Below are 92457 nucleotides of genomic sequence, written 5' to 3' on the forward strand. Positions count from 1 at the left end.
CGACCGGACCTCAAGCGGGAGATCTCCTGACCGGCCGCCGCGTCAGGACAACAGGGCGCGGATGGCCGCGCCGACCTTTGTGGCGTCCGGCTCACCACCGGTGATCATGTCCACGTAGCAGAACGACTCGGCGATTCGCACGATCAGGTAGGCGAGGTCGTCGGTGGGCATGCCGGTGGTGTGCCCGGGCAGCTCTTCCTCGAGCAGTGCCGCGACGTAGGCGATGAAGTTGCGCTGCAGGTCGGTGCTGTGCGTGGTGACGATCCGAAGCGCGATCTCGCCCTCCTGCCGCAGGAAGGTCCGCATGAAATCCGACTCCAGCACCGTCGCGATGAAGCCCTCGACCGTGCCGGCGACCACGTCGATCCCCGAACCGCGGGCCCGTTTCCGGCTGGTCTTCAGCGCGTGGTGCGCGAACGTCCAGTTGACATCGCCAAGGAGGCGGTACCGGCTCCCGACCCAGCGGTTCAGCGTCATCCGGCTGACCCCGATCTCCCGGGCAAGCGCCCCCATCTCGACCCGTTGACCGGCGATGAACTGCTGACGGGCGAGCTGAATCGCTCGTGCCCGGCCGCGCTCTGCCGCGCTGCGGGCGGAGGCATCCGGCCGGGCGGAGGCATCCGGCCGGGCGGAGGCATCCGGCCGGGCGGGGGCGAGATCGGGCACAGGCAAAGCGTATCGGTCGGCGCAGGCTGCGCCGAATGACGCGGGGGCCCCACGATCCGCGCCCCCGCCGCCTGACTCACACGCCGCCGGTGAGCCCCTGCCCGTACCTCCAGGAGCGGTCCTGGACGCGCATGCCCTTCCCGGTTCTGAACGCTTTGAGAGCGAGTCGGCAATAGGAGGGTGAAATGTAAGCAGAGTCGAGGAAGGCCATGACGACAGATGCGGAACTGATCGGCAGATCGCTGGCCGGGGACAACGACGCCTTTATGGAGGTGATCTGCCGCCACGAGGACGCCGTCGGGGCCTACCTCGCGCGGCGAGTGGGGCGGGAGGCGGCCGAGGATCTCCTCGGCGAGGTGTGGGTGACGGCCTTCGAGTCCCGCAGGACCTATGACCGGGCGTACCCGGACGCGCGGCCGTGGCTGTACGGGGTGGCCCTCAACAGGCTGCGGCGCCACTGGCGGTCCCGGCCCGCCGAGGAGCTCGTCCCCGACGTGACGATCCTGGTCAGCGGCTGGGATCCCTGGCCGTCGGTGGACGTCCGCGTGGACACCCAGGCGGGCCTCCGGGCGGCCCTGCAGCGGCTCAAGCAGGAGGAACGGGACGTGCTCACCCTGGTCGCCTGGGAGGACCTGACCGTCGCCGACGCCGCGCGGGCGCTCCAGATCCCGGCCGGTACGGCACGCCGCCTGCTCCACCAGGCCCGTACGGCGCTGCGAACCGCGCCAGAGGTGGCCGCGCTACTGATCGAACTCAACGGTGTGAAGGAAGGCCGGTGACCGTGGACGAGCTTGACCTGCTGGGTCGGCTGAAGGATGCCCCGCCGCTGCGGCCCGAGGCGTACGAGCGGGCGCGCAGGACGCTGCGGGAGACGATGGCCGCGTCCGCGCAGGCGCGCCAGACCCCGCCGGAGCCTGAGGCGGCTCCGGTGCGACATGAAAGATTCACCCGGGCGCGCGACCGTCGCCTCGGCCTCCGCGTCAAGGTCGGCATCGTCGCCGGCCTCGGCATGCTAGCGGCGGCGACGGCCATCGTGCCGCAGCTCGTCTCGGGCCGTCCATCGACCGAGATTTCGATCGCCGCCCCTCCGGTCGTGACGAATCCCTCGACGGGTTCCCCGGCGTCCGTCCCCAAGGCCGCGAACGCCAAGGCGGTCCTGCTGGCCGCGGCGAAGGTCTCGTCGAAGGAGCCGCTCCCTGCTCGCGCCTACTGGTACTCACGGGTGCGCCGGCTTGACCTGGTCCCGGAGTTTCGCGGGCAGGCGGAGCAGTGGGATTCCGAGGTCCAGGCCGCGGTCAGAGAGTTCGAAGACAAGCGGCAGGACCCGAATGCCACCGCCGCCGAAATCGCGACCGCGAGAGCGCGCTTCGAAGCCAAGGTCAGAAAGGTGAAGTCCGAAAGCTATCTCTACTCGGCGGTAAAGGAGCAGACCGTCGAGGAGTGGCGGCCGCTGGGCGACGGAAACGACCTCAGGGTGTTCAACCAGGACTTCAAGTTCTACTTCGCGAGCGCGGACGACAAGGCGCGGTGGCAGCGGCGGGGTTCCCCGAAACTGTACGGGAGCGATCAGCCGCAGAGGGAAGAGGAGAAGCCGGCCGGCGGACCGGAAGCCTGGTGGAACCCGAGCCTGACCTGGTCGGACTACCCCAAGCTGCCAACCGACAAGGAGAAGCTCAAGGCCGAACTCATGAGCATGTACGAGCAGAGCGACCTGCAGAAGGACGGACGCGACCTCCGCTGGTACATGTGGCACACGGGCGTGCAACTGCTGACCTCGCCGATCACTCCGGGAACGCGGGCCGCGCTGTATCAGGTGCTGGCCGACTCCGACCTGGGGCTGAAGTCCCAGTCGAACGTCGTTGACGCGATGGGGCGTACGGGCACTTCGCTGGAGACGCAGGGGCACGTACTGGACAGCTTGAAGGGCGGAAAGGTCACCCACCGCCTGATCCTCGACGCCGATACGGGCAAGGTACTGCAGCTAGAGACCCTGGAGGAGGGCTTGCCGCTCCCCACGCAGCGACAGACCTTCGTGACCACCGGGTACGTCGACAAGCAGGGCAACCTGCCGCAGTGATGATCACGTTCTGAGCGCGGGGACCGCTCCGGGCTGGTGCCATCGCCACCCGCCCGGAGCGGTCCCCGTCCGGGCGATCGCGCCTCAGCGAACCTCCGGGGTTCCCAGCACTACCGGAGGTTCACCGCGAAACCGGCCCCAGAGCTTCGATGCCCACCTGCGGCATCGCACCCGGCGGCGATCACGCCCGGCCCGACCCCGACACCGGTGAAGTCGTCACCGCAGGCGTACGCAGGTCCTTGCGCGAGAGGCCGTCGTCGTGCCCGAGATCGTGGGAGAGGAGGCGGGCCGCGTCACGGCTGGGCGGAGCGCCGAACTCGCGGCGGTACTCCCGGCTGAACTGCGAAGGACTGTCGTACCCGACCCGATGGGCGACTCCGGTGACGTCGTTCGGGTGCGCGGCCAGCAGCAGCCGGGCTTCCTGCAGCCGGACCTGTTTCTGGAACTGAATAGGGCTCATCGCGGTCACCGCCTGAAAGTTGCGATAGAACGCCGAGACGCTCATACCGGACAGACGCGCGAGGTCTTCGACCCGGAACGGTTCGGCATAGTGCCGGCGAATCCACCGCGCCGCCCGCGCGATGTGACTGAGGCTGCTGTCGGCCAAACCGAGCTGGCGCACGGCGCCGCCCTGCTCGCCGGTGATCAGCCGCCAGAGGATCTCGCGCTTGATCAGCGGAGCCAGAACGGCCTGGTCGTGGGGCCGGTCGAGCAGGCGTACCAGGCGGGTCACGGCGTCGAGCAGGTCGGCGGTCATGCCGGCGACGGCGATGCCCGGCAGCGCACCTCCCCTGGGGCGGGGCAGGTCACCCGGGCGGGCCTGCAGCAGAAGCTCCGCGATGGCGGACGGTTCCAGGACGAGCGCGAGCCCCAGGGCGGGATGCTCCGGATCCGTCTCGATGAAGTGACCGGTGACCGGCAGGTCGACGGACGCTACGAGATAGTCGCCGGGACGGTACTCGAAGACGCGGTCACCGATCGCAAGGCGTTTGGCCCCCTGGGCGAGAATCGCCAGCACGGTGCCGGACATCGACGGCGACGGCGGACCCGACCGCTCGATCCTCGCGATGTACAGGCCGTCGATGGCGGTGGTCTCGTCTTGCCGCACGTGCCGGGCCAGCAAGGCGCGGAGCTCATCGAATCCCATGCCCTGATTCCAGCACACGAACCCGCTCATGTCTCCCCCACGAGAGAGGATCGTGCAAGAGACAGGGAGGTTCGTTCTACTGTTTCCCCATGCCAGGGCGGTGAGATGGGACCAACGAACTTCCCGGCCGGTCAGACGACGAAGGGCCGGCCGGGAGGAATCCGCATCTCCATCCGAGACAGGAGCGACCCATGACCGTCCGCTACGGATTCAACGCCACCCTGACCGCCAAGCCCGGCATGGGCGACCGGCTGGCCGCCCTGCTGCTGACCGGCCTGGACGAGGGCAGCCCCGCCGCGAGCGAGCACTGCCTCGTCTACCTCATCTGCCAGTCCGCGTCCAACCCCGACGTCATCCACGTCACCGAGGGCTGGAGCAGCGAGGAGGACCACCACCGCATCTTCGCCAGCGAGGCGGCGCAGTCCCTGGTGAAGCAGGTCCAGGAACTGGTGGCCGCGGAGTCGCCGTACACCGACTACGTGCCGATCGGCGGCAAGGCCGTCCTCTAACCCGCCCGCCGAAGCCTCCCCTTCCCCCTCGAAAGGAACCCAAGCCATGACCCTGGCACGTCCCGGCGTGGACCCCGAACTGAACGCGCTGCTCTCCGAGATGCCCCTCGTCACGCAGATCACCCCGGAACTCCTCGCGCAGTTCCGCCAGATCCCCTCGGCGCCGATCGACACCCTCCTGAAGGGCCGCGCGGCCACCCACCGCGACCTCACCATCCCCACCCCCGACGGCGCACAGATCCCGCTGTCGATCTTCACCTCGGCCATCGCCGCCCCGAACGCCCCCTGCGTCTACTGGATGCACGGCGGCGGCATGATCATGGGTGACCGTTTCTCACAGATCGACATCCCCCTGGAGTGGCTCGACGCGCTCGGCGCCACCGTGGTCACCGTCGACTACCGGCTGGCGCCGGAGAACGGCGGCAGCACCCCGGTCGAGGACTGCTACCAGGGCCTGCTGTGGGTCGCCGAGCACGCCGACGACCTCGGCATCGACCCCGCCCGCATCATCGTCGCGGGCGCCAGCGCGGGCGGCGGCCTCACCGCCGGCGTCACCCTGCTGGCCCGCGACCGCGGCACCCCGCCCATCGCCGCCCAAATCCTGATCTGCCCCATGCTCGACCACCGCAACATCACCGTCTCCAGCCGCCAGTACGCCGGCGAACCCGGCATTTGGACCCGCGAGACCAACGAGTTCGCCTGGCGCTCACTCCTCGGCGACCGCACCGACGACCAGATCCCCGCCTATATCTCCCCCGCCACGGCCGACGACCTGTCCGGCCTGCCCACCACGTACATCGACGCCGGCACCGCCGAGGTCTTCCGCGACGAGTCCGTCGACTACGCCACCCGCGTCTGGGCGGCGGGCGGCCAGGCCGAACTCCACGTGTGGGCCGGCGGCTTCCATGGCTTCGACGCCCTCTTCCCCGACGCCGCCCTCTCCACCGAGGCCCGCCGGACACGCACCGACTGGCTCACCCGAGTCCTAAGCTCCACACCCGCGTCCGCGCGTACCGGCGGCCGTCCCGCATGACCTGGGGTGGGCCGGGCCCCTCATGAGCGAAACGCCTCAGGGCTTTCGGCCCACGCCGCAAAACGCGTCGACTTCGTCGGGGACCTCCCACGGCGTCGCCTCCGGCCGCCAACGGGAGACCGACACGATGCCCGGTTCCAACAGTTGGAGCCCGTCGAAGAATCTCGCGAACTCCTGCGGAGTACGCAACCGGTACTGGTAGCCCGTCTGCTTCGCCGCCGCCGTGGCGGCCTCCGGATGGACCACGGCCGTGCCATCCTCGAAGACCAGGAACCTGCCCGACGGCAAGGCCCGCACGAACGTATCCATGATCGAGTAGGCCCGCGCGTCGTCAGCGACGGTGCCCATGACGCCCATGACGATCAGGGCGATGGGCCGGCTGAAATCCAGCGTCTCGGCCGCTGCCGTCAATATCGTCTCCGGTTGCCGCGCATCGGCCTGGATGTAAGCACACGCCCCAAGCGGATGGCTGGTCAGCAGCGCTTGAGCGTGCACGTAAACAAGGGGGTCATTGTCGACGTACACGATGCGTGACTCCGGAGCCACACGCTGGGCCATCTCGTGTGTATTGTCAACCGTCGGCAACCCGGTACCGACGTCCAGAAACTGCCTGATGCCCTCTTCCTTCGCGAGGAAAGTGACCGCGCGCCCCAGGAAATTCCTGGATCGCCGCGCGATGTCCACGATGGCCGGGTACCGCTCCCGCACCTGCTCGGCGGCCGCGCGATCCACCGGATAGTTGTCCTTACCACCCAGCAGATAGTTCCAGATACGGGCTTGGTGCGGCGTGGTGGTATCAAGGTTCAATGGCTGGGCACCAGAGTCATCAGGCACGACTACGCCCTCCCTTTGTAGGTACCGGTCGTTCGAGATTATCGGTACGCCCACCTGAAATGCCGTCAATGCCCAGAAAATGACTTATATGTAGGTACGCACCGGCCTATCCCGTTTGACTGCACGACCACTGTCCGCCAATGCCCCTCTACAGCAACCTCCCGGGTTTCCTGCAGCACCGGAGATTCACCGCAAGACACCGCCGCAGTAGCCCGCCGGAAGAACCATGACCTGCGACTCTACTCTCGGGTCCGCGCGGCGACCGGCGATGGAACCCGCGGGATGGCCGAGTTGGGGTCATGGCCCCCGAACGCCAACCCGATGACGAACCCCGCGGCCTCCTCTACCTGCCGGGCCCGATCCAGTCCCCCCAGTACGGCAGGCACCCCACCGACGTCCCGTACCAGCTCACCGACAACCTCCAGCGCGGCCGGATCGTCCCCGCACATCGCCACCGTCACCGCGGCCCCGTCACCGCCGCCCGACCCCGTCCACTGACCGGCGGGAAACAGATGAAAGGCCTTCACCACATGCGCCCCCGGCGCCAGCCTGGCGATCCGCCCCGCGAACGACTCGCCGGGCCCCGTGAGCAGCACCCCGACCCCATGCTCGACGGCGTTCGTCGGATCGATCAGCGGCACCCCCGCCAGCAGCCCTTCGTCAGCCCCCGCGCTCCGCAGCATCTCCTCAACGCCCTCCCACGACACCGCCAGCAGCACCGCGTCCCGCCCGGCGACCACCTCACGCGGCGAGGCCGCACGCACCCCCCGCCCCAGCCGCTCCGCGAGCCCCTGCGCCCGATCCGGCGACCGCCCGCCGACCACCACCTCATGTCCGGCCCGCGCCCAGCCCTCCCCCAGCGCCGCCGCCAGATTCCCCGTGCCCAGGATGCCGATCCGCATCGCAGCCCCTCTCCACGCGTTGACCTGTCCGACGGCCACGGTAGACAGGCCGTCACGCACCGATCGGTACGCATCGAACTGCGACAATGAACGACACGATGAGCGATTGCGAAGACCACGGATTCGTCGCCGACTGCCGCCTGCGCGCGGCCACCGACCTGTTCGCCCACACCTGGGACCCCGTCGTCCTGACCGCCCTTCGCAAGGGCCCCCGCCGCCGCCGCGAACTACGCGCCGCGATCGGCGGCATCAGCGACAAGGTCCTGACCGAGGCCTTACGCCGCCTCCTCGCCAACGGCCTGATCGACCGCCGCGCCCACGCCGAGGCCCCACCCCGCGTCGAATACCACCTGACTCCCCTGGGACAGAGCCTCATCGACGGCCCGATGGCAGCGCTCGGCCGCTGGACGATCGAACACGGCGACGAACTCCTCGACGCCCAGGAACGCGCGGCGCGAACCGCAACGGCCAACTGACCGAACCGCCGTGACCACCACGCGCGGTCGACGGCGTCATCCAGGGAAGGGCCGCGATGATATTGGTGTCGAGCACGCCTTCTTTGTGCCGCACAGGCCGGTGCCTTCCAGCGGGTCGGACGGCAGCTCTTGATCGATGACGATGTCCAGGTCGGCACGTAGATCGAGGACGGGCGCGTTTGCGAAGATCGCCAGAACCTCTGCAGTGGAGACGGCGCGACGTCGTTTGATCGGGATGACATCTGCGAGAGGCTCGCCGTTGATCGTCAGCACATACGCCTGCCCTCGCCGAAGACCACGGGTGACGCTCCTCGAGTCGTTGACACGCTCACATCGACCGGCCGCGCCCCAGAACTCATCCATGCTCCCCCCATAGCGCAAGCCGTACCACATCGTGCCAAAGGTGAATCGAGGCAGCTCAGGACGATAACGCGGACGACGACACGCTGACCGATGATCTCGCGCTGGCATTGACCAACCCCGGACTCGCGGTGCGACCCCTCGCAGGGGCGATGAGGACGGGCTCTCGCGTCGCATGCGACCACTTACCACGCGTTGCGACCCCTCGTAGGGGCGATGAGGACCCGACCCGCTTCCGGGATACGTCCCGCCTGCACCTGCACTTCGTTGCGGCCCCTCGTAGGGGCGATGAGGACGTGCTCTGGATCGTCTCCAGGTCCTTGCCCCAACCGGGTTGCGACCCCTCGTAACGGCGATGAGGACTCGATGGCCAAGCATCTGGTCACGCCGGAGTGGATCGCGTTGCGACCCCTCGTAGGGGCGATGAGGACACGGGCCGGACGCGTGGGCGGCCTGCTCCCGGCTGCGGTTGCGACCCCTCGTAGGGGCGATGAGGACAGGTCCGCCACACGGCCGTGCTGCTGGTCGACCCCTACAAGTTGCGACCCCTCGTAGGGGCGATGAGGACCCGAGAGTAAAGCCGCAGGTGGGACATGCTTCTGTGGCGGCTTCGGGGGCGGTTTTTGCAGTGAACCTCCGGTAGTGCTGAAAACCCCGGAGGTTTGCTGCAAGACCATGATCGTTAAGGGCTTTTGTTGGCTGGGGGGTAGCGTAACGCGCTTGGCCGGGCCGGGGCCAGTCGCATTGCCGGGAAGCCCGGGGTGAGCTGGGCAGATGTCATGTGGGGGAAGAGGGGTGCTTGCGTTCGGAGGAGGTGTTGAGGCCGGAGCGGTCGGTGATGTGCGACCTGTTGGCTCGGGTGGTGCCGGAAGTGCGGAGCTTCATCGCCCCTACGACGGATGGCAACCGCCTGGCCAGTGGGGAAGAGTCGCTCCACAGTGTGTTGCCGTCAGCACGCGCGGTCGTTTCCCTTCGTGCCGCATGTGTTCCGGCCTCAGGCAAGTGGGTTTGCCTGTGGCCGGAACGTGGGGTTGGAAGGGTCAGGAGGCTGCCTGGGTGGCCAGTTTGATCAGGTTCCGGATGAGGGTGGTGGCCTTGGCGGGGGGGATGTTGAGGATTTTGGTGGCGGTGGTGATGAGGGCGGGGGCCGGTTGAGGGGTGTTGGCGGTGATGGCGGTCAGGAGGGGGCGGTAGGTGGGGGTGGTGAGGAGGGTGGAGAGGTGGGTTTGGGCTTCTGTGGCGGCTTCTGCTTGGAGGAGGAGGTCCTCGGGGCTCTGGACTGGGAGCGTGTCGTGGTCGGTTAGGGGGGTGTGGGCGGTGGTGGGGAGGGTGATGTTGGCGTGGTGGAAGGCGGGGTGGAGGGTGCGCAGGGCGGTTAGGGAATTGCGGAGGAGGGTGCGGGCGGTGGGGAGGTCGAGGTTGGGGGGGAGTTGGTGTGGGGGGATGTCGTAGGGGTTGGTGGCGCCGTTGCGGAGGCGGGTGATGGCGTCGAGGAGGAGGGTGAAGGCGTCGGGGTCGGCGCGGAGGGGGGCGGCCCAGGCGGAGGTGCGGAGGGCGCGGTCGGGGCGGGTGGAGAGGCCTTTGGCGGCGGCGTCGTCACGGCGGACGCGGGCGGCCAGGTTGGTCAGGACGTAGTGGATGAGTTGGGCGCGGGTGGCGCGCAGGCCGGGGGGGTCGGCTGGGGTGGGGGGTCGGCGGAGTCTGCGGGCGGTGAGGTCGAGGCTCAGGTGGGTGGCCTCGGTGGAGGAGAGCCAGGTGGCGGCGTCGATCATTTCGCGTACGGGGTGGCCGTTGGTGGTGGGCGGGTTGCCGGCCAGGGTGGCGCGGAGGCGGTTGAAGCCGGTCAGGAGGTGGTCGTCGATGACCTGCTCGCAGTCGGGGCACCAGTGCTTGCCGTCGGGGCCGAGGCAGGGTCTGCCGTGGTGGCGGGCCTGGCGGAGGGGGGTGGCGGCGGCGTGGCGGAGTGCCGGGGAGATCAGGCGGGAGTACGCGAAGAAGGCTTTTTCCCTGTTGGGGTCCGCTACCCGGGCGACGTACATTGTTGCTCCTCTGAGGCATGCGAAAACGGCGCGCCGTGAAGGCGCGTGATCGCGTGACTTTGACCTCGGGTTGTGAGGTCCTCAAAGGAGCGGCGAGGCGCTCAAGCTCGCGGGCGGCAGCCGTTGAACGGTTAAAGGCTGCCAGTGAGTGGAGGTGGCGTCAACCGCTTTCGCGATAGATGGTTTCCAGTGACTCGATGACTGATTTGTATGCCTTTAGGAGTGCATTGTCGTCGGGGTGGTGGCCGAGCTCCCGGATGGCTCGGCGGAGGAGTTCGCTCACCTGTGGGTCGGTTGCCGGGGTTGCGAAGCGGCCGTTCTTGGCGCGCCGGTCGAGGGCGTGGCCTTGCAGGGAGTTGGCGGCGAGTGCGGACAGTTCTTGCAGGGCGGGCAGTTGTTCGCAGAGGCGCTTCCAGGTGTGCCAGGGGAACAGCGCGGGGCGGAGCACCTCGACGGCGAGGTAGGCGGCGGGCAGTGGGCGGGTGCCGCATATCTCGGCGATCAGGGTGAGGCGCTGTCGGGCCAGGGCCAGGCAGGTGGCGGGCGACCAGGTGTGTTGGGCCGGGCCGTACAGGTCGTTTTGGAGGCGTTTTAGTTCGCGCATGACGCCGCGCAGTTCGTGGGAGCCTCGGCCGGTCAGGCGGACGGCGGTGCGGAGATCGAGGCGGCGGGTCGCGCTCGCCGTCAGGGCGGCGAGTACGCGGTCCGTGCCGAGGCGGGCGAGGACCGGGTGGGCGGCCGTGAGCTGGGAGCGTCCGTCGGGGAGGCGTGTCAGTTCGGCGACGATGAGAGGGCAGGCTGCCGTGAGCGACCAGCGCACGGCCGCCGCGATCATGCCGTGGTTGGTCGCGGCGGGGCCGGGGTTGAGGGCGACCACGACCTCGTCGACGTCACGGAGGCTCTCCGATCCGGTCCGGCCGGTGGGCGGGGGGCCGGACGCCAGGGCTGCGACCACCGTGTCGCGGACGGTTTCGATGTCGCCCGTGACGTTTTCGATCACCTGGATGTCGGCGTCGGGGGCGATCGTTTCCGCGGTACGGCGGGCGAGTCGGTGGGCGATGTCGCGGGCCTCGGGGCTGGCGAGGAGGCGTAGGCGCAGGCGGCCCGAACGCAGGAGCCGGTGGCGGCGGTGGCTCAGGGCGGCGAGCACGGCGCGTACGGCCTGCTCGTTGTCGCCGTTTCTGCCGGTCAGTTCGAGGCCGACGGCGAGCAGGCCGAGGACGTCGCCGCTGCCGAGGACGGGCCAGCCAGTGCGGTCGGTGTCGGCGACGAGTTTGTGGCCGGGGTCGTCCTTCTCCCAGCGGTCGGCGGCCTCGACGAGGGTGGCCGGGAGGGGGGTGTCCTCGCCGTGCTCGGGCAGCAGGTGGGCCTGATGGGTGGACGCGCGGGTGTACATGCGGGTGAGGGCGTCGTCGTGGAGCATCCGTACGGCGGCGCTGCCCGCGACGGCTCGGATGTCATGGGCGGTGGCGCGCAGCAGGCCCGCCAGACCGCCGTGGCCGTCGGCGCGGGTGCGCAGCGCGGCGGTCAGGGCGTCGAGTTTCGCCCTGGTGGGGGCGGGGAGCGTGTCGTTCTCCTTTTTGAGCAGGCGGCTGAGGTGCTCGGCGTACCAGGAGCGCAGCAGGCCGAAGTCGGCGGCCTCGCCGCGGCCGACGCGCTCGAACAGGGCCGCCTGAGCGGTGGGCAGCGGTTCGGTGAATTTGCCGATTGTTCCGTCAGGGAGGCCCGGGGGCAGGGTGCCGGCGTCGCGCAGCAGGGAGGCGAACGTCGTGTCTCCGGCCTGGCGGGCGGCGAGCAGTTCCCAGTGGGCACGGTGGCTGGGGTCCAACTCGGCGAGCGAGTCCCAGAAGCGGTGACGCAGCAGCCAAGAGTCCAGGTACGCGTCGGCGTCCTGCGCGCGGTCGAGCGTGTACGGCCTGCCGGGATGGTCGATGTGCAGGATGCGGACGCGATTGCGGGTGTGCAGGGCGGCGCACAGGGTGCCCATGCTGATCGCGAACGCTCCGGATCCGCAGGTGACGATGATCTCTTCAGGGCGGCGCCGGGCCAGCAGTTCGACCAGCGCCGCCGAGGTGGCGGCCAGGGTGGGCTCGGCCGGGGTGGCGACCACGACCGCGCCCGGCTCCAGTCGCCTGCCGCACAGACCAGGGTCGGCGGTCAGGCGGCGGCACATCTCCTCGGCGTGCTCGGCGAACGTGCGCCCCGCGATGATGCCCTCGCGATTGGTCGTGCCGACCAGGACGACGTGGGACAGGGCGAGGCCGCCCCCGGCGAGACCCTCGAAGATCTTGCGCAGCGGACGCCGGTCCCGGCCGGTGGCCGCGGCGTCGCCTTCGTAGTCGGGGGTCGCCCTGCCTTCCCCGCCGGCCCCGGCGTAGCCCAGGTCGCCTCCGCCGATCGCGTGAATCAGCAGCCTGCCTTCCGGCTTGCCCACGGCGACGCCCTTCCTCTCGCGGAACGAAGCAGCACGACGTCCCCCGATCGCGAACGGCTGGACAGTCGGCAATCTCCGCGAGTGGGGAGGGGACGACGGCGTCAGGCCGGAGCCGGCCGCGGCTCGCGCCCGGATGCTCCCCACCGGCAGGAGATTATCTCGACGGTAGCGCGGAAAAGGCCACACCCAGCGCGACTTCACATAATCATGGCTATCTGCGGTTGTTTCCCCCCGATCCTCCCTTACGCCCTGTTCAGCCGGAACGCTTCGGCTTTCGGCCGCCGTTCGCGCCTCTTGGAGAACGTTCCGCCTTTTCCGGATACGGATCGAGAGGCGTGTCGTTCCCGAGCACGCTAGGCAAGGACCGCCCTCGACCAGGGGCGATATTTCCCTTTACCAGCCTTTCGTTCTCACTGAACCATTTGTAGTTCTCGCCACGCGGATCCGGAGGAACCGGAATGCCAGGCCGCAACTCCTCCGGACGGGTCCGCGGATAGTGCACAGGAAGATCACGTCCCCGCGCGGCCGCGAGCATCGAATCCCGCACCGTTCTCAGCTCGGGCGACGATTCGACCACCTCCTCGAACCTCTTGCGCGCGTCCGCCAGAATCGCGACCCCGTCCCTGCCCGGCAGCTCCCCCGCGAGCGTCCGGTAGTACGCCGCGTAGTCGGCACCGGAATGCAGCTCGACACCGGCGTCGTCCACGCTCAGCCGTACGCTGCCGAACCCGAGCGGACGCCCGAACCCGAGCCGGTGAAAGCACCCCTCGGGCAGTGTGAGCAGCCACGCGAGCGCGCCGAGCTCGTAGTCGTCGACGTCCCGGACCTCGATGGTGAAGCGGAACGTCGTGCCCGGGGTCACCCACCCCTCGATCGAGCGGTTCTGGCTGTCGCGCTGCGCCACGCCGGTCGTCGCGTAGCGCCGCTTGTCGCCGGTGAGCGTGCCCTTGTCGTCGACCGGCGTCCGGGGACGGAGATACTCGCGATATCGGCCGCCCACCATCGCCTGGCTGGCGTCCACCCCCGGAACCTCGGGGTTCCAGTGCTGCCCGGCGTCGAGCCCGGCGTGATGCCAGTAGACCTTCCGGCCCCGCAGGCCCCGCCCCCGCCGGTACAGGTCGGCCTTGGCGGTGCCCGACCTGACCGGCTGATCCGGCCGCGCGGCGGATTCGGCCAGGTAGAAGCGGCCCTGCTGCGGCTTCGGCGTGCTGAGGATGGCGAGCGGCAGCCCGTCCCCGAACCGCCGTACGGCGGTGCTCGCGTCGTCGTCGCACATCACCGGGCCGATGCGGATCCGTCCCCGATACGCGGCCGGAGGGACGCGCTGCTTTCCGCCGGGTGCGACCCATCCGAACAGGCGGTCCGCCGGCGACAGCTCGTGGTAGGTAGGGGCAGGTTTCAGATCGGCAGGGAGCAGGTCTGCGGGAGTGACCGGATACAGATCTCTCGGCACCATGACCGGGTACAGCCGGTCCACCCGCCCATTGACCAGCCGGGCGAAACACACCGAACCCGGCGTCAGCGTCAGCCAAGTGTCGTCATGCAGGTGCGGGCTCCAGGCGAGTTGTCCCGGCCCCGTCCCCACGCGCTCCCCCGGGCCGGCGATCCGGCCGTCCGGATGGTGGCGTTCACGGTACTCCTTCGGGTCGTGGGCCGTCCGGTAGTTCTCTATCAGCCGGTTCCAGTCGGCGGCCAGTTCCTCCCACGGCCGGGCCAGGCCGAGTTCAGGCGGCGAACCCTCGGAGAAGAAGAAACGCTCGGCCGTCTTCCCCTCGATGTTGGGCCCGGTGATGTACGCGATGCCCGTGACGGTCCGCTCCCCCAGCCCGGCGGGCAGTTCCTCGGAGAGGTCGCGCGTGAAGCCGACCACCCGATCACCCGCCCGGCCGCCGCTGATCAGCGCCTTGATGCGCTCACGGTGCCTCGGCATCCGATCCGGCGGATACAGCGCGCCGCCGTCCCGGTCGTACAGCCGCAAATGCGCCATTTTCAGGCGGAAGAGCCGCCCCCCCGACCCCACGTACACCGGCACCATGCCGAGCGCGAAGCCGGCGTCACGCCGAAAGCCGAACCGCTCGTCGTGCGGCTCGAAGACCCCGAAACGCGAGTTCGTGATCGCCTCGTACGCGGCCCGCAGCATGCCTTTCACCGTCGTCACCGGCAGGTACGGCCTGCCGTCGCGCAGCCGTACCGGATAGACGCGATGGTCCGGCTTGCCCTCGCCATCGCCCTCGCCGAAGGACCGGTACCGGGCGGTGTCCAGGAGCAGCAGCGGCGTCTCGGTGGTGAGGGTGACGGCGATGCGGCCGGTCCAGGCTTCGGGGCGGAGCTGGTTCCTGGGGGGAGGCGCGGCGTCGCGCAGCGGCTCCGGCAGGTTCTGGCGGGGGAAGGCGGGGATGAAGGTGTAGGGGTTGAGGAAGGCGTCAGACATCGGATGTCCTCTCCTGGGACAGGGGCTCGAAGCGGAGCAGCCGCTCCTCCGCGACGTAGGCGTTGCCGTGCGCCTTATCGGCGGCGATGTACTCGCGGGCGGCCAGCCGTACCCGTTCCCGGCCGGTGTGGGCGACGGGCACGGTGATCACCCCGACGCGGCTGGAGTGCAACGACGTCCAGCCGGGGACGAACGGCGTCGCCTTCCCCCATACCAGGTAGGCCGTCTCGTGGACGGCCTCGGCCTCCAGCGGGTCGATCCTGTCGGCGAAGGCGGCGGGGATGAGGTCCTCGCGTTCGGTGAGCACCACCGCGTGGCCGGGCTCCACCCAGCGCAGTTCAAGATCTTCGGTGAAGACGCGGGCCTCGTACACGGCGGACACGTCCATCGGGCCGGTCGGGTGCAGGCAGCGCCCGTCCTCCACCAGGCCCACCCGGTACGCCGACGGGGAGGTGAGCAGCGCGCAGCCGCCGGGCACCTCGGCCAGCGCCTCGGGCAACGGCAGGTTCTCGGCCGTGGCCGCGAACAGTTTGATCATGACGCCTCCACGTAGCGGGTCCAGGCGTCGGCGATGTCGCGGACGTGCGGGCCGCGCAGCGCCTCGGCGAGCGGGGTGGGTTCCGGCCAGCGTTCCCGGTCGGTGAGCGTGATCTCGGTGACCTCGATGTCGCCGAGGCCCCGGTTGGCGGACGCGCCCAGCGGCACGCGCCCGGCGGCCAGGTCGCGCAAGGTGAGCAGCAGCAGGGCGAGGGCCGCGCCGTCGTCGCCCAGCCGCGTCAGGTCGACGGACAGGTGGATCGGCTCCCAGGCGACCGCGTGCGGTTCCAGGACGCTGAACAGCCGCCCGTCGGCCGCGCCGCCCGTCCAGCGGTCGAGCCCGACGTGGTCCGCCTGTGACATCCCCAGGTCCTCCAGCCGGTCCCGCACCTGCTCGGGGAGGCGGCCGTCGTCGCCCGGAAGCGTCTCGGCGTCGGCGCCCGTGACCGAACGCCACAACGCCTCCGGGATCGTCGCCAGCGACGTGCACTCCTCCACGCGGATCGCCCCCGAGTGTCGCGGTTCGTCGCCTTCATCGGGTTCGGCGTCGGCGCGGGCGCTGCCGAACAGGCGGCGTACGGCGGGCAGTTCGTCCAGTTGCTTGCGGAACGCGGCGCTGTGCCAGGATGCGGGCGCGCCGGTGGCGGGGGCCGCCGCCGGTTCCAGGGCTCGCGCGGTGCGTTCCACCAACTCGGCGTGGCTACGCAAGGCGCCCTTGATCGAGGAGCCGGGCAGGACGAGCGTCAGGTGACGGTCGTCCACACGGGTGGTGAGCGGCAGCGTGTCGATGATCAGGCCGCGTCTGCCCGAGCGCACCATCACAGGGGCGAGGGGCCGCCACGCGACGCGCACGTCCATACGCCGTCGCCGCGGCGGCAGCGCCGCGTCCGCCCGGCGCAGCGTGTCCAGGGTGCGGACACGGTCGCCGGACGGGGTGCCGCGCAGGGCGGCCAGCAGGCCCTCAGGGGAGTCGAAGCGGTCCACGACGAGTTCGAGGGTGTCTTCTAGGAGTCGCACCGCGCCGAGTCCTTTGCCGGTGCCCACGCCGATCCGGATCTCGCCTCCGGCGAGGGCGGTGAGCATCGCGGCCATGCGGGCCTCGTCGCCTTCGCCGTCGCCGTGGGACTCGATGTCCAGCGCCAGGCGGATGTAGTGGCCGGCCGGGATGACGACCCTGCCGTACAAGAACTCGGTGGCCGCCGCGCCGGTGACGCGGTCGATGCCGACCGAGGGGCGGAACTCCAGGCGGGCGGGGTCGAGCGGCGTCGCGGGCAGGCCGTAGTCGCCGAGCCGGGTGTCCACGGCGATCAGCGCGTCGGCGACGACGACCCGGCTGGCCTGCCCCTGGTTCTCCGCGTCGCGTCGCGGAACGTATCCCCACAGCCCACGCAGGTCCGCGATCAGGGATTCGTCGACCGGCCCGGATCTCTCCTCGGGGGATTCGTCCACGTATGTCGCCGCGCCGAGCATCCAGTGGCGCAGCACCCCGGCCAGAGTGGTGCCCGGCACGTACGGGCGGCCCAGGCCGTCCACGGCGATCGGCAGCGCCTCAGACGGGTCGTCGCCGAGGCCGCCGACATGCAGCGGCGACTCGGTGCGCAGCCAGCCACGGGCCCGGATCCTCGCGGTCACCGGCCTACCCGCGCGGTCACTCATGTTCTCCTCCTTCGTCGCGTGCGGACGCCTCCGCGCGGGCGTGCTCGCGCAGGCAGGCGTTGAGCAGGACCCGGATCGCCTCCGGGCGCAGCTCGTCGCGGAGCGCCCGTCTGCCGTCGGTGGTGACCACGAGCTCGCCCTCGGGCAGGTCGAGCAGCGTCCAGACCCGGTCGGGCGCGGTGAACAGGTCGGTGACGGTCTTGACGGCGGATTCGGGCCACGACGGACGGCCCTCCTTCTTCCTCGTCAGCCACGCCAGCCGGGCCTCGATCGTGGCCGAGGGCAGGTCCGCGGCGAGCTCGCGCAGGTTGTTGAGCTGCGAGTTCGACGGGCCGTCCGGGGTGACCTGGCGACGGCAGGCCGGGTCCCCGCTGATCGTCTCGGCGGCCCGGTAGATCGCGGCCCGCCAGGCGGCGCGCTCGTACACCCGGGCGGTCTCGTGGCCCTGCTCACCGGGCGCGATCGGCCGCGCCTCCGGACCGGGATTCGGTACGGCGGGCTCGTCCGGCGCGTCGCCCGGCTGTGGGCCGTCGAGCACCGGATGGTCGAACTCCACCTGGCCGAAGCCCTCCGCTCGACGCTCCCCCACGCCCGCCGCGCGGACCTCGGCGAGCGCCTCGGCGGCGATCGTCCCGCCTGCCACGGTGAACGTGAGGCAGCTTCCGGCGGCCAGGCCGTACAGGGTGGGCCGAGGCAGCCCCCAGCCGCGGTGCCAGCTCTCGGTACGGCTCGTGCCCAACGCCATCGGCACGCCGAGTGTCGCCGGCCCGGCCTCGCCGTCGCGCACCACCGGCCCGGGGCCGCCGTGCTCGATGCCCTGACGGGCGGTGGTCGCTGCGCCGGACGTCATCGGGGACGCGTCCGCGTCGTTTCGCTGCGGCGGCACCATGTCGAGCACCGGAGTCAGTTGCACCCCGGGCGCGCCGGCCCTCGCCAGAGCCGACTGCAGCGCCCTGGCGACGTCCTCCGGCCGGGTGCTCAACCGCAGCCGCTCGTCACGGACCAGCAGGTCGGAGAGGAGCCACACCCGAAGCACACGCCGAGCTTCGGCACGGGACGGCGGAGCCTCGATTCTGCGCGCCTCCACCTTCACCTTGCCGTAGTCGTCCTTGGCGGAGCGCCCCACGCGCCAGTGCTCGGGCCCGGACAGCTTCCGCTCCCAGGCCGGTCCCAGCGCGCCCGCGCGCACCCGCACCTCCGCGCGCAGCCGCGTCCCGCAGGCAAGCGCCCGATAGATGTAGACGCCGCCGATCCTGCGGAGCGGACGCTGCTCGGCGTCGCTGATCGTGTTGTGCATGCGCACGGTGAACGTGGGTTTGCTTACCCACCGCCCGTCCAGCGTGACGTATCCGTCGCGGTACGGCTTGCCACCTTCCACCGGCCCGCGCATCCGGCTGCCGATGACCTTGGATGGGTTGCCTTTCGCGTGCTTCAGCACCCGGGGCACCGGTAGCGTCGGCTCCCCCGCCGGCGACAGCGGCGTCGCGGCGGTGACGACGAGATCCCCGGTGCGCACCAGCGCGTGCGCCGGGCCGCCGAGCCTGCGCGCCACCTCGGGCATGAGGCACCAACCCGGGATGTGGTCCGCCCCCGACACGAGGTTGCCCTCCACTGTCGCGGCCACCAGCACCGGCTGCTCCACCGTGATGGTCAGCTCGGCGCATTCCCAGCCCTGGCTGGTGCCGCCCGGGGCGGGTTCAGGCCGGTCCTCCACTGTGTACGGCCGACCGGCGGGCGGCGAGGCGATCTCACCATGCTGCGGCAACGTCACCTCGTCGGGGAAGCCGTCCCCGGTGACGGTCAGCAGGCATCGGCCCGCGCCACGGCGACGCTTGCCGCCGATCGTCTCCAGCAGTCGCGCGCCGGCGCCGAGGATGGTCACCACGGCCCGCCGTTGCCGCCCGTCCAGGTCCTCGAAGCCTTCGATTCGCGCCTTTCCCGTCAGCGTGACGCCGGCCCGCGCGAGCTCCTCGAAGCGCAGCATCTCCGCCTTGGCCGTACCGGTGACCGGGTCGATCGCGACCCCCGGCTTGCGGAAGGTGGCCGCCAGCGCCACCTGCGGCCTGGTCAGCAGCAGGTCGGTCAGCCTGCCCGGCGGCCGCAGTGCACCATCCACGATCAGTGCGGCGGGCCGCAGGGCGTGCTGCTCCGCCTTGTACTGACCGCCGAACAGGAAGTCCACCCACTCGTGCCACACGCCGATCGGCCCGGCGTCGAGGGCGTACGCGGCCAGTTCGCAGGAGTCGCGCCACACGCCGACGAGCGTCTTCGCCGGCACGATCGGCGGGCCGGGCGTCGTCCCGTCGCCGCGCGGGTCGCGTTGGACGAGGCGGTCGAGGTACCCGGGCGCTCCGGTCCCCGTGCCCACCTGCCAGTCGCTGATCATGAACAGCGTGAGATCGAGATTCACCGTTCCCCCCGTGCCTTCGTGTCCGTCCGCGGCTCCGCGTCCGCCCGTCGTTTCACGTCCGCCTGTGGCTCCGCGTCCGCCCATGCCTTCACCTGCGGCAGGAAGGGCACCGCCGCCATCGCGTCCGGCAACCCGCCCAGCGAATCCGGGTCCTTCGCCAGCCGGTCAAGCGCGTTCCGGTGCCTGGTGCCCTCGGCGTACCGGCGTTGCAGCACCCGCAGCCGCGACGCCGCCACCTCCGGCCCGAGGGACAACCCCTCCCGCAGGTCATGCGCCACGCTCCGGGGGACGAGAAGCCCCTCCCCCTCCGGGTCCGGCGCGTTCAACGCCGCGACCCGCCGCTCCAGGTCCTCCCACCGCTGGACGCCCGCGATGTCCCCCTGCGCCGCCTTGCCCACCAGGTACGGCGAGCTCGACTTGCCGGAGAACGACCGCCGCAGCCTCTTAAGGTCCGCCGCCGCGCTGTCCAGCAACACCGCGAACGCCACCGCCGACCCGAGTTCCTTGACCGCCTTGGCCTCCTGCTCCAGCAGTTCCTCGGCCAGCTCGTAGGCGAAATGGAACGGATAGTTCCGCTTGACGATCGCCACACCGGCCGCCGCCGTCAGATGGTCGCGATCCCCCGCCTTCGTCCAGCCGCCCTTGGCGGTCTCCTTCTCGAACTCCTCCAGAAAGTGCCGGGTGAACGTCAACGCCACGCGCCCCTCGCAGACCACCGTCAGGTCGTCGCCGCCCAGCACCAGCGGCAGCACCGGCGGTTCCCCGGACACGAGGACTTCCGGGTCGTTCCGCACGAATTCATTTCTGGTGTTCCGCCAGGCGGCCCGGAACGCGGCCTTGGCACAGTCATCCACGGCTTTCGAAACGTCCCGCAACTGCTTGGCGTAGGCCGCGTCGCTCTGGCCCTTCGCACGTTTACGCAACCGCTTGAAGAAGTCACCGAGGGCGTTGCCGTCCGCGTGCACCACCGCGACCCAGTCGGCCTCCAGCCCCAGTCGGTCCACGATCTGGCCCATGACGCGCCGCTTCCGGCGATCAACCTCCTCCTGATCTCCTTTTGCCCCGGCCTCGCTCGATGCCTCGGCGATGGGAGCGAGATCGGCCAGGCGCTCGAACGCCGATCTGAAGGCATCCAGCTTGCTCACCGCCACCTTGGACCTCGGCTGGGCGGGTTCGTCCCCTTCCCGAACAAGTTCGTATGCCGGGAGCCCGTTCGACGCGCATTCCTCGACCAGCGGCAGCCGCCCGAACCTGGCCTGCGGGCCGGGCCTGCCCTCCCGTACGACGGCCAACTTCGCCTGGGCGTCGTAAATGGCGTCGGCCAGAGTTGTGCTGCCGGACCCCGCGTTCGCGTCCGCGCCGTATCCGATCACCACACCGCAGACATCCAGCCCTGGCGCCTTCTCCAGGGCCTTGCGGGTCAGATGAGTGACCAGCTTCCTGGCCGCCGCCGCGTCCCGAGCCTGCACGGTGATACCCCCGGCCCCCGCCATGAGCAGCTCGGCCGGGTGGCCACCGTCGATACGCCACTCCTCGCGGTATCCCGTAAAAGCCTCCCGTAAAGCCTCGTGCACCCACACCCGGTCCACCCGGGAAATCAATTCCGAGGCGCCGACGATCTCCTGCCGCTTATTCGAGGAGAAGATGTACCGCTGATTTCCCGCCGTACGTATCACGACGACGTTCATGACCTTCCTTCCTGATACGGATGCGGAATCACCCGCACGGTGTGCCCGAGCAACCACCCCAACGCGAACGCCACGCTGGCCGGCGCGGCTATGAACAGCCGCGTCTGAAGTTCCGCGTATTGCGGCCGGGCCGCCGCCCATTGCCGCCACGCCCCGTACACCCGTCGCACGATCAGCTCGAATTCAGCCGCCGACTCCGGGATATTTCCCGCCCCGCCATCGACCACCAGCGCGTCCCGGCACCTCTCCACCCGCCCCCGCGTATCCGCGCACCCCTCCCCAGCGGCCCGCAACGCCTGCGCCACCATCAGCGGGTTGTCCGACAGATGCACCACGAGCGCGACCGCACCCCCGTCCGGCGCACGCTCGAACTCCGGCTCCTCCACCACCCGGACCAACTTCTCCGCCCGCACCAACTCGGCCGGGCTCAACTCCCCCTTCAACTTCCCGCTGATCCAGATCGCCGAGAAGAAGGCATCCCGCCCACTCTCCGAACGCTGCACCACCACCGGCTCATCGGCACTCGCCCCTCGCCGCGCCGCAACCCCCCGAATCCCGCGCTGCACGTTGAACTTGAACATCGCCCCAAGCTCAAAGGCATCCGGCAACGCCGCGTTGACGTACAACGAGACAGGTGCCGCCGGATCGGCCTCCGAAATCTCCGTCAACCGCGCACTGACCAGCTCAAACGCCAACTCCAGCGCATCTTTCCGCAATTCCCGCCGCACCCTGGCGTCCGCCTCCGCCGGTATCGTCCGCCGCACCGCGAAACACGAATCATGACTCCGCCGAGCATGATCGACGGCCGCGTGCGTCCACTGCTCACTCCACGGCGCCCGCCACTCCTCCCGCGGCAACGCCAAAACAATCCCCACCCCCCTATTCCGCTGCTGCCACCGGTTAATCCCCGCGAAAACCCCAGCCGCCCCCAAACACAAAACCGTCAAAAACCACCGATGATCCCCCCACCATCCCTTGATTACATCCGGCACCGTCCCCGCCGCCACAGCCCCCGCCACACCAGCCAAAGCCGTAATCCCCCACCCCGAAATACCTGTGATGATCCTCATCATTTCTTTCCCTTTCTTCCCGCTAGAGATCCTGACGCGCGAAGCGCTCACTAGTAAGGCCCTTCATAGGGACGATGAGAACTGGTTCCTAAGCGAGCGGGTTCTCTCGTCCGACTCGTGTTGCGACCCCTCATAGGGGCGATGAGGACGCGAGTCGATCATCGCCGGCCTGCGGGAGCTGGCGTTGCGACCCCTCATAGGGGCGATGAGGACCGCCGTCCCCGCCAACGGATCGTGGGGGGGCAGGTTGCGACCCCTCATAGGGGCGATGAGGACCAGAACACCCCGGCCAGTTCCCCGTCCGGGAGCAGTTGCGACCCCTCATAGGGGCGATGAGGACGCGACCGGCCCCGGTTCGAGCTGCGGCGCGTGTCCCGGTTGCGACCCCTCATAGGGGCGATGAGGACGGGTACGCCTCTATGAACGTCAGCCCGCCGGGCAGGTTGCGACCCCTCATAGGGGCGATGAGGACCCGTGGTGTGCACTACGGCATCGGGTGGGAGCCGCTCGGGTTGCGACCCCTCATAGGGGCGATGAGGACGGTAGTCCCCCAGCATGCCGCTGTGGCGGCAAACAGAAGGGTTGCGACCCCTCATAGGGGCGATGAGGACCATACACCTCCGAGCTGGTCGCCAATGACGTCAATAGTTGCGACCCCTCATAGGGGCGATGAGGACCCGACGGTAAAGTCGCAGGTCAGCCGGAGTCTCATCGAGGCTCGGGGAGCTCATTTTGCAGTGAACCTCCGGTAGTGCTGAAAACCCCGGAGGTTTGCTGCAAAGTCTACGCCCAACGCGCGGCATCGGTGGCTAAAGGATGTCGCTGGGCGCGGGCTGGGCGACACCCCATTCTTGGCGTTCTGGGGTTGTGCCGGGTGGGAAGGTGAAGACGAGGACGCTGTCGTAGGTGGGGTCGATCACGGTGTTGACCTTGTGGTGGAAGTGTTTGAGTTGGGCGGGGCTGAGGGAGCCTTCGAAGACGCTGCGTTGGACGTGGTGGAGGTATTGGCGGCATAGGCGGAGGATGGCGGGGTTGCGGGCGGCGAGGGTGTCGTAGACGAGCACGACGTACATGTCCGGCTCACCACCAGATGCGGAAAGGCTTGTAGGGGGTGCCTTCGAGGCAGGTGCGGGTGAGTTGGAGGGCCTCCAGGTAGGGGAGCTCGTCGTAGGCGACGGCGCGGTTCAGGGTGCGGTGCTGGATGGTGACGGCGAGTTCGTCGCGTACGGTCTGTACGACCAGTTTGCGGCCCGGCTCGCTGAGCATGGCCTGGTTGACGTCGATGTCGAAGTGGGCTGGTTTGAGCTGGCCTCGGCCGGCGAGGCGTAGCAGGAGGCGTTCGGCGAAAAGCGGCTTGAACACTTCGGCGAGGTCGAGGACGAGCGAGTGGCGCTGCCGTTCCATGGTGCTGTGCAGGAAGGACAGGCCCGTGTGGAGCGGGGTGAGGCGCAGCGCCGACAGGACCCGCGCGTACACGATGCCGTTCACGTAACTGATCAGGGCGTTCCCCGCGTTGGCGGGCGGGCGACGGCTGCGGCCGTGTAGCTGCAGCCAGTCCGGGAGGCGGGTGTCGAGTACGGCCCAGGCCGCGCGGCGGAAGTTGCCTTCGGCGCTCATGAGCTGTTCGCGGGTGGTGGCCTCGGCGACGGACGCTTCCAGGACTTCGAGTGGACGGGCGAGCAGCCTGCGGTCGATCACTCGGCGGACGTTGGCGGCGGCACCGGTGACGATGGCGCGGGCGATTACGAGCGAGGCGGCCGGGTCGTCGGTGAGCCGGGCCTGGGCCAGCACGGTCTGGCCGGAGGTGCTGGTGTCGGAGGTGAGCAGGGAGCCCGCGTAGTCGCCGTAGTGGCTGAGGAAGTGCACGTTGATCCGATGCTGGTTGAGCAGGCTGATCACGGCGGTGTTGATGTCGGCGGTGTCGCAGCACACGATGTCGCGCACGTCGGTGATCGGGATGTGTACGGGGGCGCCGTCGACGCGCTCGATCAGCAGGGACTGGTCCTTGCGGCGGATGCGGCACGGCGTGGTGAGCCAGTAGGTACGGGCGGCGGCGGGCATCTACTCGTTCCAGCAGTAGTCGAGGTAGGAGCAGCCTCGGCAGGCGCTGCGGGCCTGACGCGGCGGGGACGTGGGGGCGGCGACGACGGCGAGGACTTCGGCGATGTCGGCCTCCGCCTGGGCGGCGGCCTGCTCGGTGTACGGCAGGCGGCGCGTCCGCCTGGTCTTCGGATAGCGCAGCACGCCACCCTCGGCGGGGACCCCGACGGCGTGCAGCCGATAGCAGTAGTGCCTGACCTGGGCCTCGTCGCCCGGGCTCGGCTTGGCGGACGACTTGACCTCGTGCACCCAGGCCGCCCCGTCGAGGTGGTCCAGTTTGGCCGCGCCCAGGTCGATCGGCGAGTTCCGCGTGTAGGAGGTCTCGTGTACGGCCTCGCCGAGTTGCACGGCCGCGCTGAGGTACTCGGGCCGCACGCCCCGCGCGTACAGCCACAACTGTCGGCGGCAGTGATAGAGGTACTTGACGTGCACCCCGCCCACGTCCTCGGGCCCGATCACAGCACCTCACCCGCCTGGTACACCTGCGCCACCGGCCCGTGGATCTCGCCCAGGCCGAGCCGCTCGTCGTATTCGGCCTCGACGACCCGGACACCGAGCCGCTTCTCCCATGTGGTGAGCGGCGCGGCCCAGTACGGCATCGGGATCAGGTACCGCTCGGCGAGCAGCCTCCCCGCCGCGCGTACGTCGTCCACCTGCTCCAGCGCCGCTTCGTAGGCGTCGCGGTCCTGGGCGAGAACGGCCTCGGTGCCGTCGAAAAGCTGGTCGAACCGTTCGCCGAGGTCATCCCGGGCGGCGAAAGGGTGGGCGAAGGTGAGGAAGGCGTCCTCGAACCTGGTCAGGTGCTCGCCGACGGCCTTGCGCCACCCTCGGCCCCAGTCGCTCGCGTACACCTCGTCGAGCCACACGCGCGCCTCGCCCTCGTCCACCTCCTCGCCGTCATGCCGCGTGAGGATGTCCCACCCCATCTCCACCGGCAGCCTCGGATAGACCCCGTCGGCGTAGTCCTCGCCGCCCTTGCGCCGGGGCCCGTACGCGGGGGCGTGGACGACGACATCCGCGGCCGGCCGCTCGGCGACCCGGTTGACGCGGCCGAACCGCTGCAGCAGCGCCTCCAGCGGCGCGGCGGAGGTGAACAGGCAGTCGAAGTCCACATCCAGGCTGACCTCGACGACCTGCGTCGCCACGACCAGCCCGCCGCATCGTGGCCGCCCGACGCCGAATCGCCGCCGGATGCCGTCCTCGATGGCGGCGCGGTCCATGCGGCGGAAGCGCGAATGCAACAGATACGCCGTTTCCGCCCGCGGCGAGAGTTCGGCGAACACGTGCTGGGCGTCGGCCACGTTGTTCGCCACCACCAGCACCGACTCGCCGCCGTCGAGTCGCCCGGCGATTTCCGCGACCGTCTCCGGGTCGGTGAGGTGCCGGTCGCGCAGCCGGAGCCGATGCCGCCGCGCGGCGCCCGAGGCGTCCGCGTCGATTTGGTGAATCGTTCCATCGAGTACGTCCCGGAACAGGTCAGCGAGGGACTCGGGCAAAGTGGCCGAGAGTACGGCGACGCGCCCGCCGAGCCGCTCCCACAGCCGGGTCATCGCCAGGATGTAGCCGAGCCTCAGCGGGTCGTAGGCGTGTAGCTCGTCCAGCACGAACACCGAGTTGGCCGCATCGACCAGGACGCTTGCGTACGCCGGCCCGGCGAGCGCGCCGCGCAGAAGCTGGTACGGCGTGCCGACCCGCACGGTCTCCTGGAACAGCCGCGTCGCGGCGGCCCGCGCCACCGCCTTCTTCGCCGCCTCGGCCCGCTCCTCGTCGCCGTCCTCGGGGCAGATGGCGGTGGCGAGATGGTAGGAGGCGGCGCGGGAGTGCATCACGCCGACGAGGTCGCCGTCGCCGAGCAACTCGCCAAGCCGTACCGCCATCGCGTTGATCGACGCCAGGTACGGCAGCGTGAAGAACACCCTGGGCGTCCCGCCCACCGCCCGCGCGATCGCCGCCACCTGCGCCGACGCCCACAGCAGCCCGGATTCGGTCTTCCCGGACCCGGTGGGGGCGCGCAGCAGCAGATGCCCGTCCGCGGCACCGGCCTGACGCTGATGCGGCCGCAGCCGATGCCCTTTCTCGGCGAACCGCGCGGCCAGCAGCCGGGGAAAGTCGCCGTCGAGCGGCTGGCGCGAGTGCAGCGTTCCGTGCGCGGACGACAGGTGGTCGGCGAGCGTCACCGCCCCCTGCACGAGTACGGCGGCGAGCCCTTCCTCCATCGACGCGGGCGGCTCCCACCGCTCCACCACCTGCTCGAACACTTGCCGGGCCGCGCCGGTGACATCCATTCCGACCGGCACGTCCGGACGCACCGGCAGCCCCGCGCGCCGAGCCGTGCGCGAGAGCCATTCGGTCAGTTCGTCGGCGACGTTGCCGGGCACCGGCAGCCGCTTACGCCACTCGTCCTCGTCAGCCCGGCCGTAGGCGCGAAGCAGCGACCGGCCGCCGCCCTCGATCGGACGGTGATGGGTGACCACCCCGGTCGCGACCCACAGCCGCATCGGCCCGTCCGGCAGCAACGCGGGAAGGAATCCCAGCGAGACCGCCTCATGCCGCTCCCCCCAGAATCGGGACCGCCCCCGGAGCATCGCCTGAAACCCCTCGGGAATCTTCCCAGCGTCGTGGCACAGTGCGGCCAGCCGTACCACGATCCAGAACACGTCCTGGATGACCGGTTCGACCGCCTTGATCCTGCCGATCCGCCGCCGCAACGCCTCCGCGCCCGCGAGCGTCGCCTCCAGATGTGCGGTGAGGGTTTCGCGCGGGGAGCTTTTCGCCAGCATCTCGTGCAGGCTCACGCCCCCACCTCCGCGAACTGGCCGGGATGCGTGCTCGGCAGCAACGCGACCGCCGTACCGTCCTCGTCCGCCCACTCCGACTCGGCCTCGGCGTCCGAGCGACCGGAGACGTCGAAGCGGTACCCGTCCCACCGCGTGCGCTGCCGGTCGAACGACACCGCCGTGGGCAGCCGCAACAGCCTTCCGCCCGCCGCGGACCCGACATCCTCCGGCAGCACCGCGCCGCCCTGACGCCCGGGCCCGGGTCGCAGCGTGACCCGCCGGGCCTGCACCGACACCAGGTCCTGGCTGCGTCCCAGCCGCAGCGGCCACACCGGCCTGCGCAGCCGCCGCCACCACAGATCGACGTCCTCCACCAGCCACAACGTCAGGGTCACGTCGGTGAGGAACTCGCGGTTGCGCGGCGTCCGCTCCGCCTTCTTTCCGGTGGCGTCCAGCGGGTGATAGGTCTCCAGGTCCACGCCGGTGCCCCGCGCGTGAAACGCCATCGCGAACCGGGTACCGGGGTGGACGGCCTGCCACCCCCCGGCCGCCGCCGCCAGCATGCCCCCGACGGTCGCCGGAGGCGGGCACGGCAACGCCACCTGCACGCCGGCGAACAGCGGATTGCGGAAGGAGGCGACCGGCGCGCACACCGTCACCCGCAGGGCCTGGACCGTCATGCCTTCGGGTCCTCGAACCACGCGTCGTGCTCGCCCCGCTCGATCCGCTCGGCGAGCCGGTTCAACAGCACCCGGGGATGGCCGACGACCAGCTTCTCGGCGGCGACGAACTCTGCCAGCTCGGCCTGTACGGCATCGCGCTGATCGCCGAGGAAGCCGGGCGACCAGCCGAGCAGCACCTGCCCGTCGATCTCGTCGGCCCACGCCTCCATCTCGTCCCGCAGCACCCCGGCGTCGAACCGGACCCGGTCGTTGCGCACCCCGAACACCCGCGTGAACGGGTTCACCCCGCCCTTCATCGGCGCGAGCAGCACCAGCGCGGGCGTGCGGTCGCCGTAGTGCATCGCCTGCTTCGCGCCGCCGCGCACCGCCGCGAGCGTGCGCAGCAGCAGCGCGGCCCGGCGTCTGCGCTCGGCGATGTCCAGCCGCAGTGCCGTACAGCCGCGGAACGTGACCTGCTCCGCGCCGTTCCTCCTGGCCTCCTCGGCGACGGGCTCCGGCAGGGCGACCTTCAGCCCCGAGCCGTCGATCTCGAACACGCCGATCCGGGGCACGTCCAGCATGATGTCCCCGGCGAGCTCGGCGGTGTAGAACTCGTGGCCGTGCAGCACCGGGTTCTCCCCCGCCGCGAACCCCCTGCTCATCGTGCCGAAGTCTTGCTCGGGGCGGCGCGGCGCCACCGAGACGAGCGTGCCCGTCGCCAACACCGTGTCCCGCTGGCACGTTCTGCTCTTGTCGCCTTTGACGGCGACCATGTAGCCGAACAGGTCGTCGTCGAAGTAGAGGTCGGGGCGGCCGTGCGTGTACGCCTGCTGCTTCTTGCCGCTGCCGGACCGCACCACCGGGGAGGCCGGCTCGCCGGGCGGCAGCGAGTCGCGCAGCCAGCGGCGGAACGCCTGCGCCGACACGTACGGGTGCACGTCGCGGCCCACCCGGAGCTGCTTCACCTTGGCGACGTTGTCCTCGCCCAAGCCGTTGTTCGGCGCTCCGGCCACCACGTCCAAGGCGATCTTGCCGACCAGGTGGCTCATCTATGACTCCTCCTCGTTGAGGAACACCCGGTCCTCGGGGTGGTCCGTCTCTTCTTCCTGCAGCTCCGCCGCGACCTCGGCGCTGTCGGCGGGCTTGAACCCCAGCTCGTGCAGCCGCTGCACGACCGACACCAGCAGCACCTCCCGGTGCAGCCAGGCCGACTCCACCTCCGGGTCGAACAGAAGGCGGTACTGGTACTCGGTGATCAATGGCCCGTCGGACCGGCCGTTTCGGTTGAGCAGCCCGTCGAGGTCGCGTCGGCGCAGCCAGCTCCGCATGCGCCGGGGATCCTTCAACGTCGCGTAGAAGGCGCGGAGCGGCCCGGCGGAGTTCTCGGCGTACAGCCACGCGGCCACCTGCCGTCCGACGGCGTTTATCTCATCCACTTCGCTCTGGTTCATCCGCATCACCTCGATCAGAAAGGACATGCACAGCGCGGCGAGCTCGCCTGTGTCCGGCCGCACCACGCCACGGCCGAGGTTCGCGCTGAGATACCGGCTGCACACCCCGGCAATCCGCTCCGGCGCCTCGAACGCGTTCCGTGCCAGACCGGCGATTCCCGGGCGATCCTTGGTGGCGTGGGCCCGCAGCAGCGCGGGGAACGCGCCCCGGTGCGGCGGCCGGGCGGTACGGCGCAGCCACTCGGCCATCGGCTGGTCCATCGCCTGGATCTCCAACCTCTGGTTCCGGTTGTCGTTGCTGAACAGCAGCAACTCCACGCCCGCAGTTAGGCGGTCCTCGTAGCCGCGCAGCGCCCGCAGCGCCAGCACCTCCCGGTCGGCGATACCGCCCTGCTCGGCCGCATTGAGCGCGATCAACTGGCGGTTCCGTTCCACGCGCCGCGACAGCGTCCGGGCCATGAACCGCTCGTCCCAACTGTGCAGCGCGATCGCGGGGCCGCCGGTGAGGCGGCAGCCGTACGGCAGGGCGCGGAAACAGCACAGGCACGGCCGGCATAGCGCCAGCCCTTCGTGCCCGCGCGGCGTGGTGTTCCGGTACAGGTCGCTCTCCGCCAGCGGGACGTCCATCTTCCCGAAGAACCCGACGGCCGCCCGGCCGCACAGCACGCACGCCACGCCGGGCCGTACGGGGGCCTCCGGCGTCGACAGCCATTTCTCGACCGCGTCACGGATGTCCGCGTCGCTCTTCTTGCCGTTCCCCGGATGGTTCATCTTTGAATTCGGAAAGAACGAGAGGCTGCATTTAAGCCAGAACCCCCGCTCGCTCTTCGTGTCACGCACCAACGCGGCATTGACCGAATCCGCGACGACCGTGTCCATCGCCCGCCGGAACCCCTCCACCGTCAACGACTCCGGCCGCGCCGCCTTCCCCAGCGTGGCGAGCGCGTACGCACCCACCCGCTGCAGCGGATGCGCGGTCAGCACCACCCGAGACTGCTCATCCGCCGCCCCCTCGGACACCCACGGCGCGTCCAGCTCCGCGGCCGTGTCCTGTGCCGCCGTCACGCCGCCACCCAGCCGAACCCGGCCATGTTCGCCTGCCCGAGCCCCCAACTCCAGATCGCCTGCAACGTCTCCGGCGGCCCGCTCAGCTCGACCTCGACCGGCGCGCCCGGCTTGCTCCCGCCCCCGACGGAGAACGACCGCTTCGCCCCCACCCAGGTGACGTCCACCAGCGACACCTCCGGGTCCAGCCCCAGCGTCTCGGCCTTCCGCCGCAGATTCCGCTGCAGAAACACCGGATACTCCCGGTCCCCCGGCAGCAGCCACGCCTGCCGCGTCGTCCGCTCCCCCGCCGCGTCCCGCCCGGTCCCCTTCAACACCACCGGCGTACTCGTCCGAAACCGCCCCCGCCCGCTCTCGAACGCCGGCGGATCCACCGGCACGACGTTCAAAATCCGTAACGCCGCCCCACCCCAGTCCAGCAACTCCCGCTGCTTCAACCCCTGCGCGAACGCATTGACCACCTCAAACAGCGGACTCCCCAGCTCCACCCATCCGCGCCCCCCGACCGCGTAAATCCCCCGCCTCTTCTCCGCCTGCGGAAACACCGGCGCCCCATGCCCCACCGGCACCATCCCGTACGGCCCGGCCCCCTGCCCGTGAAACTGCCGCCCCACCTCCGGCACCACCCGAGCCAGCAGGTCATACACCATCGACCGCCCCGGCTTCAGCACCTCCTCCCAAGGCAACTGCGTCGCCTTCGTCGTGACCTCAACCCGCAGCCGCATCGCGCCTCCCTCCTTCGGCCTTCACCAGATACAGATGGACAACGAACCCCCACCCATACCCAATGGGCATACATGCAGGTCAGAGTGCCTCTCCGAGACAACACCCGGCCCCGCTCCATCCCGAAGCGCTACGCTGTCGCCAGACACCGGGAGGCTGCTTTTGATCTTGGTTCTGCAGCAAACCTCCGGGGTTTTCAGCACTACCGGAGGTTCGCTGCAAAACTCGCGCTTGAGCCCGCCGCAAAAGCACCGCCCACCTGCGGCTTTACTCTCGGGTTCTCATCGCCCCTGTGAGGGGTCGCAACAGAGCGGCCGGGGTGATGCCGCCCTCGTGCTCAACAGTTCTCATCGCCCCTGTGAGGGGTCGCAACCCGAAAGCCTCTATGGCCGGGCTTTTCTTCGGGGTTCTCATCGCCCCTGTGAGGGGTCGCAACAGGTGGAGGTACCCGAACGAGATGAGGGTGATCAGTTCTCATCGCCCCTGTGAGGGGTCGCAACGCGACGCCCTGGGCGTCCTCGAAAACGCTGCCGAGTTCTCATCGCCCCTGTGAGGGGTCGCAACGCGAACGCGCGGTCGGCAGCTTCGCGGATCTGGTCGTTCTCATCGCCCCTGTGAGGGGTCGCAACACCAGCAGGAATGACGCGACCGGCGTACGAAAGGCGGTTCTCATCGCCCCTGTGAGGGGTCGCAACGCATGAGAGAGTCTCGGTTGCGTCAGCCCGGCCGCCTGTTCTCATCGCCCCTGTGAGGGGTCGCAACACGAGGCCGGCATTCAGCGGCGGGTCCAGGCCCGCGTTCTCATCGCCCCTGTGAGGGGTCGCAACGATCTGGACCTGCCCACGGTGCGGGCCCGTCCAGCCAACGGTGTAACTCGGGTTGATCAACTATCGGGTGGTCGGGGTCAGGCGGCCTTCGAAGGTGATGGCGAAGGCGTTGAGGGCGGCCTTCCAGCGGGTGACCCAGCGTTTGCGGGCCTTGCCGGTCGGGTCCGGGTCGATGCGGGTCCTCATCGCACCCTGTGAGGAATCCGGGACAAAATGAAATCCCGCCGAACTACCCCTCGGCGGGATTCTGGATACCCACAATAATCAGGCTCGGTGGGATCTATTCTCCGCTGTATGGTCGCTCTTCACTCAGAAGTCGAACTCGGCAGCGCGTACACCCGCCAGAAAGGCGTCCCATTCGGCTCGGGTATAGACGATCACGGGACCGTTGGCGTGGCGGCTGTGACGGACAGCGATACGGCCACTCCCGTCCAGGAGTGGTCCGGCTTCAACACAACTGGGACCGCCGTCGGGGCTGAAGCTACTGATGTGCCATGCCACCTCGGGCAGTTGGCTAGGGCTTGACATCACCTGTCGTCTCCGATCAACGATTAGTTGAGCCTGTCCACAGCCGCCTCGATCAACTTGATTGATTGTGACGGATCTAGCGAACGCTGACGGATGCAGTCATACCTGAGAATAAGTCGCCGCACGCCCTCTGTCTCTACGTAGAGGCCACCTACGGGCGTATCTATATAAGCCGCTTCGGGATAAGGCTCGGACATGTCGAAGATCCGGAATGCGCCTTCAGGGCTGGAGTGGGCACCAGCAGCGAAGGGCAGGACCCGGATATCTATATTTGGGCGGCCGGAAAGCTCGACGAGGTGGCAAAGTTGATCCTTGAGGACTGCGGCTCCCCCGGTCTCGCGACATAGCAGACACTCGTCGAGGATGGCTTCGAGTTGCGGCGGCTCTGGCCTGTCAAGCAGGTTCTGGCGTTCCTTACGAAATTGGAGCCCCACGGCCCGAGGGGCATCATCACCGACGACCTCCCGCATGGATGCCTCCATGTACGCGGGAGTCTGAAGGAGACCGGGGATCACGACCGCATCGAACGAGCGAATGCGGGAGGCACGGGACTCCAGCCAGGCGTAGTCAATGATCAGGTTGGGGAGCTCCTCACGGTAGTTGTCCCACCAGCCCTCCTGCCAGACGTCTGCGGCGAGGCGCATGAGGGCGGCGCGGTGGCTGGGGTTCGCGACGCCGTACAGGTCGAGGAGGGCACTGACATCCGGGGTGCGGGCAGGATAGATGCCCGCCTCGAAGCGGCTGATGGTGCCGCCGTCCCGCTGTATGTAGGTTCCGGCCTCTCGCAGGGTGAGGCCGGCGGCCTCTCGGAGCTCGCGCAACTGACGGCCGAGCCACTGGGCGCGCAGGGTCATGCCTCGCTTCGCGCTCATCAACCGATCCTTTCGTGGGGGTTGGGGGCAACTTCTGACTGTTTTGCGTCACACAACTTTGCATGACTTTCAGTGAGCGGCCTTCAACAATGAGCCATGCATGCCATGCTCACCGTGAGGGATCGTACACACAGAGTTCTCATCGTGGAGCCTGCTTGAGAACTGTCCGCGGTCCCCGCCCTCGACATGTGGAGGTAGGTGGACAATGGCAGCCCATCCAACGGCGTTCGCCGAGGACGTCGCGACGCGCCCGCCCTCGACGGGCGGCACGCGCGAGCCCGCCCCGACCCCGGCCGTGTCCTACTACGGCTGGAACATCTGGTACGGCCCGGCGACCGGACGGTGGTGGGCGATGGCCCCCGCCTGGTACGGCCACGTGCCCGGCCTCCTCGAGGCAGCCGACCCGGACACGCTCGCCAGTCTCATCCAGCAGGCCGAACAGACTCGTCCGCGTTTCGACGACGCGACGCGACAGGGCCGCACGACCGTGGCACGCAGGCAGCAGGAGCAGACCGACTCGGGCGTCGGCTCAGCGGCGGATGGGCGGTGGGAATAGTGCGGGCGACACTGGCACGCATGTCGACGCGAGTCCTGGGCGTAGGCGCGATGGTCGCCCGTCTGCGGGTGGTACGGCGGCGCAAGCGCAACGAGCCATTCGGAACGGTGTGGCCACATCGGGCCGCGCGCCGAATGGTGACCGTGAACCGCGTGTTTACGGCGGTACCCGAACAGGTTGGGCGAGCACGGCATTTCGCGCGTGAGGTCGTCGGCGAGGAGCACGCACGCTCGTACGAAGTGGAACTGGTGGTCAGCGAGCTAGCAGGCAACGCGGTGCGGCACGGCGGTCAGGGGGCGGGGCGGGAGTTCGAAGTCTCGATGGCCGTGGGCGGAGGCGCGATCATCGTGGCCGTGCGGGACGGCGGACTGACGGGCACGCCACGCGCAGGAACGTGTGACACGGAGTCCGACAGCGGGCGAGGGCTGGCCTTGGTGGAAACAGTGGCGCGGCGATGGGGCTTCCACCGAGATCCGGCAGGCACCGTGGTCTGGGCCGAGTTGGACTCGGTTCCCTCCCCTCCCTCATAGAACAGGGGACTGGTTCAAGTGCCGGATGCGGCCGAGGGCCCACGCTGCTCGGCCACGACCACCTACCTGATCCACGGTGATGTTGCGGCCCCTCGTAGGGGGCGATGAGGACACGGGTCGCCCGTGACGGGCTGCACAAAGATCAGGTTGCGACCCCTCGTAGGGGCGATGAGGACATGATCACCGGCAGGGGGTTACGCGGGACGTGCAGCAGTTGCGACCCCTCGCAGGGGCGATGAGGACCTATCGAGATGAAGGAAATAGGCGGAGGGATGGGGTTGCGACCCCTCGCAGGGGCGATGAGGACCCAGATATGCGGGCGCGGAGACGAAAAGCCCCTCATGTTGCGACCCCTCGCAGGGGCGATGAGGACCCGACGGTAAAGTCGCAGGTCGGTGCAGCTTTGACTATGGCGCAAAGGTGTACTTCTGCAGCGAACCTCCGGTAGTGCTAGAAACCCCGGAGGTTCGCTGCAAAGTCTACGTCTCTAGCCTGTGGCGCGTCTGTGCCCTGGATGTCGATGGGAGCGTTTGGGGCCTCGGCTCTCGGCTGATGGGTCAAGTGGTTGATTCGGTGACGAGTTCGATTTCGATGGCCAGGACTCCGAGGGCCTCCTTTTCGGGGCCGTAGATGCGGCGGATGTTGGCGAGTTGTTGATCCCGAGGGCTGGTCGGGTTGACCTTTTCGGGGCCCTCGGTGTCGAGCATCTCCTCGAAGGAGGTGTAGCGGGCGACACGTTTGACTCGGGTGAGCGCATCGTCGCGTCCGCATATGAACCGGATGTGGTCGCCGGCTTTGAGGTTGCGGAGGCTGGGGTATTGGACGCGGACTTCGATGGTCTTGCTGCCGTCGGCGACCAGGTCGAAGTAGCGGCGGTAGAGGTTCATCTCGCGGGCGCGTACACCCGTCTTCGCAGCGGGTCGTGCGGTCATGATCCTGTCTAGTTCGGCGGTGGTATAGGAGCGGTAGAAGTGTTTGGGGTCGGCGAGCATCTTGCCAACCAGCCACACCATGGCGTCGATGTAGGAGTCGGTATCGCCGGACCATTCGGTGACATCGAGCATCCACGGGTGGGTGCCGGGCGGCGGCGCGACCTTGCCCTCGCGTATGAGGGACTTGGACAGCTTGGCGCCGGTGTCAGTGAGCACCATCGGGGTGAACACCCGTGGCGGCGGTGCCAGACCGGGTAACTGTGCGAAGGCTTCGTCGACCAGTTGGCAGCCGTACGCCCAGTCGCCTCCCTTGACCATCACCGACAGGGTGACGTGGTCGCGTACGGCGAGGCGTTCCTTGACCAGGTTGCGATAGAGCGTCGCAAGGTCGAGGTAGGCGTCGGTGTCGGGGGTGACGGCGACCTCGTAGTCACCGTGGTCGGTGCATACGGCGACGAAGTCCGCGCCCCCGGAGCCCGTCCGCAGCAGCCGGGTGCGCTCGGCGCGCTTCTCGGCCCAGCCGCACTGCGGGCAGGGCAGCCGGATGTGGACCTGGCCGTGCGACGGCGCGAGCGGCCAGCGGATCTGGTCCAGGCGGCCGAGCGTGGCGAGGAACTCGTGCCGGAAGGCCGGGTCGGCCTGCTGGGCCGAGTAGGTCTCGATCTCGTAGTCGACGCCGGTGGCCTCGGCGAGGGAGTCGAACATGGCTCGGTAGAACTTGGTGATCAGCTCCGCAACGGTGTCCTGGCCGAGGGCGTGAAAGTAGGTCTGCTGGTAGGCGTGGTGGGTCTCGGGGTCGAGCTGAATGTCGTACGGGGCGTTGTCGAGTGCTCCGAAGCGGACCACCGCGTCCACGTTAAAGGTCCGTTTGGTGGCCTTGGCCAGCAGGAACGCAGCCGTCTGCACCAGGGACGTGCCTAGGTGCGGTGCCCCGTTGATCTGGGTGCCGACGCAGAAGGCGACCCGGTCAGGGTTGGCGGCCTGCAAACGGGGGCGGACCATGTCGACGCTGCGCAGCATCGCGTTGGCGAGCACGTTGTTCGGGCTGATGATGTCCACACCGTCGGTACGGCCGCGCATCACGCCTCCCCAGATCAGGTCGTCGGCATGGGCAACTGGGCGAGCATGAAATCGACGCGGCGGCCTGGCTCGTCCGCAGGGACGAAGATGGGCCGGTAGCCGGCGTCGTAATAGCCCTGGATGATCAGCTCGTGGACGCGGCGAATCTCGCGTTCCTTGGCCCACACCAGGTCGTCCTCGGAGTCGAAGTCGTCAAGCGGGTCTAGGACGAAGACGGCGTCGTACCGGTAAATCCTTGTGGCCTTCTCCAACTCCGAGTAGGGGCCCAGGCCGAAGAACGCGTCCCACCCGTACCCGTCGGGGATGCCGCGGTTGTAGAAGCGCAGCCCGAACTTGTGGTCACAGTACTCAGCGATGAACGCCTCCAGCACGTCACGCGAGTAGTCCCGCCGGTCGCCAACCTGCAGGTGTCGGCCAAGCCGGTCGCGATGCTTGCGGTAGATCTCCCGCGCGGGTTCGCCCTCGGTCGCGGGGATGCCACGTGCGTGCAACTCGCCGAGCACGGCCTCCTTGCCGGCCGAAGGCCCACCGGTCACGACGTACCGGCGGGGCGGAGTATTCGGGGCAAGGAGTTGGTCAAGGCTCATGACATGGATACCTTCTCCTCGGTGCCGCCGTCACGGCCGGACAGTGCCCGCCGCCATGTGGCGACGAGTTCGGCACCACCTTCGGCTGCGTCCAGCCGTGTGGTGAATTCGGCCAGTCCTGCGGTGGGGTCGCCGAGCTGGGCCAGCAGGAGCTCCTGAGCGGAAGTGAGCGGGGGCGTCCACCCGGCGTGGGCGGCGATCTCCTGGGGACCGTAATTCGCCTCGTGTAGAAGCACCGCCCCGTAGGTGGCTCTGTAGTGCGCGCTTGCGGCCAGGACTTGGGCGTGACGCCATAGCGCCACCCCTGCCGCTTCGTGGATTTCGGCTCCGGAGGCGTCCATGCTGACCAGCCGCGCGACCGTGAGCAACTCGGCCCGTAGCAAGTAGACCGCGCCCCACAGCGCCGCCAGGGCATGCTGATGCCCGACCGCCTCCCATGCGAACACGTCCGCCGGCAGGACCATGCGGGTAGAGGCGGCGTGCAACTCCGGAGGGGCGACGTGCCGGGAGGCGAACTCCTCGCTGTCGCGACGTAGTTGCCAGGCGACCAGTTCCAGCACCTTGGGCTCGATCCGCTTGCGAAAGTGGTGCACCTCATATCGCGCGGCGGCAGCCGCGGCCTGGCGGCGGGCCGTCAACGTCGCCCCGGACGTCGCAGGTTCCGCACCGAACAGCAAGCGAGCCGCCGAGGCCAACTCGACGTTCTCAAACCGATCAAGCTGCTCGCGCAACAGCCCGTCCAGCGCCCGCGCCCGACTCGCCGGGTCCTCTGGACGCAGCGCCCGCGCCTTCACACTCTGCAGCCCCAGCAGCACCGGCCCACACGACTCCGGCCGCACCGGCAGCCCGCCGCGCACCAAAACCCGCACCTCATCCTGCAACGCGTCGTCGGCCAAGGGCCCCCTTCTTCCAACCGCCATGGAACCAGTGTGGCAACCATGACCACCAGATGCCCAGTCCTACGCCCAGAAAATACCCACATAATGGCTGGCTCTCATGCGCGCTACTCCTTGCTTCCCGCCAGGGTGCGCGTTCCGATCCCCCTCGTAGGGGACGATAGGGGACGTCTGTTCGCCCGCCGCGAGCGTCGACTGGGAGCTATTGCGACCCCCTCAGGGGCGTCTCCCTCCGACCCGACGGCATCCGCGCAGGTCAACGTCACTCTCCGAGGCAACAGCTGGCCGCACCTCACCACAACGCGTTACGCTGCCACCAGCCAGCGCAAGGCCGTACACGATCATGGTTTTGCAGCAAACCTCCGGGGTTTCCAACACGACCGGAGGTTCACTGCAAAACTCGCCCTTGAGCCCGCCGCAAAAGCACCGCCCACCTGCGGCTTTACTCTCGGGTCCTCATCGCCCCTGCGAGGGGTCGCAACCTGGTGACCAGCTCAGCACGGCCGAGGGTGCGCTGAGGTCCTCATCGCCCCTGCGAGGGGTCGCAACAGGCGGAGACCTACGGCTTGGATCTCGCCGACGTCGAGTCCTCATCGCCCCTGTGAGGGGTCGCAACGATCTGGACCGTGCCACGGTGCAGGTGGCGTGGGAGCACTGTGTGTGGCCTGTTCGGCGGTGGTGGCGGAGGGCTGGTGGCAAGGCCCGCAAACGCTGGGCCACCCGCTGGAAGGCCGCCCTCAACGTCTTCGCCGTCGCCTTCGAAGGCCGCCTGACCCCGACCAGCTGATAGAACAAATCAAGATCGAGTTAACCGGACACACCCGGCAGGGGCGCACGTCGACCACCTGATGCCGCTCGTGCCCGGCCACGGGCGCGCCCGCCGGCGGTTGCGCGCATTCCCGGCACCGGACCGGCTCGATCACGACCGTCTGATCGCGACTGGGAATCAGTCGTCAGCCGCCTGGACGGGGGAGACCGAGATGAGGGTGACGCCGAGGTCGCGTACCTTGGCGAGCAGGCCGTGCAGCTCCGACTGGTCCGTCACGACGCCGCGAATGGTGCTTGTGCCGCCTTCCTCGTGGGTGATGGTGAGGCCGCCGAACCAGCTCGTCCACTGGTGGTCGAGGTGTCCCTCGATGCGGATTTCGTAGCGCATCGGTGCACGACGATCTTTCGGCATGGTCAGGAACCCGCTGTCGCGGCTCGTGCTCGCCGTGCCCGGCGGGCTTCGGGGCGTCGGATGACCCATTCGGCGACGGCCGCGTTGATGACCCAACCCGCGCTGACGGACAAACCGGTGCTGAGGTCGCTGGTGCCGAAGATGCCTTCGCCGATGCCTTGGGTGAACGCCTGGGTCCCGGCGGCGACGGCGAGGGCGTAGGCACGGATCATCCAGGCGCGGTGCGCGGCGATGTCGCGGCGACGGATCGCGGTGAACCCGAGGACGATGCTGGTCGCCGTCGCGGAACCGACGACGAGCCGGACGGTCCACAGCAGGTCGCCGCCTGGCGCGCCGGGGTGGAACAGAGTCATCCAGAGCCCGGATCCGGCGACGACCAGCCCGGCTCCGATGAGCACGCGGCCGGCTCGGCGGTGCCAGGCGCGATGTTCCTGGCGTATCCGGGAAGGGAACTGGAACGCGCCGGCGATGACGTACCCCGCGGCGGCGACGACGTGCAGGACAAGCGGGACAGGTGAGGCGTCGATGCGCGGGTTGGCGGGCAGTGTATGCGGCCCGCCGACGACCTCGAGGACCCGAAGTGACCCGGCGATGAGCGGGATGATGGTGAGGGCCACCAGCGCGGCAGGCACCCGCAAGCTCGATCGGTCCGGGGCGCCCGCACGGCGCCGGGGCGCCGTGCGGGTTCCGGGGGCGATGCGCTGGGTCATTTCGCGCTCGCGGTCGTGACGCCGCGGCCGCGGACCTCGGTGGTTTGAGTGGAGGTGTTCCCGCCGGCCGTGCTCCACAGCGAGTAACCGAGGCCGATCATGGCGATGCCGTTCGGGAAGGCCAGCAGCCGGTAGAAGGCGTCCGGCATCACGGAGAGTGCGATGGTGACGAGGCCACCGACCGCGAGGAGCGCGGTGGCCCACCGCGCGAGGACCCTGGCCCGGTACAAGGCGACGCCGAGGATGAGGCCCCCGGCCAGATACATGAGTCCCTGGATCTGGAAGACCACGTCCAGCGCTCCGACGTCGTCCGTGGCCGTGCCTCCGGTGGCTACGGCGAGGACGCCCCGCACGTACGAGGGGTCGGTCTCAGCGATGGAGGGCAATACGAACGCGGCGGCGAAGGTGGTGCTCATGGTGAAGAGGTAGCCGGCGGCGAACACCAGGTAGCCGATGAGTCCGAGGACTCCGTTCCGGCGGACCTGGCTCAGGTACATGCCGGTGATGCCGGCCAGCGCCAACGCTGCCATCAGGACCTTCAGCGAATTCCGGATGGCGACTTCGGTCGTGGTGATGGAAGTGATGTCCAGATGGGGATGGTTGATCTGGACCCCGATGAAGATCAGGCCCGCGGCGACCGCGGATGCGCCGGCGAGGCGGGTCAGAGACGTAGTGGTAATGGTCATTGCGGTGCTCCCGGTCGTGGGGCCGGGCAGGGTGCCCGGCGTTGTCCGTGAGCGTAGGAAGCGACCTGGTGACCGCACATCACCACCTGATGTGACGGGTTGGTGATCCGAACGCTCGGCCGTCGTCGGGCTTGGACCGCAGTGGCCGGTGCGGATCACATGAGGCCGAGTTCCGCGGCACGCCGTACGGCGCCCGCGCGGGTGCTCGCGTTGAGCTTGGTGAAGATGTGTTTAGTGTGGGTCCGCAGTGTGTTGACCGACACGAACAGCCGGCGCGCGATCTGGGGTCCGGTCAGGTCTGTCGCGAGCAGTCGCAGGACCTCGAGTTCGCGTCGGCTTAGTGCGTCGTGCGGTACGCCCGTGACGGCCGGGGCGGTGGCGGAGGTGCGCCGCAACAGCGCCAGCGGATCGGTCGCCAGCCCGCGTTCCTCGACTGCCTGGAGCAGTGACTCCATGGGCGGGCCCTCGTCGAGGAACAGCCGGGCGTGACCGGCAGGCACGGCCGCCTCCAACGCCCGGGTGAGCGGGGTCATCGCCTCACCGACGTTTCCCCCGGCTCGGTGGGCGAGTGCGCGGAGCATCAGGATCTCGATCACGCCGCCCTCGCGGCCGGCGCCCTCCGCCGCGGTGAAGAGCCGCCCCAGCAAGGCGAGGGCCTCGTCAACCCGCTGCTCAGCGATCAGAAGCCGGACGAGCGTCAGGTGGTCGCACTCGGCGAGGTAGGACAGGTCGCCGTCGGTGGTGACGCCGTGCTCGCGAGCCCAGCGCCGGGCGAGGTCCAGCCGGCCTCGCGCGATGTCGACCCGGGCCCTGAGGGCGGGTATCGGGCGTACGTCGGGAAAGAAGCCGGGGAGGTAGTGCGCCTGGGCCTGCTCGAGAAGGCCGGCCGCGAGGTCGAGGTCGCCGTGGGCCTGCCGGAGCCCGGCCATGGCGACGTACCAGCGGTGCCGGTTCTCCGGAAGGGAACCGACATCGCCGAGTTCCCACGCGGTCTGCAGGTGCTCCGCGGCGGCATCCAGGTCGCCGCGCTCACGCAGCGCGTCGGCGAGGCCCACGTGCAGGTCCCCGGTCACCGGCAGCGCGACGTCCGGGCGCTCCCGGGCCGCGGCCAGCGCGCGCTCGTGGAGGTATCCCGCCTCGTCGGGGCGCCCGCGTGCCAACCACATCCCGGCCAAGACGACGGTGCCGCCGAGCTCGTCGGCCAGGTTCCCCGCGGCATGCAGGCTGCGTACCGCCTGGGCGAATGTCTCGACCGCGGCGTCGAGCTCGCCGGCGGCCCACAGGGCCAGGCCGAGGAACCCGGCCCCGGCCCCCCGGGCGAAGTGATCGTCGGGGCGCGCCAGGTCGAGCACGCGCCGAGCGTGTTCCGCCGTGCCCGCGCTATCGCCACGGGCCTGGGCGACGGCGGCCCGGTACATCGCGATCATCATGGGCAGCTGCCGGAGCTCGTCGGTCGCGTTCCTCGTCTCGTCGGGCCGCATCCCGGCCAACGAGTCATCGGCGTCGCGCAGGCGGGCGTCCGCGTCGTCCACCTCGCCATCGCCGAGTCGGCTCCACGCGACCGTGACGTTGAGGATCGGACGGCGCTTCACGACGTCGTCCGGCAGCCTTCGCAGCCAGTGCCGGATGGTCCGGTCCTGCCGCTGTCTGCGGGCCATGGGCAGTGCCTGCTCGATAAGGTCGGCCGCGTACACGTAGTCGTGACCTGCGACAGCGTGCGCGATCGCATCCTGAGAACGGCCGTGGTCGGCGTACCACCTGGCAGCCGCGCGGTGCAGGACCGGCACCCGGTCGGGCCGCTGGGCCGCCAGCCGGGCCCGCAGCGCGTCGGCGAAGAGGTGGTGGTACCGGTACCACTGCCGCCGGTCATCAAGGGGTACGACGAACACGTTGTCGCGCTCAAGCGCCTCGAGTACGTCCCGCCCGTCGTTTCGACCGGTGAGCGCGTCGCACAGCGGGCCGGTCAGCCGGTCGAGGACCGCGGTGTCGAGGAGGAAGGCGCGAGCGTGTCGGGGTTGGCTCCGCAGAACCTCCTGGACGAGGTAGTCGAGGACGAAGCGATGGCTTCCGGTGAACGCCTCGATGAAGTAGCCCGCGTCGCCCCGGTCGCGCAGCGAAAGGGCCGCGAGTTGGAGGCCGACTGCCCATCCCTCGGTTCGGTGCTCCAGGGCATCGATGTGACCGGGTTCGAGATCAAGGCCCATGACATCGTTCAGGAAGGCCGCCGCCTCTGGCTGTGTGAATCGGAGGTCCGCCGCGCGAAACTCGACCAGTTCACCGCGGGCCCGCAGGCGCGTCACCGGAAGCGGAGGGTCGGCGCGGGTGGCGAGGGCGACGCCGGCGTACGGCGGGAGGTGGTCGATCATGAAAGTGACCGCCTTGTGAACCTCATGGCAATCGATGACGTGGTAGTCATCAAGTGCGACCACGATCGGTCCGTCGAGGCCGTCGAGGTCGTTGATCAGGCTCACGATGACGCTGGAGGCCGCCGCGGCGCCGTCGCCCCGCACCAGTGCCGCCGCGTCGACGCCGACCTGTGGTGCGGTGGTCTGGATCGCGGCGAGCAGGTTGGCCAGAAATCTACGTGGGTCGTTGTCCTCGGCCTCAAGCGAGAGCCAGGCGACCCGGCGGGGCTCGGAGTGCTGGACCGTCCGCCACTGACTGAGCCATTGGCTCAGGAGCGTTGTCTTGCCGAAGCCGGCCGGCGCGGAGAGAAGGATCATACGAGGCAGCGGGCTCGCCCGCAGCGGCATCTGATCGGTGAGCCGCGGCCGAGGAACGAGCCGGCGCCGCGGCGTCGGGATGCCGGTACCCATGAACGCCACTCGGCCAGCGTAGGGCCGACTTCCGCGAACCACCACCGCACTGGGCCGGCCAACGCCGAGGCGGCGACACCCGGCTCTCAGCCGAGGTGGGGATCGGGAAGCGGTCCTGACCCGGTGCCGTCGTCGGACGCGCGGACCAGCATGCGCTCACCCGGGCGGCCGAAGATGCTCAGGACCTCGGCCGGCCCGTCGCCGGTGCTTCCGAACCAGTGCGGCACCTGGGTGTCGAACTCGGCCGCCTCACCGACCCCCAGGACGAGGTCCCGGTCGCCGAGGATGAGGCGCATCCGACCGGACAGCACATAGAGCCACTCGAATCCATCGTGTGCGCGCGGGTTCGGCGTTGACTGGGACGCCGGGATGATGATCTTCCACGCCTGCACCCCGCCCGGGCCGGTCAACGGGAGCACGGTGCGGCCGTTGACGCGGCGAGGCTTGAGCCGGATGCGTGGATCGCCGACCTCGGGTGCGCCGACGAGGTCGTCGATCGGCACGCGGTAGGTCTGCGCGAGCGGCAGCAACAGTTCCAGGCTGGGTCGTCGCTGTCCGTTCTCCAGCCGGGACAGGGTGCTCTTCGAGATGCCGGTCCGTTGGGCCGCGACGGTCAGCGTCAGTCCGCGCTGCCGGCGCACACGCCGCAGCCGCGGGCCGACCAGGTCCAGCGCCGCGGCAATGGGCGTCGCAGGGTCCGGCGAGTCGCTGGAAGGAGCGGCCGGACGCCGGCTCCGCTTCGTCGTCACCGGGCAATTGGAGCACGCGGTTCCCGGAAACGGCAACAATCGTTGCCCGGCCGGCGACAACCAGCGAGGCTTCATGTCATGAACGAGTACAACGAGTGCGACGTAGTGGTCATCGGCGGAGGCGCTTCCGGCCTGTCCGCGGCCTTGGTCCTGGCCCGTGCGCGGCGCCGGGTCGCCGTCGTTGACGCCGGTCGGCCGCGCAACGCCCCGGCGGGCCACATGCAGGGCTTCCTGGGCGCTGATGGTCTCCCGCCGGCCGAGCTCCTCGCCGCGGGCCGGGCGGAGGTCGCCGGGTACGGCGGGCAACTGATCTCCGGAACCGTCACGGGCATCACCCCCTGCCCGGCCCCCGCCGGTGCGGTCCGCCGTCGCTTCGTGGTCACCCTCGACGACGGCCCGGCGCTGCGCACGCGCCGGGTCCTGGTGACCACTGGTCTGCGTGATGACATCCCCGACATTCCCGGCGTACGCGAGCGGTGGGGCCGCGATCTGCTGCACTGCCCGTACTGCCACGGATATGAGGTCCGCGACCGGCCCTTGGGCGTGCTCGGCGGCACCCCGGAGGCCGTCGCCCACGCCCATCTCGTCAGGCAGTGGTCCGACGACGTCGTCTTCTTCGCGAACGGCGCGGTGCTGGCCGCCGATCAGCGCGAGCGGCTGGCCGCGCGCTCCATCGGTATCATCGACGCCCCAGTCGCGCGCCTGGTCGTCGAGGACGACCACCTGAGCGGCGTCGAGCTGACCTCCGGCGAGATCGTGCCGCGCAGCGCGGTGTTCGTCCGGCCCCGGTTCGTGCCGAACGACGACCTGCTCACGTCCCTGGGATGCACCACCCACGACAGCGGCTGGGTCGTCGTCGACGCGACCGGGCGGACGAGCGTCGATGGCATCTGGGCGGCCGGGAACGCGGTCAACCCGCGGGCCCAGGTCATCACGGCCGCGGGTGAAGGGTCGGCCGCCGCCATCGCCATCAACAATTCCCTCGTCGACGAGGACGTTTCGATCGCAGTCACCGGCTTCCGGCTCGGACTGCCCGTCTGACGCCGCTCCGGGAGCCACACCACCCAACCACCCCCTCCAGTCCGATAGGAGCATCACCATGTCCAACGCCGACTTCACCGACCCAGCCGACTTGTCCACCAGCCCGACGTCGGGCGACCTTCGGACCGCCCACGCTGTTTCACCGGCCCCCGTCGGTCCGCCGACCACGCACCAGCTCGCGCTCATGATCTGGATCGCGGTCTTCCCGACCCTCATGGTCCTCAACCTGACCCTGGCGCCCTGGCTGGCCAACCTCGGTCCGGTCCTGCGGACCTTCGTCCTCGCGACCGTCGCGGTCCCGATCGTCATCTACGGCCTCATGCCCCGGCTGCACCGGATCCGGGCCCGCATCCTTACCCGGCGTGCTGTGTGACCCGCACTGCCGAGCCGTACTTCCGCGACACCCGGAGGACATCGGCGACACCTTCGATGAGGCGCGACCGGGTCGCCTGCCCCTTCGGCGTCAGCACACGTCGCATGGGCCTTGCTCCCCGCCCCGCCGGACTTGACCGTCCAAGCTAGTGCGCTTCAGCCGGCCCTTCTGATGGAGGCACCGATGGTGCTCCAGGGTGAGAAGTCGGGGCGCGCGGGCGGCTGGGGCCGGTCCCCGGGCCGCGCCGTGTGCGAGCGCGGCCCGGGGCGGGGGGCATGTGTCCTGTTTGGCCAGGTCGCGTAGGTGGTTCTTGAGGATCTTGCCGGAGGCCGGCAGCAGTCACGCCTGCCGCGTCATCCGCTCCCCCGCCGCGTCCCACCCGGTCCCCTTCACCACCACCGGCGTACTCGTCCAAAACCTCCCCCGCCCGCCCTCGAACGTCGGCGGATCCACCGGCACGACGTTCAAAATCCGCAACGCCGCCCCACCCCAGTCCAGCAGCTCCCGCGCCTCCCTCCTTCGGCCTTCCAGATACAAATGGACAACGGACCCCCACCCATACCCAATGGGCATACATGCAGGTCAGAGCGCCTCTCCGAGGCAACACCCGGCCCCACTCCATCCCAAAGCGCTACGCTGCCGCCAGACACTGAGAAACGACGGTTGATCTTGGTCTTGCGGCAAACCTCCGGGGTTTCTCTGCTGCAGTTCTCGGCACGCCCTACAGCTCCTGAAGGACGTGATCTTTTCTCCTCGGTATGATGAACGGTATGACAACGAAGAAGTACACCGTCACCCTGCCCGAGGAACTGGCCGAGGCCATTCGGGCCGAGGTGGGCTCCGGTGGCTTCAGCCGCTATGTCGCCCGTGCGCTCGAGCGCCAGCATGAGCGTGACAGGCTTCACGAATTCGTCGGCTGGTGGGAGTTGGAGCACGGTCCGGTGTCCGACGAGGACCTCGCCGAAGCCGAGGCCGAACGCCGCGATCTGGAGCGCCGCCATATCGAGCAGGCCCGGACCCGTGGGCTGCTTCGCGATGCGGGATGAAGTTCGAACACAGCTACCTGCTTGACAGCGAAGGGCTGTCCCAGGCCGTGCGCGGCGAGCGTCGCATGGGCGCCCGGCTCAAAGACGCCGATCGCTCGGGCATCCGCGTCATGACCACGTCCATGAGCCTGATCGAGGCCTACCACGGCAAGATCAATCGAGCGGCTTGGCGGTGGGCCTTGTCGCGTCTCCATGTCGAGCCTGTGACGGAGCGAATCGCCGACGAGGCGATCGACCTGCTCCAGGACGCGGGCCTGCACGGGCACAAGTACGCCATCGAGGCCGCTCTGGCCGCCATCGCCCTGCGTCAACGTGGCCCGGTCACCATCTTCACGTCCGATGCGGACGATATGCACAAGCTGTGCGGAAACCGGGTTTTGATCGTCAAGCTGTGACGAAACGATCCGGGGCAGAGGCGGATCAGCGGCAAGGCCGCGGCCCTTGCCAGCCCGATGACGACATGCCTCTTTGGCTCGGCGACCTCCTGCGGTTCGTCATACCGCCCAGATGGCACTGGGCCTGTAGGGGCTCGACCGTGGTTGTGCGCGGCGACTCGGTTGATGGGACGGGCGGCCGTATGGCGGGGGGTTCGGTCCCGCCGGCTCGGCCGAGCCCGTACGGTTGTCGTCCTCGGCCTACCCGTAGGCGGCGCGCAGCACGGTGCAGGCGCGCAGGGTCACCCACTTGGATGGCAGGCCCTGGCGCTCGATGTCCATCACCAGCTTGCGGTTGGAGGCGGCGCGATTGAGCCATCTGCCCCATTGGTTCTGGTGGGCCTTGAGCCAGCGGAGGGCGGGGGCGAGGCGTTCGTCGGTGGCGTGGCCGAGTTCGGCGAGGACCTCCAGGGTTTGCAGGACGTCGGCGGCGTACAGGACGGGGAAGCCGGGCTTGAACCACAGGCGGCTGGGGACGGTGTCGCCTCCGCCCATCGGGTAGTCGGCGACGACCGGGTCGCGGGAGAACAGGAAGCGCACGCCCTCGTCGATCGCGCGCTGGAGCTGGGGTGCGCGCCGGGGCGGCGGGATGCGGGCGAAGGCCGCCAGTTCCTTGATCGCGCCCCAGGCGCAGGGGTGCCCGTCGTTCCCGCCGCAGGCGAAGCCGGGGCCGCTGCTGCCCGACGGATACCAGCGGTCCACGCCCTCGCCGGTGATCGTCCTGGCCGCCCAATCGACGGAGGCCTGTACGCGTTCGTCGTCGAGGTGGCCGAAGCCGATGAGCGCGCGCAGCAGGTTGCCGTTGAGGCAGTGCATGACGGTTTCCGGCGGCGGGGGCTCCTCGGTCTTGGCCGTGGAGGCTCCGAATCCTCCGGTGGAGGCCTGGGTCCAGGTGAGCACGTAGTCGCAGGCGGCGGCGATTTGCGGGTGCCGGCCGTCGGCGCCCAACTGGTCGAGGATGATCAATTGCCAGACCGTGCCGGTGAATGCCGAGCCGTACCCGGAGCCGGGGCTCTCCCACCAGCCGGCCGGGTTCTGGGCGGCGAGGATGGATTTGATCGGGTCGGTGTCCATCGCCGCGTCGCGTGCCTCACGAACCTCCGGCGAGTCGGGCGGCAGGTCGAGCAGGCGCTGCAGGGTGGCCGCCCGTACGGCCGGAGTGTTCCATTCGAGCAGCCACGGCAGCGGATCCGCTCGAACATGATCGAGCCACGTCATCCCCTCATAAGAGCCTTACCGGACAGGCTCCAATAGGGCCGAAGGTCCCGAAAGCGGCGTCACGGGCGAAGCGTCGGGTCCGAGCGGAGAGGGCACCGGCGGGCGTGACTGCAGGATCGACGGCCGGACCCGCGACATGACGAAGTCGTAGGCGCGACGCCCCGAACACCCGCCCGGTGACGACCCCGCAACCTCCGCCCATCCGCTCCTGTGCGGCCTTCGAACCCCGTCGCCGCCAGTTCGGCAGGTGCGGGCTAACGGGGTCGCGCGTCGGAGTACGTGATCAGGGGGCGATGCCGACGCGGAGGAGGCGCCAGACCGCCTCGGCGGTGGTGCGGCGGTCGGCGGGCGCGGTCTTGCCGAGGGTGCCTGCGAGCATGCCGAAGGCGAGCATCAGATCGTCGACGGTGATCTCGGGGCGGATGCGGCCGGCGCGGCGGGCGGCGTCGAGGTGGGGGTCGAGCAGGGCCGCCACGCGATCGCGGATGCGCAGGACGCGGGCGTCGGCGGTGGCCACGTTCACCATCTCGATGAACGCGGTCGAGGCGATGGTCTGCTCGGTGATCAGCGCGAGCAGGTCGTCCAGGGTGGTGCCGGGCAGGGCGGCCGCCGCCTCCAGTTCCCTGACCCCGTCCTCGAACACGGCCAAGGCGAGGCTCACCCGGTCGGGAAAGTGCCGGTAGAGGCTGCCCTGGCCGACCCGGGCCGCGCGGGTGACCGAGGCGAGGGGCGCCTGGTAGCCGTCGCTGGCGAAGATCTGGCGGGCCGCCGCGATCAGGGCCGCCCGGTTCTCCGCCGCGGCGCTCGGCCCTCGGTTGGTACGGCGCGCGTTCTCGCGGTGATCCCGACGGACGTCTCGACGGGGGTGGGACATGACGGCTAGCATACAACCGGACGACGTTGTCCGGTTTATCAGTGACCCCATCCCCGACCCTCCCGACCGGGGGCGAAGCCACCCCCAGCAACCGGACAGTGCTCTCCAGTTAGTGGGCCGCATCCGGATGGACAACTCCGCCGCACCGCCCTCGATATCGGCCGAAAGGGTCGCATATGAGCACCTCCACCTCCACCTCCGAACGCGTCGTGCTGATCACCGGGGCGGGCTCCGGAATCGGCCGCGCGATGGCCATGGCGTTCGCGGACACCGGCGCCCGCGTCGTCGCCGCCGACCTCGACTCCGCCGCCGTCGAACGCACCGCGGCCGACATCGGAAAGGCGGCCGTCGCGGTGGCGGCGGACATCTCCGACGAGGCGTCCGTCGCCGCCATGGTCGAGACCGCGATCGACGCGTTCGGCCGCGTCGACGTGCTGTGCAACAACGCCGGAATCATGGACGACATGGCGCTGCCCGCGAACCTGGCCATCGACCTGTGGGAACGGGTGCTGAAGATCAACCTGACCGGGACGTTCCTGGTCACCCGCGCCGTGCTGCCGCACATGCTGCGCCAAGGCGGCGGCGTGATCGTCAACACCGGCTCGGAGGCCAGCCTGCGCGGCGGCACGGCCGGTGTGGCGTACACGGCGTCCAAGCACGGTGTGGCGGGGCTCACCAAGAGCGTGGCCTGGGCCTACGCCAAGGACGGCATCCGCTGCAACGCGATCCTGCCCGGCCCCACCATCACCGGCATCGGTCGCGGCACCTCCTTCGACGAAGCCGGCAGCGCCAGGCTCGCCCCCGTGCTCGCGCTCGGCGACCGGATCGCCCAGCCCGAGCAGATGGCGAGCGTCGCCGTCTTCCTCGCCTCCGACGCCGCCTCGTTCGTCAACGGCGCGCTCGTACCCGTGGACGGAGGCTGGGCGGCGGGCTAAGCGTCCTGCCCCGCGCCATATGCCCCGGGATCCCCGACGACCCCAATCCTCTCCGCACGGTCAGGCAGTGAGCACGGTGGCTCCTCCGCTTACTGAAGGAGCGGCTTCTCGCTAAGCCGCTCGCGCAGCGTCGCGAAGGGCAAGCCCTGCCCTCACGATGGTGATCGCCGCGTTCACGTCGGCGTGCGCGGCGTGCCCGCACGCCGTACAGGCGAACCCGGCCTGGTGAGGCGGTTCTCCTTCGGGCGGTGCCCGCAGCGGGCGCAGGTGCGGGTGGTATTGCGGGGATCGACCGCGATCAGCTCTCGACCGGCGCTTTCAGTTCTGTGCGATAGGACCGTCAGGAATACCCCCCAACCCGCGTCCCGTCCAGGATGCTCCGGTTGAGCCCGGACCTGGCGGCGACGCCCCGGCCGGGCCGCTCGATTGTGCCGGATGCCGAGCGGGGTTATGTCCGCGATCCGCAGATCCTCATGCACGATCACGTCGTAGCCACGCACAACGGCGAGCGCGGCCTTTTCGCGCCATCCAGGCACCGGCGGCGGCTGAACGTCCGAACGCCTCGCCGACCTCGTCGGCGGTTCACCGTGAGCGGTCGTACGGATATGCACGGCCCTGGCCGCTAGGCCCTTTCTCTACGAGACGAGTGGGTCGCGGGGCAGGCCGAGGAGGCGTTCGGCGATCAGGTTGCGGTTGATCTCCGAGGTGCCCCAGGCGACCGACATGATGCGGCTGCGCAGCGTCAGGAGGGCGGCGGTGGCGCCGGGGCCGTCGGTGAAGGCCAGGTCCGGGCCGGTCAGGGCGGCGAGCAGGGTGGCCGTCTCGTGGCCGTGTTCGGAGAGGACGAGTTTGGTGACGCTGCCTTGGGCGCCCGGTTCGGCGCCGGTGAGGGCGCGGCGCAGGTTGAGCAGGCGCATGGCCTGGCGTTCCGCCAAGTGGTGGCCGATGCGGGCGACGCCGCCCGGCACGCGGTCGCCGTACCGGAGCAGGTCGTCGTGGCCGTAGACGTCGGTGACCTCGAAGGGGTCGCCGTCGCCGATGGCGATGCGTTCGTCGGCGAGAAGCGCGCGGGCCACCGGCCAGCCCTTGCCGGGCTCGCCGACCACGTCGCCGTCCGGCACGAATACGTCGGTGAGGAACACCTCGTTGAAGTCGGCGTCGCCGGTGATCTGGCGGATCGGGCGGATCTCGACGCCCGGGGCCCGCAGGTCGATGATCATTGTGGTGATTCCGGCGTGTTTCGGCACGCCGGAGCCGGTGCGGACGGTCGCCAGGGCGCGCCGGCTTCGGTGGGCGCCGCTGGTCCACGCCTTCTGTCCGTTCACCAGCCAGCCGCCTTCGGCCCGTACCGCTCGGGTCTTGACGCCGGCCGCGTCGGACCCCGCCTCGGGCTCGCTGAACATCTGGCACCAGGTCTCGTCTCCGGCAAGCGCGGGCCCCAGGTAGCGGTCGAGCTGGTCTTGGGTGCCGTGCTGGATGAGGGCGAGCATCAGCCACCCGGTGATGCCGAGCCTCGGCCGGGTCACGCCCGCCGCGGCGAACTCCTCGTCGATGACGCGCTGCACGCCCGCGCTCGCGGCCCGTCCCCATGGGCGGGGCCAGTGCGGCTGGAGGCAGCCGGAGTCGATGAGCGCGCGACGCTGTTCGGCGGCGGGGAGGGCGGCGATCTCGCGGGCGATCGTGCGGATCTCCGTGCGGACGGCCTCCTCGTCCGGGGTGATGTCCGGGAGGACCTCTCGGCGTACGCCCTTCGCGCTCAGCTTGATCACGTCCTCGTCGGCGGCGGACGCGGGGAACACGGCCGCGAGCGTCGCGGCCCGGCGCAGCAGGAGCTGGGCGTCGTGCTCCCAGGTGAGGCCGATGGCGCCGTGGACCTGGATGCCGAGCTGGGCGTTGCGTACGAAGGCCGGGACGGCGAGGCCGAGCGCCACGGCGGCGGCCAGCTCGAACTCATCCTGCGGGCCCGCCGCCGCCCGAGCCGCGTCCCATACGGCGGCGGTGCCGATCTCGGCCGCGACGTACATGTCGGCGCAGTGATGCTTGACCGCCTGGAATGTGCCGATCGCCCGGCCGAACTGCTTGCGTGCCTTGGCGTGAGCGGTGGCCATGTCGGCGCATTCGGCCGCCCCGCCGACGGCCTCGGCCGCGACCAGCGTCCGCGCGATCGCCTCGGCGCGCGCCCGCCCGCCTCTAATGAGATCGTCCTCGGTCACTCGGACGTCGCGCAGACGGACCCGGGCCGACCGCCGCGCCGGATCCAGGCTCGGCGGGACCTCGACGCTCACGCCGGGTCTGTCCACAGGGAGCACCACCAGGTCGTCGCCGGCGGCCAGCACGAGCAGCCGGGCCAGGGCCGCGCCGAGCACCGGCTCGGCGCTTCCGGTGACCACGCCGGTTCCGGGTTCCGTTCCGGGGTTCGTTCCGGGGTTCACGGTCAGCGAGCCGGACAGGCCGAGGGCGGCGGGCGTGCCCCCGGAGGCGAGTTCGGGGAGCAGGCCGGCGCGCTGGTGCTCGGCGCCCAGGTCGGCGATCACCGCCGAGGCCATCATCGTGGGCAGGAACGGGCCCGGCGCGACCGCTCGGCCCAGTTCCTCCACCACCACGACCAGTTCGGGCAGGCCGTAACCGCCTCCGCCGTACTTCTCCGGAAGGTGCAGGCCGATCAGTCCGAGCCCGGCGAACTCCGGCCAGAATTCGGGGAGCCGTCCCTCTTCCGCCTCCAGCAGGGCACGCGCGGCGGCCCGCGCGTCGTGCGCCGCCAAGAACGACCGTGTCATCGAGGCAAGTTCGCGGTGCTCTTCGCTGATGGCGACGGCCATATCCCCTCCGACGTAGATGTGTAACGCGCTCTCCAATCTTCTACCGCGTATACGCACGTCTTCCACTAAGGGCACCCTGTGGACATCGCGCAATTGGCGTACGGGGAAGCACAGGGCAACTGCCCGATTACCCGATTTCGGCGACCCTCCTTGTGGGTGAGCGACCGTCGGCGGCATTTCGGCTACGCCAATTACGTGGAATTAGACATGTGATTTCCTCGGCCTCGCCAACGAACGTCGGCCCCGGCGCGGCCGACTCCCGACGCCGCCCGCCATGTGCCCCTCGGCGCGCGGGTCCGGCGAGCGGTTGACCCGCGGCCGGGTGCGCCGTAAGGCGAGCGTCCGCAGGCTCCGTTTCCGGTCCGCCGCACGGGTCAGTCGCGCAAGGTGAAAATCAACTCGTCGATTTCCTCGCCTCGGGCGTTCGCGAAACCCCGGTCGTTGCCGGTGACCACGAATCCGCACTTCTCCAGGACTCGGATGGAGCCGCGGTTGTCCGCGGCCGCGCGAGCATGCACCGGACGCTCCGATGCGAGGCGGAGCAGCTCACGCAGCGCGGCGGTGGCGATTCCTCTGCCCCAGTATCGCCGCCCGATCCAGTACGTGACCTCGCGTTCCTCGGGTGGGCCGAACACCGAGGCGTGACCGGCGATCTCACCGGCGTCCTCGATGACGGTGCGCACGAGCGTCGTTGGATTTTGCAGGATCCGCTCCCAGTGGTTCTGGAAGTAGGCGTTGTCCGACGGATCCTCGGCGGTGAACGCCGCCATCCACATTCCCTCGGGCTCGTTCATCTGCGCGTAGAACACGGGCAGGTCGCCTTCCCGCACGTCTCGCAGCGTTACCCCCATCGGCGCCCTCCCGGTTGGTCCGTCAGGCGCGAGAGGCAGGCGCGCCTGGTCGTCAGATCGACGATGTGACATCCCTCCCCCGAAACCTAACCGCGGGCCGCGAAAGGCCGGGCGGCCGGGTTCCGGTCGTGGTGGTCAGACCCCGCACGGCATGTCTTCGAGCAGGCGGGATGACCATGCCGTTTATTGACGATCTCGGCGTTGAGGACCGCGTTCCCGGAGGTCAGCCCGCCCACAAAATGTCGACGATACGCAAAGTGCGGGTCTCCTCGTCGAGGATGAAGGTCAGCATTCCTTGAGCGTTCTCGCCGAAGAAGGCATGCCGTACCAAAGACTGGTCGGGGCGTTCCGGGACCGCGTCCCAGGGTGCGTGAAGGAGGTCGAGGAGGCGGTCCAGCAGAGGGCCGTCGCGTACGTCGCTGGGGAGACCGTTGAGCTCATACAGTGCGCGGCCGTGAAAGCCGTCGAACTTGTAGGTCACATGCGGCCTTCCCACTCCTGGGGGGTGTAGCGGGCGAACATGTCGGCACGGCCCTGGATCGCGTCCTGAACGGCTTCTTCGTATCCCGGACGGGCGTAGGCGATCGCGCGGAGACGCCACTGCCGCAACAACACCTGAACCTGCTTGAATCGAGCAAGATCGTGAGCTGCCTCCAACGCCTGGTCATACTCGGCGCGGAACTGGGCGCGATGCGACAGCGGGAGCGCGTCGAAGATCGCGGCAGGATCCTCGCCGGGATCGCGTGCTCGCTCAGGTTCCAGAGGCTGGGCGGTCATGTCAACCAATGTATCTCCCAGCACCGACAGCGGCTCCACATCCTGTGCAGGCGCAGCACCCTGCGTACGTAAGGGGTGCGTCTGGCCGTCCCCCGGCAAGCGAAGGGTGGTCTCTGCCGCCCATGTCAGGGTGACCGACGGGCGTTTCGGCTACCGGTCGCCCATTACGGCTCGGCGATCAGGTGGACGACCCGAAAAGGTGACCCCTGCACCGAACCGAGGTTCTGGGCGAACCCACCCGGGCGAGAGCCTCAAGCCCGCCGCCGCCACACCGGCACTCGTGAAGAGCAGGGGAGGGATCGGTGAGCGCCTCTCGGAGGGTGTGAACCACTTGCAACCTCTGGCCCCGCGCGATCTGGACGTCGATGCTCTGTCGAGCTTGTCCTGACAGCCTGGCCCGGAGGGGATTCGTCATATCGATGTTCAACCGTGGCCGCCCCTGCCCGCAGTCGCCCACCACCTCGTGATCGCGTTGCCGTCCAGAAGCGAATCGCCGGCCGAGCGGACGGCCGGTCGGTTGTCCGGCGCATATCTTGACGGCCGGTGTCACATCCGGGGCGTCGGCGGTGCTCTGAAGATGTGAAGAGATATGTGGAGCTCGCGGGGCACGGTGATACCGCACCGGCCGTCGTGGTGCCGGTGGTGCCGTCCGTCGGCGGCGGCCGGGCCGCCAGGCGGGCTGAGCGGAAGGATGCCGTCGCCATGTCGACTCCTCAGCGACGGGGGGCCGTCCGCACCGATCTCGAGCAGGTATTCCGCGCCGCCTATCCGCGGGTCGTCGCGGTCGCGGCCCGCGTGCTCGGCTCTCGTGACGCGGCCGAGGACGTGGCGCAGGAGGTGTTCCTGACGTTCGGCCGCTCCGCGGTGCCGACGGAGGATGCGCCGGCCTGGCTGTCCGTCGCCGCCGCGCACACCGCGCTGAACCATATTCGCTCCGGCCGTCGGCGCGCCTCCCGTGAGGAGGCCGCCGGCGACGGCGACCCCGTCGCCCCGGACGTCGCCGACGCGGTCGTGACCCGCGACGAGCGCCGCCGGGTGCGGGCGGCGTTGGCGCGGCTGCCCCGCAAGCAGGCCGTCGCCTTGGTCCTGCGGCACAGCGGCCTGAGTTACGCCGAGGTCGCGGCCGCCCTCAATCTGTCTCCCGGCAGCGTGGGCACGATCGTGCGACGCGCCGAATCCGCCCTACGCAAGGAGTTGAACCGTCATGCGTCATCCGACTGACGGCACGTTGCGTCGGCTCCTGGACGAACCGGACGGCGTCGCCGACGCCGATCGTGAGCACGTCGCGGGATGCCCAGCGTGCAGGTCCGGGCTGGCGGCGGCCCGTGAGGACGCGGCGCTGACCGGCGCGGCGCTGAGCTTCGAGGTCGACGCCGACGTCGAGGAGGGGTGGCGCCGCCTGTCCCGCGCCGTGGCCGCCGACGAGCCCCGGCGGGTGAGCGCGTCCGCCCGCGGCCTGCGCCGACGTACGGCCATGCGCAGCCCGGTGATCGCGATCCTCGGCGTCCTCGTGCTGCTGGCCGGGGCCGGCGCGGCGGCAGCGGCGGGCTGGTTGCCGATCTTCCGCGCCGAGCGGGTCGCGCCGGTCACGGTGACCCAGGCCGATCTGCTCCGGATGCCCGAGCTTTCCGCGTACGGCAAGGTCGAGGTGGAGGAGAAGGCCGAGGTCCGCCCGGTCGCCGACGCCGCGGCCGCGCAGCGGACCAGCGGCCTGTCCGTCCCGCGGGTGGCCGAGCTGCCGCGTGGCGTGACGGGCGAGCCGCGGTTCTTCGTCGTCAACCGGGTGAGCGGGAAGTTCACCTTCGAGGCGAGTACGGCGGCGCGGACGGCGGCGGCGGCCGGAGGGACGCTGCCGCCACCGCCGCCGGGGCTCGACGGCAGCGAGTTCCGGATGACCGCCGGCCCGGGGCTCGCCGCGGTCTGGCAGGAGGCGCGCGGGGTGCCGGCGCTGCTCGTGGGCCGCGTGGTCGCGCCCTCCGCCTACTCCTCGGGCGTCTCGTTCGCGACGGCGCGCGACTACCTGCTCTCGATCCCCGGCCTGCCGGAGTCCGTCGCGTCGCAGCTGCGCGCCTTCTCCGGCAACGGGATGACGCTGCCGCTGATCGTGAAGGCCGGAAAGGAGACGGGATTCATCGCGGACGTCCGCGGGGTGCCCGCGACGGTGCTCACCACCCCCGACGGCGTGATGTCGGGCGTGATCTGGGTGGAGGACAACGTGCTCAACGCGGTGGCCGGTTCGCTCAGCTCCGACGAGGTGCTGACGGTGGCGCGCGGATTGCGGTGGGGCCGATGAGCGGCCTCGCCGACGCCCCCTCCTTGGACGAGGCGGAGCCGCCCACCGGCCTGCCGCCCTCGCCCGCGGTATGGTGCTCGGGCCTGCGTAAACGCTTTCGGCGGCGGACGGCCGTCGACGGGGTGTCGCTGGCCGTCGCCCGCGGCGAGGTGATGGGCCTGCTCGGCCCCAACGGCGCCGGCAAGACCACCGTCATCAAGATGCTGCTCGGCCTCGTCCAGCCCGACGCCGGGGAGGTGCTGCTGCTCGGGCGGCCCGCCCGGGACCCGGGTTCCCGGTCCCGCGTCGGCTACCTGCCCGAACTGTTCCGGTACCAGCCGTGGCTCACCGCCGCCGAGGTGCTGTCCCTGCACGTACGGCTCGCGGGCGTCACCATGCCGGACGCGGAGCGGCGCGAATGCCTGGCCCTCGTCGGCCTCGCCGACCGCGCCGGCGATCGGGTGGGCGGCTTCTCCAAGGGCATGCAGCAGCGCCTGGGCCTCGCCGTCGCGCTGGTGGCCCGCCCGGAGCTGGTCATCCTGGACGAGCCGACGAGCGCCCTGGACCCGGTCGGCCGGGCCGACGTCCGCGACCTGCTGCTCTCCCTCAAGGACCGCGGCGTCGCCGTGCTGCTCAACTCGCACCTCATCGGCGAGGTCGAGCGGGTCTGTGACCGCGTCGTCATCCTCGACAAGGGCCGCGTCGCCGCCTCCGGCACCCTGCCGGAGTTGCTCGGCCGCCGCGAACTGCGGCTGCGGCTCGACGGGGTGGGCGCGGAGGCGGACGCCCGGCTGGCGGCCGTCGGCCCGTTCACCCGCGCCGGGGACATGTTCACCGTCACGCTCCCCGCCGAGCAGGACGGCGCCGTCGTCCCGGACCTCGTGGCCGACCTGGTCGCCCTCGGCGTACGCGTGCACTCCGTCGAACCCGCCCGGATCACCCTCGAAGAGCGTCTGCTGGACATCCTGCGCACCGGTTCCAGCGAGGAGCACCGATGAACGCCCGCACCATCCTCACCGTCGCCGCCCTCACCCTGCGGGAGGCCGCACGCCGCCGCGTACTACGCTCGCTCGCCGCCCTGACGATCGTGCTGCTCGCCCTCAGCGCCTGGGGATTCTCCCGCATCCACGCCGAATTCGGCGGCCTCACCAGCGGTGAGTCCCGGATCGCCGCCGCCGTCGTCCTCAACCTGGTGATGTTCGGCCTGAGCCTGATCTCCGCACTCGGCACGGCGTTCCTCGCCGGCCCCACCCTGGCCGGTGAGACCGAGTCCGGAACGGCACTGGCGATCCTCGCCCGCCCGATCCGCCGCTCGGCGGTGCTGCTGGGCAAGTGGCTCGGCCTCGTCCTCTTCGGCGGCGGCTTCGTGGCCCTGGCGGGACTCACCCAGTTCCTCATCGTCTGGACCACCGCGGGCTACTGGCCACCCCAGCCCCTGACCGGCCTGGCCCTGCTCACCGCCCAGGCCATCGTGCTGCTCACCCTGGGCCTGCTGCTCTCCACCGCCATCTCCCCCATGGCGTCGGGCATCGTCGCCGTCGGCCTCTTCGGCGCCACCTGGGTCGCCGGCGTCGTCGGCGCGGTCGGCGAAGCCCTCGCCAACGACAGCGTCGCCCGGGTCGGCACCGTCTCCCGCGTACTGCTCCCGACCGACGGCCTGTGGCGCGGAGCCATGAACGCCTTCCAGGATCCGACCCTGCTGTCCCAGTTCAGCGAGGCGTTCGAAGGCCACCCGTTCCTGAGTACGGCGTCGCCCACGGCCACCTATCTCGCCTGGGCCACCCTCTGGGTCGCCCTCATCCTCGGACTCGCGGCAGTGTCCTTCCAGCGCCGAGACCTGTGAGCCGTCCCTGACCTGGCACCCATCCGTGACCCGCCCGGCCATGCCAGGAGCCGCTTGGCCAGGAACTGGGCATCTGAGCATGACCTTCGTAGTGGTGTACAGCGCCGAGTACGTATGACCGGTTCGCGTATCACGTCAATGATCTTTGGTCGGACGGGACGTCCGGGCAGGTGCCGGCACTCTCCCGTGACCGGTGCCATGAGGTTTTATGCGCATGCGACAGGCAGAACTTTCGGATGCTGAAGGCGCTCAACGACCGGCCGTGATCGGGTTGTTTTCTGGACGACCGAGTTACCTGCTCCTTCGGCGATAGTCTCGGGTCATCATGAGCCGAGGAAACCGGATGGCTGAGCGATCGCCGGTGTGGGCTGCTTTCGCGCGTATGCGGCGTGGTTTCCGTCGGGTGTTCGCCGCCGGGCTCGCGGTGGGGTTGGCCGCGGTGGTGACGCTTGGTCCGATGTCGGCTTGGCGTCCGGAACATCCAGGGGGCGGCGGGACGGTTTCGGACATTTCGTCCTTGCCGGTCGCCAGGTTGAGTAATGCCAAGATCATTGACAAGGAGCAGGTCATCGAGGTCGTTGGGCTGGAGGGGGATCTCACGGCTGAGGCCTTGGTCCGAGTGCTCAGCGGGGGATGCTCCCGGGACGGCGACAAGGTGTTCTGCAGTGGGGTCGTCCCCGCGACGGCGACCCCTGGGGCTGCCCACTCTGGCGAGCCCAGCGACGTGCGGGAATTGTTCGACGCCATGGAGGAGGGCCGCGCCCGGAATGGACATCGTCCTGCGAACGACGGTCGCGGACGCGAATAGATCCGAAAAGGCCCCCCGGCTCCCATGGGACCCCGCCGGGTTCGGCGTTCGTGCGTGAGCTGTCGTTCCGTCTCGCCTCACGGGTGCTGCGGCTGCGGGCGTCGCTGGGCGGGAGGAACGCGCGGTCGCTGCGTGAGCTGGCCGTCACTCTGTCCGGGATGCAGCAGGCCATGCGGGAGACCGCCGATGCGCGTCGGGACATCGGGATGCCGCCCGTACCCATTCGCGTGATCACCGCCGGTAGACGACCGAAGATGCCCAGGGCCCATATGACTCACCTGAACGCCGACTACCACGATCTGGCCGGTCAGTCACCGTACGGGCAGGTGATGACGGCGGAACGGGCCGGCCACCAGATCCCGTTCGAGCAACCCGAGATCATCGTTTCAGGCGGTCGACGAGGTGCTGAGCCCGCCGTCGCCGATGGCTCAGGAAGAGCCCGCCTGAGACCGGAAACCGGGTAGCCGACCGTGAGCCCCGGCGTCCACATACACGACCAACCCAGGGAATCCGCGTCCAGGCCAAACCCACCGCGCCGATCGGACGGGTATGGCATGCCCGATCGGCGCGGCGTGCGGCCCGTCAGACGCCCATGGGGTGCCAGACGGTTTTGACCTCCAGGAAGGAGGTGAGGCGGTCGGTGCCGGGGTCGGCCGTCCAGTCGGGGGTTGAGGGGCGGCGGACGCGTTTGAGGTTGGCGGTGGCCTCCTTTTCGCAGGTGAGGGCCAGGTCCGGGTCGGTGATGCCGGTGAGGTCGATGGCGTTGACGTCCATGTGGGAGGCGAGCCACGGGGACAGTTCGGACTGAAGGCCGGTGAGGATGTTGACGACGCCGCCGGGGAGGTCGGAGGTGGCGAGGACCTCGGCGAGGGTGATGGCGGGGAGGGGGGCCTGTTCGGCGGCGACGACGACGCAGGTGTTGCCGGTGACGATGACCGGGGCGATGACGGAGACGAGGCCGAGGAGGGGGTCGGCGGGGGGTGCGACGACGGCCACGACGCCGGTGGGTTCGGGGGTGGAGAGGTTGAAGTACGGGCCCGCTACCGGGTTGGCCGCGCCGTAGATTGAGGTGATCTTGTCGGACCAGCCCGCGTACCAGACCCAGCGGTCGATGGCGGCGTCCACGTGCGTCGATGCGGCGGTACGGCTCAGCCCGGTGGCCTTGACCTCGTCGACGAACTGGGCGCGGCGGCCCTCCAGCATCTCGGCGATTCGGTAGAGGATCTGGCCGCGGTTGTACGCGGTGGCGCGGGACCAGCCCGAGAAGGCTTTGTGGGCCGCGACGACCGCGTCCCGGGCGTCCTTGCGTGAGGCCTTGGCGGCGTTGGCGAGGAAGTTGCCCTTGGCGTCGTTCACCGGATACGACCTGCCGGACTCGGATCGGGGGAAGGCTCCCCCGATGAACAGCTTGTACGTCTTGCGCACGGCAAGGCGCGCGGGCTCACTCATCGCCCCTCCAGATCGGCTCCGACTCGGTCTGCGGCCGGGCCGGCTTGTACACCTGGCCGCACCGGCACACCCCGCCCCGGTGGGCGAACCAGCCCAGCCGTACCTTGAACCGGCGGCTGCGGTGCACCCGGGAGTACCCGTTGCCCGCCCCGGCCACGGCGCGCCGCACCCAGCGGCGGCGTCTGACGTGCGCGCACTCAAGAGACATCGAGGTACGCCTCCAGCCCGTGACGCCCGCCCTCGCGCCCGTACCCCGACTCCTTGTAGCCGCCGAACGGCGAGGTCGGGTCGAAGCGGTTGAAGGTGTTGGCCCACACGACGCCGGCGCGCAGCCGGTCGGCCATCCACAGGATGCGCGAGCCCTTCTCGGTCCAGATGCCCGCCGACAGCCCGTACGGGGTGTTGTTGGCCTTGGCCACCGCCTCGTCGGGCGTACGGAACGTGAGCACGGACAGCACCGGGCCGAAGATCTCCTCGCGGGCCACGCGGTGCGACTGCGCGACGCCCGTGAAGATCGTCGGCGGGAACCAGTAGCCCTTCTCGGGGATCGGGCAGGCCGCCGACCAGCGCACCGCGCCCTCGGCCTCCCCGGCCTCGGCGAGCTCGGTGATGCGCGCGAGCTGCTCGGCCGAGTTGACCGCGCCGACGTCGGTGTTCTTGTCGAGCGGGTCGCCGAGCCGCAGCGTGCCGACGCGCCGCTTGAGCGCCTCAAGCAGCTCCTGCTCGATCGACTCCTGCACCAGCAGCCGGGATCCGGCGCAGCACACGTGGCCCTGGTTGAAGAAGATGCCGTTGACGACGCCCTCGACGGCCTGGTCGATCGGGGCGTCGTCGAAGACGATGTTCGCCGCCTTGCCGCCGAGCTCCAGCGTCAGCCGCTTGGAAGTGCCCGCGACCTGGCGGGCGATCAGCCGCCCGACCTCGGTGGAGCCGGTGAAGGCGACCTTGTCCACGCCGGGGTGGGCGACGAGCGCGGCGCCGGTGTCGCCCGCGCCGGTGATGATGTTCACCACGCCGGGCGGCAGCTCCGCCTGGCGGCAGATGTCGGCGAACAGCAGGGCGGTCAGCGGGGTGGTCTCGGCCGGTTTGAGCACGACGGTGTTGCCGCACGCGAGCGCCGGGGCGACCTTCCACGCGAGCATGAGCAGCGGGAAGTTCCACGGGATCACCTGCGCGGCGACCCCGAGCGGGCGCGGCGAGGGGCCGAATCCCGCGTACGCGAGCTTGTCGGCCCATCCGGCGTAGTAGAAGAAGTGCGCGGCGACGAGCGGCAGGTCCACGTCCCGCGACTCGCGGATCGGCTTGCCGTTGTCGAGGGTCTCCAGTACGGCGAGCTCCCGCGAGCGTTCCTGGATGATCCGGGCGATGCGGAAGAGGTACTTGGCCCGCTCGGAGCCGGGCATCCTCCCCCATACCCTGTCGTACGCCTCGCGGGCGGCGCGGACGGCGCGGTCCACGTCGTCCTCGGCCGCGCACGCGACCTCGGCGAGCGGCTCCTCGGTGGCGGGGTTGACCGTCTTGAACGCGGGCCCCTTGCCGTCGACGACCTCGCCGCCGATGAACAGCCCGTACGAGGGCCGGATGCTGACGACGTCCCGGGACTCGGGCGCCGGCGCGTAGTCGAATCGCATGGCCGCCCCCTTTAGTCCTGGGTGAAGTAGTCGGCGCCGCCGTACCGGCCGGTGGCGAGCTTCTGACGTTGCATGAGCAGGTCGTTGAGCAGGCTGGAGGCGCCGATGCGGAACCAATCGGGCGTCAGCCAGTCCTCGCCTGCGGTCTCGTTGACGAGCACCAGGTACTTGATCGCGTCCTTGGCGGTGCGGATGCCGCCGGCCGCCTTCACGCCGACCATGCGGCCGGTGCGGTCACGGAAGTCGCGTGCGGCCTCCAGCATCACCAGGGTGACGGGGAGGGTGGCGGCCGGGGAGACCTTGCCGGTGGAGGTCTTGATGAAGTCCGCGCCCGCGAGCATCGCCAGCCAGGAGGCGCGGCGCACGTTGTCGTAGGTGGCGAGCTCGCCGGTCTCCAGGATCACCTTCAGGTGCGCGCCGTGCTCGCCCTGCGCGCCTGCGGCACGACCGCACGCGGCCTTGGTCGCGACGATCTCCTCGTACACCTTGAGATAGTCGCCCGCGAGGAACGCGCCCCGGTCGATCACCATGTCGATCTCGTCGGCCCCTGCGGCGACGGCGAGGGCGGTGTCGGCCACCTTCACCTCCAGGGAGCTGCGCCCGCTGGGGAACGCGGTGGCGACGGCCGCGACCTTGACCGGCGTGCCGCGCAGGGCGGCCACGGCGTCGGCTACCAGATCGGGGTAGACGCAGACGGCGGCGACGGAGGGCACCGACGGGTCGGCGGGATCGGGATGGACGGCCTTGGCGCACATCGCCCGCACCTTGCCCGGGGTGTCCGCTCCTTCCAGGGTGGTGAGGTCCACCATCGAGATGGCCGCGTCGAGGGCCTGGGCCTTGGCGGTGGTCTTGATGGATCGGGTGCCGAGGGTCGCCGCTCGCTGGTCCGCGCCGACTCGGTCCACACCGGGCAGGCCGTGCAGGAAGGCCCGCAGTGTCCCGTTCGAGCCGGCGACCTCCGCGAGGGGAGTAGTCACTGTTGACACCTCCCCAGCATTGCCGACGATGGCAATGGTTTCCAAACCGGGACCGGCCCAGGAGAGGCCCCGGTTTTCGGCAACTTCCGACGAGAGGCATGCCGACCAGGTCATCGACCGTCCGCCGCCGCCCCGCCGACCGGTGCGGGCGTTGCGCCGACCCGCCCGTACGTAACGGGCATAAGGCACCTTAGGCCGTTACTTCGCCCGCCTAAGCAGCCTTATGCCGACGCTGCCCGGTCATGGAGCGATAGATAGGGAATGCGCCCGATGTGGGCCGGGGGGCCCTACCCCGAGTCTGGAGATGTCGGAAAAGGCAGAGGCCAGAGCGAGGAGATCCCCCGTGGACACGGAATTCCGGTACGAGATCATGAAGGGCCGATCGGCCGACCTGTACGAGGAGGCGGCCGAGTACCGCCGGGCGCGCGAGGCGCAGGCCGCCCGCAAAGAGCACCACCGCGACGGACGGTGGCGCCTGCGCGCGGTCTTCGGCAAGCGGCGCACCTCGTGATCCCCCGCATGCCGCCCGGCCGGGCGCTCCCTCCCGGCCGGGCCGTCCGCCCTCCGTGAGCCGCGTTCCGCTGCGGGAAAAACGGGAAGAAAACGCCACCGGGCACGTGACAAGCTGGAGGGCATGCTGGGCCGGGCCGTGAGCCCCGTCTTCGTCGGGCGGGAAGAAGAACTGGCGAACCTCCTCGACACCTTCGACCGGGCGCGGCGGCGCGAGGCGTCGGCGGTGCTCGTCGGCGGCGAGGCCGGCGTCGGCAAGACCCGCCTGGTCGCCCGGTTCGCCGAGCTGGCGGCCGAGCGGGGGGCGCGGGTGCTGGTCGGCGGCTGCGTCGAGCTGTCCACCGAGGGCCTCGCGTACGCGCCGTTCACCGCCGCCCTCCGCCAGCTCGTACGGGAGACCGGGACCGGCGAGATCACCGCGCTGCTCCCGGACGGCGCGGCCCGCGACCTGGCCCGCCTGCTGCCCGAGTTCGGCGAGCCCACCGGCGGCGACCGCGAGACCGACACCGGCCGGGCGCGGCTGTTCGAGCAGTTCCTCACCCTGCTGGAACGCCTGGCCGAAAAACGCCCGGTGCTGCTCGTCATCGAGGACGTGCACTGGGCGGACCGTTCCAGCCGCGACCTGATCGCCTTCCTCAGCCGCAACCTGCTCACGCCGCAGGTGGTGATGCTGCTCACCTACCGCTCCGACGAGCTGCACCGGCAGCACCCGCTGCGCCCGGTGCTCGCCCGGCTCGCCCGCATCGAGGGCGTGCTGCGCATGGAGCTGCCCCGCCTCACCCGCGACGAGGTCGCCGCGCAGATGGCCGGCATCCTCGGCACGGTCCCCGAGTACGCCCGCGTCAGCGACGTCTACCAGCGCAGCGAGGGCATCCCCCTGTTCGTCGAGGCGATGGTCGACTGCGACGACGAGGACGAGTGCACGGTGCCCTCCTCCCTGCACGACTTGATCATCGCCGCCTTCGAGCGGCTGCCCGAGGAGACCCAGCGCGTGCTGCGCGTCGCCGCCGCCGGCGGCACCCGGGTCGGGCACGCGCTGCTCGCCGCCGTCAGCGGCCTGTCCGACGTGGACCTGGAGGACGCGCTGCGGCCCGCGATCGCCGCCAACGTCATCCTGATCGCCGACGGGGACGCCTACGCGTTCCGGCACTCGCTGATCCGCGAGGCCGTCCACGAGGAGCTGCTGCCCGGCGAGCACATCCGGCTGCACGCCCGCTTCGCCGAGGAGATCGAGCGGGACCGCGGCCTCGTCCCGCCCGGCCGGGCCGCCTTCGAGATCGCCCACCACTGGTATTCGGCGCGCGACGACGTGTGGGCGCTCATCGCGGCCTGGGAGGCGGCCGGCGAGGCGGCGAAGACGTTCGCCTACACCGAGCAGATCCAGTTGCTCGAACGCGTGCTGACGCTATGGGACAAGGTGCCCGACGCCGCCGAACGCCTCGGCACCGATCACGCGGGCGTGCTCGACCTCGCCTCGGAGGCCGCCCTCGCCTGCGGCGAGCTCGAACGCGGCATCAAATTCGTCAACGCCGCGCTCGGCCTGCTCGACGAGGGCGCCCAGGCCGAGCGGGTGGCGATGCTGCTGGTCCGCCGCTCCCAGCTCAGCGTGCAGAAGGGCCGGCCGTTGCTGGCGGACCTGCGCCGGGCGGCGGACCTGGTGCCGCTGCCGAGCGCGGCGCGGGCGCACGTGCTGGAACAGCTCAGCCGGCAGATCATGCTCGGCACCGACGTGGTGGAGGGGGCGGCGCTCGTCCAGGAGGCGCTGCGGATCGCCCGCGAACTGGGCGACGAGTGCCTCCAGTGCGACCTACTGCTCGATCTCAGCATCGGGCAGTGCCTCGGCGGCGATCCGGAGGAGGCGCTGGCCACCAACCGCACGGCGCTGGAGATCGCGCAGCGGGTCGGCTCCGGGCGGCAGATGCTGCGGGCGCTGTGCAACTCGGTGGACGTGCTGAACAACCTGGGCCGCACCGAGGAGGCGCTGAAGCTGGCCGACGAGGCCGAGACGCTGGCGCGCGAGTACGGGCGGCACCGGGTCCAGGGCATCTTCGCGGTGGGCAACCGGGCGGAGACGCTGGAGGCGACGGCCCGGTGGGACGAGGCCGAGACGCGGATCGAGCACGCCCTGGCGCTGGATCCGACCGCGCTGCACCGCCACCACCTGTTGCGCGTACGGTGTGACATCGCGTTGGCGAGGGGCGACGCCGACCTGGCCGAGCGCATTCTGCGCGAGGTCGGCGCGCTGGGACCGCCGGCGGCGTTCACGCAGGACGCGGAGACCAACGTCAGGCTGCTGATGGGCTGGCATCTGCTCCGGGGCGACGCCGCCGGGGCCGCCGCGGCCGCGCACGCGTTCCTCGCCCTGCGCCCGCCGTCCAGCAAGGCGATGCTCGGCTGGCGGCTGCTCACCCAGGTCGAGGAGGTGTGCTGGACGATGGCCGCCGTCGATCCGGCCGGGGCCGCGGCGCTGCGGGGGCGGGCCGACGCGGTCGTCGAGGAGATGCGGACCGGGGGGCCGGTCGGGGAGGCGTACCGCTTGGCCTACCGGGGGGAGTTCGACGCGGCCGCCGTCGCCTGGGACCGGCTCGGGCGGCCGTACATGCGGGCCAAGGCGCTCACCCGCGCGGCGCACGCCGTCGCCCGCGCCGGGGACCGGGACGGCGCGGCGGCCCGGCTTCGCGAGGCGCTGCCGCTGGTCGCGCCGCTCGGGGCCCGGCCGCTGATCGCCGACATCGAGGCGCTGGCGCGGCGCGTCGGGGCGACGCTCCTGGGGGACGGAGAGGCGGACGGCGGCGCGGCGAACCGCCGCAGGGACGGCGGCGAGCTCACGCCGCGCGAGCGGGAGGTGCTCCGACTGGTGGCGCTGGGCCGCTCCAACCGGGACATCGCGGACGAGCTGTTCATCTCGACCAAGACCGTGAGCGTGCACGTGTCCAAGATCCTCGCCAAGCTCGGCGTCTCCAGCCGCGGCGAGGCCGCCGCCACCGCGCACCGCCAAGCCCTGCTCAACTGAGCGGCCGGGGCTCTCGGGGGTCGCCCGTGCGCCTCCGTACGGGCGGCATCTGGGCGGCGGCGTCGTGCTGGGAAGCCCGAAGGTTTCCGTGGGCGATTCCGGGTTGACTCGTGCAGTCCGCCCAATTCTTTCTGAACCCGACTTCATCGGACTTGGGGGATAAGGGCATTCGGCGGGGGCACGGTGGCCGCTGAGGCACGTGTTCGTGCCGGGGCCGTTTCGAGGCCATCGCGCGGCGCGCCGGGGTGCCGCCGTGCGGACGCCCGGCCGCTGGAGCCGATGGCCCGTGTGCCTTTTCTTGGCGAGCAGATCGCGGCCTGCGTTCGCCGATTCGTCTTCCGTGTTCCCGGCGTACCAGGTCGCGTGCCGACCGAAAGGATGATCATGACGAGGAGATCGGAAGCGGAACTCGTGGCGGAGGCCGTGGACATCCACGACTGGGGCCCGACCGAGCCGGACGAGGAGCAGGTCCTGGTCTCGCTGGGTTACGTCCTCAACCCGGAGACCGGCGTCTACGAGCGAAGGCCCAACGGACGGAGGACCTGACATGACGGCGGAGAAGATGGTGGCCCGGGCGAGCGACGACCTCGGCCTGTCGGGGCGGCCGAATCACATCACCCGCTGGTACGCGGCCCGGCACGGCTCGGAGTTCCTGGAGGCGCCCTGGTGCGACATGGCCGTCACCTACTGGGCGCGGCACTCCGACAACGCCGCCGCGGTGCTGCCGAACGGGGATCGCGCCTACACCGTGTGGCACGCGCAGGACGGCGAGAAGCTGGGCCGCTGGCATCCGGGGACCGCCGCGAGGATCAAACAGTTCGCGCGTCCCGGCGCGCTGGTGTTCTTCGACTGGGGCGGCACCGACTCCATCGGCCGGATCGATCACATCGGCATCGTCGAGCGGAACCTCGGCGACGGCCGAGTGCAGACGATCGAGGGCAACACCGGTGACGCGTGCAAGCGACGGGTCCGGGACTCGTCGGTGATCGCCGGGTTCTGGAACCCGGACTACGGGGAGACCGAAAGCTGGACGGAGGCCATCGTGAGAGAACTCCCGCTGCTCAGGCAGGGCGACCAGGGACAGCACGTGCGCACGATGCACTACCTGATGATCGCCAGAAACGTGCCGGGACTGGCCGGCGTGAGCGACAGCACCTTCACCCCGGCCCACTCCATGGGCATCCGCGACCTGCAGAAGGCCGCGGGCATCGAGGTCGACGGCGTCGTCGGGCCACAGACCTGGCCCGTCCTGCTCTCCGTGCACTGAGCCGCGCGGCGTCGACGCCGGCCATCGATATCGCCCATTGATACCGGCCATTGATACCGGCCACGGCCCGGCGGGCCCGCACGCCCGCCGGGCCGGCGCCGCGCCTCGTGGCTCGGCGGGCATGGCCGTGGCCGCTGAAGGGGCCCGCCGTCGGCGCGGTCGTCGTCTTCGGGCGGTCGGCTCCGGGACAGGGGCTCCGGGCAAGGACATCGGGACAAGGGCATCGTCGAGCATGCCTGGATCGCGTCGGCGTGATGGGGCGACCGCTCACCTCGCCGCCTGATCGCGTTGTACGTCGCCGGGCGTTTCACCGTCCCCGAGACGCAGGCCGCGCCCACGGCCGCCTGCACGTCCCGGCATGCCCCGCGTTCGCCGCCAGGGCACTGCCGGGGTCGCCTCTCGGGCTGATCGGCGCGTTCTCATCCGTTCGGGCCGTCGGGCCTCATACCGCGCCCAGCGCCTCGGCGATGAGGACGACGCCGAAGACGGCGAAGGCGGCGGCGGCGCCGTACCGGACGAACCTCTCGGGCAGGTGACGGCCGAGCAGGGTGCCGGCGAGGATGGCGAGGGCGTCGGCGGCGACCATGCCGACGGTGGAGCCGATCCAGGTGCCGAGCCAGCCGTGTCGCGTGGCGAGGGTGATCGTGGCGAGCATGGTCTTGTCGCCGAGCTCGCTGAGGAAGAACGCCGTGCTCACGGCGAGCAGGGCGCTGCCGGTGGCGCGGGTGGCCTTGGAGGACTCGTCCTCGCTCAGTTCGTCGCCGCGCAGCGTCCACAGCGCGAAGCCGAGGAACGCCACGCCCGCCGCGATGGTGATCGCCGTGGTGGGCAGCGCCTCGCCGATCACGCCGCCGAGGGCGACGCTGAACAGGTGCACGACGGTCGTCGCGATCGTGATGCCGGTGATCACGAGCAGGGGGCGGTACCGCAGGGCGAAGGTCATCGCCATGAGCTGGCTCTTGTCGCCGAGTTCGGCCACGAAGATCACGGCCAGGCTGATCCAGAAAGCTTCCACCGGGGGCGCCCTTCCATCGGGTGCGGCCGGGCCTCGACGACGCCCCGGGGAGTGTTCGGGCACGACGGCTTCGGCCCGGCAGCGTTTGCGTACGTTGCCAGGCCGAAGGTCTCGTCCGCCCGTCCATGTGCGGGCCCGCGTGACCGGGCGCCCGGCCTTGGTACGGCCCGGCGCCAGTATGTCGATCACGCGATTGGGACTACTCCCCTTCGGTGTTCTCTGAAACTAACATCCCCCGCCGGGCGAGGATTCCCCGGGCATGGGTAAAGCCCGGCGAATGCCGTCCGAGAAGGTGCGGTTCACTGCCGATATGACCGACCTCCGCCCCGGTCGCAGTCCCGCCGCGACCAACGGCGCCTGACGGCACCAGAAGGTCGGCCGCCGGTTGGCGGCCCCGTCGGGGGGTGCCGGCTCGTTGCGGCATCGGTCGCCCCCCGCAGGGCCGCAGAGCCCGGCCGGAGGCGATTTCGGCCCCATATGCCCAGGTCACCGGGTCAGCGCGGGCTCAGAGAGTGACGCCGATCATGACCGGTTCGTTGACCAGGCGGACGCCGAACTTCGCCTCCACGCCGTCGCGGACCTCCCGCGCCAGGGCCAGCAGGTCGGCGGTCGTGGCGCGGTCGTGCGCGCCGCCGCGTCCGCCCGGGTGGGTGAGGGCGAGGGTGTGCTTGGTGGAGATGCGGACCGGGCCGCGCCGGTAGCCCTTGGGGAAGCCGGCGTGCTCGATCAGCCAGGCCGCGGGGACCTTCACCGCGCCCTCCCCCATCTCCCAGCGCGGGTAGCCGGGAACGCGCGCCTCCAGGTCGGCGGCCTCGGCGGCGGTCAGCACGGGGTTGGTGAAGAACGAGCCGGCGCTGCAGGTGTCCGGGTCGTCCGGGTCGAGGACCATGCCCTTGCTCCGGCGCAGTTCGAGCACGGCCGTGCGGGCCTCGGTGAGGCGCACGCGGTCGCCGAGCGTCACCCCGAGGCGGGTGGCCAGCTCGGCGTAGGCGATCGGGCCGGACATCGGGGAGCGCTCCAGGGCGTACGTCACGGCGAGCACGACGTAGCGGTCGAGGGCGTCCTTGAAGGCGCTGTGGCGGTAGGAGAAGCCGCAGCTCGCGGCCGGGAGGTCGAGCACGTCGGCGCGTCGCCGGTCGTAGACGCGCACGCTCACGACCGTCTGGGAGACGTCCTGGCCGTAGGCGCCGACGTTCTGGATGGGGGTGGAGCCGACGAGGCCGGGGATGCCGGACAGGCACTCGACGCCCGACCAGCCCTCGGTGACGCATCGCCGTACGAGGGCGTCCCAGTCCTCCCCCGCCTCGGCGGTGAGCAGCACCCGTCCGCCGTCCTCCACGACGGTCACGCCGGTGGAGGCGACCCGGACGACCAGGCCGTCGAAGCCGTCGTCGGCGAGCACCAGGTTGCTGCCGCCGCCGAGCACCAGCACCGGCTCGCCGGCCCGGTCGGCGTCGGCCACCAGGCGCACGATCTCCTCGGCCGTGGCCGCCTCCGCGAACGCCTTCGCCGGTCCGCCGAGGCGCAGTGTCGTGTACGGCGCGAGCCGTACCCCCTCTGATCGTCGCTCCACGGACGTCCAGCCTAGGGGGTCAGGCGGTGCGCAGCAGGCTCAGGACCCGGTCGTAGGTGCGGCGGGACTCGCGGTCGCGGTAGCCCGGATCCACGTCCTCGTGGCCGCAGTGGCGCTCGGCGTGCACCGGCAGGCCCGTGGCCGGGACGATCTTGCGGCCGGGCAGGCCGAGGAAGAACTCCAGGTCGGCGTTGCGGTGGTAGCGGGCCTCGGCGGGGAAGCCGCCCGCCTCCAGGGCGCGGTCGCGGCGTACGGCGAAAAGGTGGCCGAGCAGGGCCCGCACCTCGCCGGGGCCGGCGTCGTGCCAGTCGTGGCCGTCCTCGCCGGGATCGACGCCCCGCCAGCCCGCCGCGACGACATCCCCCGTCAGCGCCTCGGCCAAGGGGGTCAGCGCGTCGCCGTCGAGGATCGTGGAGGTCTCCATGACGACGTGCACGTCGGCGTCGTCCATGTGCAGCAGTTTGGTGCGGGCGGCGCCCCAGCCGGCCGTGCCGCCGCGCCAGTGCGGGGTCTCGGCCACGTGCCAGTCGTCGATCCGGCCCGGGTGCTTGGCGGCGAGCTCGTGCAGCACGGTCCCCGCGCCGTCGATGTTGCCGAGGTCGAGGGCGAGGATCCGGGCGTCGGTGTGCGCCACGATGCCGTCGACGCATTTACGCACGTCGGACGGCCGGCCGTCGATGATCAGCCCGACGGTGACGCGGTCGGTCGCCTCGGTCGCGTGACCGGCCCCGGCGACGTCGACGCTCTCGTTGATCCGCGACGTCGCCAGGCTGCCGTCCCAGAGCACCTGGGCGGCGACCGTCTCCTCGGTGCCGACGGCGGCTGCGGCGTTCTCCTTGCGGCCGGTACGCCCGGGCTCGTCCCGCCTGTCTTCGGCGAGCGCCGGGACGGGCAGGGAGGCGACGGCGGGCCAGACGGGGAACGGCGGCTTGGGGGCGAGTTCGAAGCCCTCGTCGGTGTCGCGGACCAGCCAGCCCGCCTCCTCGATCGCGGCGCGCAGCACGTCGGCCTGGGCGTAGTCGCGGTCGGCCCGCGCCCGGGCCCGCTGCTCGGCGAGCCCGCGCACGTGCGTGGGTGGTTGGGTGGGTGGTTGGGTGGTTCGGTGGGTGGTCGGTTCGCTCACGTCCGCACCGCTACCCACGGCGCCGCCGGCTAGCCCTGGTCCGGGCGTCTTCGCAGGCGGGAGGCGGGGCGGGGCGGCGGGCCGTGATCGTCAGGCGAGCCGGACGACCGCGCGGGCCTTGGAGAGCACGCGGGAGCCGCCGGACTTGGCGGTGAGGACGATGACGGCCTTGTTGTCCTCGAGCTTGCTCTCCACGACGCCGCTGACGGTGATGACGGCGCCCTCCTCGTCGTCGGGGACGACCACCATGGAGGAGAAGCGCACGCCGTAGTCGAGCACGGCGCCGGGGTCGCCGACCCAGTCGGTGACGAAGCGGCTGCCCTGGGCCATCGTGTACATGCCGTGGGCGATGACGTCGGGCAGGCCGACGGCCTTGGCGAAGCGCTCGTTCCAGTGGATGGGGTTGAAGTCGCCGGAGGCGCCGGCGTACTTGACCAGGTCCACCCGGCGCACGCGATAGTCGACCGCGGGGATCTCCTGGCCGACCTCGACCTCGTCGTACTTGATCGTCGCGGTCATCTCAGGCGGCCCCTCCGCGCTCGACGATGGTGTTGTAGGTCGTGCAGACCAGCTCCCCGTCGGCGGCGGTGACCTCGCTCTTCACGGTGAGGAACTCGTTGCGGCCCACGCTGCGGATCTCACTGATCATCGAGGTGTGCCGCAGCTCGTCGCCGGCGTAGATGGGGCGGCGGTACTCGAAGCGCTGCTCGCCGTGGACCACCATGGCGAAGTTGAGGCCGAGGTCGGGGTCGGCGAGGGCCTCGCCGGCTCCGGCGAGGGTGAACACGATGGGGAACGTCGGGGGGGCGACCACATCGGGGTGTCCGGCGGCCTTCGCCGCCTCCCGGTCCAGGTAGATGGGGTTGTCGTCGCCGATCGCCGCGGCGAACTCCCTGATCTTCACCCTGGACACCTCGTACGGCGCGGCGCACGGATAGCTGCGCCCGATGAAGTCCCGATTCAAGGCCATCGTGTCGGTGCCCCCTCGTGAACTCGGCATTTGACGAGGCCGACGGTTACAGAACAACGTTCGGCCCGGTCTCGTTCACGAGAACGTTAGCCGAGGGACGGGATGTCGCCGGATGCCCGCGCCCGCCAAGATCTGGCGAGCGGATCTGTCCGCGAACGACAAACCGGCGTCCACCCGCGAGGGGCTCCGCCGGTTCGCGAATCGGGTCAGCGGGTCTCGCGGTGCGGCTGGTGGCGCTTGCAGTTCGGGCAGTACTTCTTCAGCTCGAGCCGGTCGGGGTCGTTCCGCCGGTTCTTCCGCGTGATGTAGTTGCGGTGCTTGCACTCCTGGCAGGCCAGCGTGATCTTCGGCCTAACGTCTGTGGCAGCCACGTGGGGAGTGCCTTTCTGATTCGGGACACATGGACAACCCAAACCTGATCGTCCCGTGACGGGTGATCAGGAAGGGTAGTAGCGGAGGCCGGACTTGAACCGGCGACACAGCGATTATGAGCCGCTTGCTCTGCCTGACTGAGCTACTCCGCCTTGGGGCCGGTGAAGCCTACCGGCCTGGTTAGGATACCCGACCCGAACAGCTTTCCAGCACGGCGCTGGTGCCGACCGATCGCGGCTGGGATCCACATCCGGGAACGCCCCGGAGCCCCCGCTCACGCCAAAAGGCCCACTCGAATCACCGTTCAAGTAGACCCTCCGGACGTGGAGCCCCTTTACGGAATCGAACCGTAGACCTTCTCCTTACCATGGAGACGCTCTGCCGACTGAGCTAAAGGGGCCTGTCCTGCGGGCTTCGCGCCCCGGACAGGTGTAACCATACACGGACCGCGCCCACTACGCGAAATCAAATACGTCCCCGCCCGGGACCGGCTCGTCCGGACCCGGCCCGACCTCGGGTTTCGCCCGCGTCGGCGGCTCGGCGGCCGCCGCCGGGCGCAGCGTCACGACCTCGCACAGTTCGGCCAGGTCGACGAGCCGGGCGACCTCCTCCACCGAGCGGCAGTCCGCGACGGGCCGGCCGTGCCGGCGCACCCGCAGCACCTGACGTCCGTCGAGCACCCCGGGCACCACCTCGTACCCGTCGGGTCCCACCCATCGCACGTCCATACCGACACAGACTATGCGTTTCTCCCCAACAGCCACCCAAGACATCCCGAGTCTCGCCATTCAGGCTTGGTATGGCTCCTAGTGACGCCCAAGTCCTGATTAAGACCGCTCCCGCATCGTGGTTCCACACCGCAGCCCCGGCCGACCGGGCCGGGCCCGACCCACGAGGGAGACCCATGTCCAAAACCGACGCCCGCCCCAACCTGATCGGCTTCCGCTGCGCCCACCGCACCATGCGCGGCGACACCCGCCTGCTCGCTCACGCGATCGCCGCCGTCGCCGACGGAACCGACCCGTGCGACCAGGCCCGCGCCGAGGCCGTCGCCGAGTACGTCGCGAAGGTCTGCGCGGGCATCCATCACCACCACACGCTGGAGGACAACAGCTTGTGGCCGATCCTGGAGCGCGCGGCCGGGGCGATCGTGGACCTGAGCGAGCTCACCGAGGACCACGGCCAGCTCGACCCGCTGCTCGACGAGATCACCGAGACGGCCCGGCTGTTCGCCCGCGACCGTACGGCCGCGCCCCGCCTCGCCAAGTCCCTGGGCGAGCTGGCCGACCTGCTCGACGAGCACATCGAGGAGGAGGAGCGCACGATCTTCCCGATCATCGACGCGTACGTCTCCGTCGAGGACTGGGAGAGGCTCGAGGCCGAGGTGCGCCGCGGCGGCGACATACGCTTCGAGCTGCCGCGGATCGAGCGCTACGCCCGCCCCGAGGAGCTCGCCGAGCTGCGCAGGGCGGCCGGTCCGGTGCTGGCCGCGCTGATGGCCCTGTTCCGCCGCGGCTTCCGGCGGCGTCACCGGCTCGTCTTCGGCAGCCTCTCCGACGCCTGACGCGCCCGCCGCTCCCAGTGCGGCGACCCGACGGCCCGGGCGACCTCGGCGGCGACGGCGTAGTGCCCGGCCGCCGCGTCGGCACGGCCCAGCAGCTCGGCGACCTCCCCCAGCGTGTGCGCCACCGGCCCGGCCGTGACCGAGCCGCTGTGCAGCCCGGCGAGCTCCCGCTCCCAGGGCAGCAGCAACGCGTAGCAGTCCCGCGCCGTCTCCTTGTCGCCGAGGGCGACCGCGACCTCGGCGCGCAGGGCGTACCGCAGCAGCCAGTAGTAGTCCTCCTGCGGCACCCGGCGCGGCAGCCAGACGTCCCGGGCCTCGTCGAGGCGCCCGGCCGCCACCAGCACCCGCGCGAGGAAGTCGGCGACCCCCGCGGGGGCGATCTCGTACATCATGCGGAGCTCGGCGAGCGACTCGCCGCCCCCGCCCCGGGCGAGGCGCACCATCATCCGGCCCAGCACGCCCATCGGCACGGCGTTCACCGCGCCGGCCCGCAGCATCCGGTCGGCCGCCTCGGTGTACGCCCGTTCGGCCCGGTCGAACTCCCCCTTGATCACCAGGTTCAGCGTGTCGAGATAGGACAAAATCATCAGGGTCAGGCCGAGCTGGCCGCTGGTGGAGTGTTCCAGGGCGCGGTCGGCGTGGTGGCGGGCCGCGGCGAGGTCGCAGCGTCCCAGGCTGACCATGAACAGCGCGTGGTGGCCCTGCATCTGGTATCCGGGCATGCCGGCCGCCGCGCCGAGCTCGATCAGCTCTCGCCCGATCGCCTCCAGCTCGTCGCGGCGGCGGGGGGCGAGCACGAGGAAGTACCGGGCGTTGAGGGCGAGGCAGATCAGCGCCGGGTCGCCGATCCGGCGCGCGATGTCGAGCGCCTCCGCCGACGCCGTCTCGCAGTCCTCGGCCTTGAGGCCCTCCAGCTCGAAGGTGAGCGCGGCGAGGAGGCGGCATCGGGTCGCGTCGTCATGGGCGGCGTCGAGCGCCTCCCGCAGGGCGGCGACGATGACCTCGTCCATCTGGTTAAGCGGCTTAAGGGTCCAGGTCACCGGCGCGTCGTACGCGGTGAGCGCCCGTGCGGCCAGCCCCGGATCGCCCAGCCGCCGGGCGACGGCCAGCGCCTCGGCCCTGGCCTCCAGCGCGCCGTGCACGTTTCCGGCGTGGCCCCGGGACGAGGTCAGCGAGCACAGCAGGTCCAGCCGGACGCGGTCGTCCCGCTCCCGTTCGGCGGGCGTGCCCGCGGCGAGGCCGAGCGCCGTGAGCGCGCCCTCCAACAGGGCCGCCGCCTCGGAGTGGGCGTACATGCGGGCGGCCTCGGCGGCGGCCTTCGCGGCGTACTCGACGGCCTTGCCCGCCGTGTTCGTGGTCGCGGCGGCGAGGGCGTGGTGACCGAGCGCGGCCACGTCGCCGGGCCGTACCCGCTCCACCGCCGCCAGGGCCCTGGCGTGCAGCCGGGAGCGGCGCAGCCGCGGGATGTCCTCGTACAGGGTCTCCCTGACCAGCACGTGGGTGAACCGCACCCGGCCGGGCAGCGGCTCGGTCAGCAGGCCGGTGACCACGCCCGCCTCCAGGCCGGTCAGCACGCCCTCCTCGTCCTCGTCGTGCATGGCGATCAGGACGTCGGCGTCCACGTCCCGGCCGAGCACGGCCGCGTGCCTGAGCATGGTCTGCGCGGCGGCGGGGAGGCGGGCGACGCGCCGCCGGATGAGATCCCGTACGCCGGGCGGCAGCGCCCCGGCCGCGGCCAGCCCCTCGACGGCGAGCACCCGGGCGATCTCGCGGACGAACAGCGGGTTGCCGCCCGTGCGTTCGGCGACCTTGGCGACGGTGGCGTCGTCCACGGCGGTTCCGGAACGTTCCCGCAGCAGCAGCGCCACCTCCTGCGTGGTCAGTCCGGGCAGCGGGAGGTGCTCGGCGACCGCGCCGGCGAGCGCCGCCCAGGTGGCGGCGAGCCCGTCGGTGGTCTCGGTGGGGCGGTGGGTGGCGAGCACGAGCAGCGGCGCGGCGGCGAGCTGGACCGCCAGGTGGCGCAGCAGGCGCAGCGTCTCCTCGTCGCCGCGGTGCAGGTCCTCAAGCACGATCAGCAGCGGCCCGGCGGCGGCCACGTCCTGCAGGTACTCGCCGATGGCGCGGGCGACGGCGAACCGGCCCTCGCCCGCCGCCTCGTCGTCGAGCAGGGGGGCGAGCCGCTCGTGCAGGTCCGGGCGGATCGGGCAGGTCTCGGCGAGGGTGCGCACGATCTCGCTCCACGCCCAGGCGGGCGGCGCGCCTCCGTCGGTCTCGGGGCACCGCCCGGTCGCCGCGTTCCAGCCCTTGCCGCGCAGCCGCCTGGCGATCTCCTCGGCCAGGACGCTCTTGCCCAGGCCCGCCTCGCCGCCGAGCCACACGACGCGGAAGCCGTGGGCCGTGGCCTGGCCGGCAACGCCCTCCAACCGGTCGATCTCGCCCGTCCTGCCGATCAGCCCGGGGGACGCCGGCGTGGAGTCGGCGCGGGGGACTGCGGGCGGCGGCGGTGCGGCGTCCGCAGGCATTCGCGTCCGTGTCAGCGGCGGCGACGGCGCGGACGGCGGGGGCGGGGCGGTGCGCGGGGCCGCGGCGAGCTGCAGCGACGGGGCCTGGGCGAGGATGTCGGCCTCCAGCGCGCGCAGCGCGGGCCCCGGGTCGACGCCGAGCTCGTCGGCGAGCGCGGAGCGGACCGCGCGTAGCGCCGCCAGCGCGTCGCCCTGGCGGCCGGAGCGATAGTAGGCGAGGGCGAGCAGCCTGGTGGCGTTCTCCCGCAGCGGGTGGTCGGCGACGTGGCGCTCCAGGTCGGGGACGGTCTCGGCGTGGCGGCCCAGCTCCAGCGCGGCCTCGGCGCGGCGTTCCAGCGCGACCAGGCGCAGCTCCTCCAGTTGGGCGGCCTCGGGCGCGGCCCACTCCTCGGCGGCGAACTCGGCGTACGCGGGCCCCTCCCACAGGCCGAGCGCCTCGTCGAGCGCGGCGACGGCGCGCGCCGGGTCCCGCTCGGCGAACGCGGCCTCGGCCAGGGCGCGGAACCGCCAGGCGTCCACGTCCTCGGCGGCGAGGTTGAGCCGGTAGCCGGGGGCGGCGCTCACCAGGACGGTGGCGGGGGTGCGGGGCCGCCGATCGGGTTCGAGCGCCCGCCGCAGGTTGGAGATGTAGACCTGGAGGGTGGCCAGGGCCTTCGGCGGCGGCTGGCCCCGCCACAGGTCCTCGATGAACCGGTCGGTGGACACGACCTGACCCCCGGCGCACACCAGCCGGGCGACGACGGCGCGCTGCCGCGCCGGGCCGAGGTCGGCGGGCGCGCCGACCACCTCCCCCGCAGGGGACCGAGAACGCGCAAACGCACCACGGCACCCGAGCATAAGGGCATAAGTCGCAATCAGTATTTGCCGCCGTTTATTGACATCTATCGGTATCAACTGGGCAACCAGAGAGTGCGGAAGGGGGCCTGCATCAGGAGGACCAATGCACGTGAGCCTGGCGACCGAGGCGGCACCGAGGGGAACCTACCCACGCGGGGCCAACGGGGACGCCCCGGATGATCCACCGGGCGGTAGGGCACCGGGCGTGAAAGGCAGGGAGAACGAGGACTTCGTGGCGGCGACGTCGGACGCGATCGTCCTGCTCGACGGCGCCGGGCCGTCCCCGGGGCAGCGCTCCGGCTGCTCGCACGGCGTGCCGTGGTACGTGCGCTCGCTCGGGGCCGTGCTGCTCAGCGAGCTGTCCCAGTCCTCCTGGCCGCTCACCCAGATCCTCTCCCGGGCGATCAAGCACGTCACCTCGCTGCACGACTTCACCTGCGAGCTGACCCGGCCCGGCGCCCCGGCGGCGTCGGTGGTGATGATGCGCAGGACCTGCGACGCGGTGGAGTTCCTCGTGCTGGCCGACGCGGTGATCGTGCTGGACGTGGGCGTGCCCGAGCCGCTGGTCATCTCCGACCAGCGGGTGGACCTGGTGGCCGATCTCTACCGCTCGGCGGCGGAGTCCCCCCTCGCCGGTACGGCCGAGCACGCGCGGGCCCTGCGCGACTACCAGGAGGCGATGCGCGGGCACCGCGACCGGGACTACTGGGTGGCCTCGATCGACCCGCTCGCGGCCGACCAGGCGCTGACGGGCTCGGTGCCGCTCGACCAGGTGCGGGCGGTCGCGCTGCTGTCGGACGGCGCGGCCCGGCTGGTCGATCGGTTCGAGCTGGCGTCCTGGCGGCAGTTGCTGGCGCTGCTGGCCAGGCATGGCGCGCGGGAGGCGATCCGGCACGTCAGGGCCGCCGAGGAGGCGGACAGGACCGGTGAGCGGTGGCCGCGGGCGACGGTGCACGACGATGCCACGGTGGCCTACTGGGAACCGTCGTAACGGAAATATCCGATAAATCCCTTCACGGCGTCGAGGCGGTCCACGCGGACGCGCGTACCCGTACGCAACGCGTTGATCATCCTCCCGCCGCCGATGAAGATCCCCACATGGCTGGTCCGCGGCCTGCCGCGCTTGGCCGTACCGAAGAAGACCAGGTCACCGGGCCGCGCGAGGTGCGCGGGCACCCGCCGGAGCAGGCGGATGTGGTCGTCGGTGTTGCCGGGGCCGAGCACGTCCCGCCCGAACGCCAGCCGGTACACCCACCGGGCCAGTCCCGAGCAGTCCAGCCCGACGGTCGCCTCGGCCGGGCAGGGCTGCACCGAGCCGCGGTAGCCCTGGCACGTTCCGGTGGACGGCCCCGGCGCGGAGGCGTGCCCGCCGCCCCAGGAGTAGGGGACGCGCCCGCCCGGCCAGTCGGGCGCGGGGTACCCGAGCATGATCTCGTAGGCGATCGTGACCGCCCTCGGCAGCTCCCCGCCGCGGATTCGCGTCGATCCCGCCGCGCCGACCAGCACCGTCGCCAGGACGACGGCCAGGACCGCGCGCCGGCGCCGCACGGTCGTCATTGCTTCGCCCCGACGTCGTACCAGCTGCGGTAGAGCATCCGGTTGTACCAGTCCTGGTACGGGATCGACTCGGCGGAGAACACCGGATACAGCCACCAGAAGTTGATCACGGCGAGCAGGGCGAACGCGCCCACGGCGGACGCGCCGAAGAGCCTGCGGGTCGTCAGCGACACCCGCCCGATCATCAGCCCGGCCGTCAGCGCGAGCGCGATGATCATGAAGGGGAGCGAGGGCAGGGCGTAGAAGATGAACATCGTGCGCTGGTCGGCGATCGCGAAGTAGACCCAGGGCCCGATGCCCGCCGCGTACGCCAGCAGCACGGTGCCGGCCCGCCAGTCCCGGGTGGCCGCGAACCACGCGATCATGACGATCAGGGCGAGGATCCCGGCGTACCAGATGACCGGGGTGCCGACGCCGAGCACCTCCTGCGAGCACGACTCGACGCCGCAGGTCCGCTTCGACTCGTAGAAGAACGGCACCGGCCGCAGCAGGAACGGCCACGACCACGGCTGGGACTCGTAGTCGTGCGGCGAGGACAGGCCGGTGTGGAAGGCCAGCGCCTCGCGGTGGTAGGCGGCGAGCGAGCGGATCGAGTCGACGACGAAGTGCACCGGCCCCTGCGCGGTGGCCCGGTCCCAGTCGCGTCCCCAGCCGCCGTCGGAGGCGAACCAGCCCGTCCAGCTCAGCAGGTAGACGGCGGCGGGCAGCAGGCCCAGGGCGGCGACCAGGCCGAGCCCGCCGCGGGTCACCGCGCCGACGTACGGGCGTCGCACGGCCAGGGCGCGGCGCGCGCCCGCGTCCCAGATCAGGACGAGCACGGCGAACGCGATCAGGAAGTAGCCGCCGCTCCACTTCGTCGCGACCGCGGCGCCCAGGCACAGCCCCGCGAGGATCAGCCACGGGCGCGGTCCGATCGTCGGGCCGGTGTCGGGGCCGTCGGGCCTGACCCGGCGTCCCAGGCGGAGGCGGGTGCGGTCGCGGTCGGCGATGAGGCAGGCGAACGCGGCCAGCACCCAGAAGGTCAGGAAGATGTCGAGCAGCGCGGACCGGCTCAGCACGAAGTGCAGGCCGTCGAGGGCGAGCAGGAATCCGGCGAGGCACCCCAGCAGGGTCGATCGGGTCATCCTGCGGGTGACCCGGACGAGGATCAGGATCGACAGGGTTCCGGCGAGGGCCGCGGCGAACCGCCAGCCGAAGGGGGTGACGCCGAACAGCCACTCCCCCGCGGCGATCATCCACTTGCCGAGCGGGGGATGCACGACGTAGTCGGCGCAGTCGGCGGTGTGCTCGGGCGCGCACTGGACGAAGATGTCGGTGTTCCCGGCGATCAGGCGGCGGTCGGCGATCGGGTCCTCGGCCGTGCCCAGCGTTTTGCGGGCGACGCCGTACCGGAGGAGGGAGTAGCCCTCCTTGGCGTAGTACGTCTCGTCGAACATGACGGCCCACGGCCGGTCCAGCGCGACGAACCGGAGGACAGCCCCGAACAGCGCGACGACCACGGCGCCCAGCCAGCCCCACACGGGCTTGTCCGGCATCGGCGGCACCAGTCGCCGCGCGGCCTCGGGCCGCTGGTCGGTCCCGTTCCCGGCGTAAAGAACGCCCCCGCTCGCAGCCATCCGGCCATCCTACGTACGGCACTGCGGAACGTAAGCGGAATTACCACAACATAACCAGTCAGGCCACCTCGGCCGGTTCGTCAGTCCGTTGCAAGGCGTCGCCATCGGCCTGCAATGCGCCGTCAAGGAGCGTGAAAGAGGCCCGGCACACACTACTGCCAAGCCAGGAAGAAAAGGAAACACCCCCATGATCGGCACTCGAACCCTCACCGGACTCGTCCTCGTCGCCGGCGCCCTCGCCCTCTCCCCCCTCGCCACCGCCCACGCCGCCACCGCCCACGCCGCCACCGGTAACGCCGCCCACGCCGACACCGCCGCCGTCACCGCCGAGACCTCGGCCGCCAAGAACTGGGGTGTCTACTACGCTCCCGGCCGCAAGGCCAAGGCCTACGGCACGATCTGGGCGGCCCCGAAGAACGACCCGAGCGAGCCCACCTCGCTGGTGAAGGTCCGCGGCAAGGTCGTCGACCGGACGCTCAAGGGCAACGGCTGCGGCTGGGCCGTCTTCCGCGTCTCCTACGGCGACGGCAAGGGCGGCGTGCCGAACACCCTGCGCACCTTCACCACCTGCAAGTACGGCAAGGCGAAGGACATCGCCTTCGACTTCAAGAACGTCTACCAGGTCGAGCTCAAGGTCTGCTCCGAGCCGAAGGCCGCCAAGCCCTCGCTGAACTGCCTCTACGCCGGCTCCTGGAAGTCCCTGTACGTCTACTTCAAGTAGGACGTCTGCTTCGAGTAGGACGCCGAGCCCTTCGGCGGGCCATGTCCATATCAGTCGCGGGCAGGACGGACGACCGTTCTGCCCGCGCCCCTTTTTCGCCTGTTCGAACCCTTCCGGCGATCAGGAGCGGAGGTTGTCGCCCCAGCCGGACTGCACCATGGTCTGGAACCTCCACTTACCGTCGTTCTTGATCAGCAGATCGGCGTACCGCGTCCGCGTGCTGCCGCCCTCCCAGGTCATCGTCGCCTCGGTGATCACGACGACGAGGCCGGCGGACAGGAAGTGCGGGGTGCGGACGGACTCCATCCGCACGTCCCCGCCGCCTCCCATGACCTGCGCCATCGTCTCCACGTACCGCTCGCGCGTCCACTGGGCCGCCACCCCCTCGCCCGCGGAGTCGTCGCTCACCACGTTGAGCGGGAAGACGGCCATGTCGGCCAGTCGCTCGATGTCCGCCTTCGCGGCCAAGGCGTCGTACTCGCGGAACCACGCCTCCACGCTCGCCCGGTCCTCGTCGGTGGGGACGTAGGGCTCCGCCACGGGGGCCGCTTCCATGCGCCTCATCTCCGTACGCAGTATTATGTTTACGTCGTACGGAGTTTAGAGGCACGGCAGGGCACCGTCAAAGCCCTATCCACCTCGGCCCGGCGAGCGGCGAGCCGTACTCGACGGCCCTCCGGCGTCAGATCCTGTCCGCCTCGCTGTGGGAGCTTTCGAGCGCGCGGGCGAGGGTCTCGGCGTCGAAGGCCCCGGTGTGGCGCCGGCCGTTGACGAAGAAGGTCGGGGTGCCGCGGGCGCCGCTCGCCTCGGCGCTGGCGATGTCGGCCCGCACCCGCTCGGCGGTCTCGTCGGAGCCGAGGTCGCGCAGGAACTTCTCGACGTCCAGCCCGATCTTGGCGGCGTAGCCGGCGAGGTCCTCGTACTCGAGCTGATCCTGGTGGCCGAACATCTCGTCGTGCATCTCCCAAAAGCGCCCCTGCAGGTCGGCCGCGATCGCGGCGCGGGCGGCCAGTTCGGCGTGCGGGTGGACGTCGGGCAGCGGCAGGTGCCGGAAGACGTACCGCAGGTCGTCGCCGAAGCGCTTTCTCAGCTCACGGGTGACGCCGGTGGCCCGGGCGCAGAACGGGCACTCGAAGTCGCCGTACTCGACCAGCGTGTACGGCGCGTCCACGGGACCCCTGATGTGATCGACGCCCACCTCGACCGGCCGGTCGAGCACCCGGGGCAGATCCGCGTCGACCTGCCCCTTGAAGGTCGCGTACGCCCAGAACACCAGCCATCCCAGCAGGGTCGCGATCACCGCGGCCAGCAGCACCCCGACGACCGCCTCGTCATGCATCACCGGGTCGGCGAAGGCGATGCCGGCGATCAGCAGCGAGACCGTGAACCCGATCCCCGACAACGCGGCGCCGCCGAGCACGTGCCCGGGCCCCACCCCCTGCGGCAGGTTGCCCAGCCCGAGTCGGGAGGCGATCAGGGCGCTCCCGCCGACGCCCACGAGCTTGCCGCCGGCCAGGGCGAGAACCACTCCCCAGGTGATCGGCGAGGTCAGCGCCTGCCCCAGCACCCCGCCGCGCAGATCGACGCCCGCGTTGGCGAGCGCGAACAGCGGCACCACGAGGTAGCTGACCCACGGGTGCAGCATCACCTGCAGCCGCTCGTTCACCGAGACCGCCCGCTCCACCTCAAGCCGGGCCGACCGTCCCACATCCACCAGCGGCGACTGCCGGAAGGCGCGGAAGCTGCGGGCCGCGCTCTCCACCTGGTCCCGGGCGGGGGCGCGCGCCGCGATCAGCAGGCCGCCGAGCATGCCGGCGATCGTCCCGTGCAGCCCCGACGCATGGGTCGCCAGCCACAGCGCCACCCCGACGATCGTGTACGGCGCGGCCCGCCACACCCGCAGGCGGCTCAGCAGCGCCATCGCGCCGCACAGCACCACCATGGCGGCGATCGCGGGCCAGTGCAGTTCCTCGGAGTAGACCAGCCCGATCACGCTCACCGCCACGATGTCGTCGATCACCGTGAAGATCAGCAGAAACATGCGCAGTTGCGTGGCGAACCTCGGCCCCACCAGCGCGAGCGCGCCGAGCATGAACGCGGTGTCCGTCCCGATGACCACCCCCCATCCGCCGGTGGCCTCGCCCCCCGGCGCGATCGACAGGTACGTCAGCGCGGGCACGAGGATCCCGCCGAGCGCGGCCACGATCGGGACGGCTGCGCGCCGCGGGTTCGTCAGCTCGCCGATGGAGAACTCCCGCCGCACCTCCAGCCCGACGACGAAGAAGAACAGCGCCATCAGGCCGTCGTTCAGCCAGTGCCCGAGGTTCATCTCCAGGCCGGCGTCGGAAAACGACACCGATGCCTTGGTGGCCCACAGCGCCTCGTACAGCCCGGACCAGGGCGAATTCGCCCACACCACGGCCAGCACGGTGGCCGCGAGCAGCAACCCCGCGCTCCCCGCCTCCGTGCCCATGAAGCGCCGCACCGGCCCGGAGAGCTGCGCCAGCAGCGCCGCCTTCCCCGCCCGCGTCTCCGAATCCGCCTGCCTGTTGATGCGCAACGCCATTCGCAACCCGCCATGTTCGCCATCGCCCGGACCTAGAGCCTAAAACGCCCCGGTTCGTGAATGTTTTCCGAGCGCTGGCGTGACACCGGCCACGATGAGCGCCACACGGCGGGCGTTCCCGGCCGTGGCCGGACGACGAGTCGCGCGGCTCACCCGCCCGGCAGGGCCGCCCGAGCGGGGCAGCCGATCAGAACCGCTCGATCGCGACCGGGACTCAGCGGTCGATGCGGCCGACGCCGCACACCCCGGGGATGTCTCTGAGGGTGGACGGGTCGAGGGGGACGACGCCGTCGTCTCGCCGGGTCGGCGACGGCGGGTCGCCGAGGCTCCAGTCGGCTAGGTACGTGAGGCCGGTGCCCACCGGGGTGAGCCCCTCGAAGAAGCGGGCGACCTCCGCCAGGGAGCGCAGGGTGATCCCGGAGTTGGCGCGGTTGTAGACCGCGACGGCCTCCTGCTGGGCGCCCTTGATCCTCTCGGCGGTGGTGGCGTGGGAGAGGACCACGTACGACCCCGAGGGCAGGGCGTCGTACAGGGTGGAGGCGATCCGGGCGGCCTCGTCGGTGTCGTCGATGAAGTGCAGCACGGCCACCAGCAGCAGCGCGACCGGCTGGGAGAAGTCGATGTGCTCGCGCAGCTCACGCCGCTCCAGCAGGGCGCGCGGGTCGCGCAGGTCGCCCTCGATGACGGTGGTGTTGGGCGTGGTCGCCAGCAGCGCCTCGGCGTGCACCCGCACCAGCGGGTCGTTGTCCACGTACACGACCCGGACGTCTTTGTCGATGCTCTGCGCCACCTCGTGCACGTTCTGCTGGGTGGGCAGCCCCGAACCGATGTCGATGAACTGCCGGATGCCGGCCGTCTCGACGAGCCACCGCACCGAGTCGATCAGGAAGCGCCGGTTGACCCGGGCCACGTTCCGTACCTGCGGCATGACCTTGATGATCTGCTCGGCCGCCTCACGGTCGGCGGCGTAGTTGCTCTTCCCGCCGAGGAAGTAGTCGTACATCCGCGCCACGTGCGGCGTGGAGGTGTCGATGTCCGGCGGCGGCTGCTCGCCCGTGCCCTGCGGAGACGGCCCACCCGGTACGGCGTTCGCCGAATTCTCGCCGCCGGTTTCACTCTTCGACACGAACGAACCTCCTCGCCGCCCACGAGGGGCTCCCGGCCACGATGGCCTCCCGCGTACCGGCCCTTTCCGTGGCCCCCACGGCCCCGAAATCCTTTGCCCCATTATTGCCGACCCAACAGACGATTCCGACGAAAGCGACCGTCTGGAAAGCCCGCCACAGCCCTCCGCAATCTACTCAAAGCGACCATCTCGGGATATTCGTCGTGGACAGCCGATGGACGAGATGATTTTGGTCTGGCCCGAGACACATGATCGTCCCGCCGATCCTCGTCCTCGCCCTAGTCTGCCGAAGTCGAGTGGGTGGCCGACGAGTTCCTCGGCACGTCGCCGTACGACCGTCGCCATGGACGGCGGCCCGGTAGCGACGTCGGCCACGCGACGTCGTCGATCGCGAGCCACGGCGCGGCGGCCACGGCCGCGGGCGTGAGCCCGGCGAACGTCCTGGTTTCGCGGTGGAGGTGGGACTGGTCGACGTAGCCGCTCTCGGCGGCGACGCTCGCGGCGGCGTGCCCCGCCGCCAGAAGGTGGGCCGCGTGATCGAACCGCATCAGGCGGGCGGCCCGCTTGGGGCTGACGCCGAGCTGGGAGCGGAAGCGCGACCACAGGCGCTTGCGGCTCCAGCCGACCTCGTCCGCCAGGCCCTCGACGCGTACGCGTCCCCGCAGGCCGCGCATCCGGCGCCAGAGGTGGATCACCTCCGGATCGGCGGACGCGCGTGCGTGCAGTCGTCGGCCGAGCATGGCCGCCGCGATCGCGAACCGTTCGTCCCACGACGCGGCCGCGCGCAGCCTGGCCTCGGCTCGTCCCGCGTCACGGCTCCAGACGTCGGCGAGGGACACCGCCGTTGCGCCGAGGTCGGCCGCCGCGCCGAAGACCGCGGCCGCCGCGGCCGGCTCCAACCGGATCTGCAGGCATGCGCCGACACCGCGGCCGACCACGCGAAACCGGCCGGGAAGCAGGCCCACGACGACGCTGCCGCGCTCCCGTCGGCCGTCGACGTCGTAGACGATGCCCTCGCCGTCGCTCAGGTCGATGATCAGGGTGACGGAGGGATGCGCGATCATGGCGATGTCCACGAGGTCGGGAACGCGCTGGTGAAACCCGGCCATGCGGATCCCCGGCAGCCGGATCTCCGGGCGCGGGACTGCGACGTCCACCCGCGTCCAGTCGGGTGGTGCCTCGATCGACGGCACGGTGACCAGTCTAGATCTCAGGTGTCACGGGGCGGGGCGCCCGCCGTCGCCGTGAAGTCCAGCACCAGTTTGCCGGTCGGCTCGGGCGCCTCCAGCATGGGGGTGTGCCCGACGCCGGGCAGCAGTTCGACCCGTGCGCCCGGCACCGCGCCGTACCGGTGCGCCGAGGACGGCTCCCAGCGGGGGTCGGCGTCGCCGAAGATCACCAGCACGGGGACGTCGAGGGCGGCGAGCCGCTCGGGCAGGCTCCGCTCGGCGATGTACTCCATGTTCCGGCGAAGCGTCGTCCGCAGAGCGCGGTACTTGATGGCCCGCATACCGGCGACCGCCTCGTCCGGCACGTCCACCGGGCCCGCGGCCGTCGCCTGGATTCCGCCACGGATCATCGCGTTCGAACGCAGCGGCCACAGGAGCGGGCCGAGCGGCGGCGCGAGCAGGATCCGCAGGAGGAGCGGCTCCGGCAGGAACGCGTCCGGGCCGGGCCCGCTGCTGATCAGCGTGATCGACTTCACCAGGTCGGGGCGTTGCTCGGCAAGCGCGGTGGCGATGTAGCCGCCGCTGGAGTGCGCGGCCACGGCGACGCGACGAAGGTCGAGCTCGTCCAGCAGCGCCGCCACCCGTGCCGCCTGCATGGGCACCTCGTACGACGACGCGGGTGGGGACTGCCCACAGCCGGGCAGGTCGATCCGGATCACGTGATGGCGTTCGGCGAGCGCCGGGACCATCGGTTTCCAGAAGCCGCCCGAGGCCCCCGATCCGTGGATGAGCAGCAGCGGCGGCGCCTGCCGCGAACCGTCGTGGACCACATGCATCCGATGCCCGTGCTTGGTCGCGTGCTTCCTCATGCCACGCATGATGCGCGGACCGCCGTACCTCGGTCTTGGACAAATGTCGCGCCCCGGCACGCATTCCCATGCCCATGCCCGGCATGCCGGAGACCGGCGCTTTCACCGGCGAGCGGCCTCAGAACGCGTACCGGACCCGGCAGTAAGGGAGCTTGGCGGCGAGCAGGCCGGTGAGGGCGGCGACGTATCGCCCCTTTTGACCGGTCCGGTAGCGCACGTTCCGGCCGCTGGTCTCGGACCGTTTGGCCTGTTGGAGCTCCGGCCGCCAGAGCACCTCCTCCGCCTTCGGATGCCACCCCAGGTTGATCTCATGGAGCCGCTCGTTGTGGGTAAGGAAGATCACCTCGGCGGCGAGCTGAGCACGCGCCTCGGGAGACAACGCGTCGTCGAGCCGCTCGAACAACTCGGCCCAGTCCTCCAGCCAGCCGTCCCGCACCACCACCGGGCTCAGGTTGACGTGCACTTCATACCCGGCCGCCACGAAGTCGTCGATGGCGGCCATGCGCTCGGCGATCGGCGACGTACGGATGTCCAGCAGCTTGGCGTCGGCGGCGGGCATGAGACTGAAGCGGACACGCGTACGCCCTCGCGGGTCCCAGTCGAGCAGGTCCCGGTTGACGTACTTGGTGGCGAAACTGGCCTTGGCGTTCGGCAGGCCGCGGAACAGCTCCACCAGGTCGCGCACATTCTCCGAGATCATGGCGTCGACCGAGCAGTCGGAGTTCTCCCCGATGTCGTACACCCAGAGACGAGGATCGACCTGGTTGGGCTCAAGCTTGTCGCCCTGACGGCCCGCGTGCCGCCGCAGATAACCGCTGATCTTCTCGATGTTGGCGAACACCGTGATCGGATTGCTGTAGCCCTTGCGGCGCGGCACGTAACAGTAGGCGCAGGCCATCGCACACCCGTTCGCCGTCGACGGGGCGATGAAGTCGGCCGAACGCCCGTTGGGACGCGCGGTCAGCGACTTCTTGATCCCGAGCACGAGCGCCTCGGTCTTGATCCGCACCCACCGCGCCACATTAACCTCATCCCCGTACAACTCGGGAATGCGATGGTGACTCTCGATCTCGACGATCTCGGCCCCAGGAAAACGATCGAGAATCTCGCGCCCGCGCGGCAGCGCGGCCGCCTCCGGCTCCGCGTAGACGCGCCGAATGTCGAGGAGCGCACTCACTGCCGCTCCGGCTGGTCCATGGGACAACAATATGCGGTCCTGGAAGCAAGTTGCCAGGTCAGGACGGGTGCGCCACACCTGCGGCAGTGCTCGCGCTTATACACCCACCGCTCGGACGGCGCGTCCGGATCACTCACCACCTGCCCGGCGTCCCTGCCGAGGGCGAGGTACTCGACCGCGATGTCCCACAGCCTCCCGGCGGCCCCGGCCCCAAGGCCACGAGCCCCCGGATGCAGGTCGGCGAGGAAGAGCAACTCGGCCCGCCAGGCGTTCCCGATCCCGGACCAGACCCTCTGATCGAGCACGGCCGCGCCCACCGGCCCGTTGAAGCCGGTCAGCCGCACGACCGCCTCATCCCGTACGGCGTCCGCACGCAGCGGATCGGGCCCAAGCGACCCGCGCAACGCGGCCACCTCGGCCGCAGACATCACCTCACACCGCGCCGGCGCGATGAGGTCGTACGCCACCTCGTCGGTCGCCAGCCGCAGCCGCGTCCCACGCCGCGACGGCGTACCGGGGTCGTCGTACCGCAGAAAAAGCCCCTGCATCCCCAAATGCACATGCACGATGGGCGCATCCTCGAAGTGGTAGAGCAGATGCTTGCCGATCGCCTCCACCCCGGTGAGCACCCGCCCATCCCACGGCCGCGCGTCGAACCGCCCCTGCGGCCCGGCCGCCCGCACCGCCCGCCCGGCGAGGTCCGCATGCTGCTCGGCCGCGTGACGATGGATGAGATGTCCTTCCGGCATGCCCGATGAACTACCCCGTGACCTGCACCGACGCGCATCGTGAATGTCGTCGTAAATGTCAAGGTGCTGCCCGGCGCGGCCGGTTACGCGCCGACATCCGTCGGCGCCAGCGTCGTGTGGGCCATGGAAGCCAGGAGGCGGAGCTTCTCGTCGCTCTCGCTGCCCTGATCAGCGTAGTAAAGCACCAGGAGCAGGCCGTCCACGGGCAGTTTGTCGCGGTGCAGGCGCAGCTCGCCGACGACGGGATGGTTCACGGTGGTGGTCCCGCCGTCGAGGGTGCGGATGTCGTGGCGCGCCCAGAGCGTTCCAAACAGCTCGCTCGACAGGGAGAGCTCCCCCACCAGTTCCACGAACCGCGGATTGTCGATGTCGTCCGTCGCCGACTTTCTGAAGGCGGCGATGAACCCTTCGGCCGAGCGCATCCAGTCCTGCTGAAACGCCTGTTCCTCGGGATCGAGCAGCAGCGACCTCAAACGGTTGTACCCGGGCTGCAGACGCGGAGAGAGCGCGACCGCGAGCCGGTTGGACGCGAGCACATCAAACGCGCGCCCCTCCACAAAGGCCGGAATCTGTACGCTCGCCAGGAGCTGGTGCAACCGTGGGGGAACCCGTTCGGGCTTCCTACGCCTCCGGTGCCTGGGGCGCGCGGCGGCCAAGCTGAGAAGGTACTCCTGTTCGACCTCATCGAGCTGCAAGACGCGCGCGAGGGATTCGAGCACCTGCGGCGACGGATTCTTGTCGCGTCCACGCTCCAGCCGCAGATAGTAGTCGGCGCTGATGCCCGCAAGCATGGCCACCTCTTCCCGGCGAAGCCCCGGAACGCGCCGGTTCGGCCCCGGCCGAAGCCCGGCTTGCTGCGGGGTGACCAGCGCCCGCCGGGCACGAAGGTAGCCGCCGAGCAGGTTCGCGCGGTTGTCGTCGCTCACACCCGCCATCGTATTTCGGGCATTCCCCCCAAGGGTGGCCCTGACAGGACCCCGGAAAACGGGGGCACTGCCGTGGCCGAGTGAACGAATCAACACTGAAGACGCCGCCGCACGGAACCGTCACCCACGACCGCGCCAGCGGCTTCGTCGCTGACCCATCCCGTCCTGACCAGGAGCAATAAATGGACATCGCCAACCGCACCGTCTTCATCGCCGGCGCGACCTCGGGAATCGGTCTCGAACTCGCTCGACGCTTCGCCGCGGCCGGAAGCTCCGTCATCATCGGCGGCCGGCGAGCCGACCTGCTCGACCGGCTCGCGACCGAGGGATTCGACACCGTCCGCATCGACGTAACCGACCAGGACAGCGTCGCCCATGCCCGCGACACAATCCTCGGCAGCCACCCCGGCCTCGACACAATCGTGACGATGTCCGGGATCGGCACCCGCGAGGACCTACGCGATCCCGCACACTTCAGTGCCGCGCAGCAAATAATCGACACCAACCTCCTCGGCACCATCCGCGTCATCGACGCGTTCACCCCGCACCTGGTCGGGCGCGGTACCGGCACCATCATCACCGTCAGCTCGGGCATCGGCTTCCTACCGTTCCCGCTCATGCCGACCTACGGGGCGTCAAAGGCCGCCGTACACGCCTACACCGAGGCGTTGCGCGCGCAACTGAACGGCACAGGCGTCGAGGTATCCGAGCTCATTCCCCCGGCTGTCGCCACCACGCCCGAGCAAACGCAACTCAACCCCGCCGCACTCCCCCTCGCCGACTTCGCCACCGAGGTGATGGACCTACTCAAGGCCAACCCCACCCCCCACGAGATCCTCGTCAAGGGCGTGCTAATGCACCGGTGGGCCGAGCGCGACGGCACCTACGCCGACCTGGTCGCCCAGCGGTCACGAGCGCTCGCCACGCTGCCAGGCCGTCAGTAAGCCTCGGCCGCAGGTAGCGCCCCCTCGACCCCGTACGGTCGAGAGCTAGAAGGCGGCCCGCCATGCGCGCGGCGTCGATACTGCGGGTCCATGCGCGCTCTCGGTGGGACCGAGCTCGGCTGTGGGCTTCCTCGGCTCCCTGCGAGAGCTCGACCGCCTGGCCGTCGCCGAGTGCGCCGGCTCTTCGGCTTTGCGGGCGAGCAACCATGCGCGGGTCGCGTCGTCGCCTCCGGCCGGGAGGAACCGCTGGGCGCGTCGGATGTGCCCGACGGCCTCGGGGCCGGTGGTGGCGTACGACCGATAGGCGTAGATGCATGCCTGTGATGACGCGGTGTCCTGACCGTCGAAGCAGTGTGTTGGCCCAGATGCATCAGTACATGGATTGACATCGTCAGGGCTTCTCCGACACCTTCGCCTGGATCGCCCCGTCCTCCATTCCCGCGTTCGTCGCCGCCCAACTGCTCGGGAGCGTGAGGCCAGGAAGAAATACGAGCTGGCTAAGTTGGAGTTGGCGGATGCGCTTCACCTCGATAATGAGGAAGCCCAAGATCTCTTGGCCGCGTTCAAGCCGCCCAGTTAGAGGGACACGGCTACTTGCGGCCACGACGACATCTGCGGAGCTGTAATGGCAGATCTGATCGAGGTGCGCGTAACGACAAGCGTGCGAGCGGAGGCCGACGCCATCTGTTCCAGGGTCGTGGCTCGGCGTCTGGCCGCCTGTGCTCAGGTGGTTGCGCCCATCTCGTCTACCTATCGGTGGGGTGGTGAGGTTCAGCGGGCGGAGGAGTGGTTCCTGCTGATGAAGACGACTGCCGATCGCTTCGGGGACCTTGTGTCGCCGGATCTTGAAAGCTGACCCCCTGGGGTACTTTGAAAGTTAACCCCCCTCCGAGATCTTGGAGGGTGCTGAAAGTGGAGGACTGGGCC

At 70.4% G+C, this 92457-nt stretch carries 88 protein-coding genes, 2 tRNA genes, 1 pseudogene and 4 CRISPR repeat arrays; of the genes and pseudogenes, 27 read left to right on the forward strand and 64 right to left on the reverse strand.

Annotation, left to right across the window (positions count from 1 at the left end):
• Positions 1–42: 42 nt before the first annotated feature.
• Positions 43–666, reverse strand: coding sequence for a QsdR family transcriptional regulator (locus AB0K60_RS29125; RefSeq protein WP_364062020.1), 624 nt, complete (start codon positions 664–666; stop codon positions 43–45).
• Positions 667–875: 209 nt separating this feature from the next.
• Between AB0K60_RS29125 and AB0K60_RS29130 the strand changes: the two genes are divergently transcribed.
• Together AB0K60_RS29130 and AB0K60_RS29135 are read left to right on the forward strand one after the other, a co-directional pair.
• Complete coding sequence (locus AB0K60_RS29130; protein WP_364062023.1) at positions 876–1445, forward strand: sigma-70 family RNA polymerase sigma factor; 570 nt, start codon at positions 876–878, stop codon at positions 1443–1445.
• Positions 1442–2743: a hypothetical protein gene (locus AB0K60_RS29135; RefSeq protein ID WP_364062026.1), complete on the forward strand. Its 1302-nt coding sequence runs from the start codon at positions 1442–1444 to the stop codon at positions 2741–2743. Before AB0K60_RS29130 ends, AB0K60_RS29135 begins: the two co-directional genes overlap by 4 nt.
• A 181-nt stretch (positions 2744–2924) precedes the next feature.
• Here the strand turns inward: AB0K60_RS29135 and AB0K60_RS29140 are convergent, their stop codons facing one another.
• Positions 2925–3890, reverse strand: coding sequence for an AraC family transcriptional regulator (locus AB0K60_RS29140; protein ID WP_364062029.1), 966 nt, complete (start codon positions 3888–3890; stop codon positions 2925–2927).
• 191 nt (positions 3891–4081) lie between these two features.
• On the opposite strand from AB0K60_RS29140, the gene AB0K60_RS29145 reads away from it, so the two are divergent.
• Positions 4082–4399: an antibiotic biosynthesis monooxygenase gene (locus tag AB0K60_RS29145; protein WP_364062031.1), complete on the forward strand. Its 318-nt coding sequence runs from the start codon at positions 4082–4084 to the stop codon at positions 4397–4399.
• A 46-nt stretch (positions 4400–4445) separates the two neighbouring features.
• Positions 4446–5432 carry an alpha/beta hydrolase gene (locus tag AB0K60_RS29150; RefSeq protein WP_364062034.1) on the forward strand — a complete coding sequence of 329 codons (987 nt, stop codon included), beginning with the start codon at positions 4446–4448 and terminating at the stop codon, positions 5430–5432.
• Positions 5433–5468: 36 nt separating this feature from the next.
• Here the strand turns inward: AB0K60_RS29150 and AB0K60_RS29155 are convergent, their stop codons facing one another.
• The gene (locus AB0K60_RS29155; protein WP_364062037.1) at positions 5469–6266 is read right to left on the reverse strand and encodes an SAM-dependent methyltransferase; all 798 of its coding nucleotides are present in this window, start codon (positions 6264–6266) and stop codon (positions 5469–5471) included.
• 239 nt (positions 6267–6505) lie between these two features.
• Positions 6506–7168, reverse strand: a complete 663-nt coding sequence (locus tag AB0K60_RS29160; RefSeq protein WP_364062040.1) for an NAD(P)-binding domain-containing protein — start codon at positions 7166–7168, stop codon at positions 6506–6508.
• Positions 7169–7266: 98 nt separating this feature from the next.
• Here AB0K60_RS29160 and AB0K60_RS29165 point away from each other — a divergent pair, with 98 nt between their 5' ends.
• Positions 7267–7644: a helix-turn-helix domain-containing protein gene (locus tag AB0K60_RS29165; protein WP_364062043.1), complete on the forward strand. Its 378-nt coding sequence runs from the start codon at positions 7267–7269 to the stop codon at positions 7642–7644.
• A gap of 36 nt (positions 7645–7680) precedes the next feature.
• Here the strand turns inward: AB0K60_RS29165 and AB0K60_RS29170 are convergent, their stop codons facing one another.
• The 20 genes from AB0K60_RS29170 to AB0K60_RS29265 all read right to left on the reverse strand — a co-directional run bounded on the left by AB0K60_RS29170 (position 7681) and on the right by AB0K60_RS29265 (position 33274).
• Complete coding sequence (locus AB0K60_RS29170) at positions 7681–8007, reverse strand: hypothetical protein (protein WP_364062046.1); 327 nt, start codon at positions 8005–8007, stop codon at positions 7681–7683.
• A gap of 127 nt (positions 8008–8134) precedes the next feature.
• Positions 8135–8572: a CRISPR direct-repeat array (repeat unit 30 nt; unit sequence GTTGCGACCCCTCGTAGGGGCGATGAGGAC).
• 472 nt (positions 8573–9044) lie between these two features.
• The gene (locus AB0K60_RS29175) at positions 9045–10043 is read right to left on the reverse strand and encodes a hypothetical protein (RefSeq protein ID WP_364062049.1); all 999 of its coding nucleotides are present in this window, start codon (positions 10041–10043) and stop codon (positions 9045–9047) included.
• A gap of 160 nt (positions 10044–10203) precedes the next feature.
• Positions 10204–12477, reverse strand: a complete 2274-nt coding sequence (locus AB0K60_RS29180) for a hypothetical protein (RefSeq protein ID WP_364062052.1) — start codon at positions 12475–12477, stop codon at positions 10204–10206.
• 253 nt (positions 12478–12730) lie between these two features.
• Positions 12731–14908: a TIGR03986 family CRISPR-associated RAMP protein gene (locus AB0K60_RS29185; RefSeq protein WP_364062055.1), complete on the reverse strand. Its 2178-nt coding sequence runs from the start codon at positions 14906–14908 to the stop codon at positions 12731–12733.
• A complete protein-coding gene (csx19, locus tag AB0K60_RS29190; RefSeq protein ID WP_364062058.1) occupies positions 14901–15446 on the reverse strand; it encodes a CRISPR-associated protein Csx19 in 546 nt (181 codons plus the stop codon). The genes AB0K60_RS29185 and csx19 overlap by 8 nt, the downstream gene beginning before the upstream one ends.
• Entirely contained in the window at positions 15443–17101 is a 1659-nt protein-coding gene (locus AB0K60_RS29195; RefSeq protein ID WP_364062061.1) for an RAMP superfamily CRISPR-associated protein, read from the reverse strand. The genes csx19 and AB0K60_RS29195 overlap by 4 nt, the downstream gene beginning before the upstream one ends.
• Positions 17094–19511 carry an RAMP superfamily CRISPR-associated protein gene (locus AB0K60_RS29200; RefSeq protein WP_364062064.1) on the reverse strand — a complete coding sequence of 806 codons (2418 nt, stop codon included), beginning with the start codon at positions 19509–19511 and terminating at the stop codon, positions 17094–17096. Before AB0K60_RS29200 ends, AB0K60_RS29195 begins: the two co-directional genes overlap by 8 nt.
• The gene (locus AB0K60_RS29205; protein WP_364062067.1) at positions 19508–21199 is read right to left on the reverse strand and encodes a hypothetical protein; all 1692 of its coding nucleotides are present in this window, start codon (positions 21197–21199) and stop codon (positions 19508–19510) included. The genes AB0K60_RS29200 and AB0K60_RS29205 overlap by 4 nt, the downstream gene beginning before the upstream one ends.
• Entirely contained in the window at positions 21196–21927 is a 732-nt protein-coding gene (locus AB0K60_RS29210; RefSeq protein WP_364062070.1) for a hypothetical protein, read from the reverse strand. Before AB0K60_RS29210 ends, AB0K60_RS29205 begins: the two co-directional genes overlap by 4 nt.
• A 394-nt stretch (positions 21928–22321) precedes the next feature.
• A CRISPR array of direct repeats spans positions 22322–22946; the repeat unit is 30 nt; unit sequence GTTGCGACCCCTCATAGGGGCGATGAGGAC.
• A 132-nt stretch (positions 22947–23078) separates the two neighbouring features.
• On the reverse strand, positions 23079–23342 hold the full coding sequence (gene cas2 / locus AB0K60_RS29215; protein WP_364062073.1) for a CRISPR-associated endonuclease Cas2: 264 nt from the start codon (positions 23340–23342) through the stop codon (positions 23079–23081).
• A 7-nt stretch (positions 23343–23349) separates the two neighbouring features.
• A complete protein-coding gene (gene cas1b / locus AB0K60_RS29220; RefSeq protein ID WP_364062076.1) occupies positions 23350–24330 on the reverse strand; it encodes a type I-B CRISPR-associated endonuclease Cas1b in 981 nt (326 codons plus the stop codon).
• Positions 24331–24828, reverse strand: coding sequence for a CRISPR-associated protein Cas4 (locus AB0K60_RS29225; RefSeq protein WP_364062079.1), 498 nt, complete (start codon positions 24826–24828; stop codon positions 24331–24333).
• Positions 24825–27164, reverse strand: coding sequence for a CRISPR-associated helicase Cas3' (cas3, locus tag AB0K60_RS29230; RefSeq protein WP_364062082.1), 2340 nt, complete (start codon positions 27162–27164; stop codon positions 24825–24827). The genes AB0K60_RS29225 and cas3 overlap by 4 nt, the downstream gene beginning before the upstream one ends.
• Positions 27161–27826: a CRISPR-associated protein Cas5 gene (cas5, locus tag AB0K60_RS29235; protein WP_364062085.1), complete on the reverse strand. Its 666-nt coding sequence runs from the start codon at positions 27824–27826 to the stop codon at positions 27161–27163. Before cas5 ends, cas3 begins: the two co-directional genes overlap by 4 nt.
• The gene (gene cas7i / locus AB0K60_RS29240) at positions 27823–28857 is read right to left on the reverse strand and encodes a type I-B CRISPR-associated protein Cas7/Cst2/DevR (protein ID WP_364062088.1); all 1035 of its coding nucleotides are present in this window, start codon (positions 28855–28857) and stop codon (positions 27823–27825) included. Before cas7i ends, cas5 begins: the two co-directional genes overlap by 4 nt.
• Complete coding sequence (locus AB0K60_RS29245; RefSeq protein WP_364062091.1) at positions 28858–30324, reverse strand: hypothetical protein; 1467 nt, start codon at positions 30322–30324, stop codon at positions 28858–28860.
• On the reverse strand, positions 30321–31049 hold the full coding sequence (locus AB0K60_RS29250; protein ID WP_364062094.1) for a CRISPR-associated endoribonuclease Cas6: 729 nt from the start codon (positions 31047–31049) through the stop codon (positions 30321–30323). The genes AB0K60_RS29245 and AB0K60_RS29250 overlap by 4 nt, the downstream gene beginning before the upstream one ends.
• 275 nt (positions 31050–31324) lie before the next feature.
• Positions 31325–31874: direct repeats of the CRISPR family, unit length 30 nt; unit sequence GTTCTCATCGCCCCTGTGAGGGGTCGCAAC.
• Positions 31875–31934: 60 nt separating this feature from the next.
• A complete protein-coding gene (locus tag AB0K60_RS29255) occupies positions 31935–32060 on the reverse strand; it encodes a hypothetical protein (protein ID WP_364062281.1) in 126 nt (41 codons plus the stop codon).
• Positions 32061–32183: 123 nt separating this feature from the next.
• Positions 32184–32402: a DUF397 domain-containing protein gene (locus AB0K60_RS29260; protein WP_364062097.1), complete on the reverse strand. Its 219-nt coding sequence runs from the start codon at positions 32400–32402 to the stop codon at positions 32184–32186.
• Positions 32403–32425: 23 nt separating this feature from the next.
• Positions 32426–33274 carry a helix-turn-helix transcriptional regulator gene (locus tag AB0K60_RS29265; RefSeq protein WP_364062100.1) on the reverse strand — a complete coding sequence of 283 codons (849 nt, stop codon included), beginning with the start codon at positions 33272–33274 and terminating at the stop codon, positions 32426–32428.
• Between the two features lie 205 nt (positions 33275–33479).
• On the opposite strand from AB0K60_RS29265, the gene AB0K60_RS29270 reads away from it, so the two are divergent.
• Together AB0K60_RS29270 and AB0K60_RS29275 are read left to right on the forward strand one after the other, a co-directional pair.
• Positions 33480–33830, forward strand: coding sequence for a hypothetical protein (locus tag AB0K60_RS29270; protein ID WP_364062103.1), 351 nt, complete (start codon positions 33480–33482; stop codon positions 33828–33830).
• A gap of 20 nt (positions 33831–33850) precedes the next feature.
• Complete coding sequence (locus tag AB0K60_RS29275) at positions 33851–34360, forward strand: ATP-binding protein (RefSeq protein ID WP_364062106.1); 510 nt, start codon at positions 33851–33853, stop codon at positions 34358–34360.
• 81 nt (positions 34361–34441) lie between these two features.
• A CRISPR array of direct repeats spans positions 34442–34734; the repeat unit is 31 nt; unit sequence GTTGCGACCCCTCGCAGGGGCGATGAGGACC.
• Positions 34735–34917: 183 nt separating this feature from the next.
• On the opposite strand, the gene AB0K60_RS29280 is transcribed toward AB0K60_RS29275, so the two are convergent.
• The 3 genes from AB0K60_RS29280 to AB0K60_RS29290 are packed head-to-tail and all read right to left on the reverse strand — an operon-like array spanning position 34918 to position 37855.
• The gene (locus AB0K60_RS29280) at positions 34918–36372 is read right to left on the reverse strand and encodes an ASCH domain-containing protein (RefSeq protein ID WP_364062109.1); all 1455 of its coding nucleotides are present in this window, start codon (positions 36370–36372) and stop codon (positions 34918–34920) included.
• Between the two features lie 14 nt (positions 36373–36386).
• Positions 36387–36959 (reverse strand): ATP-binding protein, encoded by a 573-nt coding sequence (locus tag AB0K60_RS29285; protein ID WP_364062112.1) that lies wholly within the window; start codon positions 36957–36959, stop codon positions 36387–36389.
• The gene (locus AB0K60_RS29290) at positions 36956–37855 is read right to left on the reverse strand and encodes a hypothetical protein (RefSeq protein ID WP_364062115.1); all 900 of its coding nucleotides are present in this window, start codon (positions 37853–37855) and stop codon (positions 36956–36958) included. Before AB0K60_RS29290 ends, AB0K60_RS29285 begins: the two co-directional genes overlap by 4 nt.
• A gap of 601 nt (positions 37856–38456) precedes the next feature.
• Here AB0K60_RS29290 and AB0K60_RS29295 point away from each other — a divergent pair.
• Positions 38457–38642 carry a hypothetical protein gene (locus AB0K60_RS29295; RefSeq protein ID WP_364062118.1) on the forward strand — a complete coding sequence of 62 codons (186 nt, stop codon included), beginning with the start codon at positions 38457–38459 and terminating at the stop codon, positions 38640–38642.
• A 159-nt stretch (positions 38643–38801) separates the two neighbouring features.
• Here the strand turns inward: AB0K60_RS29295 and AB0K60_RS29300 are convergent, their stop codons facing one another.
• The 5 genes from AB0K60_RS29300 to AB0K60_RS29320 all read right to left on the reverse strand — a co-directional run bounded on the left by AB0K60_RS29300 (position 38802) and on the right by AB0K60_RS29320 (position 44071).
• Positions 38802–39011 (reverse strand): hypothetical protein, encoded by a 210-nt coding sequence (locus AB0K60_RS29300; RefSeq protein ID WP_364062121.1) that lies wholly within the window; start codon positions 39009–39011, stop codon positions 38802–38804.
• A 26-nt stretch (positions 39012–39037) separates the two neighbouring features.
• Positions 39038–39667 carry a DUF2306 domain-containing protein gene (locus AB0K60_RS29305; RefSeq protein ID WP_364062278.1) on the reverse strand — a complete coding sequence of 210 codons (630 nt, stop codon included), beginning with the start codon at positions 39665–39667 and terminating at the stop codon, positions 39038–39040.
• Positions 39668–39741: 74 nt separating this feature from the next.
• A complete protein-coding gene (locus AB0K60_RS29310) occupies positions 39742–40431 on the reverse strand; it encodes a hypothetical protein (protein ID WP_364062124.1) in 690 nt (229 codons plus the stop codon).
• Positions 40432–40586: 155 nt separating this feature from the next.
• Complete coding sequence (locus AB0K60_RS29315; RefSeq protein WP_364062127.1) at positions 40587–43154, reverse strand: LuxR C-terminal-related transcriptional regulator; 2568 nt, start codon at positions 43152–43154, stop codon at positions 40587–40589.
• Between the two features lie 179 nt (positions 43155–43333).
• On the reverse strand, positions 43334–44071 hold the full coding sequence (locus tag AB0K60_RS29320) for an XRE family transcriptional regulator (protein WP_364062130.1): 738 nt from the start codon (positions 44069–44071) through the stop codon (positions 43334–43336).
• Between the two features lie 3 nt (positions 44072–44074).
• Between AB0K60_RS29320 and AB0K60_RS29325 the strand changes: the two genes are divergently transcribed.
• The gene (locus tag AB0K60_RS29325; RefSeq protein ID WP_364062133.1) at positions 44075–45037 is read left to right on the forward strand and encodes an NAD(P)/FAD-dependent oxidoreductase; all 963 of its coding nucleotides are present in this window, start codon (positions 44075–44077) and stop codon (positions 45035–45037) included.
• A 58-nt stretch (positions 45038–45095) separates the two neighbouring features.
• Positions 45096–45410 (forward strand): hypothetical protein, encoded by a 315-nt coding sequence (locus tag AB0K60_RS29330; protein ID WP_364062136.1) that lies wholly within the window; start codon positions 45096–45098, stop codon positions 45408–45410.
• Positions 45411–45749: 339 nt separating this feature from the next.
• Here the strand turns inward: AB0K60_RS29330 and AB0K60_RS29335 are convergent, their stop codons facing one another.
• Complete coding sequence (locus AB0K60_RS29335) at positions 45750–45947, reverse strand: hypothetical protein (RefSeq protein ID WP_364062139.1); 198 nt, start codon at positions 45945–45947, stop codon at positions 45750–45752.
• Positions 45948–46180: 233 nt separating this feature from the next.
• Here AB0K60_RS29335 and AB0K60_RS29340 point away from each other — a divergent pair, with 233 nt between their 5' ends.
• Together AB0K60_RS29340 and AB0K60_RS29345 are read left to right on the forward strand one after the other, a co-directional pair.
• Positions 46181–46456: a CopG family transcriptional regulator gene (locus AB0K60_RS29340; RefSeq protein ID WP_364062142.1), complete on the forward strand. Its 276-nt coding sequence runs from the start codon at positions 46181–46183 to the stop codon at positions 46454–46456.
• Positions 46453–46851, forward strand: coding sequence for a DNA-binding protein (locus AB0K60_RS29345; RefSeq protein ID WP_364062145.1), 399 nt, complete (start codon positions 46453–46455; stop codon positions 46849–46851). The genes AB0K60_RS29340 and AB0K60_RS29345 overlap by 4 nt, the downstream gene beginning before the upstream one ends.
• 240 nt (positions 46852–47091) lie before the next feature.
• On the opposite strand, the gene AB0K60_RS29350 is transcribed toward AB0K60_RS29345, so the two are convergent.
• Positions 47092–48108, reverse strand: coding sequence for a hypothetical protein (locus AB0K60_RS29350; RefSeq protein ID WP_364062148.1), 1017 nt, complete (start codon positions 48106–48108; stop codon positions 47092–47094).
• A 283-nt stretch (positions 48109–48391) separates the two neighbouring features.
• Positions 48392–48982: a helix-turn-helix domain-containing protein gene (locus tag AB0K60_RS29355; protein WP_364062151.1), complete on the reverse strand. Its 591-nt coding sequence runs from the start codon at positions 48980–48982 to the stop codon at positions 48392–48394.
• A 176-nt stretch (positions 48983–49158) separates the two neighbouring features.
• Here AB0K60_RS29355 and AB0K60_RS29360 point away from each other — a divergent pair, with 176 nt between their 5' ends.
• A complete protein-coding gene (locus AB0K60_RS29360) occupies positions 49159–49917 on the forward strand; it encodes an SDR family oxidoreductase (RefSeq protein WP_364062154.1) in 759 nt (252 codons plus the stop codon).
• A gap of 111 nt (positions 49918–50028) precedes the next feature.
• On the opposite strand, the pseudogene AB0K60_RS29365 reads toward AB0K60_RS29360, so the two are convergent.
• The 5 genes and pseudogenes from AB0K60_RS29365 to AB0K60_RS29385 form a co-directional block, all read right to left on the reverse strand.
• A pseudogene (locus tag AB0K60_RS29365) lies at positions 50029–50528 on the reverse strand (zinc ribbon domain-containing protein).
• A gap of 24 nt (positions 50529–50552) precedes the next feature.
• Positions 50553–52736 (reverse strand): acyl-CoA dehydrogenase, encoded by a 2184-nt coding sequence (locus tag AB0K60_RS29370; RefSeq protein ID WP_364062157.1) that lies wholly within the window; start codon positions 52734–52736, stop codon positions 50553–50555.
• Between the two features lie 374 nt (positions 52737–53110).
• A complete protein-coding gene (locus tag AB0K60_RS29375; protein ID WP_364062160.1) occupies positions 53111–53587 on the reverse strand; it encodes a GNAT family N-acetyltransferase in 477 nt (158 codons plus the stop codon).
• Between the two features lie 223 nt (positions 53588–53810).
• Positions 53811–54068 (reverse strand): hypothetical protein, encoded by a 258-nt coding sequence (locus AB0K60_RS29380; protein ID WP_364062163.1) that lies wholly within the window; start codon positions 54066–54068, stop codon positions 53811–53813.
• The gene (locus tag AB0K60_RS29385) at positions 54065–54364 is read right to left on the reverse strand and encodes a DUF6247 family protein (protein ID WP_364062166.1); all 300 of its coding nucleotides are present in this window, start codon (positions 54362–54364) and stop codon (positions 54065–54067) included. Before AB0K60_RS29385 ends, AB0K60_RS29380 begins: the two co-directional genes overlap by 4 nt.
• Positions 54365–55066: 702 nt before the next feature.
• On the opposite strand from AB0K60_RS29385, the gene AB0K60_RS29390 reads away from it, so the two are divergent.
• The 5 genes from AB0K60_RS29390 to AB0K60_RS29410 all read left to right on the forward strand — a co-directional run bounded on the left by AB0K60_RS29390 (position 55067) and on the right by AB0K60_RS29410 (position 59751).
• Positions 55067–55585: a sigma-70 family RNA polymerase sigma factor gene (locus AB0K60_RS29390; protein WP_364062169.1), complete on the forward strand. Its 519-nt coding sequence runs from the start codon at positions 55067–55069 to the stop codon at positions 55583–55585.
• The gene (locus AB0K60_RS29395) at positions 55569–56657 is read left to right on the forward strand and encodes a hypothetical protein (RefSeq protein ID WP_364062172.1); all 1089 of its coding nucleotides are present in this window, start codon (positions 55569–55571) and stop codon (positions 56655–56657) included. Before AB0K60_RS29390 ends, AB0K60_RS29395 begins: the two co-directional genes overlap by 17 nt.
• Complete coding sequence (locus AB0K60_RS29400) at positions 56654–57634, forward strand: ABC transporter ATP-binding protein (RefSeq protein WP_364062175.1); 981 nt, start codon at positions 56654–56656, stop codon at positions 57632–57634. Before AB0K60_RS29395 ends, AB0K60_RS29400 begins: the two co-directional genes overlap by 4 nt.
• Complete coding sequence (locus AB0K60_RS29405) at positions 57631–58479, forward strand: ABC transporter permease (protein WP_364062178.1); 849 nt, start codon at positions 57631–57633, stop codon at positions 58477–58479. The genes AB0K60_RS29400 and AB0K60_RS29405 overlap by 4 nt, the downstream gene beginning before the upstream one ends.
• Positions 58480–59337: 858 nt before the next feature.
• Positions 59338–59751: a hypothetical protein gene (locus AB0K60_RS29410; RefSeq protein WP_364062181.1), complete on the forward strand. Its 414-nt coding sequence runs from the start codon at positions 59338–59340 to the stop codon at positions 59749–59751.
• Positions 59752–59869: 118 nt separating this feature from the next.
• Here the strand turns inward: AB0K60_RS29410 and AB0K60_RS29415 are convergent, their stop codons facing one another.
• Genes AB0K60_RS29415 through deoC form a run of 4 tightly spaced genes read right to left on the reverse strand, consistent with a single transcriptional unit; the run spans position 59870 to position 63344 of the window.
• Positions 59870–60736, reverse strand: coding sequence for an aldehyde dehydrogenase family protein (locus AB0K60_RS29415; protein WP_364062184.1), 867 nt, complete (start codon positions 60734–60736; stop codon positions 59870–59872).
• The gene (locus AB0K60_RS29420) at positions 60729–60944 is read right to left on the reverse strand and encodes a hypothetical protein (protein WP_364062187.1); all 216 of its coding nucleotides are present in this window, start codon (positions 60942–60944) and stop codon (positions 60729–60731) included. The genes AB0K60_RS29415 and AB0K60_RS29420 overlap by 8 nt, the downstream gene beginning before the upstream one ends.
• Positions 60934–62367: an aldehyde dehydrogenase family protein gene (locus AB0K60_RS29425; protein WP_364062190.1), complete on the reverse strand. Its 1434-nt coding sequence runs from the start codon at positions 62365–62367 to the stop codon at positions 60934–60936. The genes AB0K60_RS29420 and AB0K60_RS29425 overlap by 11 nt, the downstream gene beginning before the upstream one ends.
• Positions 62368–62378: 11 nt before the next feature.
• Positions 62379–63344, reverse strand: a complete 966-nt coding sequence (deoC, locus tag AB0K60_RS29430; protein WP_364062193.1) for a deoxyribose-phosphate aldolase — start codon at positions 63342–63344, stop codon at positions 62379–62381.
• Positions 63345–63687: 343 nt separating this feature from the next.
• Between deoC and AB0K60_RS29435 the strand changes: the two genes are divergently transcribed.
• From AB0K60_RS29435 to AB0K60_RS29450, 4 genes are all read left to right on the forward strand, one after another.
• A complete protein-coding gene (locus tag AB0K60_RS29435) occupies positions 63688–63855 on the forward strand; it encodes a hypothetical protein (RefSeq protein ID WP_364062196.1) in 168 nt (55 codons plus the stop codon).
• A gap of 123 nt (positions 63856–63978) precedes the next feature.
• On the forward strand, positions 63979–66867 hold the full coding sequence (locus tag AB0K60_RS29440; RefSeq protein ID WP_364062199.1) for an AAA family ATPase: 2889 nt from the start codon (positions 63979–63981) through the stop codon (positions 66865–66867).
• A gap of 384 nt (positions 66868–67251) precedes the next feature.
• On the forward strand, positions 67252–67413 hold the full coding sequence (locus tag AB0K60_RS29445; RefSeq protein ID WP_364062202.1) for a hypothetical protein: 162 nt from the start codon (positions 67252–67254) through the stop codon (positions 67411–67413).
• 1 nt (position 67414) lies between these two features.
• Positions 67415–68134 (forward strand): CHAP domain-containing protein, encoded by a 720-nt coding sequence (locus AB0K60_RS29450; RefSeq protein WP_364062205.1) that lies wholly within the window; start codon positions 67415–67417, stop codon positions 68132–68134.
• A 442-nt stretch (positions 68135–68576) separates the two neighbouring features.
• On the opposite strand, the gene AB0K60_RS29455 is transcribed toward AB0K60_RS29450, so the two are convergent.
• From AB0K60_RS29455 to AB0K60_RS29495, 9 genes are all read right to left on the reverse strand, one after another.
• Entirely contained in the window at positions 68577–69149 is a 573-nt protein-coding gene (locus AB0K60_RS29455; protein ID WP_364062208.1) for a TMEM165/GDT1 family protein, read from the reverse strand.
• Between the two features lie 505 nt (positions 69150–69654).
• Positions 69655–70722, reverse strand: coding sequence for a UDP-N-acetylmuramate dehydrogenase (locus AB0K60_RS29460; protein ID WP_364062211.1), 1068 nt, complete (start codon positions 70720–70722; stop codon positions 69655–69657).
• A 19-nt stretch (positions 70723–70741) separates the two neighbouring features.
• The gene (locus tag AB0K60_RS29465; protein WP_364062214.1) at positions 70742–71845 is read right to left on the reverse strand and encodes a hypothetical protein; all 1104 of its coding nucleotides are present in this window, start codon (positions 71843–71845) and stop codon (positions 70742–70744) included.
• 90 nt (positions 71846–71935) lie between these two features.
• Positions 71936–72364, reverse strand: coding sequence for a MaoC family dehydratase (locus AB0K60_RS29470; protein WP_364062217.1), 429 nt, complete (start codon positions 72362–72364; stop codon positions 71936–71938).
• A gap of 1 nt (position 72365) precedes the next feature.
• A complete protein-coding gene (locus AB0K60_RS29475; protein WP_364062220.1) occupies positions 72366–72815 on the reverse strand; it encodes a MaoC family dehydratase N-terminal domain-containing protein in 450 nt (149 codons plus the stop codon).
• Between the two features lie 206 nt (positions 72816–73021).
• Positions 73022–73186 carry a 50S ribosomal protein L33 gene (rpmG, locus tag AB0K60_RS29480; protein ID WP_093258876.1) on the reverse strand — a complete coding sequence of 55 codons (165 nt, stop codon included), beginning with the start codon at positions 73184–73186 and terminating at the stop codon, positions 73022–73024.
• Positions 73187–73265: 79 nt separating this feature from the next.
• Positions 73266–73339, reverse strand: a tRNA-Met gene (locus tag AB0K60_RS29485).
• Positions 73340–73511: 172 nt separating this feature from the next.
• Positions 73512–73587, reverse strand: a tRNA-Thr gene (locus AB0K60_RS29490).
• Between the two features lie 55 nt (positions 73588–73642).
• Entirely contained in the window at positions 73643–73915 is a 273-nt protein-coding gene (locus AB0K60_RS29495; RefSeq protein WP_364062224.1) for a transposase, read from the reverse strand.
• A gap of 176 nt (positions 73916–74091) precedes the next feature.
• Here AB0K60_RS29495 and AB0K60_RS29500 point away from each other — a divergent pair, with 176 nt between their 5' ends.
• A complete protein-coding gene (locus tag AB0K60_RS29500) occupies positions 74092–74751 on the forward strand; it encodes a hemerythrin domain-containing protein (RefSeq protein ID WP_364062227.1) in 660 nt (219 codons plus the stop codon).
• Here AB0K60_RS29500 and AB0K60_RS29505 read toward each other — a convergent pair.
• Positions 74715–78059: a BTAD domain-containing putative transcriptional regulator gene (locus tag AB0K60_RS29505; RefSeq protein ID WP_364062230.1), complete on the reverse strand. Its 3345-nt coding sequence runs from the start codon at positions 78057–78059 to the stop codon at positions 74715–74717. The genes AB0K60_RS29500 and AB0K60_RS29505 overlap by 37 nt on opposite strands.
• A 256-nt stretch (positions 78060–78315) precedes the next feature.
• Between AB0K60_RS29505 and AB0K60_RS29510 the strand changes: the two genes are divergently transcribed.
• Positions 78316–79101, forward strand: a complete 786-nt coding sequence (locus AB0K60_RS29510; RefSeq protein WP_364062233.1) for an integrase — start codon at positions 78316–78318, stop codon at positions 79099–79101.
• On the opposite strand, the gene AB0K60_RS29515 is transcribed toward AB0K60_RS29510, so the two are convergent.
• Both AB0K60_RS29515 and AB0K60_RS29520 read right to left on the reverse strand, forming a co-directional pair.
• The gene (locus AB0K60_RS29515) at positions 79083–79667 is read right to left on the reverse strand and encodes a C40 family peptidase (protein WP_364062236.1); all 585 of its coding nucleotides are present in this window, start codon (positions 79665–79667) and stop codon (positions 79083–79085) included. The genes AB0K60_RS29510 and AB0K60_RS29515 overlap by 19 nt on opposite strands.
• Entirely contained in the window at positions 79664–81283 is a 1620-nt protein-coding gene (locus AB0K60_RS29520; RefSeq protein ID WP_364062239.1) for a phospholipid carrier-dependent glycosyltransferase, read from the reverse strand. The genes AB0K60_RS29515 and AB0K60_RS29520 overlap by 4 nt, the downstream gene beginning before the upstream one ends.
• Before the next feature lie 187 nt (positions 81284–81470).
• Between AB0K60_RS29520 and AB0K60_RS29525 the strand changes: the two genes are divergently transcribed.
• The gene (locus tag AB0K60_RS29525; protein ID WP_364062242.1) at positions 81471–82004 is read left to right on the forward strand and encodes a hypothetical protein; all 534 of its coding nucleotides are present in this window, start codon (positions 81471–81473) and stop codon (positions 82002–82004) included.
• A gap of 120 nt (positions 82005–82124) precedes the next feature.
• Here AB0K60_RS29525 and AB0K60_RS29530 read toward each other — a convergent pair whose 3' ends face one another.
• The 8 genes from AB0K60_RS29530 to AB0K60_RS29565 form a co-directional block, all read right to left on the reverse strand.
• Complete coding sequence (locus AB0K60_RS29530; protein ID WP_364062245.1) at positions 82125–82559, reverse strand: nuclear transport factor 2 family protein; 435 nt, start codon at positions 82557–82559, stop codon at positions 82125–82127.
• A 127-nt stretch (positions 82560–82686) separates the two neighbouring features.
• Positions 82687–84570: a Na+/H+ antiporter NhaA gene (nhaA, locus tag AB0K60_RS29535; protein WP_364062248.1), complete on the reverse strand. Its 1884-nt coding sequence runs from the start codon at positions 84568–84570 to the stop codon at positions 82687–82689.
• A 214-nt stretch (positions 84571–84784) separates the two neighbouring features.
• Positions 84785–85696 (reverse strand): SAM-dependent methyltransferase, encoded by a 912-nt coding sequence (locus AB0K60_RS29540; protein WP_364062251.1) that lies wholly within the window; start codon positions 85694–85696, stop codon positions 84785–84787.
• A 278-nt stretch (positions 85697–85974) separates the two neighbouring features.
• Positions 85975–86889: a helix-turn-helix domain-containing protein gene (locus AB0K60_RS29545; protein WP_364062254.1), complete on the reverse strand. Its 915-nt coding sequence runs from the start codon at positions 86887–86889 to the stop codon at positions 85975–85977.
• Between the two features lie 17 nt (positions 86890–86906).
• Positions 86907–87734 (reverse strand): alpha/beta hydrolase, encoded by an 828-nt coding sequence (locus AB0K60_RS29550; protein ID WP_364062257.1) that lies wholly within the window; start codon positions 87732–87734, stop codon positions 86907–86909.
• Positions 87735–87852: 118 nt separating this feature from the next.
• The gene (locus AB0K60_RS29555) at positions 87853–88911 is read right to left on the reverse strand and encodes a spore photoproduct lyase family protein (protein WP_364062260.1); all 1059 of its coding nucleotides are present in this window, start codon (positions 88909–88911) and stop codon (positions 87853–87855) included.
• Positions 88908–89660, reverse strand: coding sequence for a DNA-formamidopyrimidine glycosylase family protein (locus tag AB0K60_RS29560; RefSeq protein ID WP_364062263.1), 753 nt, complete (start codon positions 89658–89660; stop codon positions 88908–88910). Before AB0K60_RS29560 ends, AB0K60_RS29555 begins: the two co-directional genes overlap by 4 nt.
• Positions 89661–89743: 83 nt before the next feature.
• Positions 89744–90586 (reverse strand): helix-turn-helix transcriptional regulator, encoded by an 843-nt coding sequence (locus tag AB0K60_RS29565; protein WP_364062266.1) that lies wholly within the window; start codon positions 90584–90586, stop codon positions 89744–89746.
• A gap of 182 nt (positions 90587–90768) precedes the next feature.
• On the opposite strand from AB0K60_RS29565, the gene AB0K60_RS29570 reads away from it, so the two are divergent.
• Both AB0K60_RS29570 and cutA read left to right on the forward strand, forming a co-directional pair.
• Entirely contained in the window at positions 90769–91530 is a 762-nt protein-coding gene (locus AB0K60_RS29570; protein WP_364062269.1) for an SDR family NAD(P)-dependent oxidoreductase, read from the forward strand.
• A 625-nt stretch (positions 91531–92155) separates the two neighbouring features.
• Positions 92156–92386, forward strand: a complete 231-nt coding sequence (cutA, locus tag AB0K60_RS29575; protein WP_364062272.1) for a divalent cation tolerance protein CutA — start codon at positions 92156–92158, stop codon at positions 92384–92386.
• Positions 92387–92457: the final 71 nt, after the last annotated feature.

The organism is Thermopolyspora sp. NPDC052614, from assembly GCF_040678635.1.
Taxonomy (GTDB): Bacteria; Actinomycetota; Actinomycetes; order Streptosporangiales; family Streptosporangiaceae; genus Thermopolyspora.

Excerpts from the sequence above, each read along its gene's own strand:
- AB0K60_RS29160 (WP_364062040.1), bottom strand. The coding sequence starts at position 7,168 with ATGCGGATCGGCATCCTGGGCACGGGGAATCTGGCGGCGGCGCTGGGG.
- AB0K60_RS29330 (WP_364062136.1), top strand. The coding sequence starts at position 45,096 with ATGTCCAACGCCGACTTCACCGACCCAGCCGACTTGTCCACCAGCCCG.
- AB0K60_RS29440 (WP_364062199.1), top strand. The coding sequence starts at position 63,979 with ATGCTGGGCCGGGCCGTGAGCCCCGTCTTCGTCGGGCGGGAAGAAGAA.
- AB0K60_RS29140 (WP_364062029.1), bottom strand. The coding sequence starts at position 3,890 with ATGGGATTCGATGAGCTCCGCGCCTTGCTGGCCCGGCACGTGCGGCAA.
- AB0K60_RS29500 (WP_364062227.1), top strand. The coding sequence starts at position 74,092 with ATGTCCAAAACCGACGCCCGCCCCAACCTGATCGGCTTCCGCTGCGCC.
- AB0K60_RS29275 (WP_364062106.1), top strand. The coding sequence starts at position 33,851 with ATGTCGACGCGAGTCCTGGGCGTAGGCGCGATGGTCGCCCGTCTGCGG.
- AB0K60_RS29195 (WP_364062061.1), bottom strand. The coding sequence starts at position 17,101 with ATGAGTGACCGCGCGGGTAGGCCGGTGACCGCGAGGATCCGGGCCCGT.
- cutA (WP_364062272.1), top strand. The coding sequence starts at position 92,156 with ATGGCAGATCTGATCGAGGTGCGCGTAACGACAAGCGTGCGAGCGGAG.
- AB0K60_RS29280 (WP_364062109.1), bottom strand. The coding sequence starts at position 36,372 with ATGCGCGGCCGTACCGACGGTGTGGACATCATCAGCCCGAACAACGTG.
- AB0K60_RS29320 (WP_364062130.1), bottom strand. The coding sequence starts at position 44,071 with ATGAAGCCTCGCTGGTTGTCGCCGGCCGGGCAACGATTGTTGCCGTTT.
- AB0K60_RS29445 (WP_364062202.1), top strand. The coding sequence starts at position 67,252 with ATGACGAGGAGATCGGAAGCGGAACTCGTGGCGGAGGCCGTGGACATC.
- cas5 (WP_364062085.1), bottom strand. The coding sequence starts at position 27,826 with ATGACGGTCCAGGCCCTGCGGGTGACGGTGTGCGCGCCGGTCGCCTCC.
- AB0K60_RS29355 (WP_364062151.1), bottom strand. The coding sequence starts at position 48,982 with ATGTCCCACCCCCGTCGAGACGTCCGTCGGGATCACCGCGAGAACGCG.
- AB0K60_RS29520 (WP_364062239.1), bottom strand. The coding sequence starts at position 81,283 with ATGGCTGCGAGCGGGGGCGTTCTTTACGCCGGGAACGGGACCGACCAG.
- AB0K60_RS29450 (WP_364062205.1), top strand. The coding sequence starts at position 67,415 with ATGACGGCGGAGAAGATGGTGGCCCGGGCGAGCGACGACCTCGGCCTG.
- AB0K60_RS29270 (WP_364062103.1), top strand. The coding sequence starts at position 33,480 with ATGGCAGCCCATCCAACGGCGTTCGCCGAGGACGTCGCGACGCGCCCG.
- AB0K60_RS29375 (WP_364062160.1), bottom strand. The coding sequence starts at position 53,587 with ATGGGGGTAACGCTGCGAGACGTGCGGGAAGGCGACCTGCCCGTGTTC.
- AB0K60_RS29165 (WP_364062043.1), top strand. The coding sequence starts at position 7,267 with ATGAGCGATTGCGAAGACCACGGATTCGTCGCCGACTGCCGCCTGCGC.
- AB0K60_RS29525 (WP_364062242.1), top strand. The coding sequence starts at position 81,471 with ATGATCGGCACTCGAACCCTCACCGGACTCGTCCTCGTCGCCGGCGCC.
- AB0K60_RS29405 (WP_364062178.1), top strand. The coding sequence starts at position 57,631 with ATGAACGCCCGCACCATCCTCACCGTCGCCGCCCTCACCCTGCGGGAG.
- AB0K60_RS29175 (WP_364062049.1), bottom strand. The coding sequence starts at position 10,043 with ATGTACGTCGCCCGGGTAGCGGACCCCAACAGGGAAAAAGCCTTCTTC.
- AB0K60_RS29315 (WP_364062127.1), bottom strand. The coding sequence starts at position 43,154 with ATGATCCTTCTCTCCGCGCCGGCCGGCTTCGGCAAGACAACGCTCCTG.
- nhaA (WP_364062248.1), bottom strand. The coding sequence starts at position 84,570 with ATGGCGTTGCGCATCAACAGGCAGGCGGATTCGGAGACGCGGGCGGGG.
- AB0K60_RS29170 (WP_364062046.1), bottom strand. The coding sequence starts at position 8,007 with ATGGATGAGTTCTGGGGCGCGGCCGGTCGATGTGAGCGTGTCAACGAC.
- AB0K60_RS29420 (WP_364062187.1), bottom strand. The coding sequence starts at position 60,944 with ATGTCTCTTGAGTGCGCGCACGTCAGACGCCGCCGCTGGGTGCGGCGC.
- AB0K60_RS29250 (WP_364062094.1), bottom strand. The coding sequence starts at position 31,049 with ATGCGGCTGCGGGTTGAGGTCACGACGAAGGCGACGCAGTTGCCTTGG.
- AB0K60_RS29265 (WP_364062100.1), bottom strand. The coding sequence starts at position 33,274 with ATGAGCGCGAAGCGAGGCATGACCCTGCGCGCCCAGTGGCTCGGCCGT.
- AB0K60_RS29350 (WP_364062148.1), bottom strand. The coding sequence starts at position 48,108 with ATGACGTGGCTCGATCATGTTCGAGCGGATCCGCTGCCGTGGCTGCTC.
- AB0K60_RS29560 (WP_364062263.1), bottom strand. The coding sequence starts at position 89,660 with ATGCCGGAAGGACATCTCATCCATCGTCACGCGGCCGAGCAGCATGCG.
- AB0K60_RS29515 (WP_364062236.1), bottom strand. The coding sequence starts at position 79,667 with ATGACGACCGTGCGGCGCCGGCGCGCGGTCCTGGCCGTCGTCCTGGCG.
- AB0K60_RS29475 (WP_364062220.1), bottom strand. The coding sequence starts at position 72,815 with ATGGCCTTGAATCGGGACTTCATCGGGCGCAGCTATCCGTGCGCCGCG.
- AB0K60_RS29205 (WP_364062067.1), bottom strand. The coding sequence starts at position 21,199 with ATGAACGTCGTCGTGATACGTACGGCGGGAAATCAGCGGTACATCTTC.
- AB0K60_RS29145 (WP_364062031.1), top strand. The coding sequence starts at position 4,082 with ATGACCGTCCGCTACGGATTCAACGCCACCCTGACCGCCAAGCCCGGC.
- AB0K60_RS29340 (WP_364062142.1), top strand. The coding sequence starts at position 46,181 with ATGACAACGAAGAAGTACACCGTCACCCTGCCCGAGGAACTGGCCGAG.
- AB0K60_RS29360 (WP_364062154.1), top strand. The coding sequence starts at position 49,159 with ATGAGCACCTCCACCTCCACCTCCGAACGCGTCGTGCTGATCACCGGG.
- AB0K60_RS29425 (WP_364062190.1), bottom strand. The coding sequence starts at position 62,367 with ATGCGATTCGACTACGCGCCGGCGCCCGAGTCCCGGGACGTCGTCAGC.
- AB0K60_RS29395 (WP_364062172.1), top strand. The coding sequence starts at position 55,569 with ATGCGTCATCCGACTGACGGCACGTTGCGTCGGCTCCTGGACGAACCG.
- AB0K60_RS29400 (WP_364062175.1), top strand. The coding sequence starts at position 56,654 with ATGAGCGGCCTCGCCGACGCCCCCTCCTTGGACGAGGCGGAGCCGCCC.
- AB0K60_RS29310 (WP_364062124.1), bottom strand. The coding sequence starts at position 40,431 with ATGACCATTACCACTACGTCTCTGACCCGCCTCGCCGGCGCATCCGCG.
- AB0K60_RS29495 (WP_364062224.1), bottom strand. The coding sequence starts at position 73,915 with ATGGACGTGCGATGGGTGGGACCCGACGGGTACGAGGTGGTGCCCGGG.
- AB0K60_RS29130 (WP_364062023.1), top strand. The coding sequence starts at position 876 with ATGACGACAGATGCGGAACTGATCGGCAGATCGCTGGCCGGGGACAAC.
- cas7i (WP_364062088.1), bottom strand. The coding sequence starts at position 28,857 with ATGAGCCACCTGGTCGGCAAGATCGCCTTGGACGTGGTGGCCGGAGCG.
- AB0K60_RS29255 (WP_364062281.1), bottom strand. The coding sequence starts at position 32,060 with ATGAGGACCCGCATCGACCCGGACCCGACCGGCAAGGCCCGCAAACGC.
- AB0K60_RS29550 (WP_364062257.1), bottom strand. The coding sequence starts at position 87,734 with ATGAGGAAGCACGCGACCAAGCACGGGCATCGGATGCATGTGGTCCAC.
- AB0K60_RS29570 (WP_364062269.1), top strand. The coding sequence starts at position 90,769 with ATGGACATCGCCAACCGCACCGTCTTCATCGCCGGCGCGACCTCGGGA.
- AB0K60_RS29185 (WP_364062055.1), bottom strand. The coding sequence starts at position 14,908 with ATGTCTGACGCCTTCCTCAACCCCTACACCTTCATCCCCGCCTTCCCC.
- cas1b (WP_364062076.1), bottom strand. The coding sequence starts at position 24,330 with ATGCCCGCCGCCGCCCGTACCTACTGGCTCACCACGCCGTGCCGCATC.
- AB0K60_RS29345 (WP_364062145.1), top strand. The coding sequence starts at position 46,453 with ATGAAGTTCGAACACAGCTACCTGCTTGACAGCGAAGGGCTGTCCCAG.
- AB0K60_RS29285 (WP_364062112.1), bottom strand. The coding sequence starts at position 36,959 with ATGAGCCTTGACCAACTCCTTGCCCCGAATACTCCGCCCCGCCGGTAC.
- AB0K60_RS29370 (WP_364062157.1), bottom strand. The coding sequence starts at position 52,736 with ATGGCCGTCGCCATCAGCGAAGAGCACCGCGAACTTGCCTCGATGACA.
- cas2 (WP_364062073.1), bottom strand. The coding sequence starts at position 23,342 with ATGTACGTCGTGCTCGTCTACGACACCCTCGCCGCCCGCAACCCCGCC.
- AB0K60_RS29260 (WP_364062097.1), bottom strand. The coding sequence starts at position 32,402 with ATGTCAAGCCCTAGCCAACTGCCCGAGGTGGCATGGCACATCAGTAGC.
- AB0K60_RS29325 (WP_364062133.1), top strand. The coding sequence starts at position 44,075 with ATGAACGAGTACAACGAGTGCGACGTAGTGGTCATCGGCGGAGGCGCT.
- AB0K60_RS29530 (WP_364062245.1), bottom strand. The coding sequence starts at position 82,559 with ATGGAAGCGGCCCCCGTGGCGGAGCCCTACGTCCCCACCGACGAGGAC.
- AB0K60_RS29385 (WP_364062166.1), bottom strand. The coding sequence starts at position 54,364 with ATGACCGCCCAGCCTCTGGAACCTGAGCGAGCACGCGATCCCGGCGAG.
- AB0K60_RS29415 (WP_364062184.1), bottom strand. The coding sequence starts at position 60,736 with ATGAGTGAGCCCGCGCGCCTTGCCGTGCGCAAGACGTACAAGCTGTTC.
- AB0K60_RS29470 (WP_364062217.1), bottom strand. The coding sequence starts at position 72,364 with ATGACCGCGACGATCAAGTACGACGAGGTCGAGGTCGGCCAGGAGATC.
- AB0K60_RS29300 (WP_364062121.1), bottom strand. The coding sequence starts at position 39,011 with ATGCGCTACGAAATCCGCATCGAGGGACACCTCGACCACCAGTGGACG.
- AB0K60_RS29150 (WP_364062034.1), top strand. The coding sequence starts at position 4,446 with ATGACCCTGGCACGTCCCGGCGTGGACCCCGAACTGAACGCGCTGCTC.
- csx19 (WP_364062058.1), bottom strand. The coding sequence starts at position 15,446 with ATGATCAAACTGTTCGCGGCCACGGCCGAGAACCTGCCGTTGCCCGAG.
- AB0K60_RS29390 (WP_364062169.1), top strand. The coding sequence starts at position 55,067 with ATGTCGACTCCTCAGCGACGGGGGGCCGTCCGCACCGATCTCGAGCAG.